The organism is Streptomyces iranensis (genome assembly GCF_017874715.1).
GTDB classification, from domain to species: domain Bacteria; phylum Actinomycetota; class Actinomycetes; order Streptomycetales; family Streptomycetaceae; genus Streptomyces; species Streptomyces iranensis.
This window is the reverse complement of the sequence record NZ_JAGGLR010000013.1, coordinates 113,096-225,192: the sequence shown is the minus strand read 5'-3', so window position 1 is coordinate 225,192 and position 112,097 is coordinate 113,096. Positions and strand designations below refer to the sequence as shown.

Sequence of the window (112,097 nt, the reverse complement as noted above, 5' to 3'; positions counted from 1 at the left end):
GATGGCGGCGGTACGGGCCGCCATGTCCGGGGCGGATTCGGTGCCACCGGTACGGGCCCCCGGGTCCGGAGCGGAACCATCGGCGCCGGTACGGGCCCCCGGGTCCGGAGCGAATCCGTCGGCGCCGGTACGGGCCGCCGGGACCGCCCGTGAGGCCAGGAACAGCCGGACCGTCAGCGGATCCCCGTGCAGCGGGCGGACCGCCACGCCCTGGCGGGACCGGGCGGTGGGCTGGCAGGGGGTGACCACCTCGCCCGAGGCGACCAGATCGGCGGCGGTCAGATAGTCCCCGTAGACCACCCTCGGATTGAGCCCGGCGGCGGCCAGCACCCGGCGCAGCCCGGGTCCCTCGCCGTCCACGCTGGGGTCCACCATCCACTGGTCGGCGGCGAGCTCGGGAAGCCGCACCACGGGCCGCGCGGCGGCCGGATGGGTTTCGGCCAGCGCCACGAACTGCGGCTCCCGCTCCACGAGCACCCGGCGCTCCACGCCCTCGGGCACCCGCAGCGGCGCGCCCTCGACCTCGTGGACGAAGGCGACGTCCAGCTGGTTGGCGGCGACCATCTGCAGCAGCGCGTTGGCGGAGACGTCGATGTGGATGGTGGTGTCCGCGTCCGGGTAGCGGGCGCGGAGCCTGCGCAGCCAGCCGACCACGGCCCGGCTGCCCGTGCTGCCGATGCGCAGCCGGGCGTCGGCGGTCTGCCCCGCCTCCAGCCGGACCTCGCTGACGAGCGCGTTCATCTCGGCCACGATCGGCCGGGCGCGGCACAGCACCGACCGGCCCAGCGGGGTCGGCCGACTGCCGGTGACCTCCCGCGAGAACAGCCGGCCGCCGACGGTGTTCTCGATCCGCCGGAGCTGGGTCGTCAAGGACGGCTGGGTCATGCCCAGTTGACGCGCCGCCTTCCGTAGGCTGCCGGTGTCGGCTATGGCGCACAGTGCACGGAGGTGCCTCACCTCGAGCTCCACGGCGGGAGCATAACTGCGCACTTGTCCGTCACACCAGACTCTGAAATCCCGCCAACCCATACCGGAAACGATCAATCGGTGGTCAAACACGGGTCAACGGGGTGTCAAACGCCGGTCATCGGCCGGGGCCTGAACACCCGGCGGGGGATATGCCTTCGTCCTATCACCAGTTGATATCTCCGCGTACGGCCGGTTCTCCTCAAGACTCTGCGTCAGCCAAGAGTTCATCCCACGGCCCCGGCCGCCACCCCACACGGCGACCGGGGCCCGAGGACGATGAGGAGCCCCCCACATGTCACTCCCCAAGCTGGCGCTGTCCGCGACGATCGGCCTCGGCCTGGCGGTGTCCCTGTCCGCCATGCCCGCGTCCGCGGCCACGCCCGACCACTCCACGGCCCAGCGCGGTGCCGCGGCCGCCGCCTACACGGCGAGCGGCGAGGAGCGGGCCGACACCGACGCCTTCATCAAGGCCGTCATGAAGTCGGCGCTGGAGAAGAAGGCGAAGTCGCACAGTGCGACGGCGGCCGTCACCGTGACCTACAACGCGAGCCAGGCCCCGACCTTCCAGTCGGTGATATCCCGCTCCGCCCAGATCTGGAACTCCGCGGTGAGCAACGTGAAGCTCCAGGAGGGCAGCAGCGCGGACTTCACCTACCGCGAGGGCAATGACCCCCGGGGCTCGTACGCGAGCACCGACGGGCACGGCAGCGGCTATGTCTTCCTGGACTACGCCCAGAACCAGGAGTACGACTCGACCCGGGTCACCGCGCACGAGACCGGCCATGTGCTGGGTCTGCCGGACCACTACGAGGGTCCGTGCAGCGAGCTGATGTCCGGCGGCGGCCCCGGCACGTCCTGCACCAACTCGCAGCCGAACCAGGCCGAGATCAGCCGCGTCAACCAGCTCTGGGCCAATGGCCTGGCCAAGCTCGAGAAGCAGCTGGCCAAGACCCACTGAGACCGCCGAACCCACTGATCCGCTGGATCAGGGCCTGACCGCCCGCACCCGGTTCCCGACGCCGGGTGCGGGCGCTCGGCGTGTGCGGACGCTTACGGGGTGTCCGGCACACCACGCGACGGAGCCGACACCTGGGCCCGCGCGGCCCCGGTGGTCACGGGAAGCGACGCCGCCTCCGGCCGGAGGTACCGTATAGGCACCAGGAGCATTTCGCACAAACCGGCCGGATTCCCTCCAGCTGTGGGCCCCGGTCCCAGGGAGTGAGCACCATGGAGACGCTGATCACCGTGGTCGTCATCCTCGCGCTGATCGCCGTGGGCGCCCTGCTGATCCACCGGACCAATGTCCAGAACGGCAACCGCATGTCCCCCGAGAGCCACGAGACCCTCCCGGGCGGCGGGCGGGCCCGCCATCGCGCCTGGGGCCGCGGGCGGCAGCACCGAGGCCATCGCGCGCCCCCTCCCCCGCCCCAGGACCGCCGGCCCTAGCGCGCCCTGCAGGGCGTCCGGCGCAGGAGTTCCGCCCCTGGACCCCGGGGTCCGGGGCGGAGCCCCGCACGCGGCGGAGCCGCATATCGTCAGGTGCCGGGAAGGGGTGGGGAGGGGAGGGGAGCGGCCCGCCGCAGGCGCGGGGTGGGGAGGGGAGCGGCCCGTCGCAGGCGCCAAGCCCCGCCGGACACCCCTAGCCCGCCTCCTCGCCCAGCGCCTCGTCCAGCGTGGCCACCGGCTCGAGCACATCGAGCATCCGCCCCGCCCGCAGCGTGCGGAGGATCAAGGCGTCGTCGCAGACCAGCCGCATCCGCCCGCCCCGCTCCCGCACACGCCGATGGGCCCGGCACAGCAGCCCCAGGCCCGAGCAGTCGAAGAAGGCGGTCGGGCGTAAGTCCACGATCACCGCGGGCCGGTCCCCGGCCGTGGCCGCGTCCAGCGCCGGTCCCACGCCTTCCACCCCGGCGATGTCGATCTCACCGTGGAGCTCCACGACGGTGTACCCGCCGACCCGGTACGTACGGGCCCGAGGAACGACGTCATCGGCCGGACCCTCGCTCGCGGGCTCCCGCGCGGCGTTCTGAGCACCGCGATCCATCGGCATCGGCGCATCACGGGGAGCGCCTTGCTGCATCATCGCGATATCCCCTCGGAACGGCACACTGCCCCCTCTCACCTTCGTCAGGTCCCGGAAGCGGGCAGGGTCGGGCATCGGGTGCGAAATCCGCCGGGTCCTCAGGCGACGTCCCGCGAGCGTAAGGGGGTGACCCCCGGTTACAGAGGGAGGGACGCAGCATTCCGCCGGTAAAGACCGCTCGTCCGAGTGAATTTCGGTTCTTACTATTGACACTTGGTCAGATACAGCCTACGCGAGGGCGTCACCGCCCCCTCCGCCCCCTCCGGCCATCGGACCCGCCGCGCCCGCGATCGCCGGAGTCAGATCTTCCAGTACCTCGAAGGCGTCGTCCAGCCGGACCATGCGCAGCAGCCGCAGAAAGCGCGGATCGCCGATGACGAGCCGCAGCCGCCCGTCCCGCTCCAGCACGCGGTTGCGCAACCGGCACAGTAACGACAATCCAGCACAATCCAGGAACGTGACCGGTCGTAGGTCCAGGATCAGATCCGGGCACCGCACCTGAACGAGGGAATCGAGCCGAGCCACGATCCGCCCCGCGGCGAAGATGTCCAGCTCTCCCGCGACCTCGGCGACGGTGACGCCGCCGAGCGCGTGGACACGGACGCCGAAGGCGGGCCGATCATCGAACATGCAAGCCTCCTTGACCTGGTGGAGGCGCGCGACACCGGAGCCCGCGGCCACGCCGGTCATCGCCGGGGTCCAGGCCGGCCCTTCAGTAGATGACATACCCATCTACCGGCTGACCAGTCAACGAACGGCCCGGCACGTGTCGTTGGCCTATTAAGGCCCCTCGGCCGCAAACCGTTACTCGCCGGTAAAGCAGAGGTCTTCTCATGTCCACCGGCAGCCGTGAACATGCCACCCGGCAACGCCTCGACGCGAAGGAAGTGACCGATGACAGCAGGACGCGTGCGATCACGGCGGCTCGGCATGACGACGGTGGTCCTCGCCCTCGCCATCGGCGTCGGCGGAACGGCCACCACGGCGACCGCCGCCACGCCCGGCAGCACCACCGGTGCCACCGGTACCACCGGCATCACGGCGACCACGGCGACCACGGCGGCGCCGTCGAGCGGCACCGCCGCCGAGGAGGTCGACTACGAGACCTGGCAGCGCGATGTTCGCGCCATCGTCGATGAGCAGGCCCGCCCGTACATCGAGGAGCGCACCGCCGACCCCTCGGGCGAGAAGCAGGCCATCGTCCTGGACATCGACAACACCTCGCTGGAGACGGACTTCGGCTTCAGCTACCCCCAGCCCGCCGTCGAGCCGGTGCTGAGGCTCGCCCAGTACGCCCACGACCGCGGTGTGGCCATCTTCTTCGTCACCGCGCGCCCCGGCATCATCTACCTGCCCACCGAGTACAACCTGGAGAAGGCCGGCTACTCGGTGGCCGGTCTGTACGTACGTCATCTGCCGGACCTCTTCCAGGACGTGGCGGAGTACAAGACCGCCAAGCGGGCGGAGATCGAGAGGAACGGCTACACGATCATCGCCAACATCGGCAACAGCCCCACCGACATCACCGGTGGCCACGCCGAGAAGTCCTTCAAACTCCCGGATTACGACGGCCAGCTCTCCTGAGCCGACGGCCCTGAGTCGGCTCTCCTGAGCCGCGGTCAGAGGTCATTCCCTTCCGCCACAACACCCGGCACCCGCCGGGGAAAGGCCGGAAACTCCAGATCTTGGCGCCCAAGATTGGTGAGTAACCCGAGCGCACGGCACGTCTGCTCCGCTCAAGACTGGACACACCGCAGACTGTCCGTCGAGATCTCCGCAGAATTGCGCGGACACGTCGACACTGGCGCTAAGGGGATGACCGATGACCGGCTCGCACGTACTGGCGCTCGGCCACTACCAGCCCGCGAAGGTGCTCGACAACGACGACCTCGCGGCCATGGTCGACACCAGCGACGAGTGGATCCGCAGCCGGGTGGGTATCCGCACCCGCCATCTCGCCCGCGCCGACGAGACGGTCGACGAGATGGCCGCGGCGGCCGCCGCCAAGGCGCTGGCCAACAGCGGGCTCGCCCTCTCCGACATCGACCTCGTGCTCGTCGCCACGTGCACGGCGATCGACCGCAGCCCCAACATGGCGGCCCGGGTCGCCGCCCGGCTCGGGCTGGCCCACCCCGCCACCATGGACCTCAATGTGGTGTGCGCGGGCTTCACCCACGCCCTCGCCACCGCCGACCACACCATCCGGGCCGGGGCGGCCACCGCGGCCCTGGTGATCGGCGCGGAGAAGTTCAGCGCGGCCACCGACTGGACCGACCGCTCCACCTGCGTGCTGACCGGCGACGGCGCGGGCGCGGCCGTGGTGGTGGCCGCCGAGCGGCCGGGTGTCGGCCCCGTGGTGTGGGGCTCGGTCCCGGAGATGGGCGGCGCGGTCCGCATCGAGGGCACACCGCCCCGGTTCGCGCAGGAGGGCCAGACCGTCTACCGCTGGGCCACCACCCATCTGCCGCCGATCGCGCGGGAGGTGTGCGAACGGGCCGGGCTCTCCCCGGAGGACCTGGCCGGTGTCGTACTGCACCAGGCCAATCTGCGGATCATCGAACCGGTCGCGCGCAAGCTGGGCGCGGTCAACGCGGTGATCGCCCGCGATGTGGTGGAGTCCGGCAACACCTCGGCGGCCAGCATTCCGCTCGCCCTCTCCAAGCTGGTCGAGCGCGGCGAGGTGCCCTCCGGCGCCCCGGTGCTGCTCTTCGGCTTCGGCGGCAACCTGTCGTACGCGGGCCAGGTCATCCACTGCCCGTGAGGGTCCCCGGAGGGTCCCCCCGGCCGCCCCGGCCCGCCCTCGGCAGAGACGTCCGATTCGTTCAAGACCGGCCGCCCAGGCGCTCCCTACGCTGCCCGTATGACAGCACGATTCGACGCCATCGGCCTGGTCGTCGCCGACATGGCCGCCTCCCTCGCCTTCTACCGCCTTCTCGGCCTCGACATCCCCGCCGACGCCGACACCCAGCCCCACGTCGAGGCCGCCCTGCCCGGCGGCGTGCGGCTGATGTGGGACACCGTCGCGACGGTGCGCTCCTTCGAACCGGAGTGGACGCCGCCGAGCGGCTCCCACCAGGTGGGGCTCGCCTTCGCCTGCGACAGCCCGGCCGACGTGGACAAGACCTACCAGGACCTCGTGGGGGCGGGGGTACGCGGCAAGCTCGAGCCGTTCGACGCGCCCTGGGGCCAGCGCTACGCCACGGTCCTCGACCCCGACGGCAACGGCATCGACCTGTTCTCTTAGGGGCTCGGTTCTTTAGGGGCTCGGTTCTGCCCCGGCCATCGCTGGGACCTGTCCCCGGCCGCTCAGCCGCATGAGCCGAAAGCCCTACGGCACCCTGAGCAGCCGTCCCAGGGGCACTCCCGCCAGCGCCCTGACGTCGCGGGCGAGATGGGCCTGGTCGGCGTAGCCCGCCGTGGCCGCGACCTCCGCGAAGGGGAGGCCGGTGCGCGCCAGGTCCAGGGCCCGGTTCAGCCGGAGCACCCGGCCCAGCGTCTTGGGGCCGTAGCCGAACGCGGCGAGGGAGCGGCGGTGCAGCTGCCGCTCCCCCAGGCCCACGTCGGCGGCGATCCCGGCCACTCCCGACCCGCGCGAGGCCGCCGCGACAATCGCGGCGAGCACCGGATCGGGCGGTTCCGCCGTCCGTAGCCGTCCGAAGGCCGCCTCCTCCAGAAGGCGCCCCGCGGCCGTCGCCGTCTGCCCGGTGGCGATCCGCTCGGCCAGCCGCCGGACCTCCGCGCCCGGCCAGAGCGCGGCCAAGGGCACCCGCAGATCGCGGAGTTCATGCGCCGGTACGCCCAGTACGGCAGGGCCGGTGCCGGGCGCGAACCGCAGCCCCACCGCGCGGGTGCCCGGCGCGCCGGGGGCCAGGTGCGCGTGGGTGTCCGGCCCGGCGACCAGCAGCTCGCCGTCCGGCCCCGGTCCCGCCTCGCTCCAGATCAGGTCCGTGCAGCCGTCGGGGAGCACCCGCTGCGGCCCGGTGCCGGCCGTACGGGTCCACACCACGGCGCCGTGGCCGATCAGCGCCCTCCGCTCCCGGTACTCGCTCAAGGCGCTCAAGGGACCTCGCGCAGATACATCGCGCCGCAGGAGTGGCAGAAGGGCCCCGCGTCACCCGTGGCCCACAGGTCGGCGGCCTGGGTCTCGGCGTCCGGGTCCAGCTCCCGCCCGCACATCGCGGTCGTTCCGTTCCCGCGGACCATGTGCCAGATCTTGACCGGCGCGCCCGCGACCCGCCCGGAGCTGCCCTCCTCGTATTCGGCGCGCATCTCGTGCTGCATGGCGGTACACCTCCTGCTCACCACCACTACCCTCCATGCTCCCGCCACGCCAGGCCTCGCGCCACCTCCACGGGCGCGCCGTCCGCGCTCGATGCTTTCCCCTCCCCGCCCCTTCCCGCTACCAGGGGCTCGGCCCCTGGACCCCGAGGCCCAGGACCGCGAAGCCCGCGGCAGAGCCGAACAATTCTCAACCCACCGCAAGCACCACGACCTACCGGACACCGCCGGACACCGCCTGACCCACGGCCGGGGCAAGGGCCCTCCCCGCACCGTCGCCAGGGGCTCCGCCCCCAGACCCCAAAGCCCAGGATCCCGAAGCCCGCGGCAGAGCCGAACAATGCTCAACCCACCGCAAGCGCCACGACCTACCGGACACCGCCGGACACCGCCTGACCCACGGCCGGGGCAAGGGCCCTCCCCGCACCGTCACCAGGGGCTCCGCCCCCGGACCCCGGGGCCTGGACCGAAGCCCCGCCACGCGGCGGAAGCATGTCGATGCCGCGGAAAGGGGCGCAGCCCCAGTTTCGGGGCCTGGGGCGGAGCCCCAGTTTCGGGAAGGGGCGGGGTGGGGAACAAGCCCGCCGCAGGCGCCACCACCCGCCGGACGCCCCCTAAAAGACGGACCAGCCGGTGCTCCCACTCGCCGACCCCGGTGACCCGGCCGCCGTCGTCGGCGAGGGCGATCCCGAAGCGGTCCGCATCCACCGAGGCGAGCGCCGGGATGTACTGGGCCACCCGACCCCGGCCGATCTGCGGCCGCACATGGGCCGCGACCTCCTCCAGCACTGCCTGGTAGTCCATGGGCGCGGTGCGTCTCCTGTTGCGAGGTCGTACGGATGAACCGGTCCGCACGATAACGCGCCCCCCGTCATTCATCACCCCATGTGTTTATGGGTGTGCGGCGGGTAAGCAAGCGAGTGAACGAGGCGGGCCGCGACCGGGGCCCGCCTCAGGACCAGAACGGAGGCGGGGCATGGCCTCACCCATGTCCGCGGGGGACTTCCTGGCGGCACTGAAGAACGAGGGCTTACAGGTGACGCAGGTCGGCGACTGGCGGAACCACAACCGGAACCACAAGGGGCCGTGGGGCCCGGTGCACGGGGTGATGATCCACCACACCGTCACCTCCGGCACCGAGGAGACCGTGGAGATCTGCCGGGACGGCTTCGAGGGGCTGCCCGGCCCGCTGTGCCACGGCGTGATCGCCAAGGACGGCGGAGTCCATCTGGTCGGCTACGGCCGCGCCAACCACGCCGGGCTGGGCGACGACGACGTCCTGCGGGCGGTGATCGCCGAGAAGGCCCTCCCGTCGGACAACGAGGCCAACACCGATGGGAACCGCGCCTTCTACGGCTTCGAATGCGAGAACCTGGGCGACGGCGAGGACCCGTGGCCCGAGGCCCAGCTGGACGCGATCGCGCGGGCCGCGGCGGCCGTGTGCCGCCACCACGGCTGGACCGAGCGCTCGGTGATCGGCCACCTCGAATGGCAGCCGGGCAAGGTGGACCCGCGCGGCTTCACCATGGCCTCGATGCGCGACCGGATCCGCGAACAGCTCAAGTAGGACACCCCCTGGCGCCGGATGCGGCGGGCGGCCGCGGAGGGGCCGGGGCTCAGGCTCCGTCCTCCGTGGCCCCCTCCCGGTAGAGCGCCGCCTCCTCCAGGTCCAGCCGCCGCAGCAGCGACCGCAGCATCTCCTCGTCGATCCGCCGGGCGTCCCGCAGATCCACGAACACCGCCCGCTCGGCCTCGATCATCTCCCGGGCCAGCCGCCGATAGGTGTCGTCCGCCGATTCGCCGGTCACCTCGTTGACCGCGCCCAGCCGCTCCCACACGGCGTTGCGGCGCTGCTCCAGCACCGTGCGCAGCCGGTCGGCGAGCGGTGACGGCAGGGCGTTGCGCTCATCGGCGAGCAGCTCCCCCAGGCGGCGCTCGGCGGCCAGCGACGCGGTGTTCTGCGCCTGGGCCTCGGCGAGGGTCTCCGCGTGGGGGTCGCGGCCGGGCAGCCCGAGCAGCCGGATCAGGGACGGCAGGGTGAGCCCATGGATCACCAGGGTGCCGATGACGGTGGTGAAGGTGAGGAAGAGGATCAGGTTGCGGGCCGGGAAGGGCGCGCCACCGTGCACGGTCTCCGGGATCGAGAAGGCGATGGCCAGCGAGACCACGCCGCGCATCCCGGCCCAGCCGACGATCACCGGCGCGGTCCAGTTGGTGCCGGGTTCACGCTCGCGGATCCCGGGGAAGAGCATGCGCGGCACGAAGGTCGACGGGAAGACCCAGACGTAGCGGGCGGCCACCACGGCCAGGAAGACGACGGCCGCGTACCAGGCGGCCTGGTCCGCCCCGTACTCCCCCAGGCCGCCCACCACAACTCGCAGTTGCAGTCCGATCAGCGCGAACACCGCCGACTCCAGAACGAAGTCGATCATGCGCCAGACCGCCGCCTCCTGGAGCCGGGTGGCGAAGTCGACCTGCCAGGAGTGGTGTCCGAGGTAGAGCCCGACCACCACGACGGCCAGCACACCCGACGCCTCGAACTGCTCGGCGACGGCGTAGGCGACGAAGGGGATGAGCAGCGAGAGGGTGTTCTGCAGCAGGGCGTCCCGCAGCCGGGTGCGCAGCCAGTGCAGCGGCACCATCAGGATCAGACCGACCACGACGCCGCCGATGGCCGCGAAGGCGAACTCCCGCAGGCCCTCGGCCCAGCTGACGCCCTCCCCCACCGCCGCGGCCACCGCCACCCGGTAGGCGGTGATCGCGGTCGCGTCGTTGAACAGGGACTCGCCCTGGAGGAGCGTGGTGAGCCGGGAGGGCAGCCCGATCCGGCGGGCGATGGCGGTGGCGGCCACGGCGTCCGGCGGCGCGACCACCGCGCCCAGTACGAGCGCGGCGGTCAGCGGCAGCTGCGGGATCAGCAGATGGGCGACCACGCCGACCGCGACCGTCGCGAAGAGCACATACCCGACGGAGAGCAGCGCGATCGGCCGCAGATTGGCCCGCAGATCGAGGTACGAGCTGTCCAGCGCGGCGCTGTGCAGCAGCGGCGGCAGCACCAGGGGCAGCACGATATGCGGGTCCAGCGTGTAGTCCGGCACCCCGGGTACGTACGAGACGACGAGCCCGGCCGCGACCAGCAGCAGCGGCGCGGGCACCGGGGTCCGGCGCGCCGCGCCCGCGACCACCGCGCTGCCCGCGACCAGCATCAACAACGGCAATACGTCCATCGTCCGGCCCTGTCTCCGTCGGCCGTCCCGACGGTCGTCCATGTGCTCCGCTCACGCGGCGTTTTAGTCTGGCAATCATGAACGAGTGCCCGCATGTTCCCGCACTGCCGCGTCCCGAACCGGAGCCGCGGTCAGACACCTGCCCCGAATGCCTGGCGGTCGGCAGCCACCCCGTCCAGCTGCGGAAGTGTCTGGTGTGCGGACATGTGGGCTGCTGCGACTCCTCGCCGTACCAGCACAGCACCCGGCACTTCGAGGAGACCGGCCATCCGGTGATGCGCAGCTTCGAGGAGGGAGAGGACTGGCGCTGGTGCTTTGTGGATCAGCTCATCGTGCTGTGAGATGCCGAGGCGTGGTGAGGTCCCGGCTCCGCGGACGCCCTGGTCTTGGCGTTTTCCGCGCAATGTCGGAGATCGACTGCCGCGTTTGTCGGTGCGGCCCGCTAGCCTTCACCACATGATCCGATCAGCGAAGCCGTCCGACGTCCCGGTGATCCATGCGATGATCCGCGAGCTGGCGGACTACGAGCGGGCTCCGCAGGAGGCGAAGGCCACCGAGGAGCAGCTGCGCGAGGCGCTCTTCGGGGCGCATCCCGCGGTGTTCGCGCTGATCGCCGAGGAGGCCGGTGGCGCCGGAGGGCCCGCCGGTCCGGTGGGGTTCGCCCTGTGGTTCCGTAACTTCTCCACCTGGACGGGCACCCATGGCGTGTATCTGGAGGACCTGTACGTCACCCCGCGGGCCCGCGGGGGCGGCCACGGCAAGGCGCTGCTCGCCGAGCTGGCTCGGATCTGCGTGGAGCGGGGATATGCCCGTTTCGAATGGCCGGTGCTCGACTGGAACGAGCCCGCGATCGGCTTCTACGCCGCGATCGGCGCGGAGGCGATGGACGAATGGACGGTGCGCAGGCTCTCCGGAGAGCCGCTGCGAGCGCTGGCCGCTCAGGCCATGGGCACCGCCGTGACCAGCGATTTCCTGAGTGAGGCGACATCTCTTTCGAATTGAGACCGCAAACCCTCTAGCCACGCTGCGTACTCATGTGCTTACTATGAGTGATATCGCGGCCTTGTGGGCCGGGGTTCACCCGTGATGGGGGCCGTGCTTCGTCCGGGCGACACCGAACCGCAGATCGCGATAGCGTCGCAGCCAAAGTACATACAGCGCCGACCCGTATCACCCTCCACCATAAGGGTTCGGGGCCGACGCTCCAATCAGCTCAGCTCAATCAGCTTGTGTCACCTTGGAGGTGAGGGTGTCCCAGATCGCAGGCGAGCCCGGGACCCAGGACTTCGTGGAAGTCCGGCTGCCCGCTGCGGGTGCCTATCTGTCGGTGCTGCGGACGGCCACCGCCGGCCTCGCAGCCCGCTTGGACTTCACCCTCGACGAAATCGAGGATCTGCGTATCGCCGTCGATGAGGCATGCGCGATCCTGCTGCAGCAAGCCGTGTCCGGCTCCGTGCTGAGCTGCGTCTTCCGTTTGATCGACGACGCACTCCAGGTGACCGTCTCGGCTCCCACCACCGACGGTCGCGCCCCCGAGCGCGACACCTTCGCCTGGACGGTGCTCTCCGCACTGGCGGGCAAGGTGGACTCGACGGTGGCCGAGGACCGAACGGTCAGCATCAGCCTGTACAAGGAGCGCGGCGCCGGCCCCGGACAGCCGTGACGGAACAAGGGGGCTCCGTGAGCACTGCATCATCGCGGGGAGTAGGTACCCCGGCCATCCCGCACCCGCCGGCCCGGCCGCATCCCGCGGACTCGGAGGCGGCAGGAGACCGACCAGAGCGGGCGGACCACATGGATCAGCACGAACAGGTGCATCAGCAGCACGATCCGCAGGACCGGAGTGGCGCGCGGGCGATGTTCGCCGAGCTGCGACAGCTGCCGGAGGGCTCCGCCGAGCGGGCCGAGCTGCGCAACAACCTCGTGCGTATGCATCTGCCGCTGGTGGAGCACCTGGCCCGGCGCTTCCGCAACCGCGGTGAGCCGCTGGACGACCTCACCCAGGTCGCCACCATCGGGCTGATCAAGTCCGTGGACCGGTTCGATCCGGACCGCGGTGTGGAGTTCTCCACCTATGCGACACCCACGGTCGTGGGCGAGATCAAGCGGCACTTCCGCGACAAGGGCTGGGCGGTGCGGGTGCCGCGCCGGCTTCAAGAGCTGCGGCTGTCGCTGACCACGGCCACCGCGGAGCTCTCCCAGCGCCATGGCCGCGCCCCGACCGTCCATGAGCTGGCCCAGCATCTGTCCATCTCCGAGGAGGAGGTGCTGGAGGGGCTGGAGTCCGCCAATGCCTACAGCACCCTGTCCCTGGACGTCCCGGACACGGACGACGAGTCCCCGGCGGTCGCCGACACCCTCGGCGCGGAGGACGAGGCGCTCGAGGGCGTCGAGTACCGCGAGTCCCTCAAACCACTGCTCGAGGATCTGCCACCGCGCGAGAAGAAGATCCTGCTGCTGCGCTTCTTCGGCAATATGACGCAGTCGCAGATCGCGCAGGAGGTCGGCATCTCCCAGATGCACGTCTCCCGGCTGCTGGCCCGCACCCTCGCGCAGCTGCGCGACAAGCTGCTGGTCGAGGAGTAGCGGCGCCACGGGGTGCTCGGGGCGCCTTTCCCCTCCCCGCCCCTTCCCACGGCATCGATATGCGGCTCCGCCGCGTGGCAAGGGCTTCGCCCCTGGACCCCGGAGTCTGGGGCTGAGCCCCGCCTTCCAGCCCCTCCGGCGCCTGAGGAGCGGGGTCTGGGGCGGAGCCCCGCCTTCCAGCCCCTCCGGCGCTTGAGGAGCGGGGTCTGGGGCGGAGCCCCAGTTGTGGGAAGGGGCGGGGAGGGGAGCAGCCCGCCGCAGGCGCCAAGGCCCGTAGGGCACGCCTCAGTAGGGCACGCCTCAAGGGCGAAACCGGCTATGCGTCGCGGGGCCCGATGCCGAGGGCCTCGGTCGCCGTCGGGTTGATCAGCAGCGCCAGGACGGAGAGGGCCACGATGGTGGTGGCCACTCCGATGATGATCAGCCAGCCGCCGTTCTGCAGCAGCGTCCAGGCCACCGGCAGCGCCATCAGCTGGGTGATCATCGCGGGCCCGCGGCTCCAGCGGCGGCGCAGCCACAGCCCACGGGCCGCCAGCAGCGGCAGCAGGGCCAGCGCCAGCACGGTGACCCCGAGCATCTCCGCCTGCTGCGGGCTCTCCGGATTCCCGGTCAGCCCCATGATCAGTACATAGACGCCGAAGCCCAGCAGCACCACGCCCTCCGCGGCGGCCAGCACCGCGGCGGCGGTCAGCCGGGCGGGGCGGGGCCCGGTGGGCGCGACCTCGGCGACATCGGCGGCACCGGCGGCGTCGGCCGCCTTGGCGGCCCCGGCGTCCGGCCCGGCCGTGGCCTTCCGCTCGGTCGCCTTCCGGGCCGTGGCCTTCTGCGCCTTCTTCGCGGTAGCGGACTTCGCGGTAGCGGACTTCTTACTGCTCACCCCAGCAGCCTAGCCGTCCTCGAGGCGCCCGGACCCTACCCCCCTGGGGCCCGTCGTCCCGGATAGGTAGGCTGGCGCGCATGCGCGCACTCCTCGTGGTCAACCCGGCAGCAACCACCACCAGTGCCCGCACCCGGGATGTTCTGTTCCACGCGCTCGCCAGTGATCTCAAGCTGGACGTGGCCACCACGGAGTACCGGGGGCACGCCCGCGACCTGGCCCGGCGGGCGGTCGACGGCGGCACTCATGAACTGGTCGTGGCGTTCGGCGGCGACGGCACCGTCAACGAGGTCGTCAACGGACTGCTGCACCATGGCCCCGCCCCGCAGGAGTTGCCCCGGCTCGCGGTCGTGCCCGGCGGCTCCACCAATGTCTTCGCCCGCGCCCTCGGGCTGCCCAATGACGCCGTCGAGGCGACCGGCGCCCTGCTGGACGCGTTGAGAGACGGCACCGAGCGCACCGTGGGCCTCGGACTCGCGGGCGGCACTCCGGGCACCCGGGACGAGTCGGTCCCGGCCCGCTGGTTCACCTTCTGCGCCGGGCTCGGCTTCGACGCGAGCGTCATCGGCCGGGTCGAGCAGCAGCGCGAGCGCGGTAAGCGGTCCACCCACGCGCTCTACATACGGCAGATGGTGCGGCAGTTCATGGGGGAGCCGCACCGGCGGCAGGGCACCATCACCATCGGGCGGCCGGGCGAGGATCCGATCGAGGAGCTCGCGCTGTCGATAGTCTGCAACACCTCTCCGTGGACCTTTCTGGGCAACCGCCCGGTCTACGCGGCGCCCCAGGCGTCCTTCGACACCGCCCTCGACGTGCTGGGACTCGCCAAGCTGTCGGCGCCGGCGATGACCCGCTACGCGACCCAGCTGCTGATGTCGACACCCGAGCGCGGGCCCCGCGGCAAGCATGTGGTAGCGCTTCACGATCTGACGGACTTCACCTTGCAATCCCAGGCGCCACTGCCGTTCCAGATGGACGGTGACCATCTGGGACTGCGTACGAGCGTGACGTTCACAGGCGTACGCCGTGCACTGGGTGTGATTGTGTGAGTGAGACCGCAAAAAGTCCTTCCAGTCGAACGTTTACCCTGGACTCCACCCACCGGAAGTACGGCTGTGACCGAGCCGACACCAAGGAATCAAAAAAAACTTTCCGGAAGGGGTTGTATCCGTCGCCGAGGTTTGCGAGTCTCTTCTTGGCGATCGGGACGGCCTTCTGAAAGGCCCCCTTGAGAGCCCGAACCCCCTCCTCATTCCACAGGACCGCACCAGCCCCAACTGGTGTGGCGGCCCTGCCCTTGCGGGGGGATTCGTGAAAGCGTTCACATTCACAAGCAACGAGCCCGCAATACGAGGAGATGGAGCAGCCATGGACTGGCGTCACAACGCCGTTTGCCGCGAGGAAGACCCCGAGCTGTTCTTCCCCATCGGCAACACCGGTCCCGCGCTGCTGCAGATCGAGGAAGCCAAGGCCGTCTGCCGCCGCTGCCCCGTCATGGAGCAGTGCCTGCAGTGGGCGCTTGAGTCCGGCCAGGACTCCGGCGTCTGGGGTGGAATGAGCGAAGACGAGCGCCGCGCCATGAAGCGCCGTGCCGCTCGCAACCGGGCACGCAACGCCAGCGCCTGAAGCCCGGCACCCCGTGGCCCCCGAGCCGCAGCGCGTAGAACCCCCGATGCGCACAGCAAATTGAGCTTTGAGCCCCGGACCGGATGGGTCCGGGGCTCAGTGCTTTCCGGGCCCACGACAATCCCGATGCCAACCCCGATGACATTCCCGATGCCAACCCCGGTGGCGGTGCTGATAACGATGCGGACAACGATGTGCTCAGCACATCAGTGCTTCTCCGCACCCACCGGGAAGTCCAGCATCACCCGGGTGCCGCGCTCCGGGGCGGGCACCATGTCGAACGTCCCGCCCAGCTCCCCCTCCACCAGGGTGCGGACGATCTGAAGCCCCAGGTTTCCGGCCCGCTGCGGGTCGAACCCCTCGGGCAGCCCGCACCCGTCGTCCTGGACGATCACCGCCAGCCGGCTCTCCTCACCGCTGCCCCCGCGCACCGCCGAGACCTCGACCGTGCCCTGCTCCCCCGGTCCGAAGCCGTGCTCCAGCGCGTTCTGCAGTACCTCGGTGAGGACCATGGACAGCGGGGTGGCCACCTCGGCGTCGAGGATGCCGAACCGTCCGGTGCGGCGGCCGGTCACCTTGCCGGGCGATATCTCGGCCACCATCGCCAGCACCCGGTCGGCAATGTCGTCGAACTCGACCCGCTCGTCGAGGTTCTGCGAGAGGGTCTCGTGGACGATGGCGATCGAGCCGACCCTGCGCACCGCCTCGTTGAGCGCCTCCCGCCCCTGCGCCGAGTCCATGCGGCGGGCCTGGAGCCGCAACAGGGCCGCCACCGTCTGGAGGTTGTTCTTCACCCGGTGGTGGATCTCCCGGATGGTGGCGTCCTTGGTGATCAACTCGCGCTCGCGGCGACGCAGTTCGGTGACGTCCCGCAGCAGCACCAGCGAGCCGATGTGCAGCCCCTTGGGCTTGAGCGGAATGGCCCGCAGCTGGATGACCCCGTCGCCGCCCTCGACCTCGAACTCCCGGGGCGCCCAGCCGCTGGCCAGTTTGACCAGCGCCTCGTCCACCGGGCCGCGCACCGGGGCGAGTTGGGCGGTGGTCTTGCCCAGGTGGTGGCCGACGAGATCGGCGGCGAGGCCCAGCCGGTGGTAGGCGGAGAGCGCGTTGGGGCTCGCGTACTGGACCACCCCGTCCGCGTCGAGCCGGATCAGCCCGTCGCCCGCGCGCGGTGAAGCGTCCATGTCGACCTGCTGGTTGGGAAACGGAAACGATCCAGCGGCGATCATCTGGGCGAGGTCGGACGCGCTCTGGAGATAGGTGAGCTCCAGCCGGCTGGGGGTCCGTACGGTCAGCAGATTGGTGTTCCGCGCGATCACCCCGAGGACCCGGCTCTCCCGCCGGACCGGGATGGACTCCACCCGGACCGGTACCTCCTCGCGCCACTCGGGGTCGCCCTCCCGGACGATCCGGCCCTCGTCCAGGGCGGCGTCCAGCATGGGACGGCGGCCACGGGGGACGAGATGGCCGACCATGTCGTCCTGGTAGGAGGTGGGCCCGGTGTTCGGCCGCATCTGGGCCACGGAGACATACCGGGTGCCGTCGCTGGTGGGGACCCACAGCACGAGATCGGCGAAGGAGAGGTCGGAGAGCAGCTGCCACTCCGAGACCAGCAGGTGGAGCCACTCGAGATCGGAATCGTCGAGTGCGGTGTGCTGGCGTACGAGGTCGTTCATGGAGGGCACGTTGTGAGCCTACCCTCACTGGTGGATTAGCCTATTCGCGCATAAGCATGGACAGACAGCAGTGGTCTAGTCCAGAATATCGAGCACTGCGATCTTCCGCTCTCCCCGCACAGGAGGGCGGATCGAGGAACCCGGAGCGCTCTGCCCTGACCGCACGGGAATCCTCAGGTCGGCCGCTCGGCCGACGCAACTCCGGGCTGCGGTGCCGGGCGGGTTGAGGGTCCCGCCCTGGCGCCGCGGCCCGCGGGTGTCACACCCAGGCTCCCGCGCCCCCAAAGGCCGCAGGAGCCCCTTTCCGTGTGTCTCAGCGGGTCTCCGTCACCTTCGCCAGCGCCCGCGGCGCGTCCGGGTCCTGCCCGCGCGCGATCGTCACCTCGTACGCCAGCATCTGCAGCGGCAGGATCTCCAGGATCGGCTGGACCTCCTCGGCGACGCCGTCCGTCGGCAGGGCGAACCCGGCCGAGGCCCGCTCCACCTCCGACGCGCTGCCGATGACCACGAGGTCCGCGCCCCGGCCGAGCAGCCGCTCCAGGACCGGCCGCAGCGCCTGGCCGCCCTTGCCCTCGGTGACGATGGCGATCACCGGCGAGATGTTGTCGACCATGGCCAGCGGGCCGTGCAGCAGATCGGCGCCGGAGTAGGAGAGCGCCGGGATGTAGCTGGTCTCCATCAGCTTCAGGGCGGCTTCCTTGGCGGTCGGGTAGCCGTAGCCCCGGGAGGTGAGGACCATCCGCTCGGCGAAGCGGTAGCGCGCCGCGAGCTGCCGGACCTCGTCCTGGCGGTCGAGGATCTGCTGGGCGAGGTCGGGCAGCACCTTGGCGGCCGCGCCGTCGCCGCCGCGCAGCCCCTCCACGAAGAGGTAGAGGGCGAGCAGTTCCGCGGTGTAGGTCTTGGTCGCGGGCAGCGCCTTCTCCGGCCCGGCCAGCACGTCGATGTGGAATTCGGAGACGGCCGCGAGCGGCGAGTCGGCGTTGTTGGTCACCGCGAGGGTGATCGCACCGGCCGCGCGGGCGGCCTCGGTGGAGGCCACCAGGTCCGGGGAGCCGCCGGACTGGCTGACGGTGATCACCAGGACGTCGGTGAGGTCCGGTTGCGCGCCGTACGCGGTGGTGGTGGACATGGAGGTCAGCCCGCACGGCTTGCCGAGCAGCACCTCGAGCAGGTACTTGGCGTACAGCGCCGCGTTGTCCGAGGTGCCCCGGGCGGTGAGCAGGACGAAGCGCGGGTTGCGGGCGGCGATCCGCTCCGCGACCTCGCGGATCCTCGGGGCGCCCTGGTCGAGGATGCGGCGCAGCACGGCGGGCTGCTCGGCCATCTCGCCGGACATGATCCGGCCCGGCTGGTCGCTGCGCTGGGCCGTCGTCGTGGCGGACATGCTGGGTGCCTCCAGGTGGCTCTATGCCGGGCTGGGCCGAGGGGCTGAGGGGTCAGTCCCCGGGGTGGTCACCGGCGCCGTTGCCGACGATCACTTCCGCGGCCGCCCGTCCACACACCCGGGCGGCGCCGTGGGTCGCGATGTGCAGCGCCCCGGCGGGCGGCGCCTGGGGCACCCCCATCTCCACGACGACCGTCTCCGGCCGGGCGGTGAGCAGGGCGTCCAGCGCGTCGGCCATCCAGGGGTGGCGGTGGACGTCGCGGACCACAGCGACGATCCTACGGGCCCCCGCGGTGTCGAGCATATTTTCGATCAGGCCGTGGACGCCCAAGGTGTCGGCGTCCTGCCGCCCGTAGGTGGCGGCCCCGGTGCCGGGGCGCAGCCGGGCCAGTTCGGCGCCGACGCCCCAGGGGGTCTCCTCGCCGACGGCGATGTTGGCCACCGGGGTGAAGGCGGCCACGTAGGCGGGCCCGGTCACCGGCTCGTACGAGGTCCCGGCCGGGGTGACTCTGAGCGCACGGCGCGCGGCGGCGAGCCCCACCCCCGCGGCGGGCTCGATGCCGTGCGCCGCGCGCGGTCCTCCGGAGCGCCGCGTCCACTCCCCCAGGGCGCGCACCCGCGCCGCCGCCTCGGCCAGCCGCTCCTCCGCCAGCCGCCCCTCGATGACGGCGGTGACCAGCGCGTCGCGCAGCCGCAGCACGGTGTCCTCGTCGGCGAGCCCGCCGCCCACGCAGATGGCGTCGGCGCCCGCGGCGATCGCCAGGACGCTGCCGCGCTCGATGCCGTACGCGTCGGCGATGGCCCGCATCTCCATGCCGTCGGTCACGATCATCCCGTCGAAGCCGAGTCCGCCGTCGGCCACGGGCCGGCGCAGCAGGCCGTGCAGCGCGGCGGGGCTGAGGGTGGCGGGCAGGTCGGGGTCGAGCACGGGCAGCAGGATGTGCGCGCTCATCACGGCCTTGGTCCCGGCGGCGACGGCGGCCCGGAAGGGCACCAGCTCGCGGGCGGTCAGGGTGTCGAGACCGGCGTCGATGCGCGGCAGGGCGTGGTGGGAGTCGACGGCGGTGTCGCCGTGGCCGGGGAAGTGCTTGGTGCAGGCGGCGACTCCGGCGCCCTGGAGGCCCTCGATGTACGCGGCGGTGTGCCGCGCCACGAGCCCCGGCTCGGCGCCGAAGGAGCGCACGCCGATGACGGGGTTGTCGGGGTTGGAGTTGACGTCGGCGGAGGGCGCCCAGTTGAGGTTGACGCCGCATTCGGCGAGGCGGCGGCCCAGCTCGCGGGCGACGGCGCGGGTCAGCTCCGGGTCGTCGACGGCGCCGAGCGCCAGGTTGCCGGGGAAGGAGGAGCCGGTGCGCACCTCCAGCCGGGTGACGTCGCCGCCCTCCTCGTCGATCGCCACCAGGACGTCGTCACGCTCGGCGCGCAGCTGGGCGGTGAGGGCGCCCAGCTGCTCGGGGGTGGCGATGTTCCGGCCGAACAGGCCGACGGAGGCGAGCCCCTCACCGAGCCGCCGCAGCACCCAGTCGGGGGCGGTGGTTCCGGTGAAGCCGGGCTGGAGAACGGTGAGAGCGTCGCGGGTGAGGGTGGCGGAGTCGTGTGCGAGGGTCGTCATAAACCGGGATCATCCCTTCACAGCGCCGGAAGTGAGCCCACCGACCGCCTTGCGTTGCAGAAACAGGAACAGGAGCAGGATCGGGATGGCGAACAGCGACGCTGCCGCCATGGTGGCCCCCCAGTCGTCGCCGAAGGCGGTCTGGAAGCTGGACAGCCACAGCGGAAGCGTCTGGGCGCCCGGATCCTTGTTCAGGATGAGCACGAGCGGGAATTCGTTCCAGGCCGTGATGAAGCCGAAGAGCGAGGTGGCCATCAGGCCGGGGGCGAGCAGCGGGAAGATCACCCGGATGAACGCCTGCGGACGGGTGCAGCCGTCGACCATCGCGGACTCCTCCAGCTCCTTGGGGATCGCGGCCACATAGGCGCGGAGCGTGAGGATGGTGAAGGGCAGCACCATGACCATGTAGAACAGGGTGAGCGGAAGCAGGCTGTTCAGCATGTCGCCGTCGCGCACGAGCATGTAGATGGCGATGACCAGGACCTCCCAGGGCGCCATCTGGGCGATCATGAAGGTCAGCAGGAAGCCGCGGCGCCCCTTGAACCGCATCCGGGCGAGGGCGAACGACGCGAGCAGCGCGATCAGCAGGGAGAGGCCGACCGCCGAGAGGGTGACGGTGAACGAGTTGCCCACCAGGGTCCAGAAGTTCTCGGCGTCCATGGCCTTCTGGAAGTGTTCGAGGGTGGCTCCGGTCGGGAACCACACCGGGTCCTCGGAGATGATGTCCGAGGTCGGCTTGAGGGCCGTGGTGAACATCCAGTAGACGGGAAACACGAAGCCGAGAAAGAGCACGACGGCAGTGGCGTTGGGCCACAGCCGGGCGAGCGGCGAGCGCTTCACAGCTCGTCCTCCTCTTGCCTGAGCACGATCCGGAGGTAGTAGGAGGTCAGCGCCAGCAGGACCGCGATGGTCAGCAGCGAGATCGCGGCGCCCATGCCGTAGTGCTGATTGCCGACGCCCTCGACGAAGGCGTAGACGGGCAGGGTCTCGGTGAGCCGGTCGGGGCCGCCCTCGTTGATCGCGAAGACCTGGGTGAACGCCTTGAAGACCCAGATGACTTCGAGGAACGTCGTGGCCAGCAGGAACGGCTTGAGGAAGGGGAAGGTCACCGAGGTGAAGCTCTTCCAGCCGCCGGCGCCGTCGAGCGCGGCCGCCTCGTAGAGCTCGCCGGGGATGGTGGTGGTCGCGGCGTAGAGGTTGATCGCCACGAAGGGGATCGACCCCCAGACGATCAGCACGGTGATGACGAAGAAGGTGGAGAACTGGCCGCCGGTCCAGTTGTAGTCCGCCATGGAGTGCCAGCCGAGCGCGTCCAGCACCCAGTTGACCACCCCGAAGCGGGCGGCGAAGAGCCACTGGAAGACCGTGGTGGCGGCGACGGTTGGCATGGCCCAGGTCAGCACAAGCCCGACCGAGAGCAGCAGCCGCATCTTGCTGCCGAGGCGGGCCAGCAGCAGTCCGATCAGGGTGCCCAGCAGCATGATCAGCACCACGTTGACCGCGGTGAAGATCACCGATCGCAGGGTGACCCGCCAGAAGTCCTCGCTGGTCAGCGTCTCGCGGTAGTTGTCGACCCCGTTCCACTCGGTGAGGTGCTGGATCAGCTGCCGCATATTGAGGTTCTGGAATGACAGCAGGCCGTCCTTGACCAGCGGCCAGCCCAGCAGCAACGCGGTCGCCGCCAGCGCGGGCAGCAGCAGGAGGTACGGGGCGGCGCCGGTCAGCCGTGCGCGCCCGGTGGCGCCCGGGGCCGGGCGGCGGGGCCCCGGCGGTGCCCCGCCCCGGCGGACCCCGGCCACCGCCGGGCCGGGGTCCTGGCGTTCGGTCGCTACCGGCATCTGGCTCAACGCTCCTGGCTGAGGCGCTTGTTCATCTCGTCCTCGACCGACTTGGCCGCCTCGGCGGGCGACTTACCGGTGAGCACGGCGGTCATATAGGTCTTGACGGGGTTCGGGGCGTTCTCCACCGCGGCCCATTCGGGGATCAGCGGGGTGGTGCCGCCGGTCGCGGCGGCCGGGGCGGCCGCCTGCGCGGCGGCGTTGCCCTTGAGCTGCGCCTGGAGGGACTCCTTGTTGGGGATGACGCCGCCTTCCTTGGCGAGCTGTCCCTCGTGGGTGTCATTGAGCGCGATCTTCAGGAACTCCTTGGCCAGTTCCTGCTTCTCGCTGCCCGCGGCGATCGCGAGGTTGGAGCCGCCGAGGAAGACGCCCTCCGGCTTGCCCGCGGTCTCGCCCGGGACGGTGAAGTAGCCGATGTCCTTCTCGATCTTCGGGTTGGCCTTGATCGCGAGAGCGGCCTCCCAGCCCATGCCGATGAAGGCGCCGGTCTTGCCCTTGGCGAAGACCTCGGCCTGCTGCGGGGTGGCCTCGTCCTTGTCCTTGGGGGCCTTGCTGAAGGACTGGTACTGCTTGTAGATGACCATGGCCTTGCCGACCTTGGGGTCGGCGAGGTTGGAGACCCACTTGTCGCCGTCCTTCTTCACCAGGTCGGCGCCGGTGCCGATGGTCAGCCCGTCGAAGAAGTACCAGTTCTGGCCCGGGAGATAGATCGGTTCGGCGTCGGTCTTCTTCTTGATGGTGTCGAGGTCCTGGAAGAACTCGGTACGGGTTTTGGGGGTGTCCTTGAGCCCGGCATCGGCCCAGATCTTCTTGTTGTAGAGGACGACCCGGTTGACCACGAACCACGGCGCCGCGTACTGCTTGCCGTCGTAAACCGCGGACTCGTTCATCGTCTTCGGCCAGTCGGCGCCGATCGACTCCTTCAGGTCACCGAGTTCGGCCAGGCCGCCGGTCTGCGCGTAGGCGGGGGTCTGGGTGTTGCCGATCTCCAGCACATCCGGCGGGTCGGACTCGGAGAGCGCGGTGGTCACCTTCTGCTGAATGCCGTTCCACTGCTGGATCTCCAGCTTCAGCTTGGCGCCGGTCTTCTTCTCGAAAGCGGCCTTGACATCCTTCGTCCAGCCGTCCGGCGTGGAGCCGTCCATCGCCCAGACGGTGAGCGTCTGCCCCTTGAAACCGTCCGCTCCGGCCTTGTCGTCATCGCCGTCGGACCCACAGGCCGCGACGGATACCAGCATTGCCGCGACACCCGTCGCCGCTATGAGCCCACGCTTCACAGCACTCTCCTCAGAAGGCCGGATCAGGGGTTTAATGGTCCAGACCAGTGCCCGCAGCTTGGCCTAGACCTTTTGGGGTGTCAAGGGTGTATAAGAGTCACCGGAGGCTCCGTTACCGGACCGACACTTCCCGACATCCGGACCGACGGACCGCCCGGAGCCGGGACCGTGCCACGATGTGAGGCGCTGGATTCTTCAGGAGACCGGTGACGGCGGTGGACGCCGGTGACGGCAGCGGACCAGGAGTCGGAAGGGCGCGCGATGGACACCGAGGGGGCAACGGCGGCAGCGGCGGCCACCACGACGGCCGAGAGCGACGGCAACGGCTCCAATGGGGCACGCACCGCGCGCGTCCCGAAGTACTACCGCCTCAAGCGTCACCTGCTGGAGATGACCGAGACCCTGCCACCGGGCACCCCGGTCCCACCGGAGCGCACCCTGGCCGCGGAGTTCGACACCTCGCGCACCACCGTGCGCCAGGCACTCCAGGAGCTGGTCGTCGAGGGGCGTCTGGAGCGGATCCAGGGCAAGGGCACGTTCGTGGCCAAGCCCAAGGTCTCCCAGGCGCTGCAACTCACCTCGTACACCGAGGACATGAAGGCCCAGGGCCTGGAGCCCACCTCCCAGCTGCTGGACATCGGCTATGTCACCGCCGACGACCGGCTCTCCGGGCTGCTGGACATCGCCGCCGGCGGGCGGGTGCTGCGCATCGAGCGGCTGCGGCTGGCCAGCGGTGAGCCGATGGCGATCGAGACCACCCACCTGTCGGCCAAGCGCTTCCCGGCGCTGCGCCGCAGCCTGGTGAAGTACACCTCGCTCTACACGGCCCTGGCCGAGGTGTACGACGTCCGGCTGGCCGAGGCCGAGGAGACCATCGAGACCTCGCTGGCCACCCCGCGCGAGGCGGGGCTGCTGGGCACGGACGTGGGGCTGCCGATGCTGATGCTCTCGCGGCACTCGCGGGATGCGTCCGGGGAGCCGGTGGAGTGGGTGCGGTCGGTCTACCGCGGCGACCGCTACAAGTTCGTGGCCCGGCTCCAGCGGCCGAACGACTGAGAGGCGCCACCGGCCGAGCCGGGCCGTGATACTGCTGACCGGCTATCTTTCTCATACCGATATACGGACGGGTAGTGACGACCGCCGGGCCCCGGGCTTAGATTTCCTGCGCATTACACAAATGATCAGCTGTGATCCAGGTGATCGACTGTGCCGCAGGTGATGAGCCGAGGGGACTGGAGCCCGCCACATGTCAGACACGTCCGCTTCACCCGGCAGGAGACCGGTCGTGACGCCCACGCGCGTCGTGGCCGCTCTGTGCCTGATCGCCCCGTTTGTCGGGATGCTCTGGGTCGGCTCGTACGGAAAGGTCGAGCCGACCCTTATCGGGATCCCGTTCTTCTACTGGTACCAGATGCTCTGGGTGCCGATCTCGGCCGTGCTGACCTCGGTCGCCTACATCCTGGTCCGCCGCGAGCAGCGGGAGCGCAAGGGGGGTGACTCCGCATGAACGGCGGAGTGAACGGCGTCGCGCTCGCCGTCTTCATCTTCTTCTTCGTGGCCGTCACGGTCATGGGCTTCCTGGCCGCACGCTGGCGCGCCGCCGAGAACGCCAACAACCTCGACGAGTGGGGTCTGGGCGGCCGTAGCTTCGGCACCTGGATCACCTGGTTCCTGCTCGGCGGCGACCTGTACACCGCGTACACCTTCGTCGCCGTCCCGGCCGCGATCTACGCGACCGGCGCGGCCGGGTTCTTCGCGGTGCCGTACACCATCCTGGTCTACCCGCTGATCTTCACCTTCCTGCCCCGGCTCTGGTCGGTGTCCCATAAGCACGGGTATGTCACCACCTCGGACTTTGTCCGTGGCCGCTTCGGCTCCAAGGGTCTTTCGCTGGCCGTCGCGATCACCGGCATCCTCGCCACCATGCCGTACATCGCCCTCCAGCTGGTGGGCATCCAGGCGGTGCTGGACGTGATGGGCGTCGGCGGCGGGGAGAACACCAACTGGTTCATCAAGGACCTGCCGCTGCTGATCGCCTTCGGTGTGCTCGCGGCGTACACCTACTCCTCGGGTCTGCGCGCCCCCGCGCTGATCGCGTTCGTCAAGGACACCCTGATCTACATCGTCATCGCGGTGGCGATCATCTACATCCCGATCAAGCTGGGTGGCTTCGACGACATCTTCAGCGCGGCGAACGACAAGTTCACCAAGGCCGGCGCGGGCGGGCTCGCACCCCCGGCGGAGGGGCAATGGGCGTACGGCACGCTGGCCCTGGGCTCGGCCCTCGCCCTGTTCATGTATCCGCACTCGATCACGGCGACGCTCTCCAGCCGCAGCCGTGAGGTGATCCGCCGCAACACCACGATCCTGCCGCTGTACTCGCTGATGCTGGGGCTGCTGGCACTGCTGGGCTTCATGGCCATCGCCGCCGGGGTGACGGTCGAGAACGGCCAGCTGGCCATCCCCCAGCTCTTCGAGGACATGTTCCCGGACTGGTTCGCGGGGGTCGCCTTCGCCGCGATCGGCATCGGCGCGCTCGTCCCGGCGGCCATCATGTCGATCGCCGCGGCGAACCTCTTCACCCGCAACATCTACAAGGACTTCCTGCGGCCGAACGCCACGCCCGAGGAGGAGACCAAGGTCTCCAAGCTGGTCTCGCTGCTGGTGAAGGTCGGCGCGCTGATCTTCGTGCTGGGCATGGACAAGACCGTCGCGATCAACTTCCAGCTGCTGGGCGGCATCTGGATCCTCCAGACCTTCCCGGCCCTGGTGGGCGGCCTGTTCACCCGCTGGTTCCACCGCTGGGCGCTGCTGGCGGGCTGGGCCGTCGGCATGGTCTACGGCACGTGGAAGGCGTACGACACCCCGAGCGGCACCCAGAAGCACTTCGGCAACACCGCCGATGTGCCCGGTATCGGCGAGATCGGCTACATCGGCCTCACCGCCATCGTGCTCAACGTGGTGGTCACGGTCGTCCTGACGCTGATCCTGCGGGCGGTCAAGGCCCCGGACGGCGTGGACGAGACGTCCGCCGCCGACTACAAGGCGGACTCGGGCGACCCGGGCGTCCAGACCGACCTCCCGCCCGCCACGGCGGGCGCCCCGGGCGGCCACTGACGCCTTGGCGGCGGGCCGCGCCGAATTGACGGCCGAACGGGCCGCCGGCTCCCCCTTCCGGGGGGTCGGCGGCCCGTTCGCGTGCGCACGCCGCGGCGTCAGGGCTGTCCGACGAACGGTGACGCCTGCGGCGGGCTGTCCCCCTCCCCGCCCCTTCCCGAAACTGGGGCTCCGCCCCTGGACCCCGGACGCCCTTCGGGCGTGTCCTCAATCGCCGGACGGGCTGAAATCAGCCCCTCCGGCGTTTGAGGAGCGGGGTCTGGGGCGGAGCCCCAGCCACGCGGCGGAGCCGCATATCGATGCTGTGGAAGGGGCGGGGAGGGGAACAGCCCGCCGCAGGCGTCAGGCGGCCGGTGCGGCGAGGTAGTCGCCGTGCTCCACATCCTCGAGCAGGGTCGGATGGGCGGGCGTCCAGCCGAGCAGCTCCCGGGTGCGAGAGCTGGAGACCGGCCCGTCGAAGCCGTAGAACGTGGCCATGGCCGGGCTGACGAAGTGCCCGGCCGCCTCCTCAGGGGACAGGGAGACCGCGGGCAGGCCGAGCCCCCGGCCGACCGCCTCCGCGATGCTCTTGAAGCGGACGCCGCTCTCGGCCACTCCGTGCAGCACGCCACCCGCCGGAGCCTTCTCCAGCGCCAGCCGGAACAGGACGGCCGCGTCGCGCCGATGGACCGCGGGCCACCGGTTGCTTCCGTCGCCGACGTAGGCCGAGACGCCGGTCTTCCGGGCGGTGGCGACGAGCATGCCGATGAAGCCGTAGTCCCCGGGGCCATGGACGGTCGGAGCGAGCCGCACCACGCTCGCGCGCACTCCCTGGGCGGCGAAGCCCAGGCACGCCCGCTCGCCCGGGATCCGGAAGCCCGCGATCCCGGCCGTGTCGGGCTCGTCCTCCTCGGTGCTCTCCCGGCCGCCGGGCATGACCAGCGTGCCGGAGGTGGAGACGAACGGCTTGCCCGAATGTGCCAGCGCCTGGCCGAGCGCCTCGATCGCGGTCCGGTCGCGCCGCTCCAGGTCGTCGGGGTCGGCGAAGTCGCCGCCGAAGGCCATGTGCAGAACGCCGTCGGCGGCCTCGGCGCCGCCGCGCAGGCTGCCGAGGTCTTCCAGGGAGCCGCGGTGCGGTGTGGCGCCCAGTGACTCCAGCCGGGCGGCGGCGGTGTCCGAGCGCGCCAGACCGGTGACGGTGTGACCGGCCGCGACGAGCTCGGCGACGACGGTGGGACCGGTCAACCCGGAACCACCGGTAACGAAGACATGCATGGGACTCCCACTTAGTGCCAGTGACTGACGCTACTTAGCGCCAGTCACTGACCTTACGGTAGCGCCAGTCACTGACGCAACGGAATGTCGGCCGTCGGCATGTGCGGTAACCTCGGGGCGTGCCACGGAGCGGAGCAGAAGCGCGCCGCCGCCTTCAGCAGGCGGCCCTGGAGCTGTACCGGGAGCGCGGATTCGACCGGACCACCACGGCCGAGATCGCCGCTCGGGCCGGTGTCAACGAGCGCACGTTCTTCCGGCACTTCCCCGACAAGCGCGAGGTGCTCTTCGACGGCGAAGCCGATCTGCGCGCCGCGCTGATGCGGGAGGTGGCCGAGGCGCCCGACGGCCTGCGACCGCTGGAGATACTGCTCCACGCCTTCCGGAAAGCCGGACGGATCCTCGAGGAGAACCGTCCGTTCTCCGAACCACGGCTGGCGATCATCGCCGTGACGCCGGCGCTCCGCGAACGCGACTTGGCCAAGGCGGCGTCCCTCACCGAAGCCGTGGCGGAGGCCCTGCGGCAGCGCGGCGTCGCCGACCGGCTGGCCGACCTGGCCGCCCAGACCGGCTGGGCCACCTTTCACCACGCGGCCGGGGCCTGGATCGACGACCCCGCGAAGAGCCTGGACGAGCACCTCCTCCGGGCCTTCGACGATCTGCGCGACCTCTCCGCGACCGTCCTGACCTGAGTACCGGTACCTAGGCCGCCCTGAGCGGCCGCGCGGATCCGGCCGCCGGGGCCGGGACCTACCGTCCGGTATATGACCGAAAGTGAGGCGCCCGCCAGAAAGGGCGGCAGTGGGTGGCGCGTCGGGTGCACCAGCGTGCTGGCGCTGGCCGTGGCCGGACTCGCGGGGCTCGCGTACGCGAGCGTCGACTCCACCTATCCCGACGTCGACCCCGAGAAGCGGGCGCGCCGGCTCTCCGGGTACTCCCGGGACGCCTACGCCGCGCTCGGCATCGACCGCACCGTCGAAGGCGGTTACGTCGATGTCGACAACCACAACACCTATGACTCCAACTACTGCTACCCGGACGGCCTGTTCAGCTTCGCCGACCCGCCCGTGGAGGGCGCGTACCAGCTGATCCACGGGTGGTCGATCGGAAAGGTGGACCGGGCGGAGGCACTGCCCGCGCTGCGCAGGGTGCGGGATCACCTCAAGGCGGAGGGGTGGCGCATCACGCGGTTCGGGAAGGACGAGCAGCTCGAGGAGTGGAGCGTCGAGGCCGAACGCGACGGCGGCTTCAGTACCGGGGTCACATGGGAGGCGGAGTTCCACCGGCTCGGCGGAGGCAGCGGCGGGCCCTGCGCGATGGACCCGGACTGGAGCCAGGAGAAGGAGGAATCGTACGACTCCTACGGAGAGCCGGAGCTGAACTCCTTCCCGCCTGCTATGACGCCCGGCGGGCGTTAGGCGGCGATCTCGAAGGCGCCGCAGGTGTGTTGCGGCGCGAGTTCGAACCAGAGCAGCTTGCCGCTCCGCCCGAAGAGCTCGTCGGCGAGGGCGTAACCGCCCCAGTTGTCGGCGCAGATCCGGACGATGAGGAGCCCACGGCCGTAGGTGGCCTCGGTGTTCGCGGCGGCCTCCGCGAGGGCGGACGAGCGGTCGAAGAGGGCCGGGGGCTTGTCGAAGGGCGGCGGGATGTCCGGGTTGGTGTCCCACACGCTGATCCGCAGACGCCCCTCCTCCACGACGCGGATGCGCATTTCGGCCGGGCCGGTGGTGTGACGGTAGGCGTTGGTGACCATCTCGCTCGCCACGAGGGTCGCGGGGTCGGTGAGCTCGCCCAGCTCGTGCCGGGCGAGGACCGCACGGAGGGTAGTGCGGGCGATGGCCGCGGCGCGGGGGTCATGGGGCAGTCGGAGCGAGTACGACCAGGGGTTTTCCGGGGCTACGGTGGGCATGAAGTCTCCGATCCGTGCGGGGAGTTGTGCGATGTCCGGGCACACACCGTAGAACCTGAGATGGCCTATATTCCATTCCAGCGACGAAATATGGGCCAAGTTGCCCTGTGTGGGTGACACGTGCACACTGTGTGCCGACCGGGAGGACGAACCATGCCGTCGAGCACCACCCCGACGCTGCGTCAGCAACGGCTGGGCACTGAGCTGCGCAAGCTACGCGATCGCGCTGGGCTGTCGACCACCGCGGCCGCCTCGCTCCTCGGCGTCAACCAGTCCCGCATCAGCAACATCGAGGCCGGGCGGTACGCCGTGGGCGCCGATCGCGTCCGCGCCATGGCGTGCAACTACACCTGCGCGGACGCGCGGCTCGTCGAGGAGCTGGCCGCCATGACCGGCGGCCGCACCCGTGGCTGGTGGGAGGAGTACCGCGAGATCCTCGTCCCCGGCCTGCTCGACCTCGCCGAACTGGAGCACCACGCCACGGCCCTGCGCATCGCATCAGTGGTCCACATGCCTGGCCTGCTGCAGACCACCCAGCATGCGCGCGCCATCTTCAACGAAGCCATTCCGCCCCTCGCGGGATACGAGGTGGAGCACCGGGTCTCGTTCCGCATCAAGCGGCAGGCGGTCCTCTACGGGGACCAGCCGACCCGGCTGACGGCCATCCTCCACGAGGCCGCCCTGCGCATGGGCTTCGGCGGTCCGGAGACGACCCGCGAGCAGCTCGGCCACCTCATCGAGATGAGCGAACACGAGCACATCACCATCCTGGTGATTCCCTTCGGCGGCGGCACGTTCCCGGGCTCGGGGCAGCCCATCGTCTATGCTCACGGCCCGGTGCCGCAGCTCGACACCGTCCAGCTGGACACGGACCACGGTTGCGAGTTCATCGACGCGGAAGCCAAGTTGGTGATGTACCGCTCGGTGCTGGACCGGATGGAAAGCTGTGCCCTTGAGCCCGCGAAGTCGCGCGACCTGATCCATGGCATCGCGCAGGACACCTGAGAGGGAACGCATGCGCACCCACCGCTGGCGGAAGTCCTCGTACAGCGCCCAAGGGGCCAACTGCCTCTACGTATCGGCACCCGACGGCGCCACCATCCGGCTCCGTGAGAGCGACGAACCCGAGACCATCCTCACCACCACACCCACCACCCTCAGCGCCCTCATACGCAGCGCCAAGGAAGGACAGCTCGACCACCTCGGCGCCGCGTAGCCGACGGAACGTTGGTGTGGTGGATGCGGCGCCGTAAGACCACCGAGGACAGCTAGTAGGCGGTTTCCACCGCCCTGAAGGCCCAGGCCGGGGCCCGCGAAGCGCGGGTCCCGGCCTGGGCCGTTGTGTGGATGAAACGGTTGGGAGCGTTGCGGCCAAGTACCGGGTGAAGGGATCACCGAGCACCTTGGAGGAACGGGTGCCCCTCATACCCCAACGACCCATGAGCCGGGGCGCGCCGCCGCGGCCGGACGCCGCGGGATTCGCGGCCTTCTACGAGGAGAACTTCGACGCCGTCCTCGGCTTCGTGACCCGGCGCACGACCTGCCCGCAGGTGGCCGCAGACCTTACCGCCGACATCTTCGTCGCGGCGCTGGAGGCCGCCGGCCGGTACGACCCCGGGCGCGGGGCGCCCGCCGCCTGGTTGTACGGCATCGCCCGCAACGCCCTGTCCTCCCATTACCGGGGCAGCGTCCGCGAGCGGCACGCGGTGGCCCGGCTGAACGGGCACCGGCTGCTGGACGAGGAGGACATCGCCGCGCTGGAGGAGCGGATCGACGCGGAACGGGCCGCGCGGGAGCTGGCCGAGCGGCACAGCTCGCTGAGCGAGCCGCTGCGCGAAGTCCTCGATCTGGTGGCCGTCGACGGCCTCACCCCGCGCGAGGCCGCCCAGGCCCTCGGGCTCAACCAGGCGACGGTGCGGGTCCGTCTGCACCGCGCGAAGCGCGCGCTGCGCGCCGAACGCCCGGCCGTCGCCGAACGGGCCGAACAAACCGATAGCACCGCACGCACCTTGGAGGTTGTCTCATGAGCACGCCCACCGGATTCAAGCAGCGTCTGGAGTCGGAACTGTCGGCCATGGCCACGGATCCTGCCCCCCTTCGGGCCACCCGGGCCCCGGCCCGTCGCCTCCGCGTCCGGTTCGCGGTCACGGCGGTGGCGGCGGCCGCCGCCACCGCGGTGGTCGTACCGACGCTGAGCGGCTCCGGCGCCTCGCCCGCGTACGCCGTGACCAAGCAGGGCGACGGCTCACTGGTCCTTCGCCTGGACCGCGCCGAGGGCCTGCCCGGTCTGCAGAAGCAGCTGAAGGAGATGGGCGTGCGGGCGGCTGTCCTGGAGGGGGACAAGAAGTGCCCCACTGGCGCACCGCCCGAGTCCCCCTGGGCCACCGAGGACTACGCGATGACGTTCCCGGCCCAGCCCTGGAAGGCCGTCATCCACCCGGATATGATCCCGGACGCCGCCGTCCTGCCGGACGGTCGGCGGGTCGGCGCCGCGACGCTGCTCGTCGTGGCGGAGTTCGGCAAGGACCACTCGACCCAGGCGGTGTCGTTCCGGCTGGTGGAGAAGGTCCCGACGTGCAGCGTGCCGGGGATCGGCGGCGGTCCGGACGCGCATATGTGACGCGAGGGCGGAGCCGTGGGCTACTCCCCCGGCTCCGCCTCCATGGCCTGGCCATCGAGGAAGGTGACCGCCTCGGCGAGCGGGGCCCGCTCCGAGCGGGCGTACGCCACGCCAACGTCCTCGTAACCGATCGACATGCCACAGAAGAGGATCAGCCCCGCCGGGGGCGACACGACCTCCGCGACGGTCCGGCGGTACACCGACCACGCCATCTGGGTGCAACTGTGCAGCCCCTCGGCGCGGAGCAGCACCATCACGGTCTGGAGATACATCCCGGCGTCGGCCCACTGGGCCGGTCCCATACGGCCGTCGAGGTAGCAGAACAGCGCGGTGGGCGCGCCGAAGCAGTCCCAGTTGGCGGCGACGGCCCTGCGGCGGGCCCGCTGATCCTCCCGTGGGATGCCGAGCGTGGCGTACCGCCGCTCGGCGGCCTCGGCGCGCCGCTCGCGGTACGGGCTGCTCAGCTCGTGCGGGTACATCGGGTACTCCCGCTCGTCGCCGGGATCGTCCATGGTGGCCACGCGCTCGGCGGTGCGCTTCTTGAGCTCAGCCAGTGGCGGGCCGGTCAGTACGTACGTCCGCCACGGCTGGAGGTTCCCGCCGGAGGGTGATCGTGCGGCGGCGGACAGCACCCGCTCCAGCACCTCCCTCGGGACCGGCTCGTCCGTGAACCCCCGCACCGCCCGTCGGCTCATGACCGCTTCGTAGACATCCATGCCGTCCTTGACGGCCGGGAACGGGCAAAGGTGACCGGCCACCCAGCGGCTCGAACGGACGTCGTCGCCGGTCACCGGGCCCTGGTGGAAGGGGCTCGGTGACCGGCGGTCCGGTCTCGGACGTGCGCGTCAGACGTCAGACGTAGAGGAAGCCGCCGGGGACGGTGACGGTGCCGAAGGCCGTCACCAGGGTGACGGTCGCGCTGCCGACCGCCCCGGGCGGGGTGATACCGGCCACCGTGGTGGGGGTGGCGGTCACACCGGTGGCGGGGACCCCGTTGAACAGCACGCCCAGCACACCACCGAGGTTGGTGCCGGTGATGGTGAACGCGGTGCCGCCGGTGGCGGGTCCGGTGGCGGGTGTGATGGCCACGGGCGCCGGTGCGGGTGGCGCGACGAAGTAGGTGAAGCCACCGGGCACGTTGGGGCTGCCGCCGGGGCCGGTGAGGGTCACGGTGACATTGCCGCCCGCGGGCGGGCCTGCCGGGGTGATGCCGATCAGGCTGGTCCCGGCGGGGTTGATGGCCAGGATGGTCGAGGGGCTTCCGCCGAAGGTGACACTGGTGACCCCGGTCAGATTGGTGCCCGTGATCACGTACACGGTGCCGCCGGTGGTCGGGCCCACGGTCGGGGTGATGGCGACGGCGGCGGGCGGGGCCGGGGCCACGTAGGTGTACGGCAGGCCGTTGCTGGTCCCGGCGGCGGTGGTGACGGTGACCTGGACGGTCCCGGGCGCGTGCGGCGGGGCTATCACCACGATGCCGTCGTAGCCGGGGTTGCCGCCGCCACCGGGCCAGCCACCTCCGCCACCGCCACCCCAGCCTCCTCCGCCGCCACCCCAGCCACCGCCACCGCCGCCCCAGCCGCCACCGCCACCACCGCCGGGGTTGTCCTGGTAGACGATGGTGGCGGGCGTGCCGCCGAAGGACACGCTGGTGACGCCGCGCAGGTTCTGGCCGAACAGCCGGACGTAGTTGCCACCGGCGGCGGGGCCCGAGTCGGGCACCACGGCGAGCAGCGTCGGCGGGCCCACCGGTGGCCAGTAGCCCGCGGTGGCGGCATTGGCGGCGGCGGTCGCGAGAGCGGTCGAGGTCATGGTCGGTCCTCCCGGGGAAGGGTTCGGGTGATGTGCGCCGGCGGCATACCGACGGATGTGGGCACACCGCCGGTCGGCGCCTCGTCGTCACCGCGCGGTCGAGACAGGCCGCACCGGAGGAACGGATGAGCCATGGGCGGCCGGTCGGCGCGCGGGAGCGGTGCGCGGATGAGGGCGGAGCCACGGGGCGGACGCCCGGCTCCTGGAGTGGCCGACGAGGTATGGGGCAGCCTCGGCGGCCACGTTCCCAGTTATCCACGACCCTCGGCGTCACTCAAGGCCTCACGGCGGCCATCACTCGTTTGGCGCATGAGGGCGCGCGTGGCGCCGAGCTTGTATGACAAGCGCTCGGCTATTCGGGCGAATGCGCGCCAAGGGGTATGGCCTGCCATCACCCGCCATGCCTCTAATGAGTGATATCGGCAGTGCCGACCCGCAGTGACATCGGCCGTGCCGACCCCCGTATGACCTCCCGGGGAGGAAACGATCCGATGAGCCTCGCCGCGTTCCTTCTCGCCCTCGGCACCACCTGCCGGATCACCCGCTTCATCACCAAGGACACCCTGGCGGCGGGATTCAGGACCTGGGTCGCCGACCGCTTCGGTGACGACTCCCGCGCCTCCTACCTGGTCAACTGCGGCTGGTGCACCAGCACATGGGTAGGTGCCGCCATCGCCGTCTACGCCTCCTTGCTGCACACCACCGCGTGGTTCCACCTCCCGGCCACCGCCCTGACGCTCTCCTACCTGGCCGGCGTCGCCTCGCGATGGCTGGACTGACCCCCGCCCCCCACAACGACCCGAGGAAAGGAAGGGCAACCATGGCCTGCAACTGCGGCGGAACAGCGGCTCAATGGCCGCCTCAGCCCGTTGTCGTCTATGAGCTGACGCTGCCGGACGGCACGGTCCGGCGCTATGTCACCCACCAGGAAGCCGACGCCGCCAACAAGCGCGCGGGCTCCACCGGAGTGATCAGCGCCGTCACCCAGTGACACCGAGAACCCACATTCGGCGCACACCGACCCGGCTGTCAGTGGCCTGCGGCAGACTGCGGGCATGGACATCACGATCAGGCGCGCGCGGGCCGAGGAGCTGGACGAAATAGGAGAGCTCACCGCGCAGGTGTATCTGGGAGACGGACTCCTGGACTTCGGGGACAGTGATTCTTATCTCGCCACCCTGCGCGACGCCCGCCGCCGGGCCGCCGGGGCCGAGCTGCTGGTCGCCGCGGACGCGGCGAGCGACGAGGTTCTGGGTGCCGTGGCGTTCGCCGTGCACGGCGGGGCGTACGCGGAGCTGGCCCGCCCCGGCGAGGGCGAGTTCCGGATGCTGGCCGTCCGTCCCGAGTCGCGCCGGCGCGGCGCCGCCGAGGCACTCGTGCGAGCCTGCCTGGACCGGGCCCGCGCACTGGGTCTGCGGCGAATAGTGATCAGCAGCCAGCACTCGATGACCGCCGCCCACCGCCTCTACGAGCGGCTGGGCTTCACCCGTGCCCCGGAGCGCGACTGGGCGCCCCTGCCGGACACGGACATCACCCTCTGGGCCTTCACCGTGGAGCTGTGACGCCCCGCGCCGCACGCCCCAGGTCACGGGCCGCCTTCGGAACGCATTAGCACATTCATACGAAACTCCGCAGCTCCGACACAAGATATGGGGGTGCGTGCGTCAGCCGACACAAGATGTATGCTCGTCCTCACTGTCATCGCAGGGGAATCCGGTGGGAATCCGGAACTGTCCCGCAACGGTGTACGTGTGCGCTCAATTCGGCGTGCCCGTGAGTCCGAGCACCTGCCGACGGCCCTGTGAACACGTCCCCCGGCCTCGAGGGTTGGGCCGATGGACGCTGTGTGGTGTGCCTGGCGTACGAGGAGTGCGGCATCGGCATGCCCGTACGCGCCCATCGCACCACCCCTCGCGGCCCGGCCGAGCGAGGGAGAGCACCTCAGTGACCATCGCGCCCGCCGATCCGGTTTCAGCGCAGGCGGCTTCTCAGGCAGCGGACGACGCGCCCGGGACCGCCCTGCTCCGGACTCTTACCGGACTCACCGCCGACCTGCCCGCCACCGACCCCGGCAAGGTCGCGGCCGCCGCCCTGCGCGGCCGTCATCCCGGCTCGGACGAGGCGGAGTTGCGTGCGCTCGCGACCGAGGCGGCGGCCGGGCTGATCGCCGAGGAGCCGGAGTACTCGCGGCTCGCGGCGCGGCTGCTGGCGCTGACCATCACCGAGGAGGCGGCCGGGCAGGGCGCGGTCTCCTTCTCGGGCTCCGTCCGGGTGGGCCACCGCGAGGGCCTGCTCGCCGACTCCACCGCGGAGTTCGCCGCCGCCCACGCCGAGCGGCTGGACGCGCTGGTGGAGCGGGCCCTGGCCGACGGCGCCGACAACCGCTTCGGCTACTTCGGGCTGCGCACCCTCTACAGCCGCTATCTGCTGCGCCACCCCATCACCCGTCAGGTGATCGAGACCCCGCAGCACTTCCTGCTGCGCGTGGCCTGCGGGCTCGCCGAGGACCATTCGGAGCGGGCGCTGGACGACGTGGCCGAGCTCTACCGGCTGACCAGCACGCTGTCGTATCTGCCCAGCTCCCCCACGCTGTTCAACTCCGGCACCCGGCATCCGCAGATGTCGTCCTGCTATCTGCTGGACTCCCCGCTGGACGAGCTGGACTCGATCTACAACCGCTATCACCAGGTGGCGCGGCTGTCGAAGCACGCGGGCGGCATCGGCCTGTCCTACTCCCGCATCCGGGCGCGCGGTTCGCTGATCCGGGGCACCAACGGGCACTCCAACGGCATCGTGCCGTTCCTGCGCACGCTCGACGCCTCGGTGGCCGCCGTCAACCAGGGCGGCCGGCGCAAGGGCGCGGCCTGTGTCTACCTGGAGACCTGGCACGCGGACCTCGAGGAGTTCCTGGAGCTGCGGGACAACACCGGCGAGGACGCCCGCCGCACCCACAACCTCAACATCGCCCACTGGATCCCGGACGAGTTCATGCGCCGGGTCGAGGCGGACGCCGACTGGTCGCTGTTCTCCCCGGCCGACGCGCCCGATCTGGTGGACCTGTGGGGCGAGGAGTTCGACGCCGCGTACCGCGAGGCCGAGGCCGAGGGGAAGGCCGTCAAGCAGGTCCCGGCGCGCCAGCTGTACGCCCGGATGATGCGCACCCTCGCGCAGACCGGCAACGGCTGGATGACGTTCAAGGACGCCGCCAACCGCACCGCCAACCAGACCGCCCAGCCCGGCAGGGTCGTCCACTCCTCCAACCTCTGCACCGAGATCCTGGAGGTCACGAACGACGGCGAGACCGCCGTGTGCAACCTCGGATCGGTCAACCTCGCCGCGCACCTGGGCGAGGACGGGCAGCTGGACTGGGAGCGCCTGGACGCCACCGTCCACACCGCCGTGACCTTCCTCGACCGCGTGGTGGACATCAACTTCTACCCCACGGAGGAGGCCGGGGCCTCCAACTCCCGCTGGCGCCCGGTGGGTCTGGGCCTCATGGGGCTCCAGGACGTCTTCTTCCGGCTGCGGCTGCCGTTCGACTCGCCCGAGGCCACGGCGCTCTCCACGCGGATCTCCGAGCGCATCATGCTCGCCGCGTACGAGGCGTCCTGCGAGCTGGCCGAGCGCCACGGCCCGCACCCCGCCTGGGCCGAGACCCGCACCGCGCGCGGGGTGCTGCACCCGGACCACTACACGGACGCGGTGGCCACCTGGCCGGAGCGCTGGCAGGCGCTGCGCGCGCGGATGGCGAAGTCCGGGATGCGGAACTCGCTGCTGCTGGCGATCGCGCCGACCGCGACCATCGCCTCCATCGCGGGCGTCTACGAGTGCATCGAGCCGCAGGTCTCCAACCTCTTCAAGCGCGAAACGCTCAGCGGGGAGTTCCTCCAGGTCAACTCCTATCTGGTGGACGACCTCAAGAAGCTGGGCGTCTGGGACGCCCAGACCCGTGAGGCGCTGCGCGAATCCAACGGCTCGGTCCAGGACTTCTCCTGGGTGCCCGCGGACGTACGGGAGCTGTACCGCACCGCGTGGGAGGTCCCGCAGCGCGCCCTGATCGACATGGCGGCGGCCCGCACCCCGTACCTCGACCAGAGCCAGTCGCTGAACCTCTTCATGGCCTCGCCGACCATCGGCAAGCTCAGCTCGATGTACGCGTACGCCTGGAAGCGCGGCATCAAGACCACGTACTACCTGCGCTCGCGTCCGGCCACCCGGATCGCCCAGAGCGCCCGGGGCGGCGCAGCCGCGGCCGCCACCCCCACCCCCACCGTCCCCGTCCCCGTCCAGCAGGCCCCGGCCGAGGCCGACGCGATCGCCTGCTCCCTGGAAAACCCCGAGTCCTGCGAGGCCTGCCAGTAATGCCCACCGCATCCGAGATGACCACCGTGAACACCGCGCCGGGCCACACCAAGAACCTGCTGGACCCCGGGTTCGAGCTGACCCTGCGGCCGATGCGGTACCCGCAGTTCTACGACCGCTACCGCGACGCGATCAAGAACACCTGGACCGTGGAGGAGGTCGACCTCCACTCCGACGTCGCCGACCTCGCCAAGCTCTCCCCCGGTGAGCAGCACCTCATCGGCCGTCTGGTCGCCTTCTTCGCCACCGGCGACTCGATCGTGTCCAACAACCTGGTGCTGACGCTCTACAAGCACATCAACTCCCCCGAGGCGCGGCTGTATCTGTCGCGGCAGCTCTTCGAGGAGGCGGTGCACGTCCAGTTCTATCTGACGCTGCTGGACACCTACCTCCCCGACCCGGACGACCGCGCCGCGGCCTTCGCAGCCGTCGAGAACATCCCCTCCATCCGGGAGAAGGCGGAGTTCTGCTTCCGCTGGATGGACTCGGTGGAGAAGATCGAGCGGCTGGAGACCAGGGAGGACCGCCGCCGCTTCCTGCTCAACCTGATCTGCTTCGCGGCCTGCATCGAGGGGCTGTTCTTCTACGGCGCCTTCGCCTACGTGTACTGGCTCCGCTCGCGCGGACTGCTGCACGGCCTGGCGACGGGCACCAACTGGGTGTTCCGCGACGAGTCGATGCACATGGAGTTCGCCTTCTCGGTCGTGGACACCGTCCGCGAGGAGGAGCCGGACCTCTTCGACGACGAGCTCCAGCGGCAGGTCACCGACATGCTGAAGGAGGCCGTCGAGGCGGAGCTCCAGTTCGCCCGCGATCTGTGCGGGGAAGGGCTCCCGGGCATGAACACCGCGTCGATGCAGGAGTATCTGCAGTGCGTGGCCGACCAGCGCCTGCAGCGGCTCGGCTTCGCCCCGGTCTTCGGCTCGGAGAACCCGTTCTCCTTCATGGAGCTGCAGAACGTCCAGGAGCTGACCAACTTCTTCGAGCGGCGCGCCTCGGCGTACCAGGTCGCGGTCGAGGGGTCGGTCGCCTTCGACGACGACTTCTGATGCCGGTGGGCTTCTGACGTCAACAGGGCCGGACCCAAGGGGCCCGGCCCTGTGAGGTACGGCACGCTCAGCCGTTCGGCACCGTCTCATAGCGGGCGGTGCCCTCGGCCATCTGCTTCAGCACATCCTTACGGTCGCGCTTGGAGAGCCGGTCGATGTAGAGGTAGCCGTAGAGGTGATCGGTCTCGTGCTGGAGGCAGCGCGCGAAGTAGCCGGTGCCGCGCACCGCGATCGGCTCACCGTCGAGGTCCTGGCCGCGCACCACCGCGTAGTCGGGGCGGGCCAGCTCCGCGTAGGCCGTGGGGACCGACAGGCAGCCCTCGTTGGAGTCGTCCAGCACCCGGCGGTCGGCGGGCAGCTCCTCCAGCACCGGGTTGCAGACCACGCCCACATGGCGAACGCCCTCGTCGTCCATGCAGTCGTAGACGAAGACCTTAAGGCCGACACCGATCTGGTTGGCGGCCAGGCCCACGCCCTCCGCCGCCCGCTGGCTGGCGAACATGTCGTCGACGAGCCGTGCCAGCTCCTCGTCGAACACGGTCACGTCCCGGCACTCCTTGTGCAGGACCGGGTTGCCGTACACGGTGATCGGGCGGGCGGTGCCGCGCTCGCGGAAGGCCCGCTCGCGCTCCTCGCAGTCCTCCGTGTCCACGATGAACTCGTCGTCCACCCGCTGCTTCGTCCCTTGCTGCGACATCTTCCGCCGTACGCCTTCCTTCAACCGTGATGCGTCGCCCTACAGGGTACGGGCACCGCGCGGCGGGGTGCGGTGCGCTTACGCGCTGTGACCGGGCCTCCACATGCCTTCCAGGGCCTGTCGGGCCGGTGCGGGGTGCCCGACGAGTCTTTCCCCTACCCGCCCCTTCCCGTACCAGGGGCTCCGCCCCTGGACCCCGGCGGCCGACGAGCCGACCGTCACGGCAGCGGATAGCAGGGCGAAGGCCCGCGCACAGCCGGGACGCCCGGTCAGAGTCCAGTGCGAAGCCCCACCACGCGGCGGAGCCGCACATCGAGGCCTCGGGAACGTCCGAGGCCCCGGTCCGGGGCCTGGGGCGGAGCCCCGGTCCGGGGCCTGGGGCAGAGCCCCGGCCCGGAGCCCGGGGCAGAGCTCCAGTCCGGGGCCTGGGGCAGAGTCCCGGCCCGGAGCCCGGGGCAGAGCTCCAGTCCGGGGCCTGGGGCAGAGCCCCGGCCCGGAGCCCGGGGCAGAGCTCCAGTCCGGGGCCTGGGGCAGAGCCCCGGCCCGGGGTCTGGGGCGGAGTCCCGGCCCGGGGTCTGGGGCGGAGCCCCAATCCGGGGCCTGGGGCAGAGCCCCAATCCGGGGCCTGGGGCAGAGCCCCAGTTTCGGGGCCCGGGGCAGAGCCCCAGTTTCGGGGTCTGGGGCAGAGCCCCAGTTTCGGGGTCTGGGGCGGAGCCCCAGTTTCGGGAAGGGGCGGGGAGGGGAACGGCCCGCCGCAGGCGTCACGACCCGCCGGACGCCCCTAGGCCCCCAGGGCTGCCGCCAGCCGCCAGGCGGTCAGCAGACCTCTTCCAGGTCCCGCCACTCGCGAGTGTCCGGACTGTCCGCGACCCACCCGTCCAGCAGCCCCCGCACCAGCCCCCCGGGCGCCGCGATCCCGCATTCGCGCTCGGGCACCCACAGCGAGCCCGAGCCCGCCATACGGTGGCCCAGCGGCCCGGGGTGGCCCGGTTCGCTGTGGTCGTGGGGGTCCAGATGCTCGCCCTCGCCCTCGTCGCTGGGCATCCGGCTCTCCGAGCAGGAACGGCACAGCAGCCGCACCGACGACGACCAGTCCTCGGCCGCGAAGCCCGCGTCCGCCGCGAGCCGCTCCAGGGCGTCCCGGTCGGCCTCGGTGGCCGCCTCCAGCAGCACCACCCAGGTCGGCACCGGGGACGGCGCCCACAGCTCGATCTCGTCGAAGACCGGGTACGCGGGGCCCGCGGACGTCACCCGCTCACCGTGCGGCACACCGTCGTGCAGCACCACCTCGCCCCAGCGCCGCCCGGACGACGGCAGCGGGATGGACAGCACCTCGATCCGGGCCGGGTCCAGCCGACGGCCCCAGACGACCTCGGCCTCGCCCTCCGGGGACAGCCGCACCGCCGCGCTGCCCAGCTCCATGCCGAGCGGCTCACCGGACGCGGACGCCTCTCCGGGCACCTTCAGCCCGTATGCCTGCCAGGCGCGGCGGGCCAGCGGCCAGTCCTGCAGCGCGGTGGCCGCGATCCCCACGTTCCACCAGTCCGGAGCGCCCGTCTCGCGGTCCAGCAGGGCGACCGCCCGCAGCCCCGCGGCGCGCGCCTGCTCCCAGTCGTGCCGGAACTTGTGCAGCAACGCCAGGTTGAACCAGGACTCCGACAGCCACGGCTCCAGGTCGGCGGCGCGGGTCAGCAGCGCGCCCGCGTCCTCGTACCGGCCGTCGCCGATGAGCGTGAACGCACGGTCCGTGGCCTGCCGCCATGAGGCGGACGGCCGGTGCCGTACCTTGCCGAAGATCTTCACGATTCCCGCCTGCCGGTATCGAAGTCGTCCCATACCAGATGCCTTCGCGGACGGCGTCGCCCTCCCTCGAAGACAACCTGCCACACATTCGCGGACATCTCAGCCCGACCCCTCACGCTGCGGCCGGGATGCGACGCCCACCACACCTCCTTGCCACCGGCCATCTGGCCTGGCACCCCTCTCCTCGCATCCAACCATGCCCCTCGGGAGCCCCGCTCATTACCGGCGAGTTCTCAGTTCTCACCGGGGGCGGCCGTAAACCCCGCGCGACAGCACCGTGGCGACCGCCTCGACCACGACCGGATCGAAGTCGCGCGCCGTGGCCAGCCGCAGCCGCTCCAGGGCGCACAGCGCTGCCGCCCCGGCCGCTCCCTCGGCCGCGGGCCCGCTCACCAGCTCGGTGTACGCGTTCACCGCGCGCACGATACGCGCGGCGAGCGGCTGCTCGCGGTACGGGTCCGCCTGGCGCTCCACGACCAGCGCCACCTCGGCGGGTACCCCGGTCTGGCGCACCACAGCGCCGCCGAGCAGCGCGATTTTGCGCTGCTCGGCGGCGGACAGCGGCTCGGTGGCCCCCGCGGGCACCGGGTCCACCAGCGACAGCTGGCCGATGTCGTGCATCAGCGCCGCGTACTCCAGCACGGTCAGCCGGGGCTCGGAGAGGCCCAGCTCACGCCCCACCGCCCGGCTGAGCCCGGCCACCTCGCGGGCGTGGCCCGTCGGGGTGTACCCGGCTATCTCGGTCGACCGGGCCAGGGAGGCGATGGTCTGGCGGTAAGTGGCCCGTATCCCGGCGTAGCGGCGGTAGGAGTACTGGATCAGCAGCAGCGGCACCGCCAGCACCGGCACCGGCCACAGCCCGGCGACGGCCACGGTGAGCGCCATCACGGCCGCGGTCGCGCACACCGCCGCCCCGACCCCGGGCAGCGACCGCAGCTCGTCGCGGAGCAGCGGCCCGTAAGGCCAGCCGGTACGGGCGCGGGCGAGGGCGGCGGCCAGAACGGCGTCGCACAGGGCGGTCAGGGCCAGCAGGGCGAGCAAATAGCCGACGAGGGACGGGCCGTGGCCGAGCCAGTCGGCCAAACGGCCGGTCCGGTGCAGCGGTTGGAAGCACACGGCGGCGAACGCGGCGGTCAGCACCCGGCGGGCGGTGTGGCCGGGGTCGACCGGGCAGCCGAGCGCGAGCGGCGCCACCAGCCCGGCGAGCGATGCCGCCACGACGACGGTGACCACCTGGAGGACGCCATGGGCGGCGGGCTCCCCGCCGAGCCGTCCGAGCAGGGCGTATCCGAGCGCGCCGGCGGCGGCGAGGGGTGCGGGCTCACCGCGCGGATCGAGCACTCCCCCGCCGCCGCCCGGCAGCGCGGGCGGCGCCTCGACGCACCGGATCGCCTCCCCCACGGCGATGAGCGCCCCGAAGGCCAGCGCCGCCTCCGCCTGCCGCACCCCATGCCACTCGGTCCACACCAGCGCCGCTACGGCGAGCGCCCCCGCCGCGCCATATACGGCGACGACCGTAAGGCCGCCATAACGGCCCCGGGATATGCGCTCCCGCCCCTCCTCACGGGCGGCGGCGGACTCGGCCCGTTGGCGGCGGGCGCGGTGGAGGGCACGAGCGTGCCGCTCGGCGATCCGGGCGAGGGCGTTCGGGGGCCGGAGGTTGGCCGCTGCCGAACCGGAACGAGCCGCCCTGGCGGGCCACTGGGCCGCGCTTTCGTCCCGACCGCGCGAGCCGAAACGGCCCGGGGCGCCGCTCCCACCCCCGCCCGAGGTGCCCGGAGCTTCCCCAGGCTCCGCGTCGGCTGGGCCGGGGGCCGGCCGGGGACCCCGATCGGAGCCGGGGCGGTCCGGGGCCCCCGTCTCGTCCCTGCCTCTGCCCGAGAGGTCCGGGGCTTCCCCGGGCTCTTCGTCGGCGGGCCCGTGGGCGGGCCGGGGGGCCCGATCGAAACCAGGGCGGCCCGGGGCGCCGGTCCCACCCCTGGCCGAGGTGTTCGGGGCTTCCCCGAGCCCCTCGTCGGCTGGCCCTGAGGCCTGGGCGGAATCGTTCGTGCCGGGCGTTGTGGGGTCCTCGGCGGGGCTCATGGTCCACCGCCGGGGCCGCCCGCGCCGGGGCGGGGCCCGCCGGGGTCGTCCGACGCGCCCGGGGCCGCCGCGCGTACCAGGGGCGGGGCGGGCTCGGGGAGGGCGTCTGCCGGGACGTTTCCGCGCTCCTCAGGGGCGTCCGCGGTGACCGCCGCGTGCCAGCCGTGGCGGTCCAGGGCGCGGGTGAGGGCCCCCACCATGCGGGGGTCGAACTGCGAGCCCGCGCACCGCTGCAGCTCCTCCACGGCCGTGGGCACCGGCCGGGCCCTGCGGTACGTACGCGTCGAGGTCATCGCGTCGAAGGCGTCCGCCACCGCGACCACCCGGGCGAACTCCGGGATCTGCGCCCCGGCGAGCCCGTACGGATAGCCGCTGCCGTCCAGCCGCTCATGGTGATGGAGGATCGCGGCCCGCGCCTCCCCCAGGAAGCCGATGCCGCGCACCATCTCGTCGCCGTACTCGGGGTGGAGCTCGATCACCCGGCGCTCATCGGGGGTCAGCGGACCGTTTTTGCGCAGCAACCGAGTGGGTACGCCGAGCTTGCCGACGTCGTGGAGGATGCCCGCGATCCGCACCGCCTCCAGCCGGTCGCCGCTCATGCCCAGCTCGCGGGCGATCATCGCGGAGGCGCGGCCGACGCGCTCGCTGTGGCCGCGGGTGTAGCGGTCCTTGATGTCGACCGCCTGGACCAGAGCCCGGATGGTGGCCTGGTGGGCGGCGCTCTCGCGGCGGTAGAGCACAAAGCCGCAGGCGCAGACGTACATCGGCAGCAGCACCAGCAGGGCCGCCGCCGGTCCGTAAGGGCTGCGCCACAGCACCGCCATGGCGAGTCCGGCGGGCCCGTGCACCAGGTACGGGGCGAGGGCGCCGGGCAGCCGCCCCCACCAGGCGGCGCGCGGGGACTGCCGCTCGGCGGTGACCAGCACCCCGCCCTCCAGGGCGGTGGCGGTCAGGCCCAGGACGAGCGCGGCCGCCACGGCGGCCGCCAGGGCATACGGAAAGCCGGGCGTACCGGACGACACGGGCCCAGCGGGGACCTGGCCGCCGTCGCCGAGGGCCCAGAGGGCGCTGAGGGTCCCGGGGCCGTCCAGGGCCGCGAAGGCGCACGAGGCGGCCCAGACGGCCAGCGACAGCCGTGCGGCGCGCCAGGCCCGCCGCGCCCCGGCGGGGGGCCGCTCGACGCGGGCGAGCAGCGCACCGGGCACGGCGACCAGCGCCGCGGCGGCGGGCGGCAGCAGAAAAGCCCCGGCCAGAAGGACGGGGCTGCACCATTCGGGCCAGCGGGCGCGGACCCTGGAGCCGACCGCGTGAACCGCGGCGAGCAGGGCGGTCGTGGCCCAGGGGACGGCCGCTCCGGGCCGTACGGCCGGGGCGGCGCAGTACGCCCCGGCGAGCACGGCGCACAGGACATAGGCGCGCGCCCCGTTGGGAAGTGCCCGCACGGTGTCCTCCTCCCCATCCATGTCCATCGCGCCACCCCTCTCGGGCGGGGCGGCTCAGGTGGTTGGGGAGCTTAGGACGAGGCGGGGCGTATGGGACCGGAGGGACTGTCCGATTACACCCCTTCGAGTGATGATCTGATCACCGAGGGTGGGAATGAGAACGCGCCAACTCGATTGGCGTTCGAGCGGGGATCCGCTGGGGCCTGAGCCCCGGGGTCACTCCTGGGCGCTGCTCGGCGCGCCGCTCGGTGCGTTCGTCTCCGTCGTGATCTCGCGCTCCGGCACCGCCTGCCCGGAGCGGATCAGCTCGATCCGCCCCATGACCTTCGACCGGAGGTCGGTGGGCACGTCGTCATGGCCGCAGCACCGCTTGACGAGCTTCTTCACGGCCTTCTCGAGGCCGTACTTCTCCAGGCACGGAGAGCACTCGTCGAAGTGCACCTCGAACTTGGCGCAGTCGCCGTCCGGCATCTCGTGGTCGAGGAACTCGTAGAGATGGTCGAGAACCTCGGAGCAGTCCGTCTCATGCGACTCTCCGCAGCTCATGAGTCCGCGCCTTTCCGATCGTGCGACTCGTCCGCCGCGCCGCCCGCGCCCGCCGGGACCAGCCCGCGCCCACGGGCATAGTCCTCCAGCAGACCGCGCAGCTGGCGGCGACCACGGTGCAGCCGGGACATCACCGTACCGATGGGTGTACCCATGATGTCCGCGATCTCCTTGTAGGCAAAGCCCTCGACGTCCGCGAGATAGACCGCGATGCGGAACTCCTCCGGGATGGCCTGTAGGGCCTCCTTGACATCGGAGTCGGGCAGGTGGTCGAGGGCCTGCGACTCGGCGGAGCGCAGACCGGTCGACATATGCGACTCGGCGCGCGCGAGCTGCCAGTCCTCGATCTCCTCGGCCGCGCTGCGCTGGGGCTCCCGCTGCTTCTTGCGGTACGAGTTGATGAAGGTATTGGTCAGGATGCGGTACAGCCACGCCTTGAGGTTGGTGCCCTCGCGGAACTGGTGGAAGGACCCGTACGCCTTGGCGTAGGTCTCCTGCACGAGATCCTCGGCGTCGGCCGGGTTACGCGTCATCCGCAGCGCGGCCGAGTACATCTGGTCCAAGAAGGCAAGGGCGTCCCGCTCGAAGCGCGCGTTGCGCTCCGAGGACGACTCCTGCGACCGCTCGACCGGCTCTCCCTCGGTCACGCCGTCGGTACCTGCGTCGGTCCCAGTGACCTGACCCACCTCCTCCAGCTTCGTGTCGGGTCCGGAAGTGGACCCGCTCGAATCGGAGAATAGACGACGATCCGGTGCGCCCGCCGCTTCGATCTTCACGGCCTGCGCCGCCTGCAGCTGAGACCAGTCCAGGTCAGCGGCCTGTGGACGGGCCGGGCAAGCAAGCGAACCCATGCGGGGAACTCCCTTTCCTCGTATTCCGCGTATCAGTGCCTCTTACACGGTCAGTACCGACAGCCCGTTCAACACGGATCCCTCCCGTCGCATTCCCGCCCCGCTGACCGCCGCCCCCGCCCTGGTCCAGGGCGGGGGCGGCGGTCGGCGGACATCGATCGGCGATCAGCGATCAGCGATCAGCGATCAGCCCAGGGCGCGCGGCAGCCAGTCGGTGACGGCCCCGGTGATCAGGGCGAGCGCCGCGGGCTCGTCGATATCCGCCGACTTCGGCAGGCCGAAGACGTGGTCCCCGTAAGGCACCTCCACGAGTTCCATGGCCGCGGGCAGCTCCGGGAACTCCTCCGGTCGCCCGAACGGATCCCGGCCGCCCTGGACGACCAGCGTCGGCACGCCCGTGGCCAGCAGTTCCTCGGCCCGGGACCGCTCCGGCTTGCCCGGTGGGTGCAGCGGGAACGACAGCGCCAGTACGGCCTTCGCGCCCAGCTCCGTCGCGGTCCGGCAGGCCACCCGCGCCCCGGCGCTGCGGCCGCCCGCCACGATCGGCAGCCCGGCCTTCTCCAGCGCGGGCCATACGGCACGCCATCCGGTGTCGAGGGTCGAGGGGGCGGGCGCGATCTTCTTGCCCGCCACCCGCCACGGCTGCTCGACCAGCGCGACGCTCACGCCGAGCCCGGGGAGCGCCCCGGCCAGCGCGCGCAGGTCCCGCGCCTCGATGCCCCCGCCGGCGCCATGGCTGGCGGCAAGCAGGGCATGGGCGCCGGGGGCGTGGTGCCAGGTGATCCGGGCGTCCCCGGCCGGGGTTGCCACCATCTCGGTGGTCACCCGAGGTGCGTTGGTCCCCCGAGGTGCGTCGGTCGCCTGAGGTCCATCCGTCACCCGAGGTCCATCCGTCACCTGAGGTCCATCCGTCTTCTTCGCAGCCATCAGAACAGCGTGCCCTCCTCCGGGGCCTCGAGCTCCTCGAGCAGCTCGGGGCCGTTGTTACGGACATCACTCACCCCGGTGGCCACCGGGTACGCCCGCAACAGCCCGGAGGGCGGCGGCGCCAGCAGCGGCAGCAGGTCGTCGGGGTCGGTGCGGCCCGGGTCCAGCCAGGAGGTCCAGCGGTCCTCGGTGAGGACCAGCGGCATCCGCGGGTGGATCTCGGCGAGCGAGCCCGGCCCCTCGTCCCGGGCCGCGCCCCCGAAGGGCTCCTTGTCCGCCTCGGTGGTGATCACCGTGCAGGTGACCCACCACGCCCGGGGGTGCTCGTCCGGCAGCGTCCGGTCCCGCCAGAACTCGTACAGCCCGGCCATGGCCATCACGGAGCCGTCCACCGGGGTCACGAAGTACGGCTGCTTGCGGGGCCGCTTCCGCTTGCCCTTCTCCTCCAGCTGCCGCTCCCCCGCCGCGGTGACCCACTCGTAGTAGCCGTCGGCGGGCAGGATGCAGCGCCGCGAGGCGAACGGGCGCCGGTAGGACGGCTTCTCGTGCACGGTCTCGGCCCGTGCGTTGATCATCTTGGCGCCGCCCTCGGGGGACTTCGCCCAGGACGGCACCAGCCCCCACTTCAACGCCCTCAGCTGGCGAACCGGGCGCGGCTCGGTGGCGTCCTTAAGGGGGCGTTCGAGCACCGCGTACACGTCCTTGGTGGGCGCGACGTTCCAGTCCGGCGCCAGAGTCTCCTCCGGCTCCCACTTCTCCACTCCGAAGAGCCCGACGAGATCCTCCGGCCTCCGGCTCGCTGCGTATCGACCGCACATAGGTGCCACACTGCCACGACCCGTACCGACGCGAGGAGCCGCCCGCACATGGACGCAACGAACGCCGCCGATCTGTGGGACCGGGTGACCGGTACCCAGCCCGACCCCACCACCTGGCTGGTCGTCTCCACCGGCGTGATCGCGTTCGCGGTCGTGGTCTTCCGTACGGCGTGGCGGATAGCCCGTAACGCCATCACCATCGCCCATGAGGGCGGCCACGCCGTGGTCGCCCTGCTCAGCGGGCGGCGGCTGGACGGCATACGGCTGCACTCGGACACCTCCGGGCTGACCGTCTCGCGCGGCAAGCCCACGGGCCTGGGCATGATCCTCACCGCGGCGTCCGGCTACACCGCCCCCTCCCTGCTGGGCCTCGGCGGCGCCTGGCTGCTGGCGGCGAACCACATCACCTTGCTGCTGTGGGGGACGACGGCGCTGCTGGTCGCGATGCTGGTGATGATCCGCAACGCCTATGGCGTCCTTACGGTCGTCATCAGCGGGGCCGCCTTCTTCCTCGTCTCCTGGCTGACCGGGCCGGACGTCCAGGCGGGGTTCGCGTACGCCGTGGTGTGGTTCCTCCTCCTGGGGGGCGTGCGACCGGCCTTCGAGCTCCAGCGCAAGCGCCGTCACGGCGGTGCGTACGACTCCGATCCCGACCAGCTCGCCCGGCTGACGGGCATTCCGGCCGGCGCCTGGCTGCTGCTCTTCCACGTGGTCTCGCTGTGCTCGCTGCTCGCCGGAGGGCGCTGGCTGCTGGGGCTGTGACCCCGTACGAGCGCCCGGCGCGCTTCCATCGGCATCCGTAGCAGCGCCGTGTTTCGACTGGGTTTCGCCACTTTCGATCAAGATTGGCACTCCGGGCGAACCACTAAAGTAAGACCCATGACCGGCATTGAGACCTCCCCGGGCGACTGCACCGCCCTCTGGCCCGCTCCGACCGCCGATGGAGCGGTCGACGCGACCGTCACCGTGCCCGGATCCAAGTCGGTTACCAACCGCGGTCTGATCCTGGCCGCGCTCGCCGCCGAACCCGGCTGGCTGCGCCGCCCGCTCCGCTCCCGCGACACGCTCCTGATGGCCGCCGCCCTGCGCGCCATGGGCGTCGGCATCGAGGAGACGGTGTCCGACGGCGCCCTCGGCTCCAGCGGCCCCTCCGGCGGCGGAGAGGCGTGGCGGGTCATCCCGGCGGGGCTGCACGGCCCGGCCACCATCGACGTCGGCAACGCCGGCACCGTGATGCGCTTCCTGCCGCCGGTCGCCGCCCTGGCCGACGGCCCCGTCCACTTCGACGGCGACCCCCGCTCCCACGAGCGCCCGCTGCACGGCGTGATCGACGCGCTGCGCACCCTGGGCGCCCGCATCGACGACGACAGCCGCGGCGCGCTGCCGATGACCGTGCACGGCGGCGGGGCGCTGGACGGCGGCCCGGTCCGCGTCGACGCCTCGTCGTCCTCCCAGTTCGTGAGCGCGCTGCTGCTGTCCGCGCCGCGCTTCAACCAGGGCGTCGAGGTGCGTCACATCGGCGCCGCGCTGCCCTCCCTGCCGCACATCCGGATGACCGTGGACATGCTGCGCGCGGCGGGCGCCCGGGTGGACACCCCGGAGGCGGGCGGCGAGCGGGGCGTCTGGCGGGTGGCGCCTAGCGCGCTGCTCGGCCGCGACCTGGTCGTCGAGCCCGATCTGTCCAACGCGGCGCCGTTCCTGGCCGCCGCCCTGGTCACCGGCGGCCGGGTGACCATCCCGGACTGGCCGGCGCGCACCACCCAGCCCGGGGACGAACTGCGCCGGATCTTCACCGAGATGGGCGGTTCCTGCGAGCTCACCGACACCGGTCTGACCTTCACCGGAACGGGCCGGATCACCGGGATCGACGCCGATCTGCACGAGGTCGGCGAGCTCACCCCGGTGATCGCGGCGGTCGCCGCGCTGGCCGACTCCGAGTCGATGCTGCGCGGCATCGCGCATCTGCGGCTCCACGAGACCGACCGGCTCGCCGCCCTCGCCAGGGAGATCAACGAGCTGGGCGGGGACGTCACCGAGACCGAGGACGGCCTGCGGATCCGCCCGCGCCCGCTGCACGGCGGGATCTTCCACACCTACGAGGACCACCGGCTGGCCACCGCCGCCGCCGTCCTCGGCCTGGCCGTCGACGGCGTGCTGGTCGAGAACGTGGCGACCACCGCCAAGACCCTCCCCGACTTCCCCGGTCTGTGGACCGGCATGCTCGACGCGACGACGACCTCGGCGCGGAGATCCTGAGAGCCTGGACTCATGCGCCGCTACGGCAAGCACACCGACGAGGACGACGTTCGGATCCGCCCCAACCGCAAGGGCAACCGGCCGCGCACCCACATCCGCCCCAAACACGAGGACGCCGCCGAGGGATTCGTACTCACGATCGACCGCGGCCGGCTCACGGTCCTGGTCGAGGACCGCACCATCACCGCCATGAAGGCGCGCGAGCTCGGCCGTAAGGGCGTCGTGGTCGGCGACCGGGTCGCGGTCGTCGGGGACCTCTCCGGCGACAAGGACACGCTCGCCCGGATCGTCCGGGTCGAGGAGCGCTCCTCCGTCCTGCGCCGCACCGCCGACGACGACGACCCGTACGAGCGGGTGGTGGTCGCCAACGCCGACCAGCTCGCGATCGTGACCGCCCTGGCCGATCCGGAGCCGCGCCCGCGGCTGATCGACCGGTGCCTGGTGGCCGCCTTCGACGCGGGCCTGGAGCCGTTGCTCGTCCTCACCAAGTCGGATCTGGCGCCCGCCGACGACATGCTGAAGACCTATGAGGCGCTCGGCGTCCCCTATGTCGTCACCAGCCGCGACGAGCTGGCCGACGGCGACGCCGCCGACCGGGTGCGGGAGCGGCTGACCGACCGGATCACCGTCTTCGTGGGCCACTCGGGCGTGGGCAAGACGACGCTGGTGAACGCGCTGGTCCCGGACCGCCAGCGGGCCACCGGCCGGGTGAACGCGGTCACCGGCCGCGGCCGCCACACCACCACCTCCGCGCTCGCGCTGCCCCTGCCGGACGCCAAGGGGTGGGCGATCGACACCCCGGGCGTGCGGTCCTTCGGGCTGCACCACGTGGACCCGGCGCGGGTCATCCACGCCTTCCCGGACCTGGAGCCGGGCACCGAGGGCTGCCCGCGCGCCTGCAGCCACGACGAGCCGGACTGCGCGCTGGACCAGTGGGTGGCCGACGGCCACGCCGAACCGGCCCGGCTCTACTCCCTGCGGCGGCTGCTGGCCACCCGCGAGCGGCGGGAGGGCGACTAGGTCTTTCCCCTCCCCGCCCCTTCCCGTAACCGGGGCCTCGCCCCAGACCCCGGAGCCTGGGGGCGGAACCCCAGTTGTGGGAAGGGGCGGGGAGGGGAGCAGCCCGCCGCAGACGGCAAGATCCGCCGGACACCCCCTGGGGGCGTGTTTGCCGCTCCATCCGGGCGGTAAATGGATAATCGCATCAAGCAATCGAGGCGACTCAGGCAATCCAGGCGACCGGGGATGCCCCGGGCGACGGCAGCCCACGGCGGCACGGGAGGGCATCTCTATGGCGTGGCTGCTGGTCGTGGTCGCCGGGCTACTCGAAACCGGCTTCGCCGTCTGCCTCAAGCTCTCGCACGGCTTCACCCGCCTCTGGCCGACGGTCGCCTTCTGCGCGTTCGCACTCGGCAGCTTCGGGCTGCTGACGCTGTCGCTGAAGAAGCTCGACGTGGGGCCCGCGTACGCGGTGTGGACAGGGATCGGGGCCGCCGGGACCGCGATCTACGGCATGGTCTTCCTCGGTGACCTCGTCTCCACGCTCAAGATCATCTCCATCTCGCTGGTGGTCGTCGGCGTGATAGGGCTCCAGCTCTCCGGCTCGGCCCACTGAGACCCGCCCCCCGGGCCGGCTCAGGCCAGCACGGTGCGCACCATACGGGCCACGTCCGCCGCCGGGGCGGGCGCCACCACGTACGACAGGGCCAGCCTGGCGACCGCCTCGCAGGCCAGCGGCAGCTCGACCGCGCCAGGCGGCCAGTCGCCCTCCAGCAGCCGCACCGCGCGGTCCCGCGCCTCGCCGATCAGCTCGCCGGGCGCGGGCAGCGGCTCCGGCTCCGGCGCCCCCGGCGGTGTCGTCCTTACGGACGTCCTTACGGACGTCGGCAGCCGCTCGTTCCAGCAGCCCGTGAGCACCGCCCGCACCAGCGGGTTCTCGGCCGCCGAGCGGACCGTCCACACCGCCGCGGCGGCCAGCCGCTCCCTGGGGGCCGCCGCGCCGGACACCCCGGACAGCGCCCGCTCGACCCCGCACAGATACGCGTCGGCCTCGCGCCGCACCAGAGCGCGGGCGAGGCCGTCCTTGCTGCCGAACTCGTTGTAGAGGGTCTGCCGGGAGACCCCGGCCGCCGCCGCGACCTCGGACATCTTCACCCTCGGCCACGGACCGCGCCCGAGCGCGGCGAAGGCCGCGTCGAGTAAGGATTCACGCGCTGCGGGCATCGTCGCCTCCCAGAGCGGGCATCGTCGCCTCCCGGCCCGGCATGTGCCCGACAGAATTGACGGACCGCCAGATGAAGTCAAGAGCCCCGCGCGGACGGGCCGTCCAGCCGAAGTCCCATGGTCGTTGTGGAGTCGTGTAGCTCCGCGTCTTTTCCTGTCGATACTGTTCGGCCATGCCCGACTACCACGATGACCTGCGTCTCGCCCATGTTCTCGCCGATGCCGCCGACGCGACCACCATGGAGCGGTTCAAGGCGCTCGACCTCAAGGTCGAGACAAAACCCGATATGACGCCGGTGAGCGAGGCCGACAAGGCGGCCGAGGAACTGATCCGCACCTCGCTCCAGCGCGCCCGGCCGCGCGACGCGGTTCTCGGCGAGGAGTTCGGCAGCGAGGGCAGCGGTCCGCGGCGCTGGGTGATCGACCCGATCGACGGCACCAAGAACTATGTGCGCGGGGTCCCGGTCTGGGCCACCCTGATCGCCCTCATGGAGCGCGGTGAGGGCGGCGACCGGCCGGTGGTCGGGACGGTCTCCGCACCGGCGCTGGGACGGCGCTGGTGGGCCGCCGAGGGGCTCGGGGCGTACACCGGGCGCAGCCTGTCCTCCGCGAGCCGGCTCGCGGTCTCCAGGGTGAGCAACCTCTCCGACGCCTCGTTCGCGTACTCCTCGCTCAGCGGCTGGGAGGAGCGCGGCAGGCTGAACGGCTTCCTCGACCTGACCCGCGCCTGCTGGCGCACCCGTGGCTACGGCGACTTCTGGCCGTACATGATGGTGGCCGAGGGCTCGGTGGACATCTGCGCCGAACCGGAATTGTCGCTGTGGGACATGGCGGCCAACGCGGTGATCGTCCAGGAGGCGGGCGGCCGCTTCACCGGACTCGACGGCGTACCGGGCCCGAACAGCGGCGACGCGGCGGCGTCCAATGGGCTGCTGCACGGGGTGATGCTGGACTACCTGCGGTCCTGAAGGGCGTTCCGGGCGCTGGCCGGAGCATGAACCGGAGCGCGGGGCGCGCTCAGCGGCAGATCGGCTTCCGCGCGCCCTTGTTGGACCCACCAAGGCATGTGAACATGAGAATCCAGGACCTTGTGAACTTGTGAATCCTTTCTCTAATGGGATCTGGGATTCACCAAGGAGGTGGCTCCATCCATGCCCATGCACGTCCGTGACGCCATGAGCTCGGTGGTCCTCACCATCGGCCCCGCGCACACGCTCCGCCAGGCCGCCGGGCTGATGTCGGCCCGCCGGGTGGGATCGGCCATCGTGCTCGATCCCGACACCAGCGGCCTGGGGATTCTCACCGAGCGCGACATCCTCAACTCCCTGGGGGCGGGCCAGGACCCCGACCAGGAGACCGCACACGACCACACCACCGCCGATGTCGTCTTCGCCGCCCCCGGGTGGACGCTGGACGAGGCGGCCCGCGCGATGTCCCAGGGCGGCTTCCGCCATCTGATCGTCCTCGACGCGGGCGACCCGGTCGGGGTGGTGTCCGTGCGCGACATCATCCGCTGCTGGGCCCCGGCGCCCCAGCCCGTACCGGCGTAAGGGCCTGGCGCACCGCGCCCGGCACCTGAACCGGCACACGAATGAACCGGCACACGAAGAGGCCGGAGCCCAACGGCGTCCGGCCTCTTCGGTTGATACGGCAAGCGTCCGTCAGCCGCGCAGGGCCTGGACCGCGGCCTCCAGCCGCTTGCCGTAGTCGGCGTCCGCCTTGCGGAAGTTCCCGATCGCCCGCTGTGCGATGTCATCGCGGGAGACCTTGGCGATGAACTGCGCCAGATTCTCGATCAGGCGCTCCTTCTCGTCGTCCGACATCAGCCGGTAGAGGTTGCCCGCCTGGACGAAGTCGTCGTCCTCGGCGTGCGAGGGGGCCTCGTGGTCCCCGGTCCGGCCGGACACCGGCGACGGCTGCCACAGCGCCTGGCCGGTCTCGGCCGGGCCGCCGAAGCTGTTGGGCTCGTAGTTCTTGGCGCCCGCGTGACGGCCGTCGTACATGAAGCCGTCCCTGCCGTACGTGCGCGCCTCGGCCGCGTGCGGACGGTTCACCGGCAGGTGGTCGCCGTTGATGCCGACGCGGTAGCGGTGGGCGTCGCCGTACGCGAACAGGCGGCCCTGGAGCATCTTGTCCGGGGACGGGCCGATACCCGGCACGAAGTGGGCGGGCGAGAAGATCGACTGCTCGACCTCGGCGAAGATGTTCCGCGGGTTGCGGTTGAGCTCCAGCTTGCCGATCTCGATCGGCGGGTAGTCCTCGTGCGGCCAGACCTTGGTCAGGTCGAACGGGTTGAAGCGGTAGTTCGCCGCGTCGGCCGCCGGCATGATCTGCACCTGCACGGTCCAGGTCGGGAAGTCACCCCGCTCGATGGCCTCACGCAGATCGCGCTGGTGGCTGTCCGGGTCCAGACCGGAGGTCTCCGCCGCCTCGGCGGTGGTGAGGTTCTTGATGCCCTGGTCGGTCTTGAAGTGGTACTTCACCCAGAAGACCTCGCCCGCGGCGTTGTTCCACTGGTAGGTGTGCGAACCGTAGCCGTTCATGTGGCGGTACGAGGCGGGGATGCCGCGGTCGCCGAACAGCCAGGTCACCTGGTGGGTGGCCTCGGGTGAGAGCCCCCAGAAGTCCCAGACGTTGTCCGCCTCCTGCGAGCCGGTGTACGGGTCGCGCTTCTGGGTGTGGATGAAGTCGGGGAACTTGATGGCGTCCTTGATGAAGAACACCGGGGTGTTGTTCCCCACCAGGTCGTAGTTGCCGTCCTCGGTGTAGAACTTCAGCGCGAAACCGCGCGGGTCGCGCACCGCGTCCGCCGAGCCGAGGTTGCCGGCGACCGTCGAGAAGCGCAGGAACGTCTCGGTCTGCTTGCCGACCTCGGAGAGGAACGTGGCGCGGGTGTACTTCGTCACATCCGCGGTCACGGTGAAGGTGCCGTACGCGCCGGCGCCCCGCGCGTGCACGATCCGCTCCGGGATCCGCTCGCGGTTGAAGTGGGCGAGCTTCTCGATCAGGTGCTGGTCCTGGATGAGGACCGGCCCGCCGACGCCCGCCGTCTCGCTGTTCTGGTTGTCCGCCACCGGAGCCCCGGACTCCGTGGTCAGCGGACCAGTGATGTTTTCCTGGACCGTCACGTGCGCCTCCTGCGTACTCGCATTCTGTCCCTTGGTCTGGAGCTGGGCTCGATCCTACATTGGACATTGTCTAAGTCAAGAAGGTTTTGAGACTCGTACCCGATCTGGTCAAGGACTCGTCCGCTGCTACCCTTGTCCTTATCTGACTGATAGGTGAATGGCATGAGTGACCTGCTGGAACGGCTCAGGGGACGCGGCTGGAGGCTGACGGCGCAGCGGCGTGTCGTCGCCGAGGTCCTCGACGGGGACCACGTGCACTACACCGCCGACGAAGTCCACGCGCTGGCGGCCGAGCGACTGCCCGAGATCTCCCGCGCGACCGTGTACAACACCCTCGGCGAACTCGTCACGCTCGGCGAGGTGATCGAGGTCAGCACGGACGGCAGAGCCAAGCGCTACGACCCGAACGCGCATCACGCCCATCAGCACCTGGTGTGCGCGCGCTGCGGCACGATCCGCGATGTCCACCCCTCCGGCGACCTGCTCGCCGACCTGCCCACCCAGGAGCGCTACGGCTTCGCGATCTCCGCGGTCGAGGTGACGTACCGGGGGCTGTGCCCCAACTGCGCGGCCTGAGGGCCTGAGGCCCGAGGGGCGCGGCGCGAGCGGGGCGCGGATCACGACCGTAAGGCCGTGACCGCGACCGTAAGGCCGTGACCGCGACCGTAAGGCCGTGACCGTAAGGCGGCGACAGACGGACAGACGGAAGGCCCGGATCCTGGAGGATCCGGGCCTTCGTCATGGTAGCGGGGACAGGATTTGAACCTGCGACCTCTGGGTTATGAGCCCAGCGAGCTACCGAGCTGCTCCACCCCGCGCCGTTGTGTAGCAACCTTAACCCGGGGTGGCCAGCAGGAGCAAACTGGTTACCGAGGGGCCCCGCCGGTGGGGCCCTGAAGGGGCGCGGGGCCGTGCCGACGTGCGGCTCCGATGCGTGGGCGCGATCAGCCACGACGGCGATCAGCCACGACGGCGCCGCGGACGATCGACGGCAGGTCGGGGCACTTCCAGCGGAACGCCCAGGCGGAGCGCTCAGCTTGAGCACTCAGGCCGTGAGCTCCTGCTGGAGCGCCTCTCGCAGCCGGGCCGCGCGCTCGGCGACCTCCGCCGGCCCCAGCTCGACCGCCCGCGCACACCACCGCTGCCCCTCGGCGAGCGCCCCGCGACGGGCCGCGAGCAGCGCGAGCCGCAGCGCGGCCCGCCCGTGCCCCGACTCGGCGGCACGCGTCCACCACAGGGCGGCCTCCGGCTCGCTGCCCTCCCGGGCCAGCAGCAGCCCCAGGTTGAACGCGCCGTTGCTGCTGCCCGCCTCGGCGGCCATGCGGTACCAGCGCGCGGCCTCGACCACATCGCCGCGCGCGGCCGCGAACATGCCCACCCGCACCTGGGCCCGCCGGTGGCCCTGCCGCGCGGCGCGCTCGTACCACTCCTCGTACTCGGGGACGTGCGGCCCGGAGCCGTCGTCCGGCGGCGGGGTCGGGAAGCGGGTCCCGGACGAGTTGCCGAAGCCGGTGCCGGTCGCCGGGTCGCCGCCGACCGAGGAGCGGTCCAGCAGCGCGGCCAGCCGGAAGGCGCCCTCGGCGCTGCCGCCGCCCGCGGCGCAGCGCAGATGGCGCTCGGCGCCCTGGAGGTCGCCCTCCCGCTGCAGGGCGAGGCCGACCTGCAGCGCGGCCTCGGTGTGCCCGGCGGCGGCGGCCCGCTCGTACCACTGCCGGGCCGCCCGGTCCTCGCCCCGGCCCGCGTGCAGGATCCCCAGGTTGAACGCGGCGTCGACGCTGCCCGCCTCGGCCGCCTTGGAGAACCACGGCTCGGCGCCCGCCGCGTCGCCGCGCTGGAGCAGCATCACGGCTACGGCGTTGGCGGCCTCGCGGTGGCCCGCGTAGGCCGCGCGGCGGTACCACTGCTCGGCCTGGGCCGTGCGGCCCTGCTCGGCGCAGAGCAGCCCGAGGTTGTAGGCGCCGTTGATGTCCCCGGCGTCGAGCGCGGCGCGGTACCAGCGCTCGGCGGTCTGGGTCTCGCCACGGTCGGCGTGGAGCGCGCCCAGCGCGTTGGCCGCGTTGCCGTCGCCGTCCTGGGCCGCCCGGTGCCACCAGACGGCGGCGCTGTCGGTGTCGCCCGCGTCACGCAGCAGGAAGCCCAGCGCGCAGGCGGCACGGGCCTCGCCGTCCTTGGCGGACATCAGGTACCAGCGCCCGGCCTCCTTGGTCTCACCGCGCTTCTCCAGCAGCGTGCCGAGGTGGAGGGCGGCGCGCCGGTGGCCGCGCGCGGCGGCCTGCCGGTACCACTGCTCGGCCTCCTCCCGGTCGCCCCCGTCGGCGCCACGGCGGCGCTCGGCCGCCGGCTCGTCCCCCTCGTCGCCGCGGTCGTCGAGGATGCGGGCGAGGCGGTACGCGGCCTCGCGGTGGCCGCGCTCGGCGGCCGTACGGAACCAGCGCTCGGCCCCGATGTCGCTGCGGTGCTCCAGCAGATCGCCCAGCGCGTACGCGCCCAGGGTGTGGCCGGACTCGGCGGACTGGCGCAGCCAGTACTCGGCGGCGGGCTCGTCTCCCCGCTCGCGGTGATGGCGGCCCAGGGCATGGGCCGCGGCGGGGGATCCGGCGACGGCGGCTATGCGCCACCAGCCGGCCGCCTCGTCGGCATAGCCGCGCTGGTGCAGCAGAACGCCGAGGTTGTTGGCGGCGGCGCGATCGCCCGCCGCGGTGGCTCCCCGCAGATGCGGTTCGGCGCCATCGAGGTCGCCACGGCGCAGCAGCAGCGCGCCGAGCGCGCTCATCGCGGCGGTGTCACCGGCCTCGGCGGCACGACGGTGCCGCGTCTCCTCCTCGGCATCGTCGTGCGCGTGCGCAAAACGCCCTGTCTCCAACAGACTGACCCTGTCCCCCATAAATCCCATCGTGGCATCACCCGCGTCCGGCGTACACCTGGTATACCGCAGCCGAGGAGGTCACTTCAGCGTTTTGTCGACATGCCCACAGAGAGACAACCCAAACGCTTGTATCCGCATTCCCCGAGTGGACGCTCATACAACACACAACGAGGCCCGGATCCTTGCGGATCCGGGCCTGGTGTATCAGTAGCGGGGACAGGATTTGAACCTGCGACCTCTGGGTTATGAGCCCAGCGAGCTACCGAGCTGCTCCACCCCGCGCCGTGGTGCAACCACCGTACCACGGCGCGAGGGGTCGGCCGCCCGGCCGTTCTCGCAGGTCGTAAGGGTCAGCCGCCCTTCTTGTCGGAACCGCCGCCGGCGCTCTGACTCCGTGGCTGGTTCTGCTGCTGCCCCTTGTCGCCGGCCGCCTTGTTCTCCGCCTTGGCGGCGCGGTCCAGCGCGTCCTTCAGATCCTCCTGGGCCCTGCCGTACGCCTCCCAGTCCTGCGGCTGCTTCTGGAGGGCGTCCTGGGCGTCCTGATAGGCGTCCGAGGCGTCCTTGAGGGCCTCCTTCACCGTCGGGTTGGAGTTCGACGGCGGCTCTTCCTGCCCGCCGTCTCCCGGTGGCCGCTGTTCGGACGACTCGCCGAAGACGGCGTCCAGGGCCTCGCCCAGGGTGTCCTTGAAGACCGTCTCCTTGCCGTAGGAGACGCCGACCTTCTTCAGCAGCGGGTAGTTGGCGCTGCCACCGCGGGCGTAGACCGGCTCGATATAGAGGAAGCCGTTGTCCAGTGGCACGGTGAGCAGATTGCCGTACTCGATGTCGGAGTCGGTGCCTCTCAGGTTCCGGACGAACTCGGCGACCTCCGGATCACCGTTGAGCTCGCTCTGCACCTGTTGTGGACCGGGCACGTTGGAGGTGACCTTCAGCAGTCTTATCGTGCCGTAGTCCTTACTGTTGGCATCCGCGTCGATCGACATGAACGCCCCCAGGTTGGGACGCCCGTTGGGGGTGAAGGTCGTCGTCAGCGAGAACGTCTGCCCCTTCTGATCGGGCATCCTCATGCTCAGGTAGTACGGCGGAACCGCGTTCCCGTCCTTGTGGGTCGGGTCCTCGGGCACCTGCCAGGCGTCACTGCCGCTGTAGAACTGCGTGGGGTCGGTGACGTGGTAGCGGGTCAGCAGCTCGCGCTGGACCTTGAACAGGTCCTGCGGATACCGCAGATGCTCCATCAGCTCACCGCTGATCTTCTCCTTGGGCTCGACCGTGCCCGGGAACGCCTTCTCCCAGGTCTTCAGGACCGGGTCCTTGGAGTCCCACTCGTAGAGCTTGACGGTGCCGTCATAGGCGTCCACGGTCGCCTTGACCGAGTTGCGGATGTAGTTGACCTTGTTCTGCTGCGCGACCACCGAGCGGTCCCCGTCGCTCAGCGAGTCGGCCGTGCTGTCGCCCAGGGTCGTCCGCGAGGCGTACGGATAGCCGTTGGTCGTGGTGTAGGCGTCCACGATCCACTTGATCCGGCCATGGACCACGGCCGGATAGGCGTCACCGTCGATGGTCAGCCAGGGGGCGACCTTCTCGACGCGCTCCTTGGGGGTGCGGTTGTACAGGATCCGCGAACCGTCCCCGATCGCGCCCGAGTAGAGGATCTGGGGCTCGCCGAACGCCACCGCGTAGGCGGCGCGGTTGACCGGGTTGGAGAGACTGACCCCGCTCTTGCCCTTGTAGCTGGTGGTCCGCTCGCCGTTCTTCTCGTAGTCGAGCTCCTTCTGGGGGCCACCGACTATCGAGTACTGGTCGGTCTTCTCGCCGTAGTAGACCTGTTGCTTGTATGTGCCGACACCGCCGCCGCTGGAGCCCTTGGTGGGCAGCCCGGACTCGGTGAAGTCCGGCGAGCCGGCCGGGTCCGCGTTGGGGTCCGTCGTGGTGCCCTTCGCCGCCACCATGCCGTAGCCATGGGTGTAGGTGAAGTGGTCGTTGATCCAGTTCCGCTTGGGGATGCCGTTGAGGTTCAGCTCGCGCACACCGACGACGGTGTCCTGATCCTTGCCGTCGGCGCCCTTGTAGCGGTCGACGTCGAGCGTCGAGGGGAACTGGTAGTACTTGCGCTCCTGCTGGAGCTGCTGGAAGGTCGGCGAGATGACGCTGGGGTCGATCAGCCGGTAACTGGCCGTCGTATTGGCGTCCTTACGGAGCTTCTCGCCGCCGCCGTCGCTGTCGTTCTTGCCGGAGTAGTCCGCCACCTTGGAGTCATCGATGCCGTACGCCTTGCGCGTGGCCTCGATGTTCTTCTGGATGTACGGCGCCTCCTTGGCCTGCTCGTTCGGCTGGACCTGGAACTTCTGGACGATCGCCGGGTAGAGCCCGCCGATCAGGATCGCCGACAGCACCATGAGCCCGAAGCCGATGACCGGCAGCTGCCAGGTGCGCCGCCACAGCGTGGCGAAGAAGAGCACCGCGCAGATCGCCGCGATGCAGAACAGGATCGTCTTCGCGGGCAGATAGGCGTTGGCGTCCACATAGCGCAGACCCGTCCAGTTGCCCGTCGCCTTGAAGTCGCTGGACTTCACCGCGAGGCCGTAACGGTCCAGCCAGTACGCCACCGCCTTGAGCGCCACGAAGACACCCAGCAGCACCGACAGATGGCCGGTGGCCGCGGCGGTCGCGCGGGCGCCGGGGCTGGTGACCCGCAGACCCCCGTAGAGGTAGTGCACCAGGGCGGCGGCGATCAGCGAGAGCACCGTGGCCGCGAAGCCGAAGCTCAGCAGGAAGCGGTACCAGGGCAGATCGAAGGCGTAGAAGGCCACGTCCTTGTGGAACTGCGGGTCCTTCTGCCCGAACGGCACCCCGTTGACCCACAGCAGCCAGATGCGCCACTGACCGGCCGCCGAGGCGCCCGCGATCAGCCCCACCAGGGCGGTGACCGCGAGCAGCACCCACTTCTTGAACGGGGCGATGCCCATCCGGTAGCGGTCCAGGCTCTGCTGCTCCATGGACATCGCGCTGAGCGGCGGCCGCAGCCGATGGGCCAGCCAGATGTTGATCCCGACGGCCGTGGCCATCAGCACACCGAAGACGAAGAACAGCCCGATCTTCGTCTTCAGGGTGGTACTGAAGACGGAAGAGTAATGAAGCGAGCGATACCAGAGCCAATCCGTCCAAAATCCGGCAAACATGACAAAGAGCATGGCCAACACGGCCAGCACGCCCAGGGTCATGAGCAGGGTCCTGGCACGCCGGGACGGACGGCCGACTCTCACCCGCGGCCCTGTCGGGCCTCCGCCGCGGTCCGGCATCTGGAAAGCCAAGGTGCGCACCTCGAAGTTCGCTGTCGATTGAGGAACCCTGAACTCCAGGGCCCACCTGTTGCAACTTACTCAGGCTTTACTCAGTTCCCGTTTCCGGGTCCGAACAGGGCACGATATGAACCATGTCCAACGCAACCCCCGGCACCGACCCGCTGGCCTCGAATCCACTGACCCGCGCCGTACTCGAAATCGACGAGTACGCCTCGGGGCTCGGCTGGGACCAGCCCGCCCGGCTCTTCGCCCTTGTCGACACCGCCCGGCTGCGCACCGAGGAGCCCGGCCTCGCCGCTCAGCTCGGCCTTGACGAGGGCGGCGAGAAGATCGCCTCCCTGACCCCCATCGAGCAGGACGAGCTGCCCTCCGGCGCCCCGCTGGACGAGTTCCTCGCCACCATCGCCTGGCCGGACGCGGTGACCGGCTGCGCCCTGACCGTGGAGCGGCAGATGCTGCCGCCGTCCGCCGAGAGCTCCGTGCCCGAGGGCCTGGACGACGCGGCGCTGGCCACGTGGGTCGCCGACCACCCGGACCGCCAGGAGGTCCGGATGACCGTGGCCGTGTTGCGGGACGGCGCGCGCGAGTCGGCGCTGCGGCTGCGGGAGAAGGACTCCCCGACCGAGGTGCTCACCGGGGCCGGTCTGGTGCCGGGCCTGGCGGAAGCGCTCGCCGCCACCTTCGCCACCGACTGACCGCCGCGATCCGACCCCCGTAACGGGGGTCCCCGCAACGGGGGCGCCGCTCAGCCCGTCGTGCACTTCGGCAGACCGGCGGTGTCCCCCTTACGGATCTTCCCGAGCGCCGTAAGGGCGTCGTCGATCGTGTGCACCTTGACCAGCCGCAGCCCGCTCGGCACGTCCTTGGCGGCGGCCGCGCAGTTCTCCTTGGGCGTGAGGAAGTAGCGGGCGCCCGCCTCGCGCGCGCCGATCGTCTTCATCTCGATGCCGCCGATCGGGCCGACCGTGCCCTTGTCGTCGATCGTCCCGGTGCCCGCGATGAACTTCCCGCCGGTGAGATCGCCGGGCGAGAGCCGGTCCACGATCCCCAGCGCGAACATCAGACCGGCGCTCGGCCCGCCCACGTCCGCCAGCTTGATGTCGATCCGGAACGGGAAGGTGTAGTCGATCCCGGCCTGGATGCCCACGATGGCACGGGACGGGCCCTTGTCCGCCTTCGTGGTGGTGATCGTGACGCGCTCCTCGCCGGTGGGCTGCTTGCCGCTCTTCTCCGCCGCCGCCACGTTCTTGGCCGGGACGACCGAGAAGACCACCTTCTGGCCCGGCTTGTGCTTGGTGACCAGCTTGGCCACGTCGTCGGGCTCGCGCACCGCCGTGCCGTCCACCGACTTGATCACATCGCCCGCGTGCAGCTTGCCCTGGGCCGGGGCGCCCTTCTGGACGGCGCCGACGATGACATGCGCGGTGACCGGCTTCTTCAGCGCCCGCAACGCCGCGACCTTGGCGGACTCCTGGGACTGGGTGAACTCCTCGGCGTTCTGCTGGTCCACCTGGTCCGGGGTCTTGTCGTCCGGGTAGAGGGTGCTGTGCGGCACGACCACGTCATCGTGCGCCAGCCAGCCGTAGACGGCCTCCACGAGGTTCATCCGGTACTCGGAGCCGGTGACCCGGACCGTGGTCATGTTCAGATGCCCGCCGGCGGTCTCACAGTTCTTGCGGCCGGAGATCTGCAGCACGCACTCTCCGTTGTGCTCACCCAGGGTGTTGTACGTCGGTCCGGGCGACATCTCCGCGTACGGCACCGGGATCAGCACTCCGGCGCACAGCAGCGCGATCAGCATCAGAAGGGAGGCGAGCATCGTCGCAGTGCGGCGTGGCATGGAACGACAGTACGGGACGCGCCTGTCAGTCCACCGTCGGGGCCGTCCGTACGAGGGGCGGCGCGGACGGGGCGGCGGCCTCAGGCCGCGGCGTCCGAATCGGAAGGCCGGCGCTCCATCGCTTCGCGGAAGCGGGCGTATCCGGCCAGCTCGGCTACATCCCCCCCGGACTTCCGTTTACCGGCTCGGGCGGCTATGCCGGCGTATATCGCCGCGCCTATCGCCGCGAACAACGGAATCAGCAACCAGAGAAGCGCAGCCACAGCAGCCTCCCGACCCCTTGAAAAATCGCGGTTCAGGACCGCGACTGACAGATGAGCAGATTAATCCTCTGCCAGGTCAACGCTTACGGCAGGGTGGGGGTTACGCAAGCGGAGTACACCCTTCCGTGCCCCCATGCGCATGCGCATTCCCCTTAAGCACCCACCCATTCCTCGGTGCCGTCGGCGAACGTCTGGTGCTTCCAGATCGGGACCTCGCTCTTGAGGTCGTCGATCAGCCGGCGGCAGGCCGCGAACGCCTCCGCGCGGTGCGGGCAGGAGACCGCCACCACCACGGCCAGATCGCCGATCACCAGATCGCCCACCCGGTGCACGGCGGCCAGCGCGCGCACCGGGAAGTCGGCCACGACCTTCTCGGCCACCCGGCGCAGCTCGGCCTCGGCGGTCGGGTGCGCGGAGTAGCCGAGGGCACCGACCTCCGCGCCTCCGTCGTGGTTGCGCACGGTGCCCACGAACAGCGCCGTACCGCCCGCCGCGGCATCGCCCACCGCCCCGAACACCTCGTCCACGGACAGGGGCGTGTCACGGACGGCGAGCAGCCGGATGGGGTGGGCGGCCGCGAGCTCGCCGGGGTGATCGTACGAATGTGCCATGTCGTCCATCGTGCCGTACCGTCCCGCCCTCAGGGAATCAATGGAGCCACCGGACTACCGGATCCCGGAAAACACCTTCCAGGGCCTCTCGCCTCAGGCCCGGCGGCGCGCCTTACGGGCGCGGCGCACGATCGCCGCGGTGCCCACCAGGGCCACGGTCGCGCCCGCGGCGCCGAGCGTCGTGGCGTCCTTACGGCCGAGACGCCGCCCCGCGACCGTATGGCGGCCGGCGACCTCCTCCAGCAGCTCCGCCAGGACCTCCTCGTTGGTCCAGCACGGCCGCCAGCCCGCCGCGTGCAGCCTGCTGCCGCTGACCGCCCAGGGGTGCATCGTGTACGCGAGATCGCCCGCCGGGGACGGCGTCAGACCGAGCCGGTGCAGCCGGGAGGCGGCGCCCAGGGCGACCGCCGAGGGCAGCTCCATGCGCCGGATCCCGGACAGCTCCTCGACCTCCTCCTGCTCCAGCCAGCCCTCGCACCCGACCGCCAGCTCGCCCTCGACCTTCTCCAGGGCGGCGTACTCCAGCGCACCGACCAGGTCGTCCATATGGCAGAACTGCCAGGTGGGACGGGATCCGGCGACGACCAGCAGCCTTGGTGACTCGAAGTAGCGAGTGAGCGCGGTGTCCGTGCCGCCGACCAGGAGCGCCGGGCGCACCACGGTCACGTTCAGCCCCGGATGCGCCCGCGGCGCGCGCTCCCCGAGCCGCTCGATCTCCAGGAGGTCACCGACCCCGGTGGCCTCGGCGGTCGCCCGCAGCTCAGCGTCCTCGGCGAGCGGCACGGCGTTGTCGGGGAGCGCTCCGTAGACCATCGCGGACGTGCACAGCACCACCCTGCGCACCCCGGCCGCGGCGGCGGCCGTCAAGACCGTCTGGGTGCCGCGCACGTTGTAGGCGGTGCGGGCGGCGGGGTCGGTGCCCAGATCCAGGTCGACGGCGAGGTGGACCACCACGTCGGCACCGCGCAGCTTCTCGGCGATGGCCGGATCTCGGACGTCCAGCACATGCCACTGCGCCTCGGTCACCTCACCGCGGCGCTCGTCGATGGCCAGGACCTGCTTGACCTCTTCGGACTCCGCGAGCCGCTGCGTGAGCAGGGCACCTGGGCCCGAGGCGGCACCGGTCACCGCCACGACGGGTCGTCGTGTGGTACGGGCCGTATCGTTTCGCGCAGCGCGAACTTCTCGGTCTGGGGAACTCACCGGGCGTCTCCAGCGGTTGTCTTCAGTACGCAGCGAATGCACGCATACGTACCAGGTGACGTCCATCCTGCCGCAGGGCGGCGATCAGCGAAGCACCGAGCCCGGAAACCGGCGAGGTGTCTAGGCTGGGTGGTGATGTCGGGCATCCGCCACCGGCCCGGGGCCGGTGGCCCAACGAGCCGAGGAAACCCGTGAGTGACACCCCATTCGGATTCGGCCTTCCGCCGGAGGAGCCGGAGGACGGCGACGACGGCAAGAAGAAGGGCGGCCAGGGCGGCGAGCAGGGCCCCGCGAATCCCTTCGGGTTCGGCGGCGGAGCCGGCGGAGCGGGCGGCGCGGAGAATCCGTTCGCCGCGATGTTCGGTTCGCTGAACCCGGGCGACCTGGGCGCTGCCTTCCAGCAGCTCGGGCAGATGCTCTCCTACGAGGGCGGCCCGGTGAACTGGGACATGGCCAAGGACATCGCCCGCCAGACCGTCGCGCGCGGCACCGCCGACGGCAGCAAGGACGAGAGCGTCGGCCCCGCCGACCGCGCCGCGGTCCAGGAGGCCGTGCGGCTCGCGGACCTGTGGCTGGACGGCGTCACCTCGCTGCCCTCGGGCTCCGGGACCGCGGTGGCCTGGAGCCGCGCCGAATGGGTCGAGGCGACCCTCCCGGTGTGGAAGGACCTGGTGGACCCGGTCGCCGAGCGCGTCGGCGCCGCCATGGGCGATGTGCTGCCCGAGGAGATGCAGGCCATGGCCGGCCCGCTGCTCGGGATGATGCGCTCGATGGGCGGCGCCATGTTCGGCACCCAGATCGGGCAGGCGCTGGGCGTGCTGGCCGGTGAGGTGGTCGGCTCGACCGACATCGGGCTGCCGCTGGGCCCGGCGGGCAAGGCGGCCCTGCTGCCGGTCAACATCGCGGCGCTGGGTTCCGGCCTCGGCGTGCCGAAGGAAGAGGTCCGGCTGTATCTGGCGCTGCGCGAGGCGGCCCATCAGCGGCTGTTCGCCCATGTGCCGTGGCTGCGCTCGCACCTCTTCGGCGCGGTCGAGGGGTACGCCCGCGGCATCAAGGTCGACACCGCCAAGCTGGAGGACGCGGTCGGGCAGCTCGACCCGACCCACCCCGAGCAGCTGCAGGAAGCGCTCCAGCAGGGCATGTTCCAGCCCGAGGACACCCCCGAGCAGAAGGCCGCGCTGGCGCGTCTGGAGACCGCTCTGGCGCTGGTGGAGGGCTGGGTGGACGCGGTGGTGCACGCCGCCGCCAAGCCGCATCTGCCGTCCGCCGACGCCCTGCGCGAGACGCTGCGGCGGCGCCGGGCGAGCGGCGGCCCCGCCGAGCAGACCTTCGCCACGCTGATCGGCCTGGAGCTGCGGCCGCGCCGGCTGCGGGACGCCTCCCGGCTGTGGGCCTCCCTCACCGACGCCCGCGGCCTGGAGGGGCGCGACGGTCTTTGGGCGCACCCGGACATGCTGCCGACGGCACAGGACCTCGACGACCCGGACGGCTTCGTCCACGGCGAGCAGCTGGACTTCTCCGAGCTGGACAAGATGCTCGGCGAGGCGGCGAGCGGTGGTGAAGACCGTAAGGGCGGTTCCGAGGGTCCCGACCTCCGTAAGGGCGGCTCCGAGGGGCCCGACCTCCGTAAGGGCGGCGAGGGCGGCGAAGACGACCGCGAGGGCGGCGACCGGGGCGACGACGAGAAGTGAGCCTGCACCAGGACGCGGCGCGGGTCCTCACCGAGTGGCCTGCGCCCGATGCCGCCCAGGACCGGCTGCGGCGACTGTACGGCGACCATCTGGCCGCGTATCCGGACGGCATGTGGAAGGCGTGCCGGGACGGGCACATCACGGCGAGCGCGCTGGTGATCGACCCGGACCGGGACCAGGTGCTGCTCACCCTGCACCGGAAGCTGCGGATGTGGCTCCAGATGGGCGGCCACTGCGAGCCGGACGACGCCACGCTCACGGGCGCGGCGCTGCGCGAGGCCACCGAGGAGTCCGGGATCGCGGGGCTGACGCTGCTGCCGGGCGGCCCGGTGCGGCTCGACCGGCACCAGACCCCTTGCGCCTGGCACCTGGACGTCCAGTACGCGGCGGTGGCGCCCCGGGGCGCGGTGGCGGCGATCAGCGACGAGTCGCTGGATCTGCGCTGGTTCGGCTACGACGAGGTGGCGGACGTGGCCGACGAGTCGGTGCGGCACCTGGTGACGCGCACCCGCGCGCTGCTCTGAGGCGCGCGTCGGGCTGCCCTGAGGAGCCTGTCGGAACACGGAGCTTGTCGGAATGCGGAGCCTGTCGGAATGCGGAGCGGCCGCGGACCCGAGGGGTCCGCGGCCGCCGTGCTCCATCAGCGGTGACCTCGGTCAGTTGCTGAAGATGTTGCCCTGGTTCTGACCGCGGGCGCCCTGCTGGCCCATGCCGAACTGCGCGGCCATGCCGCCCCCGGCCACCGCGTTCTGCGGCGGGAGCAGCTCGCTGGGCTGCACCAGGGCGTAGCCCTGACCGAGGAAGCTGAGCTCCCAGCCCTCGCCGGTGTTGCCGCGCCGCCGCCAGACCCCCGAGGAGTGCGTCTGTGCCTGCATCTGGACCCGCAGCGAGCTGGACCAGGCGACGATGGCGTCCGCGTCGGCGTTTACGTACTTGTCCGGGGTGACCTGGAGGAGCAGCGGCTGCCCCGAGGTCATCAGCGCCACCTTGCCCTGGCCGGAGATGTTGAGGTTGTACTTGCCGGACCCGGAGATCCCGAACTGGCTGTCCACCGCGATCGACTCCCAGTGCAGCGTGGAGTCGATCGCGAGCACATAGGAGCTGTCGACGGTCAGCCCGTCGTGGTCCACGTCCATCACATGGATGTGCTGGGCGAGGTTGGCGAGGTAGACCGTGCCCTGCCCGGAGCAGCGCATCAGGTCCAGGCCCTCACCGGTGCGGCTCCGGGCCCTGCGCTGACCGGGCGTCTGGTACTCGCCGTCGAACTCGAGGAGCCCCTGATAGGCGACCATGCTGCCCTTACGGGCGAGCACATCCTCATGGCCGCTCAGGGCGACCCGCAGCAGATGCGGGTTCTGGAGCGTGTAGCGGTCCTGCGTCTGGGCCTCGGTGAAGGCGAAAAGTGGGCTCTGCATCTGGTGTCCCTCCCCCTCAGCCCCGGGCCCGGAGCCGGTCGGTGCTGTCCTCACTGGGCTGTACGACGACGAAGCCCTGCCCGGAGAACCCGAGCTGATACGCCTCGCCGCTGCCCCTGCCGATCAGGGACGACGCCTTGAAGCTGCGCTTGCCCTTCACCTTGAGCCCGGAGGACCAGGCCACGAGGGCGTCCGGGTCCACATAGGTCTCGTCCTCGCCGCGGCCGCAGTCGACCACGATGGGGGTGCCGCGGGAGGTCAGGGCGACCCAGCCGGTGCCGGAGACGCTCACGTTGAACAGGCCCTGTCCGGCGAACTTGGCGATGCCCTTGACGCGTTCGACGCCCCACTGGAGGTGGGCGTCGAAGGCGAGGAGGTTGGTGCCGTTGACCGAGAGCGCGTCGCCGTTGAGGTTGATGCAGACGACGTTGGCCCCGTAGTCGGCGAGGTAGAGCAGCCCGTCGCCGCTGCACCGCATCAGCGGGGCGCCCTCGCCGGTCAGCCACTGGGAGGCCATCTGCCGTACCGCGGGCGGGTTGGGCTCGTACTGGACGAAGCCCTCGTACGCCACCATCGAGCCGGTGCGGGCGAAGAGATCCTGGCCGCTCTGCATGGCGACCTTGAGCATGCTGGGGCCGTGGTTCTCCATGCGGGCGGCGACCGGGGCGGGTGCGAAGCCCGAGATCATTTGCTGGTCCATATCGGGCTCCCTCAGACCTCGTAGGGCTGGACGACGATGAAGTTGCCGGGCGCGCCGCGGAACTGGAGGTTCACGGTCTCCCCGCTGTGGCCCGGGTAGGCGCTGCGGCGCAGCCGTACCTGGCTGGAGATGATCACCTGGGCTCCGGCGGACCACGCCACGATGGCGTTGCTGTCGGCGAAGGTGGTCGGGGTGACGGGGAGGACGACCGGCGTGCCCTCGGTCTTCACCACGACGGTCCCGGTGCCCTGGAACTGCATGGTGAACAGCGCGCCTCCGGGGATGCCATGGCCCTCGATCCGGCGCACCTCGTGGTGCAGCGACTCGTCGAAGGCGAGCACGTTCTCGGCGGAGACACAGATGGCGTCGCCCTGGAGCTCGATCGGGTGGAGCTCGGCGGCGTTCTCGGCGAGGAAGACCTGGCCCTGGCCGGTGCAGCGCATCAGCTGCATCTCCTGGCCGGTCGCGTTGCCGACGATCCGGCCGCGGAAGCCGGCGCCCTTGTAGCTGAAGTCGACCTTGCCCTGGTAGAGCACCATCGTGCCCTGGCGGGCGAGCACGGGCTGGCCGCCGACGCCGAGGTCGACCCGCATCAGCCGGGGGTTCTGCGGCGTCCAGCGCTGGCCGGTGGGCGCCTCGCGGTACTTGGAGAGCGCGGCCTGGAGGCCGGGCGCGCCACCGCCCTGAGGGACGCCGCCCGTGGGCTGCGGCTGACCGTACGGAGCGGGCTGGCCCGGCTGACCGGGGTAGGGCTGGGCGGGCGGCTGGCCGTACGGCGCGGGAGCGGGCGGGGCCTGCCCCGGCTGCTGGCCGAACGGGGGCTGACCCGGGTACTGGCCCGGTGGTGGAGGCGGCGGCACCTGGCCCGGGGGCGGCACCTGGCCGGGCGGCGGCACCTGGCCAGGCGGCGCGATGGGCGCGGCGATGGTGGGGGCGCCGTGCATCTGCGGGGTGCCGGGGGCGGGCGGCTGAACGCCCTGCGGGGGCGTGCCCTGGGGTGGCGTGCCCTGGGGTGGCGTGCCCTGTGGCGGTGTTCCCTGGGGAGCGCCGAAGGCGGGGGCGGGCTGCGGTGCGGGCGGGGCGGGGGCCGGAGGGGCCGACGGGGCAGGGGCCCCGGCCGGGGGTGCGAAGCCCGGTGCGGGGGCGGCCTGGCCGGGCGGCGCGAAGCCGGGCGTGGCGCCCTGGGCGGGCGCGGGGGCGGGCTCCTCCTCGGCCACCTCACCGCCGAAGTTCTTGAGCAGCGCGTCCAGTCCCCCGTCGAAGCCCTGCCCGACGGCGGCGAACCGCCAGACGTCCTTGAGGTAGAAGTCGCCCAGCATCACCGCGCGCTCGGTGCTGAACTCCGAGCCGGTGAAGGAGTACCGGGCCACCTCCTCGCCGCCCGCGACGATCCGCAGGTAGCCGGGGCCGACCTGCGACATCTGCCCGGCGCCGTCGATGGTCGCGGTGAAGGAGAGCTTCTGGATGGCGGGCGGCATGCTGTCGAGCGTGACGCGGAACGAATCCGTGTCCCCGGCCTGCGGCCCGAGCTGCTGTATCGCTTCTTCAGGGGACTTCGGCTGGTTGAAGAAGATGAAGTAGCGGTCGTCCGACAGCCGCTCGTTCGCGTCGAGACCGAAGCAGCTGATGTCGAAGGTCAGACCGGGTCCGGCGATCTGCACCCCGACGTACAGATCCCTCCCGGCCGTCAGATCACTGATCCTGGCCTTGTGGCCGCGCTGGAATTCCCTGGCCATACGTTAGGACCGTCCCCCATCGCCGTACCGGTGTGTGCGTTGCGCGCCAGGCTAGCCGCTGCCGCCGACTATGAGCGACGCCTGGAACCAGGATGTGGTTCCCGCACGGCCCGGGGCTTCCGGGGGCTGATCCCTCACCGCCCGGACGCGGTCGCCTTACGACTGGTCGTCCGGGGGCCCGGAGAGGTGCGGCAACCGCGCGGCGGCGACCACCCCTTCGAGATAGCCCCGCGCCCGCTCGGTCCGCGGATACGCCTCCAGGAGCTGCCAGAAGCGGCGGCCGTGCCCCGGCACCAGCAGATGGGCCAGCTCGTGGAGGAGCACATAGTCCACGACGTACTCGGGCATGCCCTGGAGCCGGTGCGAGAGCCGGATGCTGCCCTCGGCCGGGGTGCACGACCCCCAGCGGGTGTTCTGGTTGGTGACCCAGCGGACGGAGTCGGGCCGGGCCCGCCCGCCCAGGTACTGGCCGGAGAGCCACTCGGCGCGGGCGGCCAACTCCGCGTCGCCCAGCATCCGCTTGCTCTCCTGGGCCGCCAGCTTCTCCAGCATGACGCTCACCCAGCGCCGCTCCTCCGCCTCGGACATCCGGGCGGGGATGAGGACGACGGTGCGGTCGCCCTCGCGATAGGCCGAGACCGTCCTGCGCCGCCGGGTGCTCCGGCGGACCTCGACCGCGCTCGCGTCGGAGCCTCGGCTCTGCGGGCTCGGGACGGTGCTCGGTGCGCTCGCGGCGCTGCGGGAGACGTTCTGTCCCGCGGTACGAGGGGGCGGGTCGGCGGACACGCCCCGACGTTACCCGCTGGCAGCCGGGGAAGTCCCGCCCCGCCGATGGTTGCGGACCGAACCACTCCACGGTGTGCACGGCTTGTACGACCGGCGTTCGTACGACTTATTCCACTGCCTGTGGACAACGCGCTGCGGGGGCCGGGCGCCGCCCCGCATGCTGAAGGCGGTTCAGCGGACAGCACATCAGACGGGGGATGGCGATGCATCCGATGCTCAAGCCCGCGCTGCGGCGCGGCTGGCGGAGCCGGGACACGGTTCAGTTCGGGGTGTCCCGGGCGCATGCGGTGGTGATGGGGCCGGTGGACACGGCCACGGGCAGCTTTCTTGAGCTGCTGGACGGCACCCGCGGTCTGCCGCTGCTGCGGCAGGAGGCGCGGGCCATCGGGCTGCCGGAGGGGCGGGCCGACGCACTGGTGGACCGGCTGGCGGCGGCCGGTCTGCTGGACGAGCCGAGGGACGGCGGCGAGCCCGCCGCGGCCCTGGACCGGCTGCGGCCCGACGCGGGGGCGCTGTCGGTGCTGCATCCCGAGCCCGGAGCGGCGGCGCGGCTGCTCGCCGCGCGGCGGGCGATGCGGGTTCAGGTGCGGGGCGCGGGCCGGGTCGGGGCGGCGGTCGCGGCCGCACTGTCGGGCTCGGGGGTCGGCCGGGTCGATGTAGTGGACGGGGGCCGTGTCGAGCCCTGGGATGTGGCTCCCGGCGGGCTGTCGGCCGAGCACATCGGGGAGCGCCGGGATCTGGCGGCACGCCGCATGGTGCGCCAGGCCGCGCCCGCCCCACTCCCCCGCCGGTCGGCGCGGCTGCGGACCTCCGCGGCAGAGCGGGCCCCCGCGCGCGAGAAGGTCCCTTCAGGAGAGCGGACCGCCTCGGCAGAGCGGGCCCTCTCGGGAGAGCGGACCGCCTCGGCCGAGCCCGGACTGGCGCTGGTGGTGATCGCCCCGCGTGACGGCCTCGCGGCGTACGCACCGGATCCGGAGCAGACCCGGCCGCTGCTCGCCTCCGGCACCCCCCATCTCTTCGCGGGAGTCATCGAGGCGACGGGGGCGGTGGGCCCTCTGGTGGTGCCGGGGATCACGCCCTGCGCGGGGTGCGCCGCGGCGGGCCGTGCCGAGCGGGAGCCCGTCTGGCCAAGGATGCTCGCGCAGTGGCGGTCCGGGCGCCGGCGCACCGCCCCGGCCTGTGACACGGCGCTGGCGATGGTGGTGGCGGGGCTCACCGCGGTGCAGGCGCTGGCCTTCCTCGACGGCCGCCCCTCCGGGGGCGCGGGGGTCCGGTGGGAGCTGGCGCTTCCCTCGCTCGTCTGGGAGGCGCGCCCGATCGAAGCACATCCCGGATGCGGCTGTGGAGCGGCCGGGGAGGAGGATGCCGTATATGCCTCGGCCGCAGAGGCACCGCACGCGACAATGTCCGGGTGACCCACGTCCGCGGAGTGGGCACGGGGGCCCGGGGGCCACCTTCCGGGATGGCACGGCTGTAGTTGGAGGGGCGCATGACCGATCTGCCGCGCAAGGCGATCACCCGTACCGCCAAACTGGCGGCGCTGCCCTTGGGATTCGCGGGGCGCGCCACATGGGGGCTCGGGAAGCGGATAGGGGGACGGCCGGCGGAGATCGTCGCACGTGAGGTGCAGCAGCGCACCGCGGAGCAGATGTTCAAGGTCCTCGGCGAGCTCAAGGGCGGGGCCATGAAGCTCGGACAGGCCATGTCGGTCTTCGAGTCGGCCCTTCCCGAGGAGATAGCCAGGCCCTACCGGGCGGCCCTGACCAAGCTCCAGGAAGCGGCCCCTCCCATGCCCAGCCGCACGGTCCACGCGGCGCTGGAGGAGCGGCTGGGCCCGGACTGGCCGGAGCTGTTCCAGGAGTTCGAGGACAAGCCCGCGGCGGCCGCCTCGATCGGGCAGGTGCACCGGGCGGTCTGGCACGACGGGCGCACGGTGGCGGTCAAGGTGCAGTATCCCGGGGCGGGCGAGGCGCTGCTGTCCGACCTCAACCAACTGAGCCGGTTCGCCCGGGTGCTGGGGCCACTGGTGCCGGGGCTGGACGTCAAGCCGCTGATCGCGGAGTTGCGCGAGCGGGTCGCCGAGGAACTGGACTACGAACTGGAGGCGGCGTCCCAGCGGATCCATGCGGAGGAGTACGCACAGGACACGGAGATCGTGGTGCCCGAGGTGGTGCACCAGAGCGATCAGATACTGATCACCGAATGGCTGGAGGGGGTGCCGCTCTCCGAGGTGATAGCCGACGGCACACAGGAGGAGCGGGACCGCGCCGGGCAGCTGCTGGCCCGTTTTCTCTTCTCGGGAGCGTCCCGCACCGGGCTGCTGCACGCCGATCCCCATCCGGGGAACTTCCGGCTGCTGCCCGGGGACGCCCCGGACGGCCCGCCGGAACAGTGGAAGCTGGGCGTTCTGGACTTCGGTTCGGTGAACCGGCTCCCGGGAGGGCTTCCGGAGCCCATCGGCATCGCGCTGCGCATGGCGCTCGAGAACGACGCCGCGGGGGTCTATGACCTGATGCGCGGGGAGGGGTTCGTCAAGCCGACGATCGAGCTCGACCCGGATGATCTGCTGGACTTCCTGCTGCCGATGCTCGAACCGGCCCAGGCCGACGCGTTCGTCTTCGACCGGCAGTGGCTGCGCAGCCAGGCGGCGCGGATGGCCGACCGTCACTCCCCCGTCTATGAGCTGGGCAATCAGCTGAATCTGCCGCCCGCCTATCTGCTGATTCACCGGGTGACGCTGAGCACCATCGGAGTGCTGTGCCAGCTGGGTGCCACGGTGCGGATGCGGGACGAGCTCGAGGCATGGGTACCCGGCTTCGCCACGGACCCGGAGTCCGAGGACCGCGCCGAAGAGGACGCCGAAGAAGGCCCCGCGGCAGACGCCGGGAAAGAGGCCTCGGACGGCGCCGAGGAGGAGCCCGAGGCCGCGGAGACCTCTGCCTGAGCTCGGAGACCTCCGTCTGAGCGCGGGCGCCTCGGGATAGCCGAAGGGCCGGCCCGATCGGACCGGCCCTTCGTGGTCACGCGATGGGTCGGCGTAGGACCCGTCGGTGTGTGTTGTGTGTCAGCTCCGCCTCCGGCCGGTGCCGCACATGGTGGTCACTGCATGACCGCCATGGCCAGAGCGCGGCGGGCGCGGCGCGAGGCACGTTCCGCACGCCGCTGCATCCGGCGGGCGGCCGCGAGCCGAACGGCCTGCCGTTCGGACTCGGCTTCCCGCAGCCGGTCGTGCATATGCGCACGTGCCAGGGCTTCTTGCATGAGTTGCCTCTCTCGGTTCCTGTTCTGGCGCGCCTCGGGCGCACCTGAGGTATCTGGTGCGGGGGTTTCGGAGACCGGTGGGGTCATCGTCGTGACCTGCTTCATGGGGTCGTGCGTCGCTGGGCGATCGATGGTGCCGATGGTGCTCATGCCGCGACCGGGTTCTTACGCGGGCGACCACGCGGCCGCTTGCGGGCCACCACCACGCCCTGGACGAAGAGCTCGCCGCCCCAGACGCCCCAGGGCTCCCGGCGGTCCTTGGCGCCGGCGAGGCATGCCTCCCGCAGCGGGCAGGTCTGACAGAGCGACTTCGCGTACTCGACGTCGGCCGGGGACTCGGCGAAGAAGACCTCCGGGTCGTACGAGCGGCACGGAACGGATACACCCAGGTTCTCGATGGCCTCATCGAGTTCGGTGAGGGCGGTGAGCGGGGTCAAGGAGTCCTCCGAGGAGTCAGGCGGGCGGTTCAGGTCGGTCGATGCGGACGGGGCGTGTGCGTTGAGTTGCACGGTGTGTGTTCCTCGTCTCTTCGGTCCGGCTGGTGGCCGGGCTCTGGCAAATCAAAAGGGCCGCGGATCCCGGTGTGGGTTCCGCGGCCCTGGAAGGTGCCGACCTGATCCTGGATCAGGCTGGATAACTCCAGGGTTCGAGCCTGCGGAAGGCCCACGTCTTGTGGTGCTGCTGCGTCGTCCGGGATTCGGCACCATTGGCCGCAAAGGCATAGGCCATTGCCTGTGCCGCTGCTGCTACCTCAGGTGCCTGGATCGGTCGCTCGCTGAGGCGCGCCTCATTGACGCCGGGCATACCGGTGCCAGGGAGCGCAGAGCCGAGCAGGCATGTGGCGACGACCGACCGATCGGCCTTTTTGATGCTGTTGATGAAGCTGATCACTGGTCTTCGCCTCCTCTCGGCGTCTCAGGGACCGGTCCGAAACCAATCCGGGTGTTCAGTACAACACGGAATCGTCGGCTCCTGGAAGGGCCGTTGTCTTCCGTGCTCGGAAGGCTATGGGTAGGGCCTCCACGCGCGCAAACTATTTTTCCGTCGAGTTTTGCCAACGGTCACCCGAATGGCTTCCCCCGGCATCACCGTCGCCCTCGCCGTCGAGTGCGGAGGGCAGTTCCCTGCCCGCGCACAGCGCGAGAACATCGGCCCCGAACCGGTCCAGCTTGCGCCTTCCGACACCGGAGATGTGGGCGAGCTCCGGCTCGGTTCCCGGAACGGCCTCGGCGATCGCGAGCAGTGTCTTGTCGGTGAACACGCAGTACGTCGGCTGCCCCAGCAGCCCCGCCTGCTCCGCCCGCCAGTCGCGCAGCCGCTCATAGAGCGCCTCGTCCAGCTCGGACGGGCAGCCCTCGCAGCGCATCAGCTTCATCTCGCCCGCGTCGGTCAGCGCCCGGCCGCACACCCGGCAGTGGACCGGGCCACGCCGCTTGCGCACCCCGCCGCCTCCGCCCGAGGCCGCCGCCCCGCGCTCGATCCCGCCGCCCCCGCCCGGGGCACGGGCGCCGACGGCCTGGGAGCCGGGCCGCAGCCCGTTGAGAAAGCGGGTGGGGCGGCGGGAGGCCCGGCCGCCCGGAGCCCTCGAAAGCGCCCAGGACAGCGTCAGATGGCGACGGGCGCGGGTGACCCCCACATACAGCAGCCGACGCTCCTCCTCGATCTGCTGCTCCGTCTTGGCGTAGGTGATCGGCACCATTCCCTCGGTGAGACCGACCAGGAAGACGGCGTCCCATTCGAGGCCCTTGGCCGCGTGGAGCGAGGCGAGGGTCACACCCTCGACGGTCGGGGCGTGCTGCGCCGCCGCCCGCTCATCGAGCTCCGCCACCAGATCGGAGAGGGTGGCCCCGGGACGGCTCGCCGCGAAGTCCTCGGCGAGCCGCACCAGGGCGGCCAGGGACTCCCAGCGGTCGCGCACCGCACCCGATCCCGACGGAGGCTCGGGCGTCCAGCCACGGGTGCCCAGCACGGCCCGCACCTGGGACGGGATGTCCGCGTCCGCCAGCTCCGGGTCGGCGCTTCCGCCACGGGCCGCGCCGCGCAGCAGCAGCCCCGCCTCCCGCACCTCGGGCCGCTCGAAGAACCGCTCGGCACCGCGCAGCTGATAGGGCACCTGGGCATCGGCCAGCGCCTGCTCATAGAGCTCCGATTGGGCGTTGACCCGGTACAGGACCGCGATCTGGCTCGCCGGGATCCCCGCGCCTCCCCGCTCGACCGGGGTGATCAGCTCCCGGATCCGGCGGGCGGTGCCCTCGGCCTCGGCCGGCTCGTCCGCATAGGCGGCGTAGACCGGGTCGGGGCCCGCCTCCCGCTGGGAGACCAGCTCCAGCCGGTGCTCGGCGGCCCGGCCGCGGGCCTGGGACAGCAGCCCGTTGGCCAGGTGGACCACCTGGGGGGTCGAGCGGTAGTCCCGGATCAGCTTGACCACGGTGGCCCGGGGGTGGCGGGTGCGGAAGTTCAGCAGATGGTCGGGGGTGGCGCCGGTGAAGGAGTAGATGGTCTGGCTGGCGTCGCCGACCACGCAGAGGCTGTCCCGCTCGCCCAGCCACAGATCCAGCAGCCGCTGCTGCAGCGGGCTGACGTCCTGGTACTCGTCGACCACGAAGTGCTGGTACTGACGGCGCACCTGATCGGCGATGTCCGGCCGCTCCTGGAGCACACCGACCGTGAGAAGCAGCACATCCTCGAAGTCGATGACGCCGCGGTCGCGCTTCAACTGCTCATAGGTGGCGTAGATCCGGCCGATCTCGGCGGCGTCCCGGGGGGCCTCACGGCCGGACTTGGCGGCCACGGCCGGATAGTCCTCGGGCACGGTCTGGGTGACCTTCGACCATTCGATCTCGCCGGTCACGTCCCGCAGCTCATTGCGGTCCAGCCGGACCCGGCACCGGGCGGCGGCCTCGGCGACGAGCTGCACCTTGCGCTCGACCAGCCGCGGCACCTCACCGCCGACCGCCTTGGGCCAGAAGTACTGCAGCTGACGCAGGGCCGCCGAGTGGAAGGTGCGCGCCTGCACCCCGCCCGCGCCGAGCTGCCGCAGCCGGCCGCGCATCTCCCCCGCCGCGCGGTTGGTGAAGGTGACGGCCAGCACACTGGCCGGCTGGAGCATCCCCGCGCGCACCCCATAGGCGATCCGGTGGGTGATGGCACGGGTCTTGCCGGTGCCGGCCCCGGCCAGCACGCACACCGCGCCGTGCAGGGACGTCGCCACCTCGCGCTGCTCGGGGTCGAGCCCATCGAGCACCGCGTCGGCGTCACGCGGCGTGGCCGCATAGGCACCCGGCGTCGAGCCGTGCGGGAACAGAGTGGAGGACGTTGCTGCAGTCACCCCGCCATGCTGCCAGGTCCCCTGAGACGCCCGATGCCGGTTGTCCACAGCCATGGCCTTCCGGTCATATGAATCCGGGAATCACCGGCGGAAGGTGAGCGTTCACCTTCTGCCCACCCACCACGACCCCGAGGAGAGCGAAGACCGATGTCCGGCACTGTGACGATGTACAGCACCACCTGGTGCGGCTACTGCCGACGCCTGAAGGGGCAGATGGACCGCGAGGGCATCACCTACACCGAGATCAACATCGAGCAGGACCCGGAGTCCGCGGCCTTCGTAGAGAAGGCGAACGGTGGCAACCAGACCGTGCCGACCGTCCTCTTCCCCGATGGGTCGACCCTGACCAACCCGTCCCTGGCGCAGGTCAAGGCCAAGGTCGGGCTCTGAGCGGGCGGTCTCCGAGCCGCCCCCGCGGGCTCTGACCCGGCCCTCGCGGCCACTGAGTCGGTCCCGCGGTCTCTGCGTCAGTCCGGTGCTGCGTCAGTCCCGCGGTCTCTGACTCAGCCCCGCGGCAGCGGCTCGCCGTACCAGAGCTCGATCAGCCGGGCCGCGATCGAGATTCCGGAGGGAGGCAGGACCTCCCCGGACTCGATCGCGGCCCGCAGGTCGTCCCGGGAGAACCAGCGCGCCTCGTGGATCTCCTCGCCGTCCACCTGGATCCGGGAGGACGTGGCACGGGCCATGAAGCCGAGCATCAGGCTGGACGGGAACGGCCACGGCTGGCTGGCCACGTAATCGACCTCACCGACCGTGACACCGGCCTCCTCCGCCACCTCGCGGACCACGGCCTGCTCGATCGACTCGCCCGGCTCCACGAAGCCCGCCAGCGTCGAGAAGCGCCCCTCCGGCCAGTGCACCTGGCGTCCCAGCAGCGCCCGGTCCTGATCGTCCTTCACCAGCATGATCACGGCGGGGTCGGTGCGGGGGTAGTGCTCGGCCCCGCACGCCGGGCAGCGGCGGATATGGCCCGCCGCCGCGATCACCGTGCGCTGACCGCAGCGTGAACAGAAGCGGTGCAGCCGCTGCCAGTTCTCCAGCGCGACCGCGTGCACCAGCAGCCCCGCGTCGCGCTCGGAGAGCAGCACGCCCGCCTCGCGCAGCCCGGCCGGGCGCGCCGACTGGTCCATCCGCCCCGGCAGGGAGTCCTTCTGGAGCGCGAAGTAGCGCACGCCCTCCTGGTCGGTGCCCAGGAAGTAGCGGTGGTTCTCGGTGGGCGGGGCCTCGAAGGACGGGGTCATGACGAGTTCGGTACGGCCGTCCGGGGTGTCGTCGACCAGGGCCTGGCCGCCGGAGACCACGAAGACGCGCGTCGTCGGGTGGCTCCACGCAGCGGCCAGCCACGCCTCGTCCAAGCGGTGGTGCGCGGAGCGGTCGATGCCGCCCGGGGCGCTGAGCGTGATCGGCCGGTCGGTGGCGTGGTCGGTCGAGGTGGTCACAGCTGCTTCCAACTCCCCCAGTGAAATGGGTGGTTCACGTACATGAGCAAGCTATTCCCGTCCATTCTCGGCCAGATCGGCCCAAAGGTGGGCGGCCGTCTCGGCGCCCTTCATGAGCAGGCCGAGCTCGACCTTCTCGTTGGGCGCGTGCCAGCCGTCGGACGGCACCGAGATGCCCAGGAAGAGCACCGGAGCGCCGAGGATGTCCTGGAGATCGGCGGCGGGGCCCGACCCGCCCTCGCGGGTGAAGCGGACCTTCTGGCCGAAGGCGCGCCCCATGGCGCGGACGACCGACTGGAGCGCGGGGTGGTCCAGCGGGGTCAGACAGGGGCGGGTGGCGCCCCAGTAGGTGATCTCATGGCGGATCCCGGCCGGGAGCAGGGCGGCGACCCAGTCCCGCACGGCCGACTGGATCTTCTCCACGTCCTGGCCCGCCACCAGCCGGAAGGACAGCTTCAGCTGGGCGGCCGAGGGCACGATGGTCTTTCCGCCCGGCCCCTGGTAGCCCCCGCCGATGCCGTTGACCTCGGCGGTCGGACGGGCCCAGATCCGCTCCAGGGTGGAGTACCCGGCCTCGCCGAGCGTGGCCCGTGAATGCGCGGTCCGCAGCCAGCCCGCCTCGTCGAACGGCAGCTCGGCGAAGAGCTCGCGGTCACGCTCGGTCAGCTCCACGACGCCGTCGTAGAAGCCGGGGATCGCCACCTTACGGTCGTCGCCGTGCAGCGCGGCGACCAGTCGGGCGGCCTCGGTGGCCGGGTTGGGGACCGCGCCGCCGAAGGAGCCGGAGTGGATGTCCTGGCCTGGGCCGTGGAGATCGACCTGGCACTCCACGAGGCCGCGCATACCGGTGCAGACGGTCGGGGTGTCCTCGGACCACATCCCGGTATCGGAGACGATCACGGTGTCGCAGGCCAGCCGGTCGGCGTGCGCGCGGACCAGCTCGGGGAAGTGCGGGGAACCGGACTCCTCCTCGCCCTCGATCAGCAGCTTGAGGTTCACCGCGGGCGCGACACGGCCGGTCGCGGCCAGGTGTGCCCGTATCCCCAGGGTGTGGAAGAGAACCTGCCCCTTGTCGTCGGCGGCGCCGCGGGCGTAGAGCCTGCCGTCCTCGATGACGGGCTCGAAGGGGTCGGTGCGCCAGCCGTCCGCGCGGTCGGCGGGCTGGACGTCGTGGTGACCGTAGACGAGCACCGTAAGGGCGTCGGGATCGCCGGACGGCCATTCGGCGAACACGGCCGGGGCGCCCGGTGTGTCCCATATCTCAGTCACCGGGAAGCCCGTGGCGGCCAGGTGGCCCCTGAGCCACTGGGCGCCGCGCCGGACGTCGTCGGCGCGGGCGGGGTCGGCGGATACGGACGGGATGCGCAGCCATTCGGAGAGCTCGGCGAGGAAGGCGGCGCGATGGCCGTCCACAAAGGCGCGGACGGCGTTGTCCGTGTCCGGGGTGTTGCTCATGCATGTGAGCCTATCCGGCCCGCGGCCGGACAAGGGCGGGGGCCTCCGGGCCGCTCAGGTGCGCTCACTCTCGGTTACGGTTCCGGCATCGATACGGTCACTTCCGGTCGCGTCCGCGGCGCCGTCCGCGCCGACGTCTGCGTCTCCGACCCCGCCGCCGACGTCCACGTTCCCGCCGACTTCCGCGTCCCCGCCGACGTTCACGTTCCCGCCGACGTCCGCGTCCGCGTCCCCGCCGACTTCCGCGTCCCCGTCCCCGCCACCGATGTCCACGTTCCCGCCCACTTCCGCGTCCCCCGGCTCCCCGAGCAGGACGCGCTCGAGCCCGGCCCGGCCGGGCAGCCCGGCGGGGCGGACCACCTCACCGCTGCGTACGTACACGAAGGCCGCCGTGACCGCCGACAGGGGCAGTCCGTGCTGTTCGGCCCAGGCGACGCGGTAGATGGCCAGCTGCAGCGGGTCGGCGTCCTGGGAGCGGCCGGTCTTCCAGTCGACGATCTCGTAGCGCGGGCCGTCGTCGGGGCCCGTACCGGACTCGCGGTACACCGCGTCGATCCGGCCGCGGATGGTGCGGCCCGCCAGGGTCAGCTGGACCGGCACCTCCACGCGGTAAGGGGTGCGACGCGCATACGGCGTGCGGGCGAACGCCTCCTTGAGCGCGGCCAGATCCCGCTCGTCGGCGATCTCCGCCTCGTCGTCCTCACCGCCCGGCAGCTCGTCCGGGCCGAGGAAGGGCAGCGGCAGCGCCTCGAAGCGCGACTCGACCCAGGCGTGGAAGCGGGTGCCGCGCCGCGCGGCGGGGCGCGGCGGCCGGGGCATGGGGCGGGCGAGCTCCCGTGCGAAGCCGTCCGGGTCGGCGGCGAGGCGCAGCAGCTGGGACGCGGTGAGCGTGCCCGGCAGGGGCACCTCGTGCACGGTCTCGCGGGCCCGGCGCAGCTCTCCGGCGAGCGCGTCCAGATCGCGGTCCCAGGAGCCGGCCAGCCGGGCCTCCTCGGGCGCCAGTTCGCCCTCGGCCGGTTCTGACGTGATTTCGGGCACATCGGGCTCCGGTGCACCAGGTTCCGGCGCGGTGTGAGGGCCGGGGTGCGGCGCGCCGTCGTAGGGCTCGTCCTCGTAAGAACCGTAAGGATCCTCCGGAGGCTCGGGCCACTCCGGGTCCTCCGGGGGCTCAAGCTCCTCCGGGGGCTCAAGCTCCTCCGGGGGCTCCGGAAAGAGGTCCCCGTCCGCCGAGGGGGGCCCCTCGCTGTGCGCGGTCGGCTGCTCCCCCGCCGTCTCGATGCGCGCCAGGTGGGCGAGCACCACATCAGCGGCGCGGCGGCGGTGGCGCAGCGCGGCCGGGTCCAGCGGAAGCGGCCAGGCCCGGTCGGCCGCCGACTCCCGCAGGGCCGGGTTCTCCGCGCCCTCCTCCGGCGGTTCGGCCCATGCCTCGATCTCGCCGTACCCGGCCTCGCAGTGCTCGCGCAGCGCGTCCAGGAAGCCCGACGGGCCGCGCGGACGCTTCTGGGTGGGGCCCCACCAGTGCCCGGAGCCGAGCAGCAGCGAGCGCGGCCGGGTGAAGGTCACATAGCCCAGCCGCAGCTCCTCGGTCCGCTGATGCCCCTTCATGGCGTCCTTGAAGGCGGCGATCCCCTTGCTGTCCCAGGCGGTGACGTCCGGGAGGGTCCGGGCGTCCCCGCGCAGCTCGTGCGGCAGGACCTTCGCGTTCGCCGTCCAGGACTCGCGGGACTGTTCGCTCGGGAACTGCTTGGCGACCAGCCCCGGCACCGCCACCACATCCCACTCCAGCCCCTTGGCCTTGTGGGCGGTGAGCACCTTGACCGTGTTCTCGCCGCCGGGCAGGGCGTTGTCCAACCCCTTCTCGTACTGCGCGGCGGTGCGCAGGAAGCCGAGGAAGCCCTGCAGGGTGGCCTCGCCGTCCACGGCCGCACCGCCCTCCCGGCCCGCGAAGGCGGCCGCGACGTCCAGGAAGTTGCCGAGCGTCTCGCGGCGGCGCGCGGCCAGGGCGTGCGGTGAGGCGGACAGCTCGACCTCGAGGCCCGTGGTGGCCAGGACCCGGTGGAGGATGTCCATCAGCGGATCGGCCAGCGAGCGGCGCAGCTCGCGGAGTTCGGCGGCGAGACGGGCGAACCGGACTCGTGCGTCGGCCGAGAAGGGCAGCCCGTCGTCCGGGCCACCGCCCGCCTCCAGGAAGGTGTCGAGGGCGTCGGCGAGGGAGATCACCTCGGCGGGGTCGGTGCCCTCGACGGCCTCGGCGAGCCGTCGGTCCGGATCGTCCTCCGCCCCGTCCGGCCCGCCGTAAGAGACCACCGCGCGGGCGCGGCGGCCGAGCAGCGCGAGGTCGCGGGGGCCGATCCGCCAGCGCGGCCCGGTGAGCAGACGGACCAGCGCGGCGTTGGCCCCCGGGTCCTGGAGGACCTCGCAGACGGCCACCAGATCGGCGACCTCCGGCAGATGCAGCAGCCCCGACAGACCCACCACCTCCACCGGAATGTCCCGCTCCACCAACGCGCCCTGGATCTGCGCGAAGTCACCCGCCGTACGGCACAGCACCGCGATCTCACCGGGCGGGGTGCCGGTGCGCACCAGGTGCGCGATGGAGTCGGCGAGCCAGGCCAGCTCCTCGGCGTGGGTGGGCAGCAGCGCACAGCGCACCGCTCCGTGCCGCTCGGCGCCGGGCGCGGGGCGCAGCGCCTCGACGCCCTCGTGCATCGCGCGCAGCGGGGCGGCCAGCCCGTTGGCGAGGTCCAGCAGGCGGCCGCCGCTGCGCCGGTTCTCGCTGAGCGCGAAACGCTCCGCCGGGCGGCCGTCGGCATGCGGGAAGTGCTCGGGGAAGTCGTCCAGGTTGGCCACGGAGGCGCCGCGCCAGCCGTAGATGGCCTGACAGGGGTCGCCGACGGCGGTGACGGGGTGTCCGGTGCCGCCGCCGAAGAGACCGGACAGCAGCAGCCGCTGGGCGACGGAGGTGTCCTGGTACTCGTCGAGCAGCACGACCGCGAACTGCTCGCGCAGGATCCGGCCGACCTCCGGGTGGTCCCGGGCCAGGGTGGCCGAATGGGCGATCTGGTCGCCGAAGTCGAGCAGATCGCGGCGGCGCTTCTCCTCGCGGTACCCCTCGACCAGACCCAGCAGCTCCTGGCGGGCGCGGGCGGCCTCGGGCACCTTGCGCAGCGCCTCGTTGGTGAGCCGCGTGCCCTCCAGCGTCCGCAGCAGCTCGGTGTCGTACGCGCGCAGCCGCCCGGTGGGGACGAGGTGCTCGGCGAGCTCGGCGTCGAGCGCGAGCAGATCGGTGACCAGGTCGGCGAAGGGGCGGGTGAGCGCCGGATACGGGCCGGGGGCGGAGCGCAGGACGCGTGCGGCGAGCTGGAAGCGGGTGGCGTCGGCGAGCAGCCGGGCGCTCGGTTCGAGGCCGACGCGCAACCCGTGGTCCTTCAGCAGCTGTCCGGCGAAGGCGTGGTACGTGGAGATGACGGGGTCGCCCGGGGCCTCCTCGGTGGCGCCCGGATCCGGGTCCGGGTCCACGATGCCCGCCGTGACGAGGGCCTTACGGACGCGCTCCGCCAGCTCTCCGGCGGCCTTGTTGGTGAATGTGAGGCCGAGCACCCGGTCGGGCGCGACCTGGCCGGTGCCGACCAGCCAGACGACGCGGGCGGCCATCACCGTGGTCTTGCCGGAGCCCGCCCCGGCGACGATCACCTGCGGGGCGGGCGGTGCGGTGATGCACGCCACCTGCTCCGGGGTGAACGGGATCCCGAGGAGTTCCTTGAGCTCCTCGGGATCGGTGATGCGGGCTGACACTCCAGTGAGGCTATCGGTGCCCACCGACACGCCCCGCCGCGCCGGTCGACGGCCGCCCCGTGGCCACGGCTCGACGGGCGACGGCGTCAACCCGGTGCCGCGCCGCCCCGGCCCCGTACGCGACAGCGTCACTCGACCACATGACGCCCCTCCGCCCGCGCACTGCACGCGCCCCGGAAGGCGCAGCGCTCGCAGTGGTCGCCCGTGCTCGGGGTGAACCGCTCGTCCAGGACGCGCCCGGCCGCGGTGGCGAGCAGTTGCCCCACCCATTCCCCGTCCAGTGGCTCCTGGGCCTGGACCTTGGGGACGTCGTCGCCGCCGTCCTTCTTGGCGGCGCCCTGCCGCAGCTGGACGAGCTCCGCGCCGCCCGGCCCGGGGCGCCCGCCGTCGAAGACGTCGTCCACGGCGCCCTCGCGCACCGCCAGCTGATAGACCGCCAGCTGGGGGTGGTGCTCGACGTCGCCACGGGTCACGGCCTGCTTACCGGTCTTGAAGTCGACCACATAGGCGCGCCCCTGGGCGTCCGTCTCGACGCGGTCCATGCTGCCGCGGATGCGCACCTTATAGACGTCGGCTTCGAGCGTGACGTCGAAGGAGTGTTCGGTGGCGACCGGGGTGCGGCCGCCGCGCTCCATCACATGCCACCGCAGAAAGCGCTCCAGGGCCGCCCGTGCCTGCTCCTTCTCCTGCCGTGACTTCCAGGGGGCGTCGAAGGCGAGCGCGTCCCATACGGAGTCCAGGCGCTCCATGAGGACCGCGAGATCGGCCGGGGTACGGCCGGAGGCGACCTCGTCGGCCAGGACGTGCACGACGTTGCCGAAGCCCTGGGCGGCCGTCGAGGGCGCGTCCGCCTTCACCTCGCGCCCCAGGAACCACTGGAGCGAGCAGGTGTTGACGAGCTGGTCGAGCGCGCTGCCGGAGAGCGCCACGGGCCGGTCCCGGTCGCGCAGCGGGACCTCGCTGTGCGTCGGCTCGTACAGCCCCCACCAGCGGTAGGGGTGGGCGGCCGGGACCAGCGGGCGGCCCTCCTCGTCGCGCAGCGCCGCGAGCCGTGCCAGGCGGCGCGCGGCGGCGTCGCGCAGCGCCTCCGAGGCGTCCGGGTCGACGGTGGTGGCGCGCAGCTCGGCGACGAGCGCGGCGACGGACAGCGGACGGCGCGGCCGCTGGGTGACGTCGGTGGGCGGGACGCCCAGTTCGGCGAGGAAGCGGGAGGGCTGGTCCCCGTCCTCGGAGGCGGCCTTGACGGCGGTGACCACGAGCCGCTCCTTGGCGCGCGTCGCCGCCACATAGAACAGCCGCCGTTCCTCGGCCAGCAGCGCGCCCGGCGGCAGCGGCTCGGCCAGCCCGTCCCGGCCGATCCGGTCGGCCTCCAGGAGCGAGCCGCGCCGCCGCAGATCGGGCCACAGCCCCTCCTGCACCCCCGCGACGACCACCAGGGCCCATTCGAGCCCCTTGGCGCGGTGGGCCGTCATCAGCCGTACGGCGTCGGGGCGGACCATCCGGCGGGAGAGGGTGTCGGCGGCTATGTCCTGGGCGTCGATCTCCGCCAGGAAGTTGAGGGCGCCGCGGCCGCCGGTGCGCTCCTCGGCGCGCGCGGCGGCCTCGAACAGCGCGCACACCGCGTCCAGGTCACGGTCCGCGTTCCGCCCCGCGGTGCCGCCGCGCTGGGCGGCCCGCTCCAGTCGGCCGGGCCAGGGGGTGCCGTCCCACAGCCCCCACAGCGCCTGTTCGGCGGTGCCGCCCCGGGCCAGCGCCTCCCGGGCCGTGCGCAGCAGCCGCCCGAGGTTCTGGGCGCCGCGCGCGTACGCCGGGTCGTGGACGGCGAGGCGCTCCGGCTCGGCGAGCGCCTCGGCGAGCAGGACGTCGGAGGGGCGCGGCACCGCCCGCCCGGCGGACCGCTCCTCCTCGCGCAGCGCGCGGCCCAGGCGGCGCAGATCGGCGGCGTCCATACCGCCGAGGGGCGAGGCGAGCAGGGTCAGGGCGGTCTCGACGCCGAGGACCGCGGACAGCCCGCCGCTGTCCGGCAGCGCGGCCGTGGCGGCGGCCCGCAGCGCCGTCAGCAGGGGGGCCACGGCGGGCTCATGGCGCAGCGGGATGTCATCGCCGTCCACCTCGACGGGGACTCCGGCCGAGGTGAGCGCCCGGCGCACCCCCGGGATCGAGCGCCCCCCGGCGCGCACCAGGACGGCCATCTCACGCCAAGGCACCCCGTCCTCCAGATGGGCGCGGCGCAGGATGTCGGCCACATTGTCGAGCTCGGCGCCCGCGGTCGGGTACGTGTACGCCTCGACGCGGCCGCCGTCGCGGGTGGCCGCGAGCTCCCGGTGCGCCCTTACGGCTCGCACGGGCAGCCGGGTGAGCGGCATCCGGCCGGTGATCTGCCGGGTGGCAGCGAGCAGCGCGGCCCCCGAACGGCGGGAGACGGTGAGGACCTCCATGTCGGCGGGGTGCCCGTCCGCCCGCGGGAAGTCCTCGCGGAACCGGAGGATGCCGCCCACGTCGGCGCCGCGAAAGGCGTAGATGGACTGATCGGGGTCGCCGAAGGCGAGCAGGGTCCTGCCGCCGCCCGCGAGCGCCCGCAGCAGCCGCCCCTGGGCCACGTCGGTGTCCTGGTACTCGTCGACGAACACCGCGTCGTACCGCCCCGCCAGCTCGGCCGCGGCCTCCGGCCGCCCGGCCAGCAGCACCGCGCGGTGCACCAGCTCCGCGTAGTCCAGCACCCCCTGGGCGTCCAGGACGTCGAGGTACTCGGCGAGGAAGCCGGCCGCGGCGGACCAGTCGGGGCGCCCGGTGCGCTCGGCGAACTCCCCCAGCGACCGTGGGCCGAGGCCCAGCTCCCGGCTGCGGGCCAGCACCGCGCGCACCTCGTCGGCGAAGCCCCGCGTGGTCAGGCAGGCGCGCAGGTCGTCCGGCCAGCGGACGAAGGCCCGGCCCTCGCTCGCCAGCTCGGCCTGGCCGGCGAGCAGCTCCCTGACCACGACGTCCTGCTCCGGTCCGGAGAGCAGCCGCAGCGGGTCGACGAAGAGGTCGACGTCCTGGTGGGCGCGGACCAGTGCGTAGCAATAGGAGTGGAAGGTCGTGGCCCGCGGGGCGCCCGCGCCGCCCAGGCGCGCGGCCATGCGGTCGCGCAGTTCGACGGCCGCCTTACGGCTGAAGGTGAGCACCAGGAGCCGCTCGGGATCCGCGCCCTCGCGCACCCGGCGGGCCACCGCCTCCACGAGCGTCGTCGTCTTGCCCGTGCCGGGCCCGGCGAGCACCAGCAAAGGACCGCCCCGGTGCTCAACCACAGCGCGCTGCCGTGCGTCCAGGACAGGAAGGGCACCTGGCTCCGGCCGATGACGGAGCAGGCGGTAGACGCCCTGGGCCGACTGCCGTGAGGACGGCTGCCGTGCCTGCCGCTGCCGCGGAAGGGACGAGGGGGAGGGGCTCACGTTGGATCGCCGGTCCTGGTGGGTTCGCTGGGTGCGGGACAGCCTCTCATGCGCTGCGGGGCCTCACCCGTATGGCTGTGGATACCGCCGGTACGACCGCGAGCCCGCCCCACGCCGGTACGGCCTCGCGCTCACGGCACACCGGTACGGGCTCACGCTCAGCGGACGCCCGTACGGCCGCGAGCCCGCCCCACACGCGTCCGGCCCCGCGCTCATCGCGCCCCGGTACGGCCGCGCGTCCGCCGCCCCCGAGGACGGCCGCCCCGGTCCCGCCGCGGTTCCGAAAGCCGCCCCGCTACCGGCCGTGGTCCTGCCCGCCGCCGTCCCACCGCGCCCTGGCCATGTCGATCCGCGGCACATGGCCCTCGGCCGAGCGCGCCGCCTCGCGCAGCGGGGTGCCCTCCTCGCGGTAGTGGCCAAGGGCGCGCAGCTCATGGCCGGGCAGCAGCACACCGTCCGCGCGCACCACCCGCCACCACGGCACGGCTCCCCCGTAGAGCGCCATCACCCGCCCCACCTGGCGCGGGCCGCCCTCCTCCAGCCATTCGGCGACGTCCCCGTAGGTCATCACGCGGCCGGAGGGGATCAGCTCGGCCACCTCCAGCACCCGCTCGGCGTACTCGGGCAGCTCCTCGGCGCTGTCCCCGTCCTCCGGCTCCCTGTTCTCCCGGCTCATCCGCCCAATCCTGCCGCACCCCTCCGACAACCCCGAAGACAGCCGCGCCGCACGCCCCTCCGCACGCCCCGCGGACCCGCACCACCGCACCCCCTCCGCACGCCCCGCGGACCCGCACCACCGCACCCCCTCCGCACGCCCCGCGGAGCGCACCAGCGCACGCCCCGCGCAGGGTGGCGGCGGGCCCGCTCCGGGCCGGGTCGCGGTTCGATCACGCATTGTGCGGGAATCCTCAGCACGGCGTACCATTCGGGGTCCACGTCCCCGAAATGCACCCTGATGCCCCCCTCCGCAGCCCGGCCATGCCACCATCTTCCGGGCGGTGACTGGTGATACGAGATCAAGAAGAGACGGCGAAGCACCAGGGTGCGCAGCCTCCGGAGGAGGAGGCCCGCACCCCGGAGGCGTTGCCGCCCTCCACGACACCGTCCGGTCGGCCAGAGGCAGAGGTCCCGGGCTCGGGGGATGACTGCGGCCCGGACGGGCCGGAGGGCCATGTGGACCGGGTCTCCGGCGACGAGCCGCTGCTGCCGGCCCGCGTGCACCGCCCCTCCGATCTGCTGCGGACACTGCTCGGGATCCTCGGCATGGCCGTCGTGCTCGCCATCGCGGCCTTCGCCCACGGCACCACCGCGGGTCTGGAGAAGGACATCGGGCACGGTGCCGACCAGGCGCCCCCGCTACTGATCGACTTCGCGGGACTCACGGCCGGAGTGGCCGTCCTCGTCCTGCCGGTGGCCTTCGCCTTCGAGCGGCTGATCAAACGGGACGGACTGCGGATCGCCGACGGTGTGCTGGCCGCGGTGCTGGCCCACGGGGTGTCCCTCGCCATGGACCTCTGGGTCGCCAGAGGTGCGCCCGGCTCGCTCCGCGAGGCGCTCACCCAGCCCGCCCCGGGCGGCACCTTCAGCGACCCCGTGCACGGCTATCTCGCCCCCGTCATCGCCTATATGACGGCCGTCGGCATGGCCCGGCGCCCGCGCTGGCGGGTGGCCATGTGGTGCGTACTGCTGCTCGACGCCTTCGCGGTGCTCGTGGGCGGCTACACCACACCGTTCTCGATCATCCTTACGGTGCTCATCGGCTGGGCGGTGGCCTACGGCACGCTCTACGCGGTCGGCTCCCCCAATGTGCGCCCCACCGGCCAGCACCTGCTCGCCGGGCTACGCAGGGTCGGCTTCAACCCGGTCAGCGCCATGCGCGCCGAGGAGCCCGAGGACGAGCACGGCCATGGCGACCGGGGCCGCCGCTATCTGGTCACGCTGGAGGACGGCCCGCCCCTGGACGTCACGGTCGTCGACCGGGAGCAGCAGGCCCAGGGCTTCTTCTACGGCGTCTGGCAGCGGCTGACCCTGCGGACGATCACCCCGCCGCGCAGCCTCCAGTCGCTGCGCCAGGCCCTGGAGCAGGAGGCGCTGCTCGCCTACGCGGCCATCGCGGCCGGGGCCAACGCGCCCAAGCTGATCGCCACCTCCGAGCTGGGCCCGGACGCCGTGATGCTCGTCTACGAGCACGTCGGCGGGCGCCCGCTGCACGCCCTGCCGGACGAGGCGATCACCGACGAGCTGCTGGCCGGCGCCTGGCACCAGGTCCAGGCGCTGCAGTCGCGGCGGATCGCCCACCGGCGGCTGGACAGCGACGCCCTGCTGGTCGACCGCAACGGCACGGTCTTCCTGACCGATCTGCGCAGCGGCGAGATCGCGGCCGGTGACGTGGTGCTGCGCATGGACATCGCACAGCTGCTGACCACCCTGGGCCTGCGGGTGGGCGCCGAGCGCTCCGTGACCGCCGCGGTGGAGGTCCTCGGCCCGGACGCGGTCGCCGGAAGCCTTCCGCTGCTCCAGCCCCTGGCACTCGGCCGGGGCACCCGGGCGACCCTGCGCCAGCTCGCGCGCGAGCGCGCCCAGCGCCATCGGGAGGCCGTCCTGGAGGCGTCCCACGCCGCCAAGGAGGCCAAGGAGGCCCGGGAGGCCGAGACGCGGGAGGCGCAGGAGGCCGCCGGGGGCCCGGAGACGGCCGTCGGCGACCGTAAGACGGCCAAGGCCGAGAAGCAGGCGGAGAAGCGCGCCATCGAGGAGGCCCTGGAGGACGCCCGCGAGGAGGATCTGCTCTCCCAGATCCGGCAGCAGGTGCTGCTGGTGAGACCCCAGGCGCCGATACAGCCCGAACGGCTGGAGCGCATCAAGCCGCGCACCCTGGTCAGCTTCTGCGCCGGGGCCTTCGCCGCGTACTTCCTGCTGTCCCAGTTCACCCATCTCAAGCTGGGCGCCCTGGTCGGCGAGGCCAACTGGATCTGGGTCATCTTCGCGCTCGTCTTCTCCGCGGTCACCTATCTGGCCGCGGCGCTGAGCCTGCTCGGCTTCGTCCCGGAGAAGGTGCCCCTCGGGCGGACGGTGCTGGCGCAGGTGGCCGCCTCGTTCGTGAAGCTGGTGGCGCCCGCGGCGGTCGGCGGGGTCGCCCTCAACACCCGCTTCCTGCAGCGCGCGGGGGTGCGGCCGGGGCTCGCGGTGGCCAGTGTGGGCGCGTCCCAGCTGTTCGGGCTCGCCAGCCATATCGTGCTGCTGCTGACCTTCGGCTACATCACCGGCACCGAGCGCACCCCGGCGCTCTCGCCGTCCCGGACGGTGATCGCCGGGCTGCTGACGGCCGCCGTCCTGGTCCTGGTGGTGACCGCCATTCCCGTGCTGCGGAAGTTCGTCTCCACCCGGGTGCGGTCGCTGTTCGCGGGCGTCGTGCCGCGCATGCTGGACGTGCTGCAGCGGCCCAAGAAGCTGCTCGCCGGCATCGGCGGCACCCTGCTGCTGACCGCCGCGAACGTGATGTGCCTCGACTCCGCGATCCGGGCGTTCGGCGGTGAGCTGAGCTACGCCAGCATCGCCGTCGTCTTCCTCGCGGGCAACGCCCTGGGGTCGGCGGCTCCCACTCCCGGCGGTGTGGGCGCGGTCGAGGCCGCCCTGATCGCGGGTCTGACCTTCGCCGGGCTGCCGTACGAGACGGCGGCGCCCGCGGTGCTGCTCTTCCGGCTGATGGTCTTCTGGCTGCCGGTGCTGCCCGGCTGGGTGGCCTTCACCCATCTCACCCGCAAAGAGGCGCTGTAGCGCCGGTGCCCGCCCGCGATAGGGCCCTGTAGGGCTCGCCCGCGAAGAGGCGCCGTAGCGCCCGTAGAGGCGCCGCTGGAGCCCTCCCGCGGTCGCCGGGCACCCCAAACCTCCCCTCACCCGTACGCCCCCGCTGTGCGCGCGTGCGGCGGCCGCGGACCTCACGATGGCGGTACCCCCACCCACGGGAGAGCCGCCGTGTCCCGACCTCTGCGCCTCGGTGCGCTGTCCGCCGCCCTGCTGCTGACCGCCCTGACCGCCGGATGCGGCGGCGCCGGCGGACGGCCGGACACCTCGGCCCGCCAGAAACCGGACTGGGCCGGCTGCCCCGCCCCCTCCTCGAGCCAGGACGCGGCCGCCACCAAGGCCCCGGGCGGGGAGTGGGAGTGCGCGACGCTCCATGTGCCGCTGGACTACCGCAAGCCGCACGGCAAGACCATCGGCATCGCCATGATCCGTGCCAAGGCCACCGACCGGCGCCACCGGATCGGTTCGCTGATCTTCAACTTCGGCGGCCCCGGCGGTTCGGGCGTGGCCACCCTCCCGGCGCTCGCGGGCAGCTACAAGCAACTGCGCACCCGCTACGACCTGGTCAGCTTCGATCCGCGCGGGGTCGGCCGCAGCAGCGGGGTGCGCTGCCTCCCGGACCGGCAGCTCGACGCCTACTACGCCGCCGACTCCACCCCGAACGACAACGCCGAGGTGAAGAGCCTGGTCCGCCGGGTGAAGACCTACGCCGCCGGATGCGAGAAGAACTCCGGCACGATCCTGCCGTACGTCGGCACCACCAACGCCGCCCGTGACATGGATCTCATGCGGCGCGTCCTCGGCGACAAGAAGATGCACTACTTCGGCGTCTCGTACGGCACCGAACTCGGCGGCGTCTACGCCCATCTGTACCCGAAGCAGGTGGGGCGCGCCCTCTTCGACGGGGTTGTGGACCCCATGCAGACGCCCGAACAGGGCGCGCTCGGCCAGGCCAAGGGGTTCCAGCGCGCCCTCGACGACTATCTGAAGGCATGCACCAGGACCAGCGCCTCCAGCTGCCCCACCCGGAACCGGATCCGCACGCTGCTGAAGCGGCTCGACGGCCGCCCGGTGCGCGGCTACGGCGGCCGGAGGCTGACCGAGTCCCTGGCCGACGGCGGTATCGCGCAGTCCCTGTACTCGCGGGAGTACTGGCAGTACCTCACCCAGGGGATCGCCGCCGCCCAGCAGGGCGACGGCAGGATTCTGCTGGCCCTGGGGGACGCCATGAACGGACGCGCTCCGGACGGCCGCTACAGCACCCTCCAGGCCGCCCTTACCGCCATCACCTGCGCCGACTTCAAGCAGCGCTATACGGTCCCGGACATCGAGCGGAAGCTGCCCACCTTCCGTAAGGTCTCCCCCGTCTTCGGCGACATGATGGCCTGGGGCCTTACCCAGTGCACCGACTGGCCGGTCCGCGGCGCCTGGACCACGCCCGACGTGAGCGCCAAGGGGGCCGCGCCGATCCTGGTCGTCGGCAACACCGGTGACCCGGCGACCCCGTACGAGGGTGCCGCGCGGATGGCGAAGGAGCTGGGCCCCGGGGTCGGCGTCCAGCTCACCTACAAGGGCGAGGGCCATGGGGCGTACGACAGCGGCAACGCCTGTGTCCGAAAGACGGTCAACGCCTATCTGCTGCGGGGCACGGTGCCTCCGAAGGGCAAGGTCTGCACCTAGGACCGGGGTCCGTGGCCGGGCCCGCCGTACGAACGCCGCGCGAACCGTGACGGCTTCGAGAAGAGTTGCGGACGATTCCGCCCCCGCCTCCTCATAGGATCTCCGGATATGCCGAGTTCCCCACGCACCATACGGACCAGGGCGCTGGTCTCCATGACCGCCATGGTCACCCTCCTCGCCGTCGCGGGCTGCGACGACGACGGGGGAAACGAGCAGGGCAAGGCGTCGTCCGAGCCCTCGGCGTCGGCCCCGGCCGCGCCTTCGGATTCCGGGCTGCCGGGCTCGCTCACCGGTCAGAAGCTCAACTGGTCGTCCTGCCCTGCCCCGACCGCGATGCAGGGCACCGGTGAGAAGCCGGGAAGCGAGTGGGAATGCGCCACTCTCAAGGCGCCGCTGGACTACGCGAAGCCCAGAGGCGAAACGATCGGTCTGGCCATGATCCGCGCCAAGGCCACCGGATCGGGCAAGCGCATCGGCTCCCTGGTGTTCAATTTCGGCGGACCCGGCGGCTCCGGTGTCTCCTCGCTCCCCGGTTTCGCCGCCGCCTACGACACCCTGCGCTCACGCTATGACCTGGTGAGCTTCGATCCGCGCGGGGTCGGCGAGAGCGCCGGGGTGCGGTGCCAGAGCGACAAGGAGATCGACGCCTCGGACGCCGTGGACAGCACGCCGGACGACGACGCCGAGGTCAAGACCGCGATGGCGGACGCCAAGGCGTTCATCAAGGGCTGCGAGAAGCGTTCCGGCAAGGTGCTCGGCCATGTGGACACCGTGAGCGCCGCGCGTGACATGGACCTCATGCGGCAGGTACTGGGCGACGACAAGCTGTCGTACTTCGGCATCTCCTACGGCACCGAACTCGGCGGCGTCTACGCCCATCTGTACCCGAAGCGGGTGGGGCGCGCGGTCCTGGACGCCGTGGTCGACCCCACCGAGGATCCCGAGCAGGGCTCCTACGGCCAGGCGAAGGGCTTCCAGCTCGCGCTCGACAACTACCTCGAGGACTGCGCCAAGAAGGGCACGGCCTGCCCGACCGGCGGCGACCCGGCGGCGGGCGCCGACCGGATCGTGGCCTTCCTGAAGAAGCTCGACAAGAAGCCGCTGTCCACCGAGAGCGGCCGCGAGCTCACCCAGGACGGGGCGCTGGGCGGTATCGCCGCCGCGCTCTACGACAAGGAGAGCTGGAAGTACCTGACGCTCGGGCTGCAGGAGGCGATGCAGCTCGAGGAGGGCAACATGCTGCTCGCGATGGCCGATTCGATGTCCGGCCGCGACGAGAACGGCCACTACAGCAACATCAACGCCGCCAACGCGGCCATCAACTGCGTGGACGACAGGCAGCGTTACACGGTGACCGATGTGAAGGCCCAGCTGCCGCGCTTCCGCAAGGCGTCACCGGTCTTCGGCGAGTATCTGGCCTGGGGCATGCTCGGCTGCACCGGCTGGCCGGTGGACGGCACCACGGACACCCCGGACGTCAGCTCCGAGGGCTCGGCGCCGATCCTCGTGGTCGGCAACACCGGGGACCCGGCCACTCCGTACGAGGGGGCCCGGAAGATGGTCCGGGAGCTGGGCAGGGGCGTGGGCGTCGAGGTCACCTACAAGGGGCAGGGCCATGGCGCGTACAACAGCGGCAACGCCTGTATGACGAAGACCGTGAACGCCTATCTGCTGGACGGGAAGGTGCCCGCGGGCGGCACGACCTGCCGCTGACGCTCTCGCGGCGGCCATAAGGGGCCGACGACAGCCGTAAGGGGGCCGGATCGCCGTCGGCGCGGCGGTCCGGCCCCCTTACGGGCGGTGCGTACCGGGGATCAGTAGACCGGCTTGTCGGGCTCGATCTGGTTGACCCAGCCGATCACGCCGCCGCCCACGTGGACGGCGTCGGAGAAGCCCGCGGACTTCAGGACGGCCAGGACTTCCGCCGACCGGACACCCGTCTTGCAATGCAAGACGATCTTCTTGTCCTGCGGAAGGTCCTGGAGGGCGCCGCCCATCAGGAACCCGTCCTTCGGGATCAGCCGGGCGCCGGGGATCGAGACGATCTCGTACTCGTTGGGCTCGCGGACATCGATGATGTCGATGTTCTCGCCGTCGTCGATCCACTCCTTGAGCTGCTTGGGAGTGATCGTCGAACCGGCCGCCGCCTCCTGGGCCTCGTCCGACACCACACCGCAGAACGCCTCGTAGTCGATCAGCTCGGTGACGGTCGGGTTCGGACCGCAGACCGCGCAGTTCGGGTCCTTGCGGACCTTGACCTGGCGGTAGGTCATCTCCAGGGCGTCGTAGATCATCAGACGGCCGACCAGCGGGTCCCCGGTGCCCGTGAGCACCTTGATGGCCTCGGTGACCTGGATGGAGCCGATGGAGGCGCACAGCACGCCCAGCACGCCGCCCTCGGCGCAGGACGGGACCATGCCGGGCGGCGGGGGCTCCGGGTACAGGCAGCGGTAGCAGGGGCCGTGCTCGGACCAGAAGACCGACGCCTGGCCGTCGAAGCGGTAGATCGAACCCCACACGTACGGCTTGTTCAGCAGCACGCACGCGTCGTTGACCAGATAGCGGGTGGCGAAGTTGTCGGTGCCGTCCACGATCAGGTCGTACTGGGAGAAGATCTCCATCACGTTGTCGGCCTCGAGGCGGCCCTCGTGCAGCACGACGTTCACGTACGGGTTGATGCCGAGGACCGTGTCACGGGCGGACTCCGCCTTGGACCGGCCGATGTCCGCCTGGCTGTGGATGACCTGGCGCTGCAGGTTGGACTCGTCGACCTCGTCGAACTCCACGATGCCGAGGGTGCCCACGCCGGCCGCGGCGAGGTACATCAGGGCCGGGGAGCCGAGGCCGCCCGCGCCCACACAGAGCACCTTGGCGTTCTTCAGCCGCTTCTGCCCGTCCATCCCGACATCGGGGATGATCAGATGGCGCGAGTACCTGCGGACCTCGTCGACGGTGAGCTCGGGAGCCGGCTCGACCAGGGGTGGCAGCGACACGGGGACTCCGTAAGGGGAGGGAGCAGACGGTTCACCCCCGCGTGAGCGGGGTGGTTTTCTTCCTGTAACACTGCCACGCCCCATCTCATTCCATGACACGTGGTCCGAGTCGCGAGACGATTTCGTCCCAGTAGCCGGGCAGGGCCGTCCAGGGCGAATCGGTGCAGGTCCGCCCCTCGAGGTGGGCCGTACGGTCGGTGAAGTAGATCGTTCCCGCGCCCTGCCAGCGGGCGATCCTCAGCGCTTCCTCGAGATGCCGGCGGGGAACGCCGTGCACCTGGTGGCAGAACCGTTCGGGCGGATACCCCGCGGTCCACTCGGCCACCTGGGACCAGCGGTAGTCGGGCCACGAGCCGCGGAAGGTCACCAGCTGATCGGCGAGCTCCATATAGCCCTCATGCGGATGGATGCCCTGGCCGAGCACCAGATAGGCCCCGCCCAGCAGCGCGCGCAGCGTGGCCCCCGTACGGCGGACCTCCGGCAGTCCGGGGCGGTCCACCGGGCAGCGCTCCAGACAGAAGCCGTCGACCTGGTACCAGTCCAGGAAGTGGTTCGCGTCACTGATCACCTCCCCGAAGGGGCGGGTGCCGCACCGCAGGTCGAGATGGCCCAGCACCCGTACGCCCGTGGCGCGCAGCCGGGCCGCCGCCGTAAGGCAGTGCGGATCCCTGCGCGAGCCGGGGCCACGGGTGACATTGAGGACCGTCCAGTGCAGGGGCGCGCCGGGACGGGTGAGCTCGGCCCACTCGGTGGGCGCCACCAGGGGGTGGGCGTAGCCGGGCACTCCGAACCCCAGCCGGGCGGCGGTGGCCGGAACCTCGTGCCCGGGGTCCGCGGGGATCAGATGCGACATGCCGCCTCCATCCAGATGTCGGCGAGCGACTCCTCCAGCGGGATCCTGGCCCGCCAGCCGAGCCGGTCGCGGGCGGTGCGCACGTCGGCCTGCTGCCAGCTGCCGCAGCCGTCCGGGTAGGGGTAGGTGGTGGCGCCGCCGACACCCGCCGGGCCGCCGCCGTGCTCGCCCGCCACCTGCGGGTGGGCGGGGGCGTGGCCGTGGGCGGTGGCATGGCCGTGGGCCGCGCCATGAGGATGGGCGGGCGCCGGGACGTGGACCGTGGCGGCCGGGACATGATGCGGTCCCCCGCGCCCCGGCGGGCTGTCGATCTCGTGCAGGGCGCCGCCGAAGCCGGCGACCCTGGCGAGCACGGAGGCCGCCTCGCGCAGCCTTACGGCGCGCCCGCTGCCGATGTTGACCACGCCCTGCGCGGCCGACAGCGAGGCCGCGTGAACCGCCCGCGCCACGTCCCGTACGTCCACGAAGTCGCGTTGCACGCCCAGGCCGCTCAGCTTGAGCTCGCTCTCCCCGGACTGCATCGCGCGCCGCATCGCCTCCGCGAGCCGCCCCAGCGGCGAACCGGCCGGAGTGCCGGGCCCCACGGGCGAGAAGACCCGCAGCACCACTGCGTCCAGCCCGGAGCCCAGGACCAGCTCGGTCGCGGCGAGCTTGCTCACGCCGTACGGGCCGCCGGGGCGCGGCACGGCGTCCTCGGCGGTCGACGAACCGGGCTGCGAGGGCCCGTACTCGGAGGAGCAGCCGATCTGGACGAGGCGGGCGCCGCAGCCGCTGCGGCGCAGCGACTCGCAGACGGTGGCCACGGCCACGGTGTTGTGCCGGGTGAGCTCGCGCGCCCCGCCACGGGTCGTCCCGGCGCAGTTGATCACCACGCCGGGGTGGACCGCGTTGAGGAAACGGGTGAGCGCGCCCGGACTGCCGTTGGAGAGGTCGAACCGCACATCGGCGTCGTCGCCGCGGCCGAGCGCGGTGAGCTGGACGGCGGGGTCGGCGAGCAGGTGTTCGGCCACATAGCGGCCGAGGAATCCGCCGGACCCGAGCAACAGGACTCTCATCGGTCGCGCCTCCCCGTACCGGCGCGCTGATCGGTCATGTCGCAGCTCATGTGGTTGCTCCTCGGACTCATTAAGGGGGGAAGGACGGGGGGTGGCGGGTTCGGTGGGCGCCTTACGGGCGCGGTGGGCCCCTTAGGGCGCGGTGGACGCCTTATGGGGCGCGGTCCGGGGCGGTGCGGGCCGTACGGGTGTCACGGGCGGCGCGGGCGGTACGCGCGCCGGTGTCGCCGTGGGCGGAGGCCCGGCACAGGGCGCCGAACGCGTGGATCAGCAGTGCGAGCGCGGCGGCGCCGCAGGCGGCCGCGGGGACGGCGGCGGCGCCCTGGGAGGCGGTCAGCCGTGCCACGGGCTCCCCGAACGGCGCGGCGCCCGGCAGCCGGGCGGCCGCCGCCGTCGCCAGGGCCGCGGCCTGGACCGCGCAGGCCACGGCGATGCCGCTGAGCGCGGCCCTCCGGAAGCCGTGGACGGCGAGCAGCCGGGCGAGGAACAGCAGCCCGCAGAGGGCCACGACGGCGGCCTCGGCCGTCGAGAGGGGCGCGGCGGCGGGAGGCGATCCGGGCACCGAGAGCCGGGCCGCGAGCACCAGGGCCGCCAGAGCGCAGAGGAAGGCCGTCACCACGCCCGCGAACAGCGGGCGCACCCCGGCCGCGAACTCCTCCAGACCACGGCTGACCGCCAGCCTGCGGCGCGCCCTGACGGCGAACCAGCGGGCGCACCACGCGGCGGGCGCGGCGGCCAGGGCGAGGAGCACGGCGGCCTCGGCCGCGGGCGCCGCCTCGTAAGGGCGGCGTCCGTCGAGGAGCCCGGAGAGCAGCCAGTCCCCGGCGGCGGCGTACCCGAGCAGCCAGCCGGCGCCGAGGGCGTGCGCCATACGGCCGCCGCGCCCGCTCCCACGGACGCGCAGGGGGCCACGGCGCAGACACAGCCACAGGGCGATGAGCGTCAGGGCGGCGCCGCCCGCGCCCAGGCCGAGGCCGACGGTGGTGTCCTTACGGATGGCATCGACGCGGAAGGCGGCGGAGGCAGTCGCCGCGCACAGGGCGCCCGGCAGCAGCCACAGCGCCGCGAGCGTCATCCGCACGCCCAGCGCGCGCCCCGGCGCGGGGGCGGCCGGTGGCGCGGGCTCCTCGGCGCGCGGCACCCGGGCGTACAGCTCCTCCGCGAGCGAGAAGACATCGCGGTGCCGGAAGCGCGCGGCGGTGCGGTCCGTCACACCGTGGGCCTCCAGCCCGGCGGCGATCTCCAGCGGATCGACGGCGCGGGCGCACAGGTCGTGGTGGCGGTGCATCAGCGCCCGCACCGGATCGGCGGGCCCGCGCCGCCCCTTCCCCTGCCCCTTCCCGGCACCGGTGCGCGCGGACGCCTCGTCCGGCCGCCGGGAGACCGGCACTCGGGCAGCCCCGGACAGGCCGCCGAGGCCACGATCGGAGGCGAGGCCACGATCCGAGGCGGGACCGCGATCCGAGGCGGGGCCGCGGGCCGAGGCGAGGCCACGATCCGAGGCGAAGCCACAATCCGAGGCGGGACCGCGATCCGAGGCGGGGCCGCGGGCCGAGGCGAAGCCACAATCCGAGGCGGGACCGCGATCCGAGGCGGGGCCGCGGGCCGAGGCGGCCGGATCGAACGGGCCGTTCCGCCGGGAAGGCGTGGTCATGCGCCCTCCTCGGACGGGCGCGGGCCCACGCCCAGCGGCTCGCGTGGCGGTGGACCGGCCCAGGTGGGAGTGTGCTCCGGGGCGGGGCGGGAGGCGGCCGGGCCGGGCGGCCGGTGCCCGAAGCCGTCACCGTCGCGGCCCGCGGTCCAGCGCCCCGGCACATGGGCCTCGGCGGGGCGGGCGAACGGCAGCGGCCCGCCGCCCTCGCCGACCTCCTCGCGCGGCACCGGGCAGTGCGACATCAGCTCCAGATAGATCCCGCGGAACGCCGCGACGTTCTGCTCGACGGTGAACAGCTCCAGCGCACGGGCGCGCGCGGCGGCGCCCAGGCGCGCACAGCGCTCGGCGTCGCTCAGCAGCGCCAGGCACGCGTCCGCGAGCGCCCGGGGATTGCGCGGGGGCACCACAAGGCCGGTGCCGCCGATGACCTCGCACACCGCGCCCACATCCGTGGACACCGTGGCCCGTCCGCAGAACATCGCCTCGACCAGCCCGACCGGAAAGCCCTCGACCACGCTGGACAGCACCACGACGCCGCCCGACCCATAGGCGTCGGCCAGGGTCGGCACCTCGGGGTCGCCGAGCCGCTCGAAGGAGACGGGGTTGTCACCGGCGGAGTGGGCGTCCGCCGCCTCGTCGGGGAAGAGATGGTCGGCCAGCGCCCGGCAGTGGGCCGGATAGCCGTCCGGTTCCGGCTCCTCGCCGCGCCGGGTCTCGATGATCCTCAGCCGGGCGTCCGGTTGCCACCGGCGCACCTCCGCGAAGGCGTGCAGCAGGGCGATGACGTCCTTGGGGGGCTCGATCCGGCCCACCCACACCAGCGTCCGGTCGTCGGCTTCGGACGGGGCCGCGCCCTGCTCGCCGACCTCCGCGAACCGGGTGGCGTCCATGCCCGGGTAGACGGTGCGCAGCCGCTCCCGGTCGGCGCCGCACCGTTCCTGCCAGCGGCGGGTGTGCGTATTGCCGGGGGTGATCAGATCCGCCCGCGCGTACGCCTCGGCGGCCAGCCGGCCGTGGAACGCGGTCAGCAGGGACCGTACGGGCCCGGAGAGCGGCCGTCCGCCCTCGGCACCGGGCGCACCGGCCGCACCGGCCGTGCCCGCCAGATAGCACTCGCGCAGCCGTACGCCGTACTCGGTGAGCAGCAGCGGGGTGCCGAAGCGGCGCTTGGCCAGCAGCCCGGGGAGCACGGCGGCGCCGCCGGTCGCGGCGTGGCACAGATCCACCCCGGCCAGCCCCGGATCGCCTCCGGCACCGTCGCCGTACCAGTCGAGCGACAGCGGGCGCAGTGCGCGCTCCAGGGCCTCGGTGACGGTCAGCAGATCGGCGACCCGCGCCCGCTGCGCGCCGTGCGGCGCCCCGAGGGTGCGGCAGGCCCGCTCCAGCGTCCTTACGGCGTCCTCGGAACGAAGCGCGGCGGACAGTGCTCCGTACTCCCCCGCGAGGTCCGCGAGGCCGTGGAGACCATTGGCGAAACGGTCCGCCTGGTCCGTGGAGCACCCGGGCACGCCGGAGCCATGGGGTGCACCAGAGCCATGGGGCACACCAGAGCCATAGGGCGCGCCGGAACCGTAAGGCGCGCTGATCGCCGCGGCCAGCTCCCCGAAGTGCTCGGCGAACCGCCGCCGCTGCCGACGGCCGCCCCACCCGCCCCGCCGGGGCTCCGGCTCGCCCCACAGCGGCGCCGTGCACACCCGGCCGACGTGCCGCGGCAGCTCGCCCCAGCCCGCACCCTCCTGGCCGGGGCCGCGGCTGAGCGCGTACACCTCGAACTCATGCTGGGCGAGCCCGCGCACCAGCCGGTCGCACCACACCCGCGCCTCACCGGTCGCATACGGATACCCACCCTCCGTAAGCAGTCCCACGCGCATGAGCGCACCCCCGATCTCCCAAACGGGCCGTTCGTCTGCCGTCGTCACCGGCGGCGGCCGCCGTCAGGCAGCGGGAGCACGTTATGCGCGCAGGGCCATGGCGCGATGGACGGTTGTCCGTCGCACCACCGGAAGGGGTGAACGCACGTGACCTATCGGGAATTCAGACGTTGCGAGGCGCTATATGGGCCGGTACGGGCCCGTCAGCCCTTGGGGAACGGCCAGGCGTTGGGGCGGCAGGTGGCGCCGTCCGTCGACAGGAACTTGGTCTGCTGCATCATCACCGGCGCGAGCGCGCCCTGCTTGGAGCAGATCTCGTGGTTGTGGCCGAGGCGGTGGCCCACCTCGTGGTTGATGAGCATCTGACGGTAGGAGTGCATCTTGTCGTCGCCGAAGGTCTTGGCACCCTGCGCCCACCGATAGGCGTTGATCATGACGCGCTCGGTGGACGCCGAGTCGCAGGAGACGTTGTCCTCGGTGGTGTCCAGGCCGGACTTGGCGCACCACGCCGCCGTGGTCCCGGGGCTCGCGAGGGTGATCACGAAGTCCGCATGCCCGGACGAGACCCGCTCGAAGGTGCGAACGCCGCCGTGCCCCCAACTGCGCTCGTCGTTCAGCGTCTTGTGCACGGCCTCGGCGAACAGCTCACCGTCGAGCGGCAGTCCCTTCTCCACATCGACGCGGTAGCGCAGCACCTGGCCGCGGCCGGGCGCCTTGTCGCGCCCGGCGACGGTCTGGAAGGCGCCGGATCCGCGCAGCTTGGCGTCGAGCGGAAAGAGGGCCGCCATCTTCTCGTCATAGGTGACGGGGGCGGGCGAGTTCGCCGAGCGGGCCGCACCGCGGCCGTCGTCGGCCTGGGAGTCGCGGGCGCCACGGGAGGCGGCGTCGTCGCCGCGCTCCGAGCCGCCCCGGGCCTGCGTCTTACCGCCGCCGCCCTGCGGTCCGCTCGCGACCTGTCCGGCCACCACGACGGCCAGCACGGTGGTCACGGCCGCCGCGGCGACACCGGTGAACGTCCGCCCCTTACCGCCCTTGGTGACACCGCGCGCCCCCTTGCCCGGGGGCTCCTGCTCATCGTCGTCCGGCCCGCTCCCGCCGTCGCCGCCAGAACCGCCGCCGATCCCCCCTGAGGGGGTGGCCGTCCGCCGCGTACGGCGCTGCGGGGGCACGCCGCCCGGCGCACCGGCGGCGAAGACGTCGTCGCCGTCGCAGTCCAGGGCGTCGGGGGTGTCGAACGCCTCGATGTACTCCTTGCGCGGGCCGGGCATCAGACCGGCCGCGCCACCCGTGCCGCCCGTGCCGCCCGTGGTCGGGCGCTGCGGCGGGTTCATGGTGCGCATGCCGTAAGGGGGCCGCTGACCGCCGGGACCGCCCCGGCCACCAGGACCGCCGGGACCACCGGGACCACCGCGGCCACTAGGACCGCCAGGTCCACCGCGGCCACCAGGACCGCCGGGTCCGCCAAGACTGCCAGGACCGCCGGGTCCACCGGGGCCTCTGACCCCGCCCGGACCGCCGCCGCGGCCGCCGACCGCGCCCCAGCCGCCACCCGCCTCGCGCTGCTCGGGATGGCCGCCTCTGGTGCGCGCCGCGGGCCCGCCGGCTCCGTAAGGCAGCCTGGGCACACCCTGCGGCGGGGTGCCCCCGGGATCCGGGGCGCCGGGCCCCGGTGCGGCCCGGCGGCGCCCGGTCCCCGGTCTGCCGCCGTCGGCCGCGGGGGCCTCACCGGACGCGCTGTACTCGACGAACTCGGGGCCCGAGCCCTGCCCCTGGCCGGAGCCCGCCGCGGCGGACCGGCGCTCCCGGCCCTCCTGGCTGCCACGTGCGCTGTGTTTACCCACGCGCCGCACCGCTCCCGTCCGCGCCGGACACCGGTACGGCCCCCCGCGCCTCCCGGCTGTCCCGGCCATCTCGTTGATCAACGTCGTCGAGCAGCTCGCGCATCCCGCGCGCCACCGCCTCGGGATACTCCATCATCGCGACATGCCCGGCGTCCAACAGCGTCAACAGACGCGAGTCGCGGAAGGTGGCGTTGGCCCGATCCGCCATCCTTACGGACACCAACTGGTCGCGGCCGCCGTAGACGAGCAGCGTCGGGGCGAGCACCCGCTCGGCCTGACGCCACAGGGAGTGCTGGCCGCCCAGGGTGTACGAGTCGACGACACCGCGTGCCGAGCGGGTGAGCGCGTCCCAGAAGTACGGAAGGGTGAGCCGGCGTTCGAACTCCTCCACCGCGTAGGCGAAATCCTCCCGGGTGACCAGGGACGGATCGCCGAAGGTGAGCATCATCACCTCGCGGGTGCGCCGCTCCGCGTCCCAGTCCCTGGTCAAGCGGGTGAACAGCCGGGTCACCCCGGGCACCGCGAGCAGGCCGGTCGGCACCGCGGTGCGCTGCGGGCGCAGCTCGGGCAGCGCGGGCGAGACGAGCGTGAGGGTGCGCACCAGATCGGGCCGCACCGCCGCGACGCGGGTGGCGATCGCGCCGCCCATCGAATTGCCGACCAGATGGACCGGTCCGCGGGCCTGCGCGTCGAGATAGCGGATCACGGTACGGGCATGGCCGGTTATCGAGTAGTTGCCGTCGTCCGGCGGCGGGGAGTCGCCGAAGCCGGGGAGGTCGAGCGCCTCGCCCTCCACCCGGTCGGCGAGCAGCTCCATGAGCGCGGACCAGTTCTGCGAGGAGCCGCCGAGGCCGTGGACGAAGAGCGCGGGCGGCAGCCCGGAGGCGGACGGCGGGCGGCAGCGCACGGTCATCGTGAGCCCCGGAAGGGCGGCGGTCCGCAGCTTCTCCCCCGCTCCGACCCGCACGGTCCTCGCGGGCGGCACCGCTGCGACGATGCGGGCTTCCGGCGGCTCTGTCGAAGACATGCGGCAATGTTACGAGACGATCACGCGCGCGACCGTGTGTTCACGCTTACAGACCACGTAGCGTCCGAAAGTGACCTCTCCTAGGCTCGTAAGTCACAGGGGCGATCACCTTGCCACTGGCTCACCACCGGTTGGCCGCCATTGGGCAGCCGTCGGTGGAAAGCCGCCGTAAGTGGGAACCCATCACTGGCGCCCACCACTGGCGAACCACCGGTGCGAAGCCGCCACAGGGAACAGGGAAGGGGAGTACATGTCCATCGACCCAACCGACCCCGACACCTTCGAGGACTCCGTGGAGAACACCGACGAGACCGCCGCGCGCGACGTCGAGGCTCCCGAGGCGGATGCCGTCGAACAGCACCGCGAGGTGATCTTCCACCGCGACGAACGGCCCAGGGCCGACGAGTCCATGGAAGCCAACGAGGCCGACCGGGCGGAACAGGCACGGATCGTCGAGGAGAACGAAGAGGACTACCGGTGACCAGCGTCATTTATGGGCTTTTCATAGAGTCCGGTACATGAAATTCTCCGCACGAACAGCGCGCCGCACTGTTACCCAAAAGTACGATGGCGGGCGCGATGGACATCGTGCACAGGGATCATTCATTGGGAGGCGGCGTGACAGCCATCGAGCAGACCGAGGCGCGCCCACGGGGTACGCGCCTGCCGCGCCGAGCCCGACGTAATCAGCTGCTGGGGGCGGCTCAGGAGGTCTTTGTCGCGCAGGGCTACCACGCGGCCGCGATGGACGACATCGCCGAGCGCGCCGGGGTCAGCAAGCCGGTGCTGTACCAGCACTTCCCGGGCAAGCTGGAGCTGTATCTGGCCCTGCTCGACCAGCACTGCGACGCCCTGCTCCAGGCGGTGCGCACCGCGCTCGCCTCGACCACCGAGAACAAGCAGCGCGTCGCGGCGACCATGGAGGCGTACTTCGCCTACGTCGAGGAGGAAGGCGGCGCCTTCCGGCTCGTCTTCGAGTCCGATCTGACCAACGAGCCCGCGGTGCGCGAGCGCGTGGACCGCGTCTCGCTGCAGTGCGCCGAGGCGATCTGCGAGGTCATCGCCGAGGACACCGGGCTGTCCCGGGACGAGTCGATGCTGCTGGCCGTGGGCCTCGGCGGGGTGTCCCAGGTGGTCGCGCGCTACTGGCTCTCCAGCGAGAGCGCCGTGCCGCGGGACACCGCTGTGCAGTTGCTCACCTCGCTGGCCTGGCGGGGTATCGCGGGCTTCCCGCTGCACGGGTCCGAGGGCGGCCACTGAGCGGGACCGCCGAGCGGACCCGCTGAGCGGACCGCTGAGCGCGGCGGGGCGGATGGGCACGGCCACTCAGCGGCCGGGAGACCGTTCCCGGCCGCGAAGAGGCGTGTCCGCGGCGGCGGCCGTGTTCGCTGCCGGCGTGCGCCCGCGGCCCCCGGCGGGTGTTCCGGCCCGGCTAGTGTGTGCTGGGTACAGCGCGGATGGCCGCGCTACCCCAGTTGACCGTCGGAGGGACAAGGCCGTGGAGGTCAAGATCGGCGTGCAGCACGCGCCCCGCGAGATCACCTTGGAGAGCGGGCAGTCTGCCGAGGAGGTCGAGCGCCTGGTGGCCGAGGCACTCGGCGGCAAGGCTCAGGTGCTGACCCTGGAGGACGCCCACGGCCGCAAGGTCCTGGTGCCGTCCGACCGGCTCGCCTACGTCGAGCTCGGCGAGCCGTCCGCCCGCAAGGTCGGTTTCGGCGCGGCCTGAGGATTCACCCACAGCGGCGGGGTCCGGTGGAACAAGACCACCGGACCCCGCCGCTGTTTGCGCTCGCACGCACGCCCCCGGCTCGACCTGCGCCACAGAGCGCCCCCATGGACAGGGTTGCCTCCGGTCGGGCACGGGTAGGACGGGCGTGACCGACTCGTGATCACGTATCGGTCCCGGTCCGCTCACGGGAAGGACGCGCCAATGCTGTTCTGGGAAGCGCTCGCCTCGGTACTGATCGGTCTCGTCATCGCGTACGGGGCGCTCCACCGGCTCCCCCGAAGGCTGCCCGCGCGGCCCCTCGTCCTCTCCACCGGCCCCGCCGCCGCGCTTCTGGGCGCTCTGCTGACCCATACGGTGCTGGGCTCGGGGCACACGACGGCCGTGCTGGTCGTCGCGCTCGGCTTCGCGGCGGCGCTGCTGTCGCTGCTCATCCGCCCGGCCAGGACGCGCCGTCGGCGCTCGGTCCCGGCGTAAGGCGGTCGGCGCTCGGTCCCGGCGTAAGGCCATAGGCCCGTAGACGCAGGGCCGTGAGCCCAGGCCCTTGGGCCCTTTCCTGCCGGGCTCCGGACCGGCATCAGCCGCCGGAGCCCCCCGTTCCGTAGTCGTTCCCAGCCGTTCCGCAGCCGTTCCGCGGTCGTTCCCCAGTCGTTCCGCGGTCGTTCGAACCTAGGCGGAGAGCCCCAGGGCGGCCATCCGCTTGGTGTGGGCCTCGGTGATCCGGGAGAACATCCGGCCCACCTCCGCCAGGTCGAAGCCGTCGGCCAGCCCGCCGACCAGCATCGTGGAGAGCGCGTCGCGGTCCGCGACCACCCGCTGGGCCTGCGACAGCGCCTCGCCCATCAGCCGCCGCGCCCACAGCGCCAGCCGCCCGCCGACCCGCGGATCGGCCTCGATCGCGGCCCGTACCTTCTCGATCGCGAACGAGGCGTGGCCGGTGTCGTCGAGCACCTGGAGCACCAGATCGCGGGTGTCGGAGTCCAGCCGGGCCGCGACCTCGCGGTAGAAGTCACTGGCGATCGAGTCGCCCACATACGCCTTGACCAGGCCCTCCAGCCAGTCGGACGGCGCGGTCTGACGGTGGAACCCGTCCAGCGCCGCCGCGAACGGCTCCATCGCCTCCGTCGGCTCCTCGCCGATCGCCGAGAGCCGCCCCCGAAGCCGCTCGAAGTGGTGGAACTCGGCGGACGCCATTTTCGCCAGCTCCGCCTTGTCCTCGAGGGTGGGCGCGAGCTTCGCATCCTCCGCCAGCCGCTCGAAGGCGGCCAGCTCGCCGTACGCGAGAGCGCCGAGCAGATCCACCACTGCGGCCCGGTACTGCGGAACGGCGGACGCCGTGTCCCAGTCCTGGGCGGCGATCCCGGTGGGCTCCGGGGCCTTCTCCCCGCCGCCCTTCCCCGGAGCTGCGTCGTCCCCGGCGCGGTCCCCGGTGGTGGCGGCGGGCGTCTCAGGCGTGTCAGGCGTCTCCATGGAGCGCACAATAGCCCGCTCCGCGCCCCGGGGAAGGCCCTGGTCAGCCATGCCCACGGATGCCCCGCATCGGACAGCCCGGTCACAGATGCGCGCTTACGGGGTACAGTGATAAATGCGCCCGTCGAGTATCGGCGGGTTGTTCCACGAATGCGGATGCCCGGTCGGTGGCCCGATCGGCTCCAAACCCGACCGCCCTCCGCGCGGCGCGCATCACCTGTGCGCATGGCAGGAGGGACCCGCTCGCGGCGTGTGCGCTCGAGCGAAGGCCGTGGTCCCGCGCCGAATCGGCCATCCCCAAGGCCGGTGCACCTGGGCGCCGTGCGACCCCCTTCGCCGCCTCCCGCCGCGCTCACAGAAGAGGCAAGCATCCTGACCACCTTCCGAGAACTCGGGATCCTCCCCGAGACTGCCGAGGCCCTGGAAGCCGTCGGCATCACGTCCCCGTTCCCCATCCAGGAGATGACGCTTCCGGTCGCCCTCTCCGGCACCGACGTCATCGGCCAGGCCAAGACCGGCACCGGCAAGACGCTGGGCTTCGGCCTCCCCCTGCTGGAGCGCGTCGTCGTCCCCGCGGACGTCGAGGCCGGCCGGGCCAAGCCCGAGCAGCTGACCGACGCCCCACAGGCGCTCGTGGTCGTCCCCACCCGCGAGCTGTGCCAGCAGGTGACCAACGACCTGCTGACCGCCGGTAAGGTCCGCGCCGTCCGCGTCCTGTCGATCTACGGCGGCCGCGCCTACGAACCGCAGGTCGAGGCCCTCAAGAAGGGCGTCGACGTGGTCGTCGGCACCCCGGGCCGGCTGCTGGACCTCGCGGGCCAGAAGAAGCTGCGGCTCTCCTCCGTCAAGGCGCTCGTCCTGGACGAGGCCGACGAAATGCTCGACCTGGGCTTCCTGCCCGACGTCGAGAAGATCATCCAGCTGCTGCCCGCCAGACGCCAGACGATGCTCTTCTCGGCCACCATGCCGGGCCAGGTCATCTCGCTGGCCCGGCGCTACATGTCGCAGCCCACGCACATCCGTGCCACCGCGCCGGACGACGAGGGCGCGACCGTGGCCAACATCACGCAGCATGTCTTCCGCGCCCACTCCATGGACAAGCCGGAGGTCGTGGCGCGAGTGCTCCAGGCCGATGGCCGCGGCCTCGCGATGATCTTCTGCCGTACGAAGCGCACCGCCGCCGACATCGCCGATCAGCTCTCGCGCCGTGGCTTCGCATCCGGCGCGGTCCACGGCGACCTCGGCCAGGGGGCGCGCGAGCAGGCCCTGCGCGCCTTCCGCAATGGCAAGGTCGATGTGCTGGTGTGCACCGACGTCGCCGCGCGCGGTATCGACGTCGAGGGCGTCACGCATGTGATCAACTACCAGTCGCCCGAGGACGAGAAGACCTATCTGCACCGCATCGGCCGTACGGGTCGCGCGGGCGCCTCGGGCATCGCGATCACGCTCGTCGACTGGGACGACATTCCGCGCTGGCAGCTGATCAACAAGGCGCTGGACCTGCCGTTCAACGACCCGGAGGAGACGTACTCCACCTCCGACCACCTCTACGAGCTGCTGAGCATCCCCCAGGGCATCACCGGTGTGCTCCCGCGTGCCGAGCGCACCCGGGCCGGGCTCGCCGCCGAAGAGGTGGAGGACCTGGGCGAGACCGGCGGCCGCGGGGGCCGCGGCCGCCGGGCCGCCGCCCCGGCCGCGGAGGAGCGCCCCGCGCGCAACCGCCGCACCCGGCGCCGCACCCGTGGCGGTATGAGCCTGGACGGCGCGAGCGCCCCGGAGAGCGCGGAGGCGGCCGAGTCCGCCGCCGACACCGCCGAGGGCGCCACCGAGCCCCGTCGGCCCCGCCGACGCCGTCGTATGCGCGGCGGCACGGCGACGGCCGGCTCCGAGGCGGCCACGGCCGCCGTCGACACGACGGAGGCGGCCAAGCCGGAGGCGGAGCCCGCCGAGGCCGCCGCCACCGCCAAGCCGCGTCGCCGCCGCACACGGGGCGCGAGGACCGCCGAGGCGGCCATAACGGCTGTCGAGACGGCTGAGGGCACCGAGGGCGCCACAGAGGAGTCCGCGCCCGCCGCCGAGGCGGCGGAAGCCGCAGTGACGGCCGTGCCGACGGCGGAGGCTCCGGAGGCCGTGGAGACCCCCGCGAAGCCGCGCCGCCGCACCCGCGCCAAGGCCGCGGAGGCCGTCGAGACGGCCGAGGGCACCACTGAGGGCATCACGGAACCGGTGAACGCCGCCGAGACCGCCGAGGCCCCGGCCAAGCCCCGCCGCCGCACCCGTAAGGCCACCGAGACGGCCGAAGCCGCCGTCGAGACGGCCGAAGGCACGGCGGAGGAGGCCAAGCCCCGGCGTCGCACCCGTAAGGCCACCGAGGCAGCCCAGGCCGCCGTGGAGACGGCCGAAGGCGCGACGGACGCGGTGAACGCCGCCGAGGCCGCCGAGGCCCCCGCCAAGCCCCGCCGCCGCACCCGTAAGGCCACCGAGACGGCCGAAGCCGCCGTCGAGACGGCCGAAGGGACGACGGAGGAGGCCAAGCCCCGGCGTCGCACTCGCGCCGCCGCCAAGGCCGACACCGTCGACGCGCAGCCGCAACCGGAGGCGGAGGCCGCCGAGGCTCCCGCCAAGCCGCGGCGCACCCGCGCCAAGGCGACGAAGGCCGCGGAAGCCGCCGTCGCGAG

100 protein-coding genes, 2 tRNA genes, 3 pseudogenes and 1 riboswitch (1 of these 106 cut by a window edge) are annotated in these 112,097 nt (G+C 72.0%); of the genes and pseudogenes, 47 read left to right on the top strand and 58 right to left on the bottom strand.

Going from position 1 to position 112,097, the window contains the following annotated elements:
* Nucleotides 1–27 precede the first annotated feature (27 nt).
* Nucleotides 28–957 (bottom strand): annotated as a pseudogene (locus J2Z30_RS24740) (LysR family transcriptional regulator); the annotation flags it as partial.
* Between the two features lie 304 nt (nucleotides 958–1,261).
* Between J2Z30_RS24740 and snpA the strand changes: the two are divergent.
* Together snpA and J2Z30_RS24730 are read left to right on the top strand one after the other, a co-directional pair.
* Nucleotides 1,262–1,927: a snapalysin gene (snpA, locus tag J2Z30_RS24735; RefSeq protein WP_044570098.1), complete on the top strand. Its 666-nt coding sequence runs from the start codon at nucleotides 1,262–1,264 to the stop codon at nucleotides 1,925–1,927.
* Between the two features lie 269 nt (nucleotides 1,928–2,196).
* Nucleotides 2,197–2,415: a hypothetical protein gene (locus J2Z30_RS24730; RefSeq protein WP_044570100.1), complete on the top strand. Its 219-nt coding sequence runs from the start codon at nucleotides 2,197–2,199 to the stop codon at nucleotides 2,413–2,415.
* 193 nt (nucleotides 2,416–2,608) lie between these two features.
* On the opposite strand, the gene J2Z30_RS24725 is transcribed toward J2Z30_RS24730, so the two are convergent.
* Both J2Z30_RS24725 and J2Z30_RS24720 read right to left on the bottom strand, forming a co-directional pair.
* Complete coding sequence (locus J2Z30_RS24725) at nucleotides 2,609–3,019, bottom strand: STAS domain-containing protein (protein ID WP_245388378.1); 411 nt, start codon at nucleotides 3,017–3,019, stop codon at nucleotides 2,609–2,611.
* A gap of 261 nt (nucleotides 3,020–3,280) precedes the next feature.
* Complete coding sequence (locus J2Z30_RS24720) at nucleotides 3,281–3,682, bottom strand: STAS domain-containing protein (RefSeq protein ID WP_044581404.1); 402 nt, start codon at nucleotides 3,680–3,682, stop codon at nucleotides 3,281–3,283.
* A 264-nt stretch (nucleotides 3,683–3,946) separates the two neighbouring features.
* Here J2Z30_RS24720 and J2Z30_RS24715 point away from each other — a divergent pair, with 264 nt between their 5' ends.
* From J2Z30_RS24715 to J2Z30_RS24705, 3 genes are all read left to right on the top strand, one after another.
* Nucleotides 3,947–4,636: an HAD family acid phosphatase gene (locus J2Z30_RS24715; protein WP_044570103.1), complete on the top strand. Its 690-nt coding sequence runs from the start codon at nucleotides 3,947–3,949 to the stop codon at nucleotides 4,634–4,636.
* 238 nt (nucleotides 4,637–4,874) lie between these two features.
* On the top strand, nucleotides 4,875–5,813 hold the full coding sequence (locus J2Z30_RS24710) for a beta-ketoacyl-ACP synthase III (RefSeq protein ID WP_044570106.1): 939 nt from the start codon (nucleotides 4,875–4,877) through the stop codon (nucleotides 5,811–5,813).
* Nucleotides 5,814–5,912: 99 nt separating this feature from the next.
* Nucleotides 5,913–6,296, top strand: coding sequence for a VOC family protein (locus tag J2Z30_RS24705; RefSeq protein WP_044570108.1), 384 nt, complete (start codon nucleotides 5,913–5,915; stop codon nucleotides 6,294–6,296).
* A gap of 84 nt (nucleotides 6,297–6,380) precedes the next feature.
* On the opposite strand, the gene J2Z30_RS24700 is transcribed toward J2Z30_RS24705, so the two are convergent.
* From J2Z30_RS24700 to J2Z30_RS49845, 3 genes and pseudogenes are all read right to left on the bottom strand, one after another.
* On the bottom strand, nucleotides 6,381–7,103 hold the full coding sequence (locus J2Z30_RS24700; protein WP_044570110.1) for a helix-turn-helix domain-containing protein: 723 nt from the start codon (nucleotides 7,101–7,103) through the stop codon (nucleotides 6,381–6,383).
* A 5-nt stretch (nucleotides 7,104–7,108) separates the two neighbouring features.
* Nucleotides 7,109–7,333, bottom strand: coding sequence for a hypothetical protein (locus J2Z30_RS24695; RefSeq protein ID WP_020868512.1), 225 nt, complete (start codon nucleotides 7,331–7,333; stop codon nucleotides 7,109–7,111).
* A gap of 633 nt (nucleotides 7,334–7,966) precedes the next feature.
* Nucleotides 7,967–8,134 (bottom strand): annotated as a pseudogene (locus tag J2Z30_RS49845) (glutaminase); the annotation flags it as partial.
* A gap of 172 nt (nucleotides 8,135–8,306) precedes the next feature.
* Between J2Z30_RS49845 and J2Z30_RS24685 the strand changes: the two are divergent.
* Complete coding sequence (locus tag J2Z30_RS24685; RefSeq protein WP_209468819.1) at nucleotides 8,307–8,897, top strand: N-acetylmuramoyl-L-alanine amidase; 591 nt, start codon at nucleotides 8,307–8,309, stop codon at nucleotides 8,895–8,897.
* A gap of 49 nt (nucleotides 8,898–8,946) precedes the next feature.
* On the opposite strand, the gene J2Z30_RS24680 is transcribed toward J2Z30_RS24685, so the two are convergent.
* Nucleotides 8,947–10,557: a Na+/H+ antiporter gene (locus tag J2Z30_RS24680; RefSeq protein WP_044570115.1), complete on the bottom strand. Its 1,611-nt coding sequence runs from the start codon at nucleotides 10,555–10,557 to the stop codon at nucleotides 8,947–8,949.
* A gap of 77 nt (nucleotides 10,558–10,634) precedes the next feature.
* Here J2Z30_RS24680 and J2Z30_RS24675 point away from each other — a divergent pair, with 77 nt between their 5' ends.
* From J2Z30_RS24675 to J2Z30_RS24660, 4 genes are all read left to right on the top strand, one after another.
* A complete protein-coding gene (locus J2Z30_RS24675) occupies nucleotides 10,635–10,898 on the top strand; it encodes a UBP-type zinc finger domain-containing protein (RefSeq protein WP_044570117.1) in 264 nt (87 codons plus the stop codon).
* A gap of 115 nt (nucleotides 10,899–11,013) precedes the next feature.
* The gene (locus tag J2Z30_RS24670) at nucleotides 11,014–11,559 is read left to right on the top strand and encodes a GNAT family N-acetyltransferase (protein WP_044570119.1); all 546 of its coding nucleotides are present in this window, start codon (nucleotides 11,014–11,016) and stop codon (nucleotides 11,557–11,559) included.
* A gap of 247 nt (nucleotides 11,560–11,806) precedes the next feature.
* Nucleotides 11,807–12,220, top strand: coding sequence for an ATP-binding protein (locus J2Z30_RS24665; RefSeq protein WP_014054819.1), 414 nt, complete (start codon nucleotides 11,807–11,809; stop codon nucleotides 12,218–12,220).
* Nucleotides 12,221–12,237: 17 nt separating this feature from the next.
* Nucleotides 12,238–13,143 (top strand): RNA polymerase sigma factor SigF, encoded by a 906-nt coding sequence (locus tag J2Z30_RS24660; RefSeq protein WP_371106055.1) that lies wholly within the window; start codon nucleotides 12,238–12,240, stop codon nucleotides 13,141–13,143.
* Between the two features lie 316 nt (nucleotides 13,144–13,459).
* On the opposite strand, the gene J2Z30_RS24655 is transcribed toward J2Z30_RS24660, so the two are convergent.
* Nucleotides 13,460–14,020, bottom strand: coding sequence for a hypothetical protein (locus J2Z30_RS24655; protein ID WP_209468818.1), 561 nt, complete (start codon nucleotides 14,018–14,020; stop codon nucleotides 13,460–13,462).
* Between the two features lie 80 nt (nucleotides 14,021–14,100).
* Between J2Z30_RS24655 and J2Z30_RS24650 the strand changes: the two genes are divergently transcribed.
* Together J2Z30_RS24650 and J2Z30_RS24645 are read left to right on the top strand one after the other, a co-directional pair.
* Nucleotides 14,101–15,069, top strand: coding sequence for a diacylglycerol/lipid kinase family protein (locus tag J2Z30_RS24650; protein WP_044570121.1), 969 nt, complete (start codon nucleotides 14,101–14,103; stop codon nucleotides 15,067–15,069).
* Between the two features lie 319 nt (nucleotides 15,070–15,388).
* Nucleotides 15,389–15,646 (top strand): WhiB family transcriptional regulator, encoded by a 258-nt coding sequence (locus J2Z30_RS24645; protein WP_014054815.1) that lies wholly within the window; start codon nucleotides 15,389–15,391, stop codon nucleotides 15,644–15,646.
* 206 nt (nucleotides 15,647–15,852) lie between these two features.
* On the opposite strand, the gene J2Z30_RS24640 is transcribed toward J2Z30_RS24645, so the two are convergent.
* The 6 genes from J2Z30_RS24640 to J2Z30_RS24615 form a co-directional block, all read right to left on the bottom strand.
* Nucleotides 15,853–17,322: a sensor histidine kinase gene (locus tag J2Z30_RS24640; protein ID WP_044570123.1), complete on the bottom strand. Its 1,470-nt coding sequence runs from the start codon at nucleotides 17,320–17,322 to the stop codon at nucleotides 15,853–15,855.
* A 313-nt stretch (nucleotides 17,323–17,635) separates the two neighbouring features.
* Nucleotides 17,636–18,706: an SIS domain-containing protein gene (locus J2Z30_RS24635; RefSeq protein WP_044570125.1), complete on the bottom strand. Its 1,071-nt coding sequence runs from the start codon at nucleotides 18,704–18,706 to the stop codon at nucleotides 17,636–17,638.
* A gap of 52 nt (nucleotides 18,707–18,758) precedes the next feature.
* Entirely contained in the window at nucleotides 18,759–20,318 is a 1,560-nt protein-coding gene (locus J2Z30_RS24630) for a glycoside hydrolase family 3 protein (RefSeq protein WP_044570127.1), read from the bottom strand.
* Nucleotides 20,319–20,327: 9 nt separating this feature from the next.
* Complete coding sequence (locus J2Z30_RS24625; protein WP_044570129.1) at nucleotides 20,328–21,158, bottom strand: carbohydrate ABC transporter permease; 831 nt, start codon at nucleotides 21,156–21,158, stop codon at nucleotides 20,328–20,330.
* Nucleotides 21,155–22,156, bottom strand: coding sequence for a carbohydrate ABC transporter permease (locus J2Z30_RS24620; protein ID WP_044570131.1), 1,002 nt, complete (start codon nucleotides 22,154–22,156; stop codon nucleotides 21,155–21,157). Before J2Z30_RS24620 ends, J2Z30_RS24625 begins: the two co-directional genes overlap by 4 nt.
* 5 nt (nucleotides 22,157–22,161) lie before the next feature.
* The gene (locus J2Z30_RS24615; RefSeq protein WP_044570133.1) at nucleotides 22,162–23,433 is read right to left on the bottom strand and encodes an extracellular solute-binding protein; all 1,272 of its coding nucleotides are present in this window, start codon (nucleotides 23,431–23,433) and stop codon (nucleotides 22,162–22,164) included.
* A 261-nt stretch (nucleotides 23,434–23,694) separates the two neighbouring features.
* Here J2Z30_RS24615 and J2Z30_RS24610 point away from each other — a divergent pair, with 261 nt between their 5' ends.
* The 3 genes from J2Z30_RS24610 (at nucleotide 23,695) to mctP (ending at nucleotide 26,550) form a co-directional block, all read left to right on the top strand.
* Nucleotides 23,695–24,489: a GntR family transcriptional regulator gene (locus J2Z30_RS24610; RefSeq protein WP_044570136.1), complete on the top strand. Its 795-nt coding sequence runs from the start codon at nucleotides 23,695–23,697 to the stop codon at nucleotides 24,487–24,489.
* 190 nt (nucleotides 24,490–24,679) lie between these two features.
* A complete protein-coding gene (locus J2Z30_RS24605) occupies nucleotides 24,680–24,940 on the top strand; it encodes a DUF3311 domain-containing protein (protein ID WP_044570137.1) in 261 nt (86 codons plus the stop codon).
* Nucleotides 24,937–26,550 (top strand): monocarboxylate uptake permease MctP, encoded by a 1,614-nt coding sequence (gene mctP, locus J2Z30_RS24600; protein ID WP_044570139.1) that lies wholly within the window; start codon nucleotides 24,937–24,939, stop codon nucleotides 26,548–26,550. The genes J2Z30_RS24605 and mctP overlap by 4 nt, the downstream gene beginning before the upstream one ends.
* Before the next feature lie 342 nt (nucleotides 26,551–26,892).
* Here the strand turns inward: mctP and J2Z30_RS24595 are convergent, their stop codons facing one another.
* Nucleotides 26,893–27,804, bottom strand: a complete 912-nt coding sequence (locus J2Z30_RS24595) for an SDR family oxidoreductase (RefSeq protein ID WP_044570141.1) — start codon at nucleotides 27,802–27,804, stop codon at nucleotides 26,893–26,895.
* Between the two features lie 119 nt (nucleotides 27,805–27,923).
* Between J2Z30_RS24595 and J2Z30_RS24590 the strand changes: the two genes are divergently transcribed.
* Together J2Z30_RS24590 and J2Z30_RS24585 are read left to right on the top strand one after the other, a co-directional pair.
* Entirely contained in the window at nucleotides 27,924–28,493 is a 570-nt protein-coding gene (locus J2Z30_RS24590; protein WP_044570143.1) for a TetR family transcriptional regulator, read from the top strand.
* A gap of 72 nt (nucleotides 28,494–28,565) precedes the next feature.
* Nucleotides 28,566–29,219: a hypothetical protein gene (locus tag J2Z30_RS24585; RefSeq protein ID WP_209468817.1), complete on the top strand. Its 654-nt coding sequence runs from the start codon at nucleotides 28,566–28,568 to the stop codon at nucleotides 29,217–29,219.
* On the opposite strand, the gene J2Z30_RS24580 is transcribed toward J2Z30_RS24585, so the two are convergent.
* The gene (locus tag J2Z30_RS24580) at nucleotides 29,216–29,710 is read right to left on the bottom strand and encodes an ATP-binding protein (protein WP_044570146.1); all 495 of its coding nucleotides are present in this window, start codon (nucleotides 29,708–29,710) and stop codon (nucleotides 29,216–29,218) included. The genes J2Z30_RS24585 and J2Z30_RS24580 overlap by 4 nt on opposite strands.
* Before the next feature lie 153 nt (nucleotides 29,711–29,863).
* Between J2Z30_RS24580 and J2Z30_RS24575 the strand changes: the two genes are divergently transcribed.
* The 4 genes from J2Z30_RS24575 to J2Z30_RS24560 all read left to right on the top strand — a co-directional run bounded on the left by J2Z30_RS24575 (nucleotide 29,864) and on the right by J2Z30_RS24560 (nucleotide 32,330).
* A complete protein-coding gene (locus J2Z30_RS24575; RefSeq protein WP_044570147.1) occupies nucleotides 29,864–30,715 on the top strand; it encodes a helix-turn-helix domain-containing protein in 852 nt (283 codons plus the stop codon).
* A 10-nt stretch (nucleotides 30,716–30,725) separates the two neighbouring features.
* On the top strand, nucleotides 30,726–30,926 hold the full coding sequence (locus tag J2Z30_RS24570) for a DUF397 domain-containing protein (protein ID WP_044570150.1): 201 nt from the start codon (nucleotides 30,726–30,728) through the stop codon (nucleotides 30,924–30,926).
* A gap of 223 nt (nucleotides 30,927–31,149) precedes the next feature.
* Complete coding sequence (locus J2Z30_RS24565; protein WP_044570151.1) at nucleotides 31,150–31,737, top strand: RNA polymerase sigma factor; 588 nt, start codon at nucleotides 31,150–31,152, stop codon at nucleotides 31,735–31,737.
* Complete coding sequence (locus J2Z30_RS24560; protein WP_052701365.1) at nucleotides 31,734–32,330, top strand: hypothetical protein; 597 nt, start codon at nucleotides 31,734–31,736, stop codon at nucleotides 32,328–32,330. The genes J2Z30_RS24565 and J2Z30_RS24560 overlap by 4 nt, the downstream gene beginning before the upstream one ends.
* A 20-nt stretch (nucleotides 32,331–32,350) precedes the next feature.
* On the opposite strand, the gene J2Z30_RS24555 is transcribed toward J2Z30_RS24560, so the two are convergent.
* The gene (locus J2Z30_RS24555) at nucleotides 32,351–33,046 is read right to left on the bottom strand and encodes a nitroreductase (protein ID WP_044581409.1); all 696 of its coding nucleotides are present in this window, start codon (nucleotides 33,044–33,046) and stop codon (nucleotides 32,351–32,353) included.
* 136 nt (nucleotides 33,047–33,182) lie between these two features.
* A complete protein-coding gene (locus J2Z30_RS24550; protein WP_209468816.1) occupies nucleotides 33,183–34,142 on the bottom strand; it encodes an IPT/TIG domain-containing protein in 960 nt (319 codons plus the stop codon).
* A 491-nt stretch (nucleotides 34,143–34,633) separates the two neighbouring features.
* Here J2Z30_RS24550 and J2Z30_RS24545 point away from each other — a divergent pair, with 491 nt between their 5' ends.
* The 5 genes from J2Z30_RS24545 to J2Z30_RS24525 all read left to right on the top strand — a co-directional run bounded on the left by J2Z30_RS24545 (nucleotide 34,634) and on the right by J2Z30_RS24525 (nucleotide 39,553).
* Entirely contained in the window at nucleotides 34,634–34,921 is a 288-nt protein-coding gene (locus J2Z30_RS24545) for a hypothetical protein (RefSeq protein WP_044570153.1), read from the top strand.
* 41 nt (nucleotides 34,922–34,962) lie between these two features.
* Nucleotides 34,963–35,133 carry a DUF7196 family protein gene (locus tag J2Z30_RS24540; RefSeq protein ID WP_198549114.1) on the top strand — a complete coding sequence of 57 codons (171 nt, stop codon included), beginning with the start codon at nucleotides 34,963–34,965 and terminating at the stop codon, nucleotides 35,131–35,133.
* A gap of 64 nt (nucleotides 35,134–35,197) precedes the next feature.
* Entirely contained in the window at nucleotides 35,198–35,704 is a 507-nt protein-coding gene (locus J2Z30_RS24535) for a GNAT family N-acetyltransferase (RefSeq protein WP_044570155.1), read from the top strand.
* Between the two features lie 116 nt (nucleotides 35,705–35,820).
* Nucleotides 35,821–35,951, top strand: a riboswitch (cobalamin riboswitch).
* A gap of 135 nt (nucleotides 35,952–36,086) precedes the next feature.
* Nucleotides 36,087–38,504, top strand: a complete 2,418-nt coding sequence (locus tag J2Z30_RS24530; protein ID WP_044570156.1) for a ribonucleoside-diphosphate reductase subunit alpha — start codon at nucleotides 36,087–36,089, stop codon at nucleotides 38,502–38,504.
* 17 nt (nucleotides 38,505–38,521) lie between these two features.
* Nucleotides 38,522–39,553: a ribonucleotide-diphosphate reductase subunit beta gene (locus J2Z30_RS24525; protein WP_107073515.1), complete on the top strand. Its 1,032-nt coding sequence runs from the start codon at nucleotides 38,522–38,524 to the stop codon at nucleotides 39,551–39,553.
* A gap of 67 nt (nucleotides 39,554–39,620) precedes the next feature.
* Here the strand turns inward: J2Z30_RS24525 and def are convergent, their stop codons facing one another.
* From def to J2Z30_RS24485, 8 genes are all read right to left on the bottom strand, one after another.
* On the bottom strand, nucleotides 39,621–40,250 hold the full coding sequence (gene def / locus J2Z30_RS24520) for a peptide deformylase (RefSeq protein WP_044570158.1): 630 nt from the start codon (nucleotides 40,248–40,250) through the stop codon (nucleotides 39,621–39,623).
* A gap of 816 nt (nucleotides 40,251–41,066) precedes the next feature.
* Nucleotides 41,067–42,053, bottom strand: a complete 987-nt coding sequence (locus J2Z30_RS24515; RefSeq protein ID WP_020868546.1) for a tetratricopeptide repeat protein — start codon at nucleotides 42,051–42,053, stop codon at nucleotides 41,067–41,069.
* Nucleotides 42,054–42,293: 240 nt separating this feature from the next.
* A complete protein-coding gene (locus tag J2Z30_RS24510; protein WP_044581411.1) occupies nucleotides 42,294–43,598 on the bottom strand; it encodes an HD-GYP domain-containing protein in 1,305 nt (434 codons plus the stop codon).
* Nucleotides 43,599–44,131: 533 nt separating this feature from the next.
* Nucleotides 44,132–45,577, bottom strand: a complete 1,446-nt coding sequence (locus J2Z30_RS24505) for an HD domain-containing phosphohydrolase (protein WP_044581412.1) — start codon at nucleotides 45,575–45,577, stop codon at nucleotides 44,132–44,134.
* Between the two features lie 216 nt (nucleotides 45,578–45,793).
* Entirely contained in the window at nucleotides 45,794–46,123 is a 330-nt protein-coding gene (gene rsrA, locus J2Z30_RS24500) for a mycothiol system anti-sigma-R factor (RefSeq protein WP_044570160.1), read from the bottom strand.
* On the bottom strand, nucleotides 46,120–46,809 hold the full coding sequence (locus J2Z30_RS24495) for a sigma-70 family RNA polymerase sigma factor (RefSeq protein WP_044570161.1): 690 nt from the start codon (nucleotides 46,807–46,809) through the stop codon (nucleotides 46,120–46,122). Before J2Z30_RS24495 ends, rsrA begins: the two co-directional genes overlap by 4 nt.
* Before the next feature lie 351 nt (nucleotides 46,810–47,160).
* Nucleotides 47,161–47,787 (bottom strand): alpha/beta hydrolase family protein, encoded by a 627-nt coding sequence (locus tag J2Z30_RS24490; RefSeq protein WP_044581413.1) that lies wholly within the window; start codon nucleotides 47,785–47,787, stop codon nucleotides 47,161–47,163.
* A gap of 113 nt (nucleotides 47,788–47,900) precedes the next feature.
* Nucleotides 47,901–48,719 carry an SOS response-associated peptidase gene (locus J2Z30_RS24485; RefSeq protein ID WP_044570162.1) on the bottom strand — a complete coding sequence of 273 codons (819 nt, stop codon included), beginning with the start codon at nucleotides 48,717–48,719 and terminating at the stop codon, nucleotides 47,901–47,903.
* 48 nt (nucleotides 48,720–48,767) lie between these two features.
* Between J2Z30_RS24485 and J2Z30_RS24480 the strand changes: the two genes are divergently transcribed.
* From J2Z30_RS24480 to J2Z30_RS24465, 4 genes are all read left to right on the top strand, one after another.
* Nucleotides 48,768–49,481 (top strand): M50 family metallopeptidase, encoded by a 714-nt coding sequence (locus tag J2Z30_RS24480; RefSeq protein ID WP_044570163.1) that lies wholly within the window; start codon nucleotides 48,768–48,770, stop codon nucleotides 49,479–49,481.
* Between the two features lie 117 nt (nucleotides 49,482–49,598).
* Entirely contained in the window at nucleotides 49,599–50,975 is a 1,377-nt protein-coding gene (aroA, locus tag J2Z30_RS24475; RefSeq protein WP_052701366.1) for a 3-phosphoshikimate 1-carboxyvinyltransferase, read from the top strand.
* Nucleotides 50,976–50,987: 12 nt separating this feature from the next.
* Complete coding sequence (rsgA, locus tag J2Z30_RS24470) at nucleotides 50,988–51,995, top strand: ribosome small subunit-dependent GTPase A (RefSeq protein ID WP_044570165.1); 1,008 nt, start codon at nucleotides 50,988–50,990, stop codon at nucleotides 51,993–51,995.
* Nucleotides 51,996–52,266: 271 nt separating this feature from the next.
* Nucleotides 52,267–52,590, top strand: a complete 324-nt coding sequence (locus J2Z30_RS24465) for a DMT family transporter (protein WP_044570167.1) — start codon at nucleotides 52,267–52,269, stop codon at nucleotides 52,588–52,590.
* Between the two features lie 20 nt (nucleotides 52,591–52,610).
* On the opposite strand, the gene J2Z30_RS24460 is transcribed toward J2Z30_RS24465, so the two are convergent.
* Nucleotides 52,611–53,198, bottom strand: a complete 588-nt coding sequence (locus tag J2Z30_RS24460; RefSeq protein ID WP_044570169.1) for a TetR/AcrR family transcriptional regulator — start codon at nucleotides 53,196–53,198, stop codon at nucleotides 52,611–52,613.
* A 173-nt stretch (nucleotides 53,199–53,371) separates the two neighbouring features.
* Between J2Z30_RS24460 and hisN the strand changes: the two genes are divergently transcribed.
* Nucleotides 53,372–54,166, top strand: coding sequence for a histidinol-phosphatase (hisN, locus tag J2Z30_RS24455; protein ID WP_044570170.1), 795 nt, complete (start codon nucleotides 53,372–53,374; stop codon nucleotides 54,164–54,166).
* Nucleotides 54,167–54,355: 189 nt separating this feature from the next.
* Nucleotides 54,356–54,748, top strand: coding sequence for a CBS domain-containing protein (locus tag J2Z30_RS24450; RefSeq protein ID WP_044581415.1), 393 nt, complete (start codon nucleotides 54,356–54,358; stop codon nucleotides 54,746–54,748).
* 111 nt (nucleotides 54,749–54,859) lie between these two features.
* Here the strand turns inward: J2Z30_RS24450 and J2Z30_RS24445 are convergent, their stop codons facing one another.
* On the bottom strand, nucleotides 54,860–56,326 hold the full coding sequence (locus tag J2Z30_RS24445) for a catalase (protein WP_044570172.1): 1,467 nt from the start codon (nucleotides 56,324–56,326) through the stop codon (nucleotides 54,860–54,862).
* Between the two features lie 162 nt (nucleotides 56,327–56,488).
* Between J2Z30_RS24445 and J2Z30_RS24440 the strand changes: the two genes are divergently transcribed.
* Nucleotides 56,489–56,902 carry a Fur family transcriptional regulator gene (locus J2Z30_RS24440; RefSeq protein ID WP_020868561.1) on the top strand — a complete coding sequence of 138 codons (414 nt, stop codon included), beginning with the start codon at nucleotides 56,489–56,491 and terminating at the stop codon, nucleotides 56,900–56,902.
* A 165-nt stretch (nucleotides 56,903–57,067) separates the two neighbouring features.
* Here J2Z30_RS24440 and J2Z30_RS24435 read toward each other — a convergent pair.
* The 4 genes from J2Z30_RS24435 to J2Z30_RS24420 form a co-directional block, all read right to left on the bottom strand.
* Nucleotides 57,068–57,144 (bottom strand) — tRNA-Met (locus J2Z30_RS24435).
* A 227-nt stretch (nucleotides 57,145–57,371) separates the two neighbouring features.
* Complete coding sequence (locus tag J2Z30_RS24430) at nucleotides 57,372–59,219, bottom strand: tetratricopeptide repeat protein (protein WP_044570173.1); 1,848 nt, start codon at nucleotides 59,217–59,219, stop codon at nucleotides 57,372–57,374.
* A 181-nt stretch (nucleotides 59,220–59,400) separates the two neighbouring features.
* Nucleotides 59,401–59,474: transfer RNA gene (locus tag J2Z30_RS24425), tRNA-Met, on the bottom strand.
* A 68-nt stretch (nucleotides 59,475–59,542) separates the two neighbouring features.
* Entirely contained in the window at nucleotides 59,543–62,491 is a 2,949-nt protein-coding gene (locus J2Z30_RS24420; RefSeq protein ID WP_078956648.1) for a UPF0182 family membrane protein, read from the bottom strand.
* Nucleotides 62,492–62,625: 134 nt separating this feature from the next.
* Here J2Z30_RS24420 and J2Z30_RS24415 point away from each other — a divergent pair, with 134 nt between their 5' ends.
* The gene (locus J2Z30_RS24415) at nucleotides 62,626–63,189 is read left to right on the top strand and encodes a PPA1309 family protein (protein ID WP_044570179.1); all 564 of its coding nucleotides are present in this window, start codon (nucleotides 62,626–62,628) and stop codon (nucleotides 63,187–63,189) included.
* A gap of 50 nt (nucleotides 63,190–63,239) precedes the next feature.
* On the opposite strand, the gene J2Z30_RS24410 is transcribed toward J2Z30_RS24415, so the two are convergent.
* The 4 genes from J2Z30_RS24410 to J2Z30_RS24400 all read right to left on the bottom strand — a co-directional run bounded on the left by J2Z30_RS24410 (nucleotide 63,240) and on the right by J2Z30_RS24400 (nucleotide 66,411).
* Nucleotides 63,240–64,334 (bottom strand): YlbL family protein, encoded by a 1,095-nt coding sequence (locus J2Z30_RS24410; RefSeq protein ID WP_078956649.1) that lies wholly within the window; start codon nucleotides 64,332–64,334, stop codon nucleotides 63,240–63,242.
* Nucleotides 64,335–64,414: 80 nt separating this feature from the next.
* A complete protein-coding gene (locus tag J2Z30_RS49840) occupies nucleotides 64,415–64,597 on the bottom strand; it encodes a hypothetical protein (RefSeq protein ID WP_020868566.1) in 183 nt (60 codons plus the stop codon).
* 152 nt (nucleotides 64,598–64,749) lie between these two features.
* Complete coding sequence (locus J2Z30_RS24405; RefSeq protein ID WP_037952335.1) at nucleotides 64,750–65,217, bottom strand: molybdenum cofactor biosynthesis protein MoaE; 468 nt, start codon at nucleotides 65,215–65,217, stop codon at nucleotides 64,750–64,752.
* Between the two features lie 84 nt (nucleotides 65,218–65,301).
* A complete protein-coding gene (locus tag J2Z30_RS24400) occupies nucleotides 65,302–66,411 on the bottom strand; it encodes an NAD-dependent epimerase/dehydratase family protein (RefSeq protein ID WP_044570187.1) in 1,110 nt (369 codons plus the stop codon).
* 191 nt (nucleotides 66,412–66,602) lie between these two features.
* Between J2Z30_RS24400 and J2Z30_RS24395 the strand changes: the two genes are divergently transcribed.
* Together J2Z30_RS24395 and J2Z30_RS24390 are read left to right on the top strand one after the other, a co-directional pair.
* The gene (locus J2Z30_RS24395; protein ID WP_044570190.1) at nucleotides 66,603–68,102 is read left to right on the top strand and encodes a zinc-dependent metalloprotease; all 1,500 of its coding nucleotides are present in this window, start codon (nucleotides 66,603–66,605) and stop codon (nucleotides 68,100–68,102) included.
* A complete protein-coding gene (locus tag J2Z30_RS24390) occupies nucleotides 68,099–68,626 on the top strand; it encodes an NUDIX hydrolase (RefSeq protein WP_044570194.1) in 528 nt (175 codons plus the stop codon). Before J2Z30_RS24395 ends, J2Z30_RS24390 begins: the two co-directional genes overlap by 4 nt.
* 132 nt (nucleotides 68,627–68,758) lie before the next feature.
* On the opposite strand, the gene J2Z30_RS24385 is transcribed toward J2Z30_RS24390, so the two are convergent.
* The 4 genes from J2Z30_RS24385 to J2Z30_RS24370 form a co-directional block, all read right to left on the bottom strand.
* On the bottom strand, nucleotides 68,759–69,517 hold the full coding sequence (locus J2Z30_RS24385) for an AIM24 family protein (protein WP_044570197.1): 759 nt from the start codon (nucleotides 69,515–69,517) through the stop codon (nucleotides 68,759–68,761).
* A gap of 16 nt (nucleotides 69,518–69,533) precedes the next feature.
* Entirely contained in the window at nucleotides 69,534–70,217 is a 684-nt protein-coding gene (locus J2Z30_RS24380; protein WP_044570200.1) for an AIM24 family protein, read from the bottom strand.
* Between the two features lie 11 nt (nucleotides 70,218–70,228).
* Complete coding sequence (locus J2Z30_RS24375; protein ID WP_209468815.1) at nucleotides 70,229–71,953, bottom strand: TerD family protein; 1,725 nt, start codon at nucleotides 71,951–71,953, stop codon at nucleotides 70,229–70,231.
* A gap of 156 nt (nucleotides 71,954–72,109) precedes the next feature.
* Nucleotides 72,110–72,739 (bottom strand): M48 metallopeptidase family protein, encoded by a 630-nt coding sequence (locus J2Z30_RS24370; protein ID WP_044570204.1) that lies wholly within the window; start codon nucleotides 72,737–72,739, stop codon nucleotides 72,110–72,112.
* A 203-nt stretch (nucleotides 72,740–72,942) separates the two neighbouring features.
* Between J2Z30_RS24370 and J2Z30_RS24365 the strand changes: the two genes are divergently transcribed.
* Both J2Z30_RS24365 and J2Z30_RS24360 read left to right on the top strand, forming a co-directional pair.
* Nucleotides 72,943–74,154 (top strand): ThiF family adenylyltransferase, encoded by a 1,212-nt coding sequence (locus tag J2Z30_RS24365; RefSeq protein ID WP_044581417.1) that lies wholly within the window; start codon nucleotides 72,943–72,945, stop codon nucleotides 74,152–74,154.
* Between the two features lie 74 nt (nucleotides 74,155–74,228).
* Nucleotides 74,229–75,683: an ABC1 kinase family protein gene (locus J2Z30_RS24360; protein WP_044570207.1), complete on the top strand. Its 1,455-nt coding sequence runs from the start codon at nucleotides 74,229–74,231 to the stop codon at nucleotides 75,681–75,683.
* A 155-nt stretch (nucleotides 75,684–75,838) separates the two neighbouring features.
* Here J2Z30_RS24360 and J2Z30_RS24355 read toward each other — a convergent pair whose 3' ends face one another.
* From J2Z30_RS24355 to J2Z30_RS24340, 4 genes are all read right to left on the bottom strand, one after another.
* On the bottom strand, nucleotides 75,839–76,150 hold the full coding sequence (locus tag J2Z30_RS24355) for a putative WhiB-interacting protein (protein ID WP_044570209.1): 312 nt from the start codon (nucleotides 76,148–76,150) through the stop codon (nucleotides 75,839–75,841).
* On the bottom strand, nucleotides 76,147–76,509 hold the full coding sequence (locus J2Z30_RS24350) for a WhiB family transcriptional regulator (protein ID WP_044570211.1): 363 nt from the start codon (nucleotides 76,507–76,509) through the stop codon (nucleotides 76,147–76,149). The genes J2Z30_RS24355 and J2Z30_RS24350 overlap by 4 nt, the downstream gene beginning before the upstream one ends.
* A 115-nt stretch (nucleotides 76,510–76,624) precedes the next feature.
* Entirely contained in the window at nucleotides 76,625–76,891 is a 267-nt protein-coding gene (locus tag J2Z30_RS24345) for a hypothetical protein (protein ID WP_078956650.1), read from the bottom strand.
* Between the two features lie 142 nt (nucleotides 76,892–77,033).
* Nucleotides 77,034–79,328 carry an ATP-dependent DNA helicase UvrD2 gene (locus tag J2Z30_RS24340; RefSeq protein WP_078957309.1) on the bottom strand — a complete coding sequence of 765 codons (2,295 nt, stop codon included), beginning with the start codon at nucleotides 79,326–79,328 and terminating at the stop codon, nucleotides 77,034–77,036.
* A 147-nt stretch (nucleotides 79,329–79,475) separates the two neighbouring features.
* Between J2Z30_RS24340 and J2Z30_RS24335 the strand changes: the two genes are divergently transcribed.
* Entirely contained in the window at nucleotides 79,476–79,718 is a 243-nt protein-coding gene (locus tag J2Z30_RS24335) for a mycoredoxin (protein WP_044570215.1), read from the top strand.
* Between the two features lie 113 nt (nucleotides 79,719–79,831).
* Here the strand turns inward: J2Z30_RS24335 and nudC are convergent, their stop codons facing one another.
* The 5 genes from nudC to J2Z30_RS24310 all read right to left on the bottom strand — a co-directional run bounded on the left by nudC (nucleotide 79,832) and on the right by J2Z30_RS24310 (nucleotide 90,124).
* Nucleotides 79,832–80,767, bottom strand: coding sequence for an NAD(+) diphosphatase (gene nudC, locus J2Z30_RS24330; protein WP_044570217.1), 936 nt, complete (start codon nucleotides 80,765–80,767; stop codon nucleotides 79,832–79,834).
* A gap of 51 nt (nucleotides 80,768–80,818) precedes the next feature.
* Nucleotides 80,819–82,222 (bottom strand): dipeptidase, encoded by a 1,404-nt coding sequence (locus J2Z30_RS24325; protein WP_044570219.1) that lies wholly within the window; start codon nucleotides 82,220–82,222, stop codon nucleotides 80,819–80,821.
* A 54-nt stretch (nucleotides 82,223–82,276) separates the two neighbouring features.
* Nucleotides 82,277–86,017 carry an ATP-dependent helicase gene (locus J2Z30_RS24320; protein WP_308280036.1) on the bottom strand — a complete coding sequence of 1,247 codons (3,741 nt, stop codon included), beginning with the start codon at nucleotides 86,015–86,017 and terminating at the stop codon, nucleotides 82,277–82,279.
* 128 nt (nucleotides 86,018–86,145) lie between these two features.
* The gene (locus tag J2Z30_RS24315; RefSeq protein ID WP_245388402.1) at nucleotides 86,146–89,364 is read right to left on the bottom strand and encodes an ATP-dependent helicase; all 3,219 of its coding nucleotides are present in this window, start codon (nucleotides 89,362–89,364) and stop codon (nucleotides 86,146–86,148) included.
* Nucleotides 89,365–89,743: 379 nt separating this feature from the next.
* Complete coding sequence (locus tag J2Z30_RS24310) at nucleotides 89,744–90,124, bottom strand: MGMT family protein (RefSeq protein WP_044570224.1); 381 nt, start codon at nucleotides 90,122–90,124, stop codon at nucleotides 89,744–89,746.
* Nucleotides 90,125–90,453: 329 nt separating this feature from the next.
* Between J2Z30_RS24310 and J2Z30_RS24305 the strand changes: the two genes are divergently transcribed.
* The 3 genes from J2Z30_RS24305 to J2Z30_RS24295 all read left to right on the top strand — a co-directional run bounded on the left by J2Z30_RS24305 (nucleotide 90,454) and on the right by J2Z30_RS24295 (nucleotide 96,642).
* The gene (locus tag J2Z30_RS24305; RefSeq protein WP_044570226.1) at nucleotides 90,454–93,222 is read left to right on the top strand and encodes a flippase-like domain-containing protein; all 2,769 of its coding nucleotides are present in this window, start codon (nucleotides 90,454–90,456) and stop codon (nucleotides 93,220–93,222) included.
* A 198-nt stretch (nucleotides 93,223–93,420) separates the two neighbouring features.
* On the top strand, nucleotides 93,421–94,929 hold the full coding sequence (locus tag J2Z30_RS24300) for an alpha/beta hydrolase (RefSeq protein ID WP_044570229.1): 1,509 nt from the start codon (nucleotides 93,421–93,423) through the stop codon (nucleotides 94,927–94,929).
* A gap of 108 nt (nucleotides 94,930–95,037) precedes the next feature.
* Entirely contained in the window at nucleotides 95,038–96,642 is a 1,605-nt protein-coding gene (locus J2Z30_RS24295) for an alpha/beta hydrolase (RefSeq protein ID WP_044570232.1), read from the top strand.
* A 101-nt stretch (nucleotides 96,643–96,743) separates the two neighbouring features.
* On the opposite strand, the gene moeZ is transcribed toward J2Z30_RS24295, so the two are convergent.
* The 8 genes from moeZ to J2Z30_RS24260 form a co-directional block, all read right to left on the bottom strand.
* Entirely contained in the window at nucleotides 96,744–97,922 is a 1,179-nt protein-coding gene (gene moeZ / locus J2Z30_RS24290; protein WP_044570234.1) for an adenylyltransferase/sulfurtransferase MoeZ, read from the bottom strand.
* An 85-nt stretch (nucleotides 97,923–98,007) separates the two neighbouring features.
* Nucleotides 98,008–98,775 (bottom strand): spherulation-specific family 4 protein, encoded by a 768-nt coding sequence (locus J2Z30_RS24285; protein WP_044570236.1) that lies wholly within the window; start codon nucleotides 98,773–98,775, stop codon nucleotides 98,008–98,010.
* Nucleotides 98,763–99,830 (bottom strand): SDR family oxidoreductase, encoded by a 1,068-nt coding sequence (locus J2Z30_RS24280; RefSeq protein WP_044570239.1) that lies wholly within the window; start codon nucleotides 99,828–99,830, stop codon nucleotides 98,763–98,765. The genes J2Z30_RS24285 and J2Z30_RS24280 overlap by 13 nt, the downstream gene beginning before the upstream one ends.
* A gap of 151 nt (nucleotides 99,831–99,981) precedes the next feature.
* The gene (locus J2Z30_RS24275) at nucleotides 99,982–101,484 is read right to left on the bottom strand and encodes a collagen-like domain-containing protein (RefSeq protein WP_209468814.1); all 1,503 of its coding nucleotides are present in this window, start codon (nucleotides 101,482–101,484) and stop codon (nucleotides 99,982–99,984) included.
* Nucleotides 101,481–103,355 (bottom strand): DUF3492 domain-containing protein, encoded by a 1,875-nt coding sequence (locus J2Z30_RS24270; protein WP_044570240.1) that lies wholly within the window; start codon nucleotides 103,353–103,355, stop codon nucleotides 101,481–101,483. The genes J2Z30_RS24275 and J2Z30_RS24270 overlap by 4 nt, the downstream gene beginning before the upstream one ends.
* A 203-nt stretch (nucleotides 103,356–103,558) precedes the next feature.
* Nucleotides 103,559–104,695, bottom strand: a complete 1,137-nt coding sequence (locus tag J2Z30_RS24265) for a DUF3152 domain-containing protein (RefSeq protein WP_372453295.1) — start codon at nucleotides 104,693–104,695, stop codon at nucleotides 103,559–103,561.
* Nucleotides 104,683–104,820: a hypothetical protein gene (locus J2Z30_RS52265; RefSeq protein WP_372453294.1), complete on the bottom strand. Its 138-nt coding sequence runs from the start codon at nucleotides 104,818–104,820 to the stop codon at nucleotides 104,683–104,685. Before J2Z30_RS52265 ends, J2Z30_RS24265 begins: the two co-directional genes overlap by 13 nt.
* Before the next feature lie 368 nt (nucleotides 104,821–105,188).
* On the bottom strand, nucleotides 105,189–106,223 hold the full coding sequence (locus tag J2Z30_RS24260) for an alpha/beta fold hydrolase (RefSeq protein ID WP_044570245.1): 1,035 nt from the start codon (nucleotides 106,221–106,223) through the stop codon (nucleotides 105,189–105,191).
* A gap of 250 nt (nucleotides 106,224–106,473) precedes the next feature.
* On the opposite strand from J2Z30_RS24260, the gene J2Z30_RS24255 reads away from it, so the two are divergent.
* From J2Z30_RS24255 to J2Z30_RS24240, 4 genes are all read left to right on the top strand, one after another.
* Nucleotides 106,474–106,704 (top strand): Rv3202a family protein, encoded by a 231-nt coding sequence (locus J2Z30_RS24255; RefSeq protein ID WP_044570248.1) that lies wholly within the window; start codon nucleotides 106,474–106,476, stop codon nucleotides 106,702–106,704.
* A gap of 137 nt (nucleotides 106,705–106,841) precedes the next feature.
* The gene (locus J2Z30_RS24250; protein ID WP_044570254.1) at nucleotides 106,842–107,483 is read left to right on the top strand and encodes a TetR/AcrR family transcriptional regulator; all 642 of its coding nucleotides are present in this window, start codon (nucleotides 106,842–106,844) and stop codon (nucleotides 107,481–107,483) included.
* Between the two features lie 238 nt (nucleotides 107,484–107,721).
* Nucleotides 107,722–107,949 (top strand): DUF3107 domain-containing protein, encoded by a 228-nt coding sequence (locus J2Z30_RS24245; protein WP_020868598.1) that lies wholly within the window; start codon nucleotides 107,722–107,724, stop codon nucleotides 107,947–107,949.
* Nucleotides 107,950–108,153: 204 nt separating this feature from the next.
* Entirely contained in the window at nucleotides 108,154–108,426 is a 273-nt protein-coding gene (locus J2Z30_RS24240; RefSeq protein ID WP_078956652.1) for a hypothetical protein, read from the top strand.
* Between the two features lie 192 nt (nucleotides 108,427–108,618).
* Here J2Z30_RS24240 and J2Z30_RS24235 read toward each other — a convergent pair whose 3' ends face one another.
* On the bottom strand, nucleotides 108,619–109,428 hold the full coding sequence (locus J2Z30_RS24235; protein WP_078956653.1) for a ferritin-like fold-containing protein: 810 nt from the start codon (nucleotides 109,426–109,428) through the stop codon (nucleotides 108,619–108,621).
* Between the two features lie 284 nt (nucleotides 109,429–109,712).
* Between J2Z30_RS24235 and J2Z30_RS24230 the strand changes: the two are divergent.
* Nucleotides 109,713–112,097 (top strand): annotated as a pseudogene (locus J2Z30_RS24230) (DEAD/DEAH box helicase); it runs 106 nt beyond the window's last position.

What these genes read in the sequence shown, in the direction of transcription:
- J2Z30_RS24535 (WP_044570155.1), top strand. Translation starts at nt 35,198, where the DNA reads ATGGACATCACGATCAGGCGCGCGCGGGCCGAGGAGCTGGACGAAATA.
- J2Z30_RS24240 (WP_078956652.1), top strand. Translation starts at nt 108,154, where the DNA reads ATGCTGTTCTGGGAAGCGCTCGCCTCGGTACTGATCGGTCTCGTCATC.
- J2Z30_RS24545 (WP_044570153.1), top strand. Translation starts at nt 34,634, where the DNA reads ATGAGCCTCGCCGCGTTCCTTCTCGCCCTCGGCACCACCTGCCGGATC.
- J2Z30_RS24680 (WP_044570115.1), bottom strand. Translation starts at nt 10,557, where the DNA reads ATGGACGTATTGCCGTTGTTGATGCTGGTCGCGGGCAGCGCGGTGGTC.
- J2Z30_RS24710 (WP_044570106.1), top strand. Translation starts at nt 4,875, where the DNA reads ATGACCGGCTCGCACGTACTGGCGCTCGGCCACTACCAGCCCGCGAAG.
- J2Z30_RS24525 (WP_107073515.1), top strand. Translation starts at nt 38,522, where the DNA reads ATGACCACCGTGAACACCGCGCCGGGCCACACCAAGAACCTGCTGGAC.
- J2Z30_RS24595 (WP_044570141.1), bottom strand. Translation starts at nt 27,804, where the DNA reads ATGCATGTCTTCGTTACCGGTGGTTCCGGGTTGACCGGTCCCACCGTC.
- J2Z30_RS24580 (WP_044570146.1), bottom strand. Translation starts at nt 29,710, where the DNA reads ATGCCCACCGTAGCCCCGGAAAACCCCTGGTCGTACTCGCTCCGACTG.
- J2Z30_RS24365 (WP_044581417.1), top strand. Translation starts at nt 72,943, where the DNA reads ATGCATCCGATGCTCAAGCCCGCGCTGCGGCGCGGCTGGCGGAGCCGG.
- J2Z30_RS24635 (WP_044570125.1), bottom strand. Translation starts at nt 18,706, where the DNA reads ATGTCCGCCACGACGACGGCCCAGCGCAGCGACCAGCCGGGCCGGATC.
- J2Z30_RS24440 (WP_020868561.1), top strand. Translation starts at nt 56,489, where the DNA reads ATGAGTGACCTGCTGGAACGGCTCAGGGGACGCGGCTGGAGGCTGACG.
- J2Z30_RS24640 (WP_044570123.1), bottom strand. Translation starts at nt 17,322, where the DNA reads ATGAACGACCTCGTACGCCAGCACACCGCACTCGACGATTCCGATCTC.
- J2Z30_RS24480 (WP_044570163.1), top strand. Translation starts at nt 48,768, where the DNA reads ATGGACGCAACGAACGCCGCCGATCTGTGGGACCGGGTGACCGGTACC.
- hisN (WP_044570170.1), top strand. Translation starts at nt 53,372, where the DNA reads ATGCCCGACTACCACGATGACCTGCGTCTCGCCCATGTTCTCGCCGAT.
- J2Z30_RS24255 (WP_044570248.1), top strand. Translation starts at nt 106,474, where the DNA reads ATGTCCATCGACCCAACCGACCCCGACACCTTCGAGGACTCCGTGGAG.
- J2Z30_RS24675 (WP_044570117.1), top strand. Translation starts at nt 10,635, where the DNA reads ATGAACGAGTGCCCGCATGTTCCCGCACTGCCGCGTCCCGAACCGGAG.
- J2Z30_RS24420 (WP_078956648.1), bottom strand. Translation starts at nt 62,491, where the DNA reads ATGCCGGACCGCGGCGGAGGCCCGACAGGGCCGCGGGTGAGAGTCGGC.
- J2Z30_RS24610 (WP_044570136.1), top strand. Translation starts at nt 23,695, where the DNA reads ATGGACACCGAGGGGGCAACGGCGGCAGCGGCGGCCACCACGACGGCC.
- J2Z30_RS24405 (WP_037952335.1), bottom strand. Translation starts at nt 65,217, where the DNA reads ATGGACGACATGGCACATTCGTACGATCACCCCGGCGAGCTCGCGGCC.
- J2Z30_RS24490 (WP_044581413.1), bottom strand. Translation starts at nt 47,787, where the DNA reads ATGGTGGCAACCCCGGCCGGGGACGCCCGGATCACCTGGCACCACGCC.
- J2Z30_RS24650 (WP_044570121.1), top strand. Translation starts at nt 14,101, where the DNA reads ATGCGCGCACTCCTCGTGGTCAACCCGGCAGCAACCACCACCAGTGCC.
- J2Z30_RS24695 (WP_020868512.1), bottom strand. Translation starts at nt 7,333, where the DNA reads ATGCAGCACGAGATGCGCGCCGAATACGAGGAGGGCAGCTCCGGGCGG.
- J2Z30_RS24310 (WP_044570224.1), bottom strand. Translation starts at nt 90,124, where the DNA reads ATGAGCCGGGAGAACAGGGAGCCGGAGGACGGGGACAGCGCCGAGGAG.
- J2Z30_RS24270 (WP_044570240.1), bottom strand. Translation starts at nt 103,355, where the DNA reads ATGCGCGTGGGACTGCTTACGGAGGGTGGGTATCCGTATGCGACCGGT.
- rsrA (WP_044570160.1), bottom strand. Translation starts at nt 46,123, where the DNA reads ATGAGCTGCGGAGAGTCGCATGAGACGGACTGCTCCGAGGTTCTCGAC.
- J2Z30_RS24705 (WP_044570108.1), top strand. Translation starts at nt 5,913, where the DNA reads ATGACAGCACGATTCGACGCCATCGGCCTGGTCGTCGCCGACATGGCC.
- J2Z30_RS24335 (WP_044570215.1), top strand. Translation starts at nt 79,476, where the DNA reads ATGTCCGGCACTGTGACGATGTACAGCACCACCTGGTGCGGCTACTGC.
- J2Z30_RS24730 (WP_044570100.1), top strand. Translation starts at nt 2,197, where the DNA reads ATGGAGACGCTGATCACCGTGGTCGTCATCCTCGCGCTGATCGCCGTG.
- J2Z30_RS24325 (WP_044570219.1), bottom strand. Translation starts at nt 82,222, where the DNA reads ATGAGCAACACCCCGGACACGGACAACGCCGTCCGCGCCTTTGTGGAC.
- J2Z30_RS24415 (WP_044570179.1), top strand. Translation starts at nt 62,626, where the DNA reads ATGTCCAACGCAACCCCCGGCACCGACCCGCTGGCCTCGAATCCACTG.
- J2Z30_RS24285 (WP_044570236.1), bottom strand. Translation starts at nt 98,775, where the DNA reads ATGTCGCATCTGATCCCCGCGGACCCCGGGCACGAGGTTCCGGCCACC.
- J2Z30_RS24685 (WP_209468819.1), top strand. Translation starts at nt 8,307, where the DNA reads ATGGCCTCACCCATGTCCGCGGGGGACTTCCTGGCGGCACTGAAGAAC.
- J2Z30_RS24380 (WP_044570200.1), bottom strand. Translation starts at nt 70,217, where the DNA reads ATGGACCAGCAAATGATCTCGGGCTTCGCACCCGCCCCGGTCGCCGCC.
- snpA (WP_044570098.1), top strand. Translation starts at nt 1,262, where the DNA reads ATGTCACTCCCCAAGCTGGCGCTGTCCGCGACGATCGGCCTCGGCCTG.
- J2Z30_RS24630 (WP_044570127.1), bottom strand. Translation starts at nt 20,318, where the DNA reads ATGACGACCCTCGCACACGACTCCGCCACCCTCACCCGCGACGCTCTC.
- J2Z30_RS24275 (WP_209468814.1), bottom strand. Translation starts at nt 101,484, where the DNA reads ATGACCACGCCTTCCCGGCGGAACGGCCCGTTCGATCCGGCCGCCTCG.
- J2Z30_RS24585 (WP_209468817.1), top strand. Translation starts at nt 28,566, where the DNA reads ATGACCGAAAGTGAGGCGCCCGCCAGAAAGGGCGGCAGTGGGTGGCGC.
- J2Z30_RS24260 (WP_044570245.1), bottom strand. Translation starts at nt 106,223, where the DNA reads ATGTCTTCGACAGAGCCGCCGGAAGCCCGCATCGTCGCAGCGGTGCCG.
- J2Z30_RS24575 (WP_044570147.1), top strand. Translation starts at nt 29,864, where the DNA reads ATGCCGTCGAGCACCACCCCGACGCTGCGTCAGCAACGGCTGGGCACT.
- J2Z30_RS24430 (WP_044570173.1), bottom strand. Translation starts at nt 59,219, where the DNA reads ATGGGATTTATGGGGGACAGGGTCAGTCTGTTGGAGACAGGGCGTTTT.
- def (WP_044570158.1), bottom strand. Translation starts at nt 40,250, where the DNA reads ATGTCGCAGCAAGGGACGAAGCAGCGGGTGGACGACGAGTTCATCGTG.
- J2Z30_RS24375 (WP_209468815.1), bottom strand. Translation starts at nt 71,953, where the DNA reads ATGGCCAGGGAATTCCAGCGCGGCCACAAGGCCAGGATCAGTGATCTG.
- J2Z30_RS24360 (WP_044570207.1), top strand. Translation starts at nt 74,229, where the DNA reads ATGACCGATCTGCCGCGCAAGGCGATCACCCGTACCGCCAAACTGGCG.
- J2Z30_RS24485 (WP_044570162.1), bottom strand. Translation starts at nt 48,719, where the DNA reads ATGTGCGGTCGATACGCAGCGAGCCGGAGGCCGGAGGATCTCGTCGGG.
- J2Z30_RS24725 (WP_245388378.1), bottom strand. Translation starts at nt 3,019, where the DNA reads ATGCCGATGGATCGCGGTGCTCAGAACGCCGCGCGGGAGCCCGCGAGC.
- J2Z30_RS24355 (WP_044570209.1), bottom strand. Translation starts at nt 76,150, where the DNA reads ATGAGCACCATCGGCACCATCGATCGCCCAGCGACGCACGACCCCATG.
- J2Z30_RS24460 (WP_044570169.1), bottom strand. Translation starts at nt 53,198, where the DNA reads ATGCCCGCAGCGCGTGAATCCTTACTCGACGCGGCCTTCGCCGCGCTC.
- J2Z30_RS24555 (WP_044581409.1), bottom strand. Translation starts at nt 33,046, where the DNA reads ATGGATGTCTACGAAGCGGTCATGAGCCGACGGGCGGTGCGGGGGTTC.
- J2Z30_RS24410 (WP_078956649.1), bottom strand. Translation starts at nt 64,334, where the DNA reads ATGCCACGCCGCACTGCGACGATGCTCGCCTCCCTTCTGATGCTGATC.
- J2Z30_RS24450 (WP_044581415.1), top strand. Translation starts at nt 54,356, where the DNA reads ATGCACGTCCGTGACGCCATGAGCTCGGTGGTCCTCACCATCGGCCCC.
- J2Z30_RS24720 (WP_044581404.1), bottom strand. Translation starts at nt 3,682, where the DNA reads ATGTTCGATGATCGGCCCGCCTTCGGCGTCCGTGTCCACGCGCTCGGC.
- J2Z30_RS24620 (WP_044570131.1), bottom strand. Translation starts at nt 22,156, where the DNA reads ATGCCGGTAGCGACCGAACGCCAGGACCCCGGCCCGGCGGTGGCCGGG.
- J2Z30_RS24265 (WP_372453295.1), bottom strand. Translation starts at nt 104,695, where the DNA reads ATGCGCACCATGAACCCGCCGCAGCGCCCGACCACGGGCGGCACGGGC.
- J2Z30_RS24295 (WP_044570232.1), top strand. Translation starts at nt 95,038, where the DNA reads ATGCCGAGTTCCCCACGCACCATACGGACCAGGGCGCTGGTCTCCATG.
- J2Z30_RS24645 (WP_014054815.1), top strand. Translation starts at nt 15,389, where the DNA reads ATGGACTGGCGTCACAACGCCGTTTGCCGCGAGGAAGACCCCGAGCTG.
- mctP (WP_044570139.1), top strand. Translation starts at nt 24,937, where the DNA reads ATGAACGGCGGAGTGAACGGCGTCGCGCTCGCCGTCTTCATCTTCTTC.
- J2Z30_RS24280 (WP_044570239.1), bottom strand. Translation starts at nt 99,830, where the DNA reads ATGAGAGTCCTGTTGCTCGGGTCCGGCGGATTCCTCGGCCGCTATGTG.
- J2Z30_RS24670 (WP_044570119.1), top strand. Translation starts at nt 11,014, where the DNA reads ATGATCCGATCAGCGAAGCCGTCCGACGTCCCGGTGATCCATGCGATG.
- J2Z30_RS24465 (WP_044570167.1), top strand. Translation starts at nt 52,267, where the DNA reads ATGGCGTGGCTGCTGGTCGTGGTCGCCGGGCTACTCGAAACCGGCTTC.
- J2Z30_RS24570 (WP_044570150.1), top strand. Translation starts at nt 30,726, where the DNA reads ATGCGCACCCACCGCTGGCGGAAGTCCTCGTACAGCGCCCAAGGGGCC.
- J2Z30_RS24565 (WP_044570151.1), top strand. Translation starts at nt 31,150, where the DNA reads ATGAGCCGGGGCGCGCCGCCGCGGCCGGACGCCGCGGGATTCGCGGCC.
- J2Z30_RS24715 (WP_044570103.1), top strand. Translation starts at nt 3,947, where the DNA reads ATGACAGCAGGACGCGTGCGATCACGGCGGCTCGGCATGACGACGGTG.
- J2Z30_RS24385 (WP_044570197.1), bottom strand. Translation starts at nt 69,517, where the DNA reads ATGCAGAGCCCACTTTTCGCCTTCACCGAGGCCCAGACGCAGGACCGC.
- rsgA (WP_044570165.1), top strand. Translation starts at nt 50,988, where the DNA reads ATGCGCCGCTACGGCAAGCACACCGACGAGGACGACGTTCGGATCCGC.
- J2Z30_RS24560 (WP_052701365.1), top strand. Translation starts at nt 31,734, where the DNA reads ATGAGCACGCCCACCGGATTCAAGCAGCGTCTGGAGTCGGAACTGTCG.
- J2Z30_RS24550 (WP_209468816.1), bottom strand. Translation starts at nt 34,142, where the DNA reads ATGACCTCGACCGCTCTCGCGACCGCCGCCGCCAATGCCGCCACCGCG.
- J2Z30_RS24540 (WP_198549114.1), top strand. Translation starts at nt 34,963, where the DNA reads ATGGCCTGCAACTGCGGCGGAACAGCGGCTCAATGGCCGCCTCAGCCC.
- aroA (WP_052701366.1), top strand. Translation starts at nt 49,599, where the DNA reads ATGACCGGCATTGAGACCTCCCCGGGCGACTGCACCGCCCTCTGGCCC.
- J2Z30_RS24605 (WP_044570137.1), top strand. Translation starts at nt 24,680, where the DNA reads ATGTCAGACACGTCCGCTTCACCCGGCAGGAGACCGGTCGTGACGCCC.